Annotated in this window: 88 protein-coding genes, 1 tRNA gene and 1 pseudogene (2 of these 90 cut by a window edge); 52 read left to right on the plus strand and 38 right to left on the minus strand. The window is 71.3% G+C overall.

Features of this window, described 5'->3' with window-relative positions; translation table 11 throughout:
• Both CU044_RS11170 and CU044_RS11175 read right to left on the minus strand, forming a co-directional pair.
• A protein-coding gene (locus CU044_RS11170; protein ID WP_240045512.1) for an FUSC family protein crosses the window boundary here: on the minus strand, positions 1-693 show its beginning. 1,497 nt of this gene lie to the left of the window's left edge; only the first 693 of its 2,190 coding nucleotides appear in the window; its start codon is at positions 691-693; its stop codon lies beyond the left edge, outside the window.
• 277 nt (positions 694-970) lie between these two features.
• Positions 971-2,305 (minus strand): annotated as a pseudogene (locus tag CU044_RS11175) (geranylgeranyl reductase family protein).
• Between the two features lie 374 nt (positions 2,306-2,679).
• Between CU044_RS11175 and CU044_RS11180 the strand changes: the two are divergent.
• Positions 2,680-2,976 (plus strand): hypothetical protein, encoded by a 297-nt coding sequence (locus CU044_RS11180; RefSeq protein ID WP_129768356.1) that lies wholly within the window; start codon positions 2,680-2,682, stop codon positions 2,974-2,976.
• A gap of 122 nt (positions 2,977-3,098) precedes the next feature.
• Here the strand turns inward: CU044_RS11180 and CU044_RS11185 are convergent, their stop codons facing one another.
• The 3 genes from CU044_RS11185 to CU044_RS11195 form a co-directional block, all read right to left on the minus strand.
• Entirely contained in the window at positions 3,099-3,971 is an 873-nt protein-coding gene (locus CU044_RS11185) for a TauD/TfdA family dioxygenase (RefSeq protein ID WP_129768357.1), read from the minus strand.
• Between the two features lie 108 nt (positions 3,972-4,079).
• Entirely contained in the window at positions 4,080-13,865 is a 9,786-nt protein-coding gene (locus CU044_RS11190; protein ID WP_129768358.1) for a non-ribosomal peptide synthetase, read from the minus strand.
• Positions 13,865-17,812 (minus strand): amino acid adenylation domain-containing protein, encoded by a 3,948-nt coding sequence (locus CU044_RS11195; protein WP_240045513.1) that lies wholly within the window; start codon positions 17,810-17,812, stop codon positions 13,865-13,867. Before CU044_RS11195 ends, CU044_RS11190 begins: the two co-directional genes overlap by 1 nt.
• 720 nt (positions 17,813-18,532) lie before the next feature.
• Here CU044_RS11195 and CU044_RS11200 point away from each other — a divergent pair.
• From CU044_RS11200 to CU044_RS11220, 5 genes are all read left to right on the plus strand, one after another.
• A complete protein-coding gene (locus tag CU044_RS11200; protein WP_129768360.1) occupies positions 18,533-18,991 on the plus strand; it encodes a VOC family protein in 459 nt (152 codons plus the stop codon).
• A 225-nt stretch (positions 18,992-19,216) separates the two neighbouring features.
• Complete coding sequence (locus tag CU044_RS11205; RefSeq protein WP_129768361.1) at positions 19,217-19,798, plus strand: superoxide dismutase family protein; 582 nt, start codon at positions 19,217-19,219, stop codon at positions 19,796-19,798.
• A gap of 169 nt (positions 19,799-19,967) precedes the next feature.
• A complete protein-coding gene (locus CU044_RS11210; protein ID WP_240045491.1) occupies positions 19,968-20,471 on the plus strand; it encodes a hypothetical protein in 504 nt (167 codons plus the stop codon).
• Positions 20,472-20,576: 105 nt separating this feature from the next.
• Positions 20,577-21,506 (plus strand): LLM class F420-dependent oxidoreductase, encoded by a 930-nt coding sequence (locus CU044_RS11215; RefSeq protein ID WP_129768362.1) that lies wholly within the window; start codon positions 20,577-20,579, stop codon positions 21,504-21,506.
• A gap of 197 nt (positions 21,507-21,703) precedes the next feature.
• Positions 21,704-22,879, plus strand: coding sequence for a DUF418 domain-containing protein (locus CU044_RS11220; protein WP_129768363.1), 1,176 nt, complete (start codon positions 21,704-21,706; stop codon positions 22,877-22,879).
• A gap of 87 nt (positions 22,880-22,966) precedes the next feature.
• On the opposite strand, the gene CU044_RS11225 is transcribed toward CU044_RS11220, so the two are convergent.
• Positions 22,967-24,400 carry a M20/M25/M40 family metallo-hydrolase gene (locus CU044_RS11225; RefSeq protein WP_129768364.1) on the minus strand — a complete coding sequence of 478 codons (1,434 nt, stop codon included), beginning with the start codon at positions 24,398-24,400 and terminating at the stop codon, positions 22,967-22,969.
• Positions 24,401-24,688: 288 nt separating this feature from the next.
• On the opposite strand from CU044_RS11225, the gene CU044_RS11230 reads away from it, so the two are divergent.
• The 3 genes from CU044_RS11230 to CU044_RS11240 all read left to right on the plus strand — a co-directional run bounded on the left by CU044_RS11230 (position 24,689) and on the right by CU044_RS11240 (position 27,231).
• Positions 24,689-25,441, plus strand: a complete 753-nt coding sequence (locus CU044_RS11230) for an SDR family oxidoreductase (RefSeq protein WP_129768365.1) — start codon at positions 24,689-24,691, stop codon at positions 25,439-25,441.
• Between the two features lie 153 nt (positions 25,442-25,594).
• Positions 25,595-26,797 carry a cytochrome P450 gene (locus CU044_RS11235; protein ID WP_129768366.1) on the plus strand — a complete coding sequence of 401 codons (1,203 nt, stop codon included), beginning with the start codon at positions 25,595-25,597 and terminating at the stop codon, positions 26,795-26,797.
• A 167-nt stretch (positions 26,798-26,964) separates the two neighbouring features.
• Complete coding sequence (locus CU044_RS11240; RefSeq protein ID WP_129768367.1) at positions 26,965-27,231, plus strand: hypothetical protein; 267 nt, start codon at positions 26,965-26,967, stop codon at positions 27,229-27,231.
• A 123-nt stretch (positions 27,232-27,354) separates the two neighbouring features.
• On the opposite strand, the gene CU044_RS11245 is transcribed toward CU044_RS11240, so the two are convergent.
• The gene (locus tag CU044_RS11245) at positions 27,355-28,758 is read right to left on the minus strand and encodes a cytochrome P450 (protein WP_193563939.1); all 1,404 of its coding nucleotides are present in this window, start codon (positions 28,756-28,758) and stop codon (positions 27,355-27,357) included.
• 459 nt (positions 28,759-29,217) lie between these two features.
• Here CU044_RS11245 and CU044_RS11250 point away from each other — a divergent pair, with 459 nt between their 5' ends.
• The 4 genes from CU044_RS11250 (at position 29,218) to CU044_RS11265 (ending at position 36,053) form a co-directional block, all read left to right on the plus strand.
• Complete coding sequence (locus tag CU044_RS11250) at positions 29,218-33,312, plus strand: CHAT domain-containing protein (protein WP_129768368.1); 4,095 nt, start codon at positions 29,218-29,220, stop codon at positions 33,310-33,312.
• Between the two features lie 63 nt (positions 33,313-33,375).
• A complete protein-coding gene (locus CU044_RS11255) occupies positions 33,376-34,083 on the plus strand; it encodes a hypothetical protein (RefSeq protein WP_129768369.1) in 708 nt (235 codons plus the stop codon).
• Between the two features lies 1 nt (position 34,084).
• Positions 34,085-34,783, plus strand: coding sequence for an RES family NAD+ phosphorylase (locus tag CU044_RS11260; RefSeq protein WP_129768370.1), 699 nt, complete (start codon positions 34,085-34,087; stop codon positions 34,781-34,783).
• Positions 34,784-35,099: 316 nt separating this feature from the next.
• Entirely contained in the window at positions 35,100-36,053 is a 954-nt protein-coding gene (locus tag CU044_RS11265) for a winged helix-turn-helix domain-containing protein (RefSeq protein ID WP_129768371.1), read from the plus strand.
• On the opposite strand, the gene CU044_RS11270 is transcribed toward CU044_RS11265, so the two are convergent.
• The 8 genes from CU044_RS11270 to CU044_RS11300 form a co-directional block, all read right to left on the minus strand.
• The gene (locus CU044_RS11270; RefSeq protein ID WP_129768372.1) at positions 36,004-37,935 is read right to left on the minus strand and encodes an ABC transporter ATP-binding protein; all 1,932 of its coding nucleotides are present in this window, start codon (positions 37,933-37,935) and stop codon (positions 36,004-36,006) included. The genes CU044_RS11265 and CU044_RS11270 overlap by 50 nt on opposite strands.
• A gap of 3 nt (positions 37,936-37,938) precedes the next feature.
• Positions 37,939-40,410, minus strand: a complete 2,472-nt coding sequence (locus tag CU044_RS11275; protein WP_129768373.1) for a prolyl oligopeptidase family serine peptidase — start codon at positions 40,408-40,410, stop codon at positions 37,939-37,941.
• A complete protein-coding gene (locus CU044_RS11280) occupies positions 40,400-41,218 on the minus strand; it encodes a hypothetical protein (RefSeq protein ID WP_129768374.1) in 819 nt (272 codons plus the stop codon). Before CU044_RS11280 ends, CU044_RS11275 begins: the two co-directional genes overlap by 11 nt.
• A 35-nt stretch (positions 41,219-41,253) precedes the next feature.
• Positions 41,254-41,529, minus strand: coding sequence for an actinodefensin-associated protein B (gene adfB / locus CU044_RS11285; protein ID WP_129768375.1), 276 nt, complete (start codon positions 41,527-41,529; stop codon positions 41,254-41,256).
• A gap of 41 nt (positions 41,530-41,570) precedes the next feature.
• A complete protein-coding gene (locus tag CU044_RS11290) occupies positions 41,571-43,061 on the minus strand; it encodes a hypothetical protein (protein ID WP_129768376.1) in 1,491 nt (496 codons plus the stop codon).
• Positions 43,055-43,315: a hypothetical protein gene (locus tag CU044_RS11295; RefSeq protein WP_240045492.1), complete on the minus strand. Its 261-nt coding sequence runs from the start codon at positions 43,313-43,315 to the stop codon at positions 43,055-43,057. The genes CU044_RS11290 and CU044_RS11295 overlap by 7 nt, the downstream gene beginning before the upstream one ends.
• 304 nt (positions 43,316-43,619) lie before the next feature.
• Positions 43,620-43,754 (minus strand): Dickkopf N-terminal cysteine-rich domain-containing protein, encoded by a 135-nt coding sequence (locus CU044_RS40020; RefSeq protein WP_275670186.1) that lies wholly within the window; start codon positions 43,752-43,754, stop codon positions 43,620-43,622.
• A 204-nt stretch (positions 43,755-43,958) separates the two neighbouring features.
• Positions 43,959-45,194, minus strand: a complete 1,236-nt coding sequence (locus CU044_RS11300) for a CaiB/BaiF CoA-transferase family protein (protein ID WP_129768377.1) — start codon at positions 45,192-45,194, stop codon at positions 43,959-43,961.
• Positions 45,195-45,439: 245 nt separating this feature from the next.
• Here CU044_RS11300 and nhaA point away from each other — a divergent pair, with 245 nt between their 5' ends.
• Entirely contained in the window at positions 45,440-47,275 is a 1,836-nt protein-coding gene (nhaA, locus tag CU044_RS11305) for a Na+/H+ antiporter NhaA (RefSeq protein ID WP_193563941.1), read from the plus strand.
• A 9-nt stretch (positions 47,276-47,284) separates the two neighbouring features.
• On the opposite strand, the gene CU044_RS11310 is transcribed toward nhaA, so the two are convergent.
• A complete protein-coding gene (locus CU044_RS11310) occupies positions 47,285-47,590 on the minus strand; it encodes an STAS domain-containing protein (RefSeq protein ID WP_129768379.1) in 306 nt (101 codons plus the stop codon).
• 270 nt (positions 47,591-47,860) lie between these two features.
• Between CU044_RS11310 and CU044_RS11315 the strand changes: the two genes are divergently transcribed.
• The 4 genes from CU044_RS11315 to CU044_RS11330 all read left to right on the plus strand — a co-directional run bounded on the left by CU044_RS11315 (position 47,861) and on the right by CU044_RS11330 (position 51,924).
• Complete coding sequence (locus CU044_RS11315; protein WP_129768380.1) at positions 47,861-49,177, plus strand: SpoIIE family protein phosphatase; 1,317 nt, start codon at positions 47,861-47,863, stop codon at positions 49,175-49,177.
• Positions 49,171-50,907 (plus strand): CHASE3 domain-containing protein, encoded by a 1,737-nt coding sequence (locus CU044_RS11320; protein ID WP_129768381.1) that lies wholly within the window; start codon positions 49,171-49,173, stop codon positions 50,905-50,907. Before CU044_RS11315 ends, CU044_RS11320 begins: the two co-directional genes overlap by 7 nt.
• On the plus strand, positions 50,904-51,365 hold the full coding sequence (locus CU044_RS11325) for a response regulator (protein ID WP_129768382.1): 462 nt from the start codon (positions 50,904-50,906) through the stop codon (positions 51,363-51,365). The genes CU044_RS11320 and CU044_RS11325 overlap by 4 nt, the downstream gene beginning before the upstream one ends.
• Before the next feature lie 100 nt (positions 51,366-51,465).
• Complete coding sequence (locus CU044_RS11330) at positions 51,466-51,924, plus strand: ATP-binding protein (RefSeq protein ID WP_129768383.1); 459 nt, start codon at positions 51,466-51,468, stop codon at positions 51,922-51,924.
• A 17-nt stretch (positions 51,925-51,941) separates the two neighbouring features.
• Here CU044_RS11330 and CU044_RS11335 read toward each other — a convergent pair whose 3' ends face one another.
• Positions 51,942-53,087, minus strand: a complete 1,146-nt coding sequence (locus CU044_RS11335) for a PP2C family protein-serine/threonine phosphatase (RefSeq protein ID WP_129768384.1) — start codon at positions 53,085-53,087, stop codon at positions 51,942-51,944.
• 135 nt (positions 53,088-53,222) lie between these two features.
• Here CU044_RS11335 and CU044_RS11340 point away from each other — a divergent pair, with 135 nt between their 5' ends.
• From CU044_RS11340 to CU044_RS11365, 6 genes are all read left to right on the plus strand, one after another.
• On the plus strand, positions 53,223-53,738 hold the full coding sequence (locus CU044_RS11340) for a MarR family transcriptional regulator (protein WP_129768385.1): 516 nt from the start codon (positions 53,223-53,225) through the stop codon (positions 53,736-53,738).
• A gap of 207 nt (positions 53,739-53,945) precedes the next feature.
• Entirely contained in the window at positions 53,946-54,281 is a 336-nt protein-coding gene (locus CU044_RS11345; protein WP_129768386.1) for an STAS domain-containing protein, read from the plus strand.
• A gap of 131 nt (positions 54,282-54,412) precedes the next feature.
• Complete coding sequence (locus CU044_RS11350) at positions 54,413-54,832, plus strand: ATP-binding protein (RefSeq protein ID WP_129768387.1); 420 nt, start codon at positions 54,413-54,415, stop codon at positions 54,830-54,832.
• A gap of 212 nt (positions 54,833-55,044) precedes the next feature.
• Positions 55,045-56,238, plus strand: coding sequence for a Gfo/Idh/MocA family oxidoreductase (locus CU044_RS11355; RefSeq protein ID WP_129768388.1), 1,194 nt, complete (start codon positions 55,045-55,047; stop codon positions 56,236-56,238).
• Positions 56,235-57,215 (plus strand): PmoA family protein, encoded by a 981-nt coding sequence (locus tag CU044_RS11360; protein WP_129768389.1) that lies wholly within the window; start codon positions 56,235-56,237, stop codon positions 57,213-57,215. The genes CU044_RS11355 and CU044_RS11360 overlap by 4 nt, the downstream gene beginning before the upstream one ends.
• Positions 57,212-58,015, plus strand: coding sequence for a cupin domain-containing protein (locus tag CU044_RS11365; protein WP_129768540.1), 804 nt, complete (start codon positions 57,212-57,214; stop codon positions 58,013-58,015). The genes CU044_RS11360 and CU044_RS11365 overlap by 4 nt, the downstream gene beginning before the upstream one ends.
• A gap of 100 nt (positions 58,016-58,115) precedes the next feature.
• Here CU044_RS11365 and CU044_RS11370 read toward each other — a convergent pair whose 3' ends face one another.
• Positions 58,116-60,485, minus strand: a complete 2,370-nt coding sequence (locus CU044_RS11370; protein WP_129768390.1) for a discoidin domain-containing protein — start codon at positions 60,483-60,485, stop codon at positions 58,116-58,118.
• A 305-nt stretch (positions 60,486-60,790) separates the two neighbouring features.
• On the opposite strand from CU044_RS11370, the gene CU044_RS11375 reads away from it, so the two are divergent.
• Positions 60,791-64,135, plus strand: a complete 3,345-nt coding sequence (locus tag CU044_RS11375) for a family 78 glycoside hydrolase catalytic domain (RefSeq protein ID WP_240045493.1) — start codon at positions 60,791-60,793, stop codon at positions 64,133-64,135.
• 87 nt (positions 64,136-64,222) lie between these two features.
• Here CU044_RS11375 and cobF read toward each other — a convergent pair whose 3' ends face one another.
• Positions 64,223-65,080: a precorrin-6A synthase (deacetylating) gene (gene cobF, locus CU044_RS11380; RefSeq protein ID WP_129768392.1), complete on the minus strand. Its 858-nt coding sequence runs from the start codon at positions 65,078-65,080 to the stop codon at positions 64,223-64,225.
• A 169-nt stretch (positions 65,081-65,249) separates the two neighbouring features.
• Here cobF and CU044_RS11385 point away from each other — a divergent pair, with 169 nt between their 5' ends.
• Genes CU044_RS11385 through CU044_RS11395 form a run of 3 tightly spaced genes read left to right on the plus strand, consistent with a single transcriptional unit; the run spans position 65,250 to position 68,112 of the window.
• Positions 65,250-65,969: a (Fe-S)-binding protein gene (locus CU044_RS11385; protein ID WP_129768393.1), complete on the plus strand. Its 720-nt coding sequence runs from the start codon at positions 65,250-65,252 to the stop codon at positions 65,967-65,969.
• Positions 65,966-67,405, plus strand: a complete 1,440-nt coding sequence (locus CU044_RS11390) for a LutB/LldF family L-lactate oxidation iron-sulfur protein (protein ID WP_129768394.1) — start codon at positions 65,966-65,968, stop codon at positions 67,403-67,405. Before CU044_RS11385 ends, CU044_RS11390 begins: the two co-directional genes overlap by 4 nt.
• A complete protein-coding gene (locus CU044_RS11395; protein WP_129768395.1) occupies positions 67,402-68,112 on the plus strand; it encodes an LUD domain-containing protein in 711 nt (236 codons plus the stop codon). Before CU044_RS11390 ends, CU044_RS11395 begins: the two co-directional genes overlap by 4 nt.
• An 18-nt stretch (positions 68,113-68,130) precedes the next feature.
• Here the strand turns inward: CU044_RS11395 and CU044_RS11400 are convergent, their stop codons facing one another.
• The gene (locus CU044_RS11400; RefSeq protein ID WP_165371855.1) at positions 68,131-68,514 is read right to left on the minus strand and encodes a DUF309 domain-containing protein; all 384 of its coding nucleotides are present in this window, start codon (positions 68,512-68,514) and stop codon (positions 68,131-68,133) included.
• A 205-nt stretch (positions 68,515-68,719) separates the two neighbouring features.
• Here CU044_RS11400 and CU044_RS11405 point away from each other — a divergent pair.
• From CU044_RS11405 to CU044_RS11415, 3 genes are all read left to right on the plus strand, one after another.
• Positions 68,720-68,796, plus strand: a tRNA-Pro gene (locus CU044_RS11405).
• Between the two features lie 154 nt (positions 68,797-68,950).
• Positions 68,951-69,583: an AAA family ATPase gene (locus CU044_RS11410; RefSeq protein WP_165371856.1), complete on the plus strand. Its 633-nt coding sequence runs from the start codon at positions 68,951-68,953 to the stop codon at positions 69,581-69,583.
• 17 nt (positions 69,584-69,600) lie between these two features.
• On the plus strand, positions 69,601-70,005 hold the full coding sequence (locus CU044_RS11415; protein WP_129768541.1) for a hypothetical protein: 405 nt from the start codon (positions 69,601-69,603) through the stop codon (positions 70,003-70,005).
• 72 nt (positions 70,006-70,077) lie between these two features.
• Here the strand turns inward: CU044_RS11415 and CU044_RS11420 are convergent, their stop codons facing one another.
• Positions 70,078-70,290: a hypothetical protein gene (locus tag CU044_RS11420; protein WP_129768398.1), complete on the minus strand. Its 213-nt coding sequence runs from the start codon at positions 70,288-70,290 to the stop codon at positions 70,078-70,080.
• A gap of 59 nt (positions 70,291-70,349) precedes the next feature.
• Here CU044_RS11420 and CU044_RS11425 point away from each other — a divergent pair, with 59 nt between their 5' ends.
• Complete coding sequence (locus CU044_RS11425; RefSeq protein ID WP_129768399.1) at positions 70,350-71,285, plus strand: alpha/beta hydrolase; 936 nt, start codon at positions 70,350-70,352, stop codon at positions 71,283-71,285.
• Positions 71,286-71,562: 277 nt separating this feature from the next.
• On the opposite strand, the gene CU044_RS11430 is transcribed toward CU044_RS11425, so the two are convergent.
• The 3 genes from CU044_RS11430 to CU044_RS11440 form a co-directional block, all read right to left on the minus strand.
• Complete coding sequence (locus CU044_RS11430) at positions 71,563-72,201, minus strand: hypothetical protein (RefSeq protein ID WP_129768400.1); 639 nt, start codon at positions 72,199-72,201, stop codon at positions 71,563-71,565.
• A 140-nt stretch (positions 72,202-72,341) separates the two neighbouring features.
• Positions 72,342-72,878: an HPP family protein gene (locus tag CU044_RS11435; RefSeq protein ID WP_129768401.1), complete on the minus strand. Its 537-nt coding sequence runs from the start codon at positions 72,876-72,878 to the stop codon at positions 72,342-72,344.
• Positions 72,879-72,897: 19 nt separating this feature from the next.
• Positions 72,898-74,349 carry an NAD(P)/FAD-dependent oxidoreductase gene (locus CU044_RS11440; protein ID WP_240045494.1) on the minus strand — a complete coding sequence of 484 codons (1,452 nt, stop codon included), beginning with the start codon at positions 74,347-74,349 and terminating at the stop codon, positions 72,898-72,900.
• A 382-nt stretch (positions 74,350-74,731) separates the two neighbouring features.
• Between CU044_RS11440 and CU044_RS11445 the strand changes: the two genes are divergently transcribed.
• Positions 74,732-77,593 (plus strand): exo-alpha-sialidase, encoded by a 2,862-nt coding sequence (locus CU044_RS11445; RefSeq protein WP_165371857.1) that lies wholly within the window; start codon positions 74,732-74,734, stop codon positions 77,591-77,593.
• A 140-nt stretch (positions 77,594-77,733) separates the two neighbouring features.
• Here the strand turns inward: CU044_RS11445 and gap are convergent, their stop codons facing one another.
• Both gap and CU044_RS11455 read right to left on the minus strand, forming a co-directional pair.
• Positions 77,734-78,732, minus strand: a complete 999-nt coding sequence (gene gap, locus CU044_RS11450; protein WP_129768404.1) for a type I glyceraldehyde-3-phosphate dehydrogenase — start codon at positions 78,730-78,732, stop codon at positions 77,734-77,736.
• 107 nt (positions 78,733-78,839) lie between these two features.
• A complete protein-coding gene (locus CU044_RS11455; protein WP_129768405.1) occupies positions 78,840-79,796 on the minus strand; it encodes a helix-turn-helix domain-containing protein in 957 nt (318 codons plus the stop codon).
• Between the two features lie 332 nt (positions 79,797-80,128).
• On the opposite strand from CU044_RS11455, the gene CU044_RS11460 reads away from it, so the two are divergent.
• The 4 genes from CU044_RS11460 (at position 80,129) to CU044_RS11475 (ending at position 83,709) form a co-directional block, all read left to right on the plus strand.
• Positions 80,129-80,548: a hypothetical protein gene (locus tag CU044_RS11460; protein ID WP_129768406.1), complete on the plus strand. Its 420-nt coding sequence runs from the start codon at positions 80,129-80,131 to the stop codon at positions 80,546-80,548.
• 140 nt (positions 80,549-80,688) lie between these two features.
• On the plus strand, positions 80,689-81,171 hold the full coding sequence (locus CU044_RS11465; RefSeq protein WP_129768407.1) for a hypothetical protein: 483 nt from the start codon (positions 80,689-80,691) through the stop codon (positions 81,169-81,171).
• Positions 81,172-81,453: 282 nt separating this feature from the next.
• Positions 81,454-82,020, plus strand: a complete 567-nt coding sequence (locus tag CU044_RS11470; protein ID WP_129768408.1) for a hypothetical protein — start codon at positions 81,454-81,456, stop codon at positions 82,018-82,020.
• Positions 82,021-82,326: 306 nt separating this feature from the next.
• Complete coding sequence (locus tag CU044_RS11475) at positions 82,327-83,709, plus strand: tannase/feruloyl esterase family alpha/beta hydrolase (RefSeq protein ID WP_129768409.1); 1,383 nt, start codon at positions 82,327-82,329, stop codon at positions 83,707-83,709.
• Positions 83,710-83,779: 70 nt separating this feature from the next.
• Here the strand turns inward: CU044_RS11475 and CU044_RS11480 are convergent, their stop codons facing one another.
• The 3 genes from CU044_RS11480 to CU044_RS11490 form a co-directional block, all read right to left on the minus strand.
• The gene (locus tag CU044_RS11480; RefSeq protein WP_129768410.1) at positions 83,780-85,402 is read right to left on the minus strand and encodes an NAD(P)/FAD-dependent oxidoreductase; all 1,623 of its coding nucleotides are present in this window, start codon (positions 85,400-85,402) and stop codon (positions 83,780-83,782) included.
• 3 nt (positions 85,403-85,405) lie between these two features.
• Entirely contained in the window at positions 85,406-85,870 is a 465-nt protein-coding gene (locus tag CU044_RS11485) for a cupin domain-containing protein (RefSeq protein ID WP_240045495.1), read from the minus strand.
• Between the two features lie 163 nt (positions 85,871-86,033).
• The gene (locus CU044_RS11490; RefSeq protein WP_205124063.1) at positions 86,034-86,840 is read right to left on the minus strand and encodes an IclR family transcriptional regulator; all 807 of its coding nucleotides are present in this window, start codon (positions 86,838-86,840) and stop codon (positions 86,034-86,036) included.
• Positions 86,841-86,943: 103 nt separating this feature from the next.
• Here CU044_RS11490 and CU044_RS11495 point away from each other — a divergent pair, with 103 nt between their 5' ends.
• The 14 genes from CU044_RS11495 to CU044_RS11560 all read left to right on the plus strand — a co-directional run bounded on the left by CU044_RS11495 (position 86,944) and on the right by CU044_RS11560 (position 104,744).
• Positions 86,944-87,720 carry an SDR family oxidoreductase gene (locus CU044_RS11495; RefSeq protein WP_129768411.1) on the plus strand — a complete coding sequence of 259 codons (777 nt, stop codon included), beginning with the start codon at positions 86,944-86,946 and terminating at the stop codon, positions 87,718-87,720.
• On the plus strand, positions 87,720-88,223 hold the full coding sequence (locus CU044_RS11500; protein WP_129768412.1) for a cupin domain-containing protein: 504 nt from the start codon (positions 87,720-87,722) through the stop codon (positions 88,221-88,223). The genes CU044_RS11495 and CU044_RS11500 overlap by 1 nt, the downstream gene beginning before the upstream one ends.
• Positions 88,220-89,098, plus strand: coding sequence for an alpha/beta fold hydrolase (locus CU044_RS11505; RefSeq protein ID WP_129768413.1), 879 nt, complete (start codon positions 88,220-88,222; stop codon positions 89,096-89,098). The genes CU044_RS11500 and CU044_RS11505 overlap by 4 nt, the downstream gene beginning before the upstream one ends.
• Positions 89,095-90,042, plus strand: coding sequence for a 2,3-dihydroxyphenylpropionate 1,2-dioxygenase (locus CU044_RS11510; RefSeq protein ID WP_129768414.1), 948 nt, complete (start codon positions 89,095-89,097; stop codon positions 90,040-90,042). The genes CU044_RS11505 and CU044_RS11510 overlap by 4 nt, the downstream gene beginning before the upstream one ends.
• A 1-nt stretch (position 90,043) precedes the next feature.
• On the plus strand, positions 90,044-90,862 hold the full coding sequence (locus CU044_RS11515; protein WP_240045496.1) for a fumarylacetoacetate hydrolase family protein: 819 nt from the start codon (positions 90,044-90,046) through the stop codon (positions 90,860-90,862).
• Complete coding sequence (locus tag CU044_RS11520) at positions 90,859-91,794, plus strand: acetaldehyde dehydrogenase (acetylating) (protein ID WP_129768415.1); 936 nt, start codon at positions 90,859-90,861, stop codon at positions 91,792-91,794. Before CU044_RS11515 ends, CU044_RS11520 begins: the two co-directional genes overlap by 4 nt.
• Entirely contained in the window at positions 91,791-92,804 is a 1,014-nt protein-coding gene (dmpG, locus tag CU044_RS11525) for a 4-hydroxy-2-oxovalerate aldolase (protein WP_129768416.1), read from the plus strand. Before CU044_RS11520 ends, dmpG begins: the two co-directional genes overlap by 4 nt.
• Positions 92,805-93,109: 305 nt before the next feature.
• Entirely contained in the window at positions 93,110-94,114 is a 1,005-nt protein-coding gene (locus CU044_RS11530) for a LacI family DNA-binding transcriptional regulator (protein ID WP_193563933.1), read from the plus strand.
• A gap of 214 nt (positions 94,115-94,328) precedes the next feature.
• Entirely contained in the window at positions 94,329-95,663 is a 1,335-nt protein-coding gene (locus tag CU044_RS11535) for an extracellular solute-binding protein (RefSeq protein ID WP_129768417.1), read from the plus strand.
• Between the two features lie 7 nt (positions 95,664-95,670).
• On the plus strand, positions 95,671-96,636 hold the full coding sequence (locus CU044_RS11540; RefSeq protein ID WP_129768418.1) for a sugar ABC transporter permease: 966 nt from the start codon (positions 95,671-95,673) through the stop codon (positions 96,634-96,636).
• Between the two features lie 47 nt (positions 96,637-96,683).
• Complete coding sequence (locus CU044_RS11545; RefSeq protein ID WP_240045515.1) at positions 96,684-97,490, plus strand: carbohydrate ABC transporter permease; 807 nt, start codon at positions 96,684-96,686, stop codon at positions 97,488-97,490.
• Between the two features lie 75 nt (positions 97,491-97,565).
• A complete protein-coding gene (locus CU044_RS11550) occupies positions 97,566-100,313 on the plus strand; it encodes a glycoside hydrolase family 38 C-terminal domain-containing protein (RefSeq protein WP_129768420.1) in 2,748 nt (915 codons plus the stop codon).
• 60 nt (positions 100,314-100,373) lie between these two features.
• On the plus strand, positions 100,374-103,349 hold the full coding sequence (locus tag CU044_RS11555) for a glycoside hydrolase family 2 TIM barrel-domain containing protein (protein ID WP_129768421.1): 2,976 nt from the start codon (positions 100,374-100,376) through the stop codon (positions 103,347-103,349).
• A 177-nt stretch (positions 103,350-103,526) separates the two neighbouring features.
• Positions 103,527-104,744 carry an FAD-dependent monooxygenase gene (locus CU044_RS11560; RefSeq protein WP_129768422.1) on the plus strand — a complete coding sequence of 406 codons (1,218 nt, stop codon included), beginning with the start codon at positions 103,527-103,529 and terminating at the stop codon, positions 104,742-104,744.
• Between the two features lie 86 nt (positions 104,745-104,830).
• On the opposite strand, the gene CU044_RS11565 is transcribed toward CU044_RS11560, so the two are convergent.
• The 8 genes from CU044_RS11565 to CU044_RS11600 all read right to left on the minus strand — a co-directional run bounded on the left by CU044_RS11565 (position 104,831) and on the right by CU044_RS11600 (position 114,280).
• Positions 104,831-105,559 (minus strand): ABC transporter ATP-binding protein, encoded by a 729-nt coding sequence (locus CU044_RS11565; RefSeq protein ID WP_129768423.1) that lies wholly within the window; start codon positions 105,557-105,559, stop codon positions 104,831-104,833.
• A gap of 10 nt (positions 105,560-105,569) precedes the next feature.
• Complete coding sequence (locus CU044_RS11570; protein ID WP_129768424.1) at positions 105,570-106,466, minus strand: ABC transporter ATP-binding protein; 897 nt, start codon at positions 106,464-106,466, stop codon at positions 105,570-105,572.
• Positions 106,463-108,514 carry an ABC transporter permease gene (locus CU044_RS11575; RefSeq protein WP_129768425.1) on the minus strand — a complete coding sequence of 684 codons (2,052 nt, stop codon included), beginning with the start codon at positions 108,512-108,514 and terminating at the stop codon, positions 106,463-106,465. Before CU044_RS11575 ends, CU044_RS11570 begins: the two co-directional genes overlap by 4 nt.
• A gap of 1 nt (position 108,515) precedes the next feature.
• Entirely contained in the window at positions 108,516-109,718 is a 1,203-nt protein-coding gene (locus tag CU044_RS11580; RefSeq protein WP_129768426.1) for an ABC transporter substrate-binding protein, read from the minus strand.
• Between the two features lie 64 nt (positions 109,719-109,782).
• The gene (locus tag CU044_RS11585) at positions 109,783-110,187 is read right to left on the minus strand and encodes a roadblock/LC7 domain-containing protein (protein ID WP_129768427.1); all 405 of its coding nucleotides are present in this window, start codon (positions 110,185-110,187) and stop codon (positions 109,783-109,785) included.
• Positions 110,184-112,613 (minus strand): sensor histidine kinase, encoded by a 2,430-nt coding sequence (locus CU044_RS11590; protein WP_129768428.1) that lies wholly within the window; start codon positions 112,611-112,613, stop codon positions 110,184-110,186. The genes CU044_RS11585 and CU044_RS11590 overlap by 4 nt, the downstream gene beginning before the upstream one ends.
• A gap of 543 nt (positions 112,614-113,156) precedes the next feature.
• On the minus strand, positions 113,157-113,792 hold the full coding sequence (locus CU044_RS11595; RefSeq protein ID WP_129768429.1) for an SRPBCC family protein: 636 nt from the start codon (positions 113,790-113,792) through the stop codon (positions 113,157-113,159).
• Between the two features lie 125 nt (positions 113,793-113,917).
• Positions 113,918-114,280, minus strand: a complete 363-nt coding sequence (locus tag CU044_RS11600; RefSeq protein WP_129768430.1) for a hypothetical protein — start codon at positions 114,278-114,280, stop codon at positions 113,918-113,920.
• A gap of 186 nt (positions 114,281-114,466) precedes the next feature.
• Here CU044_RS11600 and CU044_RS11605 point away from each other — a divergent pair, with 186 nt between their 5' ends.
• Complete coding sequence (locus CU044_RS11605; protein WP_129768431.1) at positions 114,467-115,120, plus strand: TetR/AcrR family transcriptional regulator; 654 nt, start codon at positions 114,467-114,469, stop codon at positions 115,118-115,120.
• 96 nt (positions 115,121-115,216) lie between these two features.
• Here CU044_RS11605 and CU044_RS11610 read toward each other — a convergent pair whose 3' ends face one another.
• Positions 115,217-115,343 carry the 3' portion of a discoidin domain-containing protein gene (locus CU044_RS11610; RefSeq protein WP_129768432.1) on the minus strand. It continues 2,729 nt past the right edge of the window, so the window shows 127 of its 2,856 coding nt (coding positions 2,730-2,856); the start codon falls outside the window, past its right edge — the gene reads right to left on this strand; its stop codon occupies positions 115,217-115,219.

The raw sequence follows: 115,343 nt of genomic DNA on the forward strand, positions 1-115,343 counted from the left end.
CTCCGTGGTGATCTCGGCGTCCGCGACGCGGCGTTGCAGCAGCGCCGCCGTGGCCGCGTCGCGCGTGCCCTCCTCCAGACGGCTCTGGATCATCAGAGCCGCCTCGTGCAGCCGCGCGGTACGCCGCCGCAGATCGTCGAGGACCTTGTCCAACTGCTCGGGCGCGGCGTCCAGCAGCTCGATCTGACTGGTCACGACCTGGGCGAGCCGCGCCCGGAAGGCGTCGCGCAGCCGCAGCAGTTCGCGCTGTGGCGTTTCCGGTACGACGGCGAACCGTACGATCGCGCTGCACACGAAGCCGATCGCCAGGGTCGCCCACAGTACGGGCAGACCGGCGGGGCGGGCTCCCACGAAGAGCGCGACGAAGTAGACCTGGAAGCCGATCAGGCCCAGAGCGGTACCGCGTTCGCCGAATCTGCGGCTGTAGACGGCGGCGAAGATCAGGGCGATGAAGAGCACGTCACCCGCGATGATCCGGGTGCTCAGCAGCGCTCCCAGGGAGATCGCGGCGAGCGCGACCGGCAGGCCGAGCGCGAGCGTGATCGCCTGGTCGCGTACCTGCCTCTCCTTGATCGCGAAGGTGGAGACCATCGCCGTCATGGCGCCCGCGACCAGGTACGTGACACCGGTGCCGAGCAGGGCGAGGACGAGGAGGGTGAGCGCGATCGCCGCGACCGTCCGCAGCCCCGCCATCAGCCGCAGCAGACCCGGGTCCGATGCCGCGAAGCGATCCCAGGTGCCGGTGCCGGCCCGTCGTGTCCCTGCTCTCACGCTGCCGGACTCTCCTGTTCTCCCGCTGTGTCCCGCGCGGTCGTCCTCGCCGCCGTGCGCGCGGCCGTCCGCGCTCATGTCTCCACTGCTGTCCGCGTTGATGTCCGTACTGCTGTCCGCACTTCAGCATGGCATGGGCGGTAACGCCGGACGCGGTCGGCCGGAACCCGTCACTCCGGTGTCGTGGACGGCCGCCTCCTCAGCGGCGGCGTACGGGCGGCGCCGGGACCAGCCGGACGACGGTGTTGAGCAGATGGTCGGTCATGTCCCGCGAGGGCGTGTCGGTGAGGTTGGAGAGCAGCCGGGCCAGGGTCTTGAGCAGAAACGGCGAGCCCATGACGTAGCGGTTGAGGACCGGTTGGAAGCCCGACCGGCTGAAGACGACGTCGGCGGCGGCATTGCCGAGACGGTAGTAGCGCCCCCAGCGGCGGTTCATCTCCACGGGGTAGTCGCGCAGCACACGCTCGCGCCTCGGCCCCGCCGGAAGGGTCAGGGCGAGCGCCGCCCGCTCGGCCGCGACCTCGCCCGCCTCCAGGGCCTGGCCGATGCCCTCGCCGTTCCACGGGCTGATCATGCCTCCGGAGTCGCCGACCAGCAGGACCCCGCGCGTATACAGCGGATGGCGGTTGAAGCCCAGCGGCAGAGCGGCGCTCCTGACGGGACCTTCGGTGTTCTCGTCACGCAGCCCCCACGCGTGCGGGGTACGGGCGAGCCAGTGGTCCAGCGCGGACCGCAGATCCGCGTTTCCGTACCGGCGGTGCGGCAGGGCGCCGAGACCGACATTGACCCGGCCGTCGCCCATCGGGAAGATTCAGCCGTATCCGGGCAGGTAGTGATCGGTTCCCGCATAGCGCAGATCGGCCCACAGCTCCAGGTAGTCGTCCTGGGAGCGCTCGGGGCTGCGGTAGTAGCGGCGGGCGGCTGTCGCGATCTGCCTGTCCGGGTCCCGGCGCAGGCCCAGGGCGAGGGCGAGACGGGCGGAGGCGCCGTCGGCCGCGATGACGATCGGTGCGCGGTAGACCGCGGGCTCCCCGGCCCCGGCCGCCGTTCCGGCCCCTGTCGCAGGTGCGGCCGCTCCGTCCGCCGCTCCCGCCGCCGTCGTTCCGGCCGCGGCGGTGACACCGATGACACGCCCGGCGCGATCGGTCACCGGGCCCGTCACCTTCACGCCCTCGCGCAGCCGCGCTCCGGCGGCGACCGCGCGCCGGGCCAGGATGTCGTCGAAATCGTGCCGGCTGCGCGAGAGCCCGAAGTCCGGATAGCTCCCGAGGCCCGGCCAGTCGATATGGACCCGGTGCTCTCCGGCCACCCAGCGCATCCCGCGTGACCGCATCCACCCCGGAGCCTTGATGTCGACGCCCATCCGGATGAGTTGATGCACCGCCCGTGGCGTCAGGCCGTCGCCGCACACCTTTTCCCGGGGAAAGCGGGTCTTCTCCAGCAGCAGGACGTCGACGCCCGCCGTGGCCAGATGGTAGGCGGCGGACGAGCCGGCCGGCCCGGCCCCCACCACGATCACCTCGGCTTCGTCCATGAGGAACCCCTTCCTGGGACAGCCGGTGCCGCACCGAAGGGGGCGGCCCTGCACGTCATCATCGGCCAGGACGAGCGGATGCGGAACCTGGCCCTGTGACGCGGAGGCCCTGAGCGTCCCGGGCCGGGCGGGCCCGGCTGATCCCGTCCACCTGGTGCCGCGGTCGTCGGGACGAGAGGTCTTCTTGTGCGGGGCCGAGGCTCGCCGATATCCTGGAAGGCTTTCCCCTCGCATGGAGAGTGCTGTGAACCGCCGTCCGCTCCAGGACCGGCCGGTGCGGCGGACAGAGAAAGGGGGTGTGTCGCAGTGAGGCGGCGAACCCGGCCGCCCGCCCGGAAAGCCCGGGACGGGGCGGCGGTTCCGGAAGGAACGAGATGTCCCGTACGGACAGGACCAAGCCCCTGCGGGTGCGCTTCACGGAGCACAACCCCCGGCCGGTCCACGATCACCGCCACGGCCCGTGCGATCTGCCGGCCGATCCGACAGGGGAGGACACGGACACCCGCTGCCGGTGGGGACACTCCGACTTCGGCCGGACGTGCTGTTCGGGACCGAACGGACGCGCCGCCAAGAAGGAGTGGGGGGAGATGAACAGGGCCCGCAACCGCAAGGATCGCTACGCGGCCCGGCGCGAGGCGCGCCGTTTCGCCACCGGAGAGTACGGCGACTGACTCCGTCCGCTCGTCGGCATCGTCGGCCTCGTCGGCGGGGTCGGCATGGCCGCCCGCTGTCCGCTGTTCGCTGTCCGGCGGACCTTCGCTCGTCCGCGAAGGTCCGCCGGACACGACCGCCCCTAACCCTTGAGCGGGCCGCCGTTGATGGCGACCCGCTGGCCGTAGCGCGTGAACGGGTAGTAGTCGTACGTCGCGTGGTGCTGCACACAGCGGTTGTCCCAGAACACCAGGGTGTGGGGGCTCCACCGGACGCGGCAGCTCAGCAGCGGCCGGTTCGGCACCACGTCGAACAGCATGCCGAGCACGGCCCGGCTCTCGTCGGACGACAGCTGCGGTATCCGTCCGGTGTAGGCCCTGTTGACGTAGAGGATCGGCCGGTCGGTCTCGGGGTGACGCACGACCAGCGGGTGTTCGCTCTTGGGGATCACGTACCCCGGCGGCGGGGTGTGGCCCTGAAAGGCGATGAGACCGTCGTGGATGGCGGTCATGCCGTCCAGAAGCCCGCGCATGGCCGGCGACAGCATCTCGTAGGCCAGGTGCATATTGGCGAACAGGGTGTCGCCTCCGCTGCCCGTCTCCGGTACGCGGGTGAGGTAGAGCATCGAGCCCAGCGACGGTTCCGCGTCGGCGGTGCCGTCCGCGTGCCAGCCGTTGCCCGCCACGTTCGACGCCTCGGCGGTGGTGCTGATCTCCAGGATGTAGGGATCGCCGTCCTCCGGCGGCGGGTTCACCGGGCGGAGCCCGCCGAAGTGGCCCGCGAAGCGCTTGTGGTCCTCCTGCGTGAGGAACTGGTCCCGGAAGACCAGGACATGGTGGTCGAGGAACGCCGCCTTCACCTCGCCCAGTTGCTCCTCCGACAGTTCCTGGGAGAGGTCGACGCCCGAGACCTCGGCGCCGATGACGGGCGTGAGGGAGTCGACCTCGATGGTCCGGTACTCCCTCGGGGGCCGTGAGGTGACGCGTTCCAGGGCGTCCAGTTCGTACTGCTCCACAACTTCCTCCTGTGAGGTGGGAAAACGGGTTTGGATCACCAACACGCGCAAAGCCCGCGGGCCATCAGGCCGGACAGGATGAGACGGCCGCACACCACACCGGCGCGGTCAGCGGTGCTCGGGCGCGTCGTACGCGCCCGCGTTGATCGACTCGGCCACCGCGTCCACGTACGGCGGCCGGACGATGCCGTAGTGGGTGGTGTCGAGCCGGTGCCAGGCGGTGGACTCCGGAAGGTACGGCCGCCACAGCGCCCGCTGTTCTTCCGGGGAGCCGAGCGAGGGCATGCCCGCCACCGGCCGCTCGGCCAGCCACAGACCGCTGGGGGTGACGGCGAGCCGTCGCACCCGGTGGCCGGCCATGCTGCGCAGATTGGCCCGGCAGCAGTGGGCCAGCCGCTCCGCATAGGCCCGCGCGTGGTCACCGGCCGACGCGCCCGACTCGTCCCCGCTGTGGCGGAGTTCGGCCGCGAACACCGCTTCGAGCTGTGTCCCGTCGTACTCCTGGAACAGTGTTCCGGCACCTGGCGGCGGCGGGTCGAGCAGATGGAGCGCCTCCACGGGCCGGCCGGCCGCCTCCGCTTCCACGGCCATCTCCGCGGCCACCCACGCACCGAAGGACCACCCGGCCAGCCGCAGGCGCCACGCCGCCTCCGGGAAGCGGGCGAGCAGCGCGGCGCGGTACCGCCGGGCGCGTTCCGCCAGGGTCCAGTCCGGCGGTACGGGCCGCCGCAGCGCCGGGTCGGCGATGAGGCAGACCGTCAGCCGGGGGTCGAGGGCGGACACCAGCGACCGGTACGCCTGGATGTCACCGCCGACGGGGTGCACCAGACAGAGCACCTCGCGTCCGGTGCCCTCGTGCCAGACCTCCAGCGCCACTTCCTCGTCGGCGGCTCCGGATACGGTCCCTTCGGGAGTCGCCGAGCCGAGTCGCGTCAGGATCTCGTTGAGCGAGACCCGGTGGCTGAGCCACGACAGTTCGAGTTCGACCCCGAAGTGCCGTTTGACCTCGCTGATCAGATCCAGCATCGTCAGCGAATCCGCGCCCAGGTCGTAGAGCGGTACGTCCGGGTCGAGCCGGTCGACACCCACCCACTCGGACAACCACGCGGTGAGGAGACCGGCCGCCGTGACCGTGGCACCGCCCCTGCCCTCGCGCCCGTCCTCGCCGCCGCCGGAATCCGTGACAGGTGCCGGAACGGGATCGGTTGTCGATGACGAGGCCGCTGATGTCACTGATGGCACGGATGGGGTTGACGGCGCTGACGCGGCGTAGAAGACGCGGGACTCGTCCAGACCGGTCGTGGAGACGAGGAGCTGCGGCAGCCGCAGTCCGACGGCTCGCGCGAACAGCCGCTTCCCCTCGTCCACCGTCAGGCCGACCGACAGATGCGCCTGGTGGCGGGCGTCGGACAGGGGCGCCCGCAGCGCCATTCCGGTCTCGCGCCACACATCCCAGTTGACGGTGATCCGCGCGGTGGTCTCGGCGTCGCCCGTCCGGTGGTGGGCGAAGCCGTCGAGGAGCGCGTTGGCGGCGGCGTAGTCGAACTGGCCGACGCCGCCGAGCAGCGCCGACATCGACGAACAGTAGACGGCGACCTCCGGCAGGTAACGCTCGATCAACCGCTCCATCAGCAGCGCGCCTTGCACCTTGGCCGCCGTCGCCTGCCGCATCGCGGTGGCATCCCGCCGTACGAGCAGTCCGCCGGCCGCCACGCCGGCCGCGTGGATCACACTGTCGAGGCGCGCCGTCCGTCGCCCGATCCGCGACAGGATCTCCTCGGGTGCCGAGGGTGCCGAGGGTGCCGAGGGTGCCGAGTGGGTCGACGCGGCGAGGTCCGCCTCGATCAGCTCGACCCGGTCGGACCAGGGCGTCAGCTCCGCCGGAAGCCGGGATGTTCTGGCCAGCAACAGGACCCGGCCCTCGGTCCGTTCGAGGAGCCAGGCGGCGAGGGCGGTGCCGAGGCCGCCCGTGCCGCCCAGAACCAGATGGACGCTCTCCTTGCTTCCCTCGCTCTCGTCGGTCTCCCCTTCGAGCAGCGCCATGGGGGCGATTGCGGCCGGGGACACCGGAAGCGTGATCCGCTCCCACCAGAAGCCCTGGCGCAGTGCGAGCTGTCGCGGCAGCCGGACCCCGGGACCGGCCTCGGCGTCCGTCCCGGCCAGCAACGCGGCCAGTTGTGGAGCCCAGCCGGCCAGATCCGCGCTGGGGAGATCCAGCCAGTGGCCGTCGACCTGTCCCTCCTGCGGTGCCACCTCGACGGCACCGGCCAGGAGATTGAGTTCCGGGCGTGATACGGAGCCGTCGACCGGTCTGGCGCGGTACGACAGCCACCACGGCCGCACCCTCGGTGCCCCGGGCGCGTCGGCCACCGCCCGTACCAGCGCGGCCGGCGTGTCGAGACACGCCCGGTGGGCCCGCGCCAGCGTGTCGGAACCGACCGGACCCTCGACGGCCAGGGGCAGCGCGTGCAGCCAGTCGATGCCGTCCCGGCCCGCCTCCGCCAGCGCGTCGAGCAACCGGCCCAGCGATATGTGGTCGGACGGGTCGACCTCGAAGACATCCTCGCCCCGCCGGGCGAAGGCGCCGGCCGAGCTGACCCGTACCACTCGGGCGTGGACCGCCGCGAAGGCGCGGACCGTTTCGGGCGGCGCCGGACGGTCCGTCAGCACCACCAGCAGACGGGAGGTACGCGACGCGGCGGTCCTGGGTACGGCCCCGCGCAGCCGTACCCAGTGGGGCTGGTGCAGCCAGTCGGCCTCAGGAAGCCGCGACGGTCGCTCGCCGCCCGCAGTATCGACCGGGCGCGCCGGTCGCGCCGGTCGCGCGGTGCGGGCGAAGTCGTACTCCGACAGTTCGAACGCGGGCGGCGGGAAGTCCCACGGCGCCTGCGCGGGACCGGCCGGCCAGTCGATCCGGCGGCCGGACCGCCAGGCGTCGGCCAGCTCCTCCGCCGACCGGCCCGCCGCCGCGAGCGGTTCCCCTGCCGGTTCTTCTTCGGCGACGGTGGCGGTGACCGCGACCGCCGTACGAAGCCACTCCACCGCGGTCGACGCGTCCGGGCAGACCGCCGCGATCCGCAGCCGACGCGCCGGCCGGCCCGCCTGCACATGGCGCAGTACCCGCCGGTACGCCTCGGGACGGGCCGTCAGATAGTCGGCGATACGGGCGGCGTCCCTACGGAGACCGGCCTCGCTGCTGCTCGACAGCACCAGGCACGGTTCCGTCGCGTCCGGCGCGAGCGCGTCGCCCCGCTCGTCCGCTTCGAGGAGCACATGGGCGTTGGTGCCGCCGATCCCGAAGCTGCTGACCGCCGCCACCCGGTCCCGCCCGGCGGGCCAGGGCCGCGCCTCGGTCGGGATGTGGAACGGCGTCGGATCGGGACCGATCTGCGGACTGAGGGCATGGAAATCGACGTGCGGCGGGATGAGGCCGTGATGCACGGCGAGGGTGGCACGCACCAGCCCGACCACACCCGCCGCGGCGCCCAGATGACCTATCTGGCTCTTGACCGAGGTCAGGGCGCAGCGACCGGACTCCGCCAGGTCGAACGCCTGCCGCAGAGCGCCGACCTCGACCGGGTCGCCCAGCCGGGTGCCGGTGCCATGCGCCTCGACATAGCCCAGGTCGGCCCCGCCGCGGCCGGCACGACGCAGGGCCGCGCGGATCACCTCGCGCTGACCGGAGAGCGAGGGAGCGCTGTAACTCAGCTTGTCGGAACCGTCGTTGTTGAGGGCAGAGCCGGTGATCACCGAGTACACGGTGTCCCCGTCGCGCCGGGCCTGCCGCAGAGGCTTGAGCACCACCACACCGACACCGCTGGCGCCGATGGTGCCGCTCGCGTCGTCGCTGAATGCCCGGCAGTGTCCGTCCACGGAGAAGATGTGCTGCGGCCGGTAGCGGTATCCGTCGGTCAGCTCCGTGTCGACCAGCACCCCGCCGGCCAGCATCACGTCGGCGTCGCCCTGGCGCAGCAGCCCGGCGGCGAGGTGGACGGCGACCAGAGAACTGGCGCACGCCGCCTGGGCGGTGAAGGCGGGTCCCGTCAGGCCCAGGTGGTAAGCGGCCTTCGTCGCGAGGAAGTCCTTCTCGTGGTGCAGGGCCAGCTGGAAGCCGTCGGGCAGCTGTGCGGGGTCGGCCTCGCGCAGCATGGCCTGGAAGTAGGTGTTCTCACCGGCACCGGCGATCAGTCCGACGCGCCGGGCGGAGGGGGCGGCGATTCCGGCGTGTGCCAGTGCGTCGGCACAGCTCATCAGCAGTTGCCGCTGCTGGGGGTCCATCAGCCGGGCTTCCTGCCGGCTGATGCCGAAGTGGTCCGGGTCGAAGGCCAGCAGACCGTCCATCTGGCTGCGCGCCCCGACGATGCCGTCGGGTGCGTCGAAGTGCTCGATCCCGCTGCCGCCCGCCCTCACCATGTCCCAGAAGGCGGACAGGTCCGGCGCGCCGGGCAGCCGTACCGCCATGCCGATGACGGCGATCGGTTCGTCGGCCGCGACGGCGGCCACAGGAGCGGCCTCGGTGGTGACGGCCGCGACGGCGCCCACAGGGGCGGCCTCGGTGGTGACGGCCGCCGTGACGGCCACAGCGGCGCGGCTCGGATCCCGCTCCGCCGTGGACGCCCGTCCGTCGAGGAAGCGCGCCAGCGCGCGGAGCGTGACGTGCTCGAACAGGTCGGCGACGGTGAAGCGAAGGCCCAGTTCGGTGGTGCAGCGCAAGTGGAAGCGCATCAGTCCCAGGCTCGACGCTCCGGCGTCGAAGAAGGTCTGGTCGGGGCCGATGGCCGAGCCGGTCACCGCCTCGAACGCCTCGGCGAGCCCGGCCTCTCGCGGCGAGAGCGGGTTCGCCGGAACGTCCGCGAGGCCGGCCGCCGTCTCGGGACCACGGCGCAGCTCCTCGCCCGGGGCGCGCAGGGCACCGCCGCGGTCCAGCTTGCCGCTGGGGGTACGCGGCAGGGCGCCCAGCAGCCGGAAGCGGCTGACCCGTACATGGGGCGGCAGTAGCGGTGCCAGATGGGCCGTGAGAGTCCGGGCGGTGAGCGCCGGTCCCGGTGTGCCGCCCGGTGCCTGTCCCGGCGCCCGGACCGGTTCCTGTCCCGCGTCCCGGTCCGCTTCCAGGCCCGGCGTACGGTCGCGGCGCTGGACGCAGGCCACCAGCTCGTCGCCGTCACGTACCACCACGGCCTGGACGATCTCCGGGTGCCGCAGCAGCGCCGCCTCGACCTCTCCCAGCTCCAGCCGGTGTCCGCTCAGCTTGATCTGATCGTCGTCCCGGCCCCGGTAGTGCAGCAGGCCCTCCCGGTCGAAGCTCGCCCGGTCACCGCTGCGGTAGAAGAGGCCGAGGCCGGGCAGCTCCACGAATCGCGCCTCGTTGAGCTCCGTGTCGCCGAGATAGCAGCGGGCCGCCATCGTTCCGCCGATGAGCAGGTCACCGGTGCGGCCCGGCGGCGCGGGCTCGCCCGCCTCGTCCACCACCCGCAGTACCGCGCCCGCCACCGGCCGGCCGATGGCCGGGCGGTCCGGCCAGCGCACCGGGTCGCCGTCGAGACAGAGGGCGCTCACCACATGCGTCTCGGTCGGGCCGTAGTGATTGAACAGCCGCGCGCCCGGCATGCCCGCGAACCAGCGGCGGATCGCGTCGGTGCACACCAACTGCTCGCCCGCCGTCACCACCTCCCGCAGCCGCGAGGGATACCGGCCCAGGTGTACGGCGTGCTCGGCGAGGAGCTGAAGCGCCACGTAGGGCATGAAGACGCGCTCCACACCGGCCGATTCCAGCTGATCGAGGAGGGCGGGGGCGTCCTGCCGCCAGCCGGGCCGCACCAGATGCAGACATCCGCCGGTCCACAGCGTGCCGAAGATCTCCTGGAAGGACACGTCGAAGGAGAGCATGGAGAACTGCTGGGTGGCGGCGGGCGCCGCCAGACCGCCCGACTCCGCCTGCCACTGCAACAGGTTGCTCAGCGTGCGGTCCGGCACCCGCACGCCCTTCGGGGTGCCCGTGGAGCCCGAGGTGAACAGTGTGTAGAGCGGACGGGCACCGTCGTGCGCGGGGCGGGCCGCCGGTTCGGCCGGTCCGCCGGCGGTCGACAGAATGACCGGGTGCCGTACGGCGCCGCCCGGATCGACGGCGTCGAACGCCGCGTCACCGCCGGGCGGGAGCAGCACGCACAGCGGCTCCACCTGCTCCAGGATCCGCCGCAGCAGCGCCGGCGGATAGGACGGATCGAGCGGCACGATGGTCAGGTTGAGCCGGGCCAGCGCCAGGAGCGCCACTACGTGCTCGACCGACGGTTCGAGGAACAGCGCGACGTGGCAGGGCCGGTCACTCTCCTCCGGCAGCGGGTGGTCCGCCCGCAACTCGGCGGCGAGCGAGGCCGCGTAGGCGTCGAGTTCGGCGTAGCTGACCACGACGACGTCGCTTTCGGTGCGGCTGACGGTGCCGTCGCCGCTCATCAGGGCCGGCGCGTCGGGTGTACGCGCGACCTGCCGCGCGAACCCCTCCGCCACCGTCGTGCAGATCAGGGACACGGGCTCGGCGCGGCCGGGCTCGGGCAGCGCGCGGCGGTACGGAGCCGCCAGCTCGGCCGGGGTCGCGGTCGCCCCGTCGGCGAGCAGATCCAGAGCGCGCCCGAACAGGCCTGCCATCGCCTCCACTTCGGCGGCCTCGAAGCGGTCGTCGGCGTACTCCCACAGGCAGTCGAGACCGTCCGCGTGCTCGACGACGGAGAGCGTCATCGGGCACTTGGCCTCGGCCGGTGCCCACCACAGGGGCCGGGAGGAGCAGTCCGGCAGCGCCAGCGCGCCGAAGTCGGTGTTCTCCAGAACGAAGAGGAAGTCGAAGGGCGGCGCCCCACCGGCGCCCGTCTCGCGATCGGCCAGTACGTCGGCCAGCGCCACGTCCTGCCGGTCGAGCACCTCCCGAGCGGCGGCACCCAGGCGCCGCAGCTGACCGCGCAGTTCCTCGCGTGGCGCGACGGCCAGCGGCAGCAGGACGGTGTTGGCGAACATGCCGACACTGGTCTCGAACTCCCGCACGGGCCGGTTGGCCACGGGACCGGCGACGCGCGGACGGGTGCCGCCGGTCACCCCGTACAGACTCGACGCGAAGACCCCGAGCAGCAACTGAAAACGTGTCAGGCCCAGTTCGCCGCAGAGCCGGTCCACGGAGGCGCGGCGTACGGCGTCGAGCGAGGTGTGCAGCAGCCGCGCGCGCGAGGACCGCCGGGAGCCGGCCGGCGCCTGCGGCGCGCCCGGTCGGCTCGTCCTGTCCGGCTCGCCCGGATCGTCCGGCTCACTCGTCTCGTCCAGCCCGGCGTAGTGGGCGCGCAGTTCCGCCCGCTGGGCCAGGTAGGCGGGGCTGGAGAACCACTCGGCCTGCCAGACGGCATAGTCGAGCGGGGTGGGCGCCCCGGAGCCGGAGGAGGGTACGGGGTCCACCGCGCCCGGTGCGTCCTCGCCCCGGAGAGCGTCGGCGTACCCCGCCGACAGATCCGCCAGCAGCACATTGAGCGACCAGCCGTCGACCGCGATGTGGTGCAGGTGCAGCAACAGCAGGCCGCCACCCTCCCGGGGCAGCCAACTCGCGCGCAGCATCCGGGGCTCGGCCAGATCGAAGGGACGGCCGAAGAGCCGGTCGGCGAAGGCCCGTCCGTCCGCGTCCGCGTCCGCGTCCTCGCCGTCCGTCCCGTCCGTCGTGCTCGTCCCGTCCGTCCCTCCCTCACGGAGCGCTTCCGGATCGGGTTCGGTCCACGGCTCGTCATCGGGGCCGGCCCACGACTCGTCATCGGGGTCGACCCACGGGTCGTACGGTTCGCCCACGACCTGGCGCAGCCCCTCCGGCGCCGCCTCGAAAGCCGTACGCAGCGCGGGGTGACGCTCCACCAGTCTCCGCAGCGTCCGCCGCAGCGCGACCGCGTCGACCGTCCCCGCCAGCCGGAAGACCTGACCCACGTTGTACGCCCGGGACCCCGGCGTCCGCTGTTGCAGAAGCCACAGGCGCTGCTGTTCGCTGGTGGCCGGAGCCGAGCGCGCTCCCGTGGGAGCGGCCGGCACCGGGTAGGGCGAGTCACCCGCGTTCCTGGCCCGGTCGATCGCCTCGGCGATCCCGGCGAGGTTCCCGTCGAGGACGGCCGCCTGGGACAGCTCGCAGCCCCAGCGCCGCCGTACCTCGAAACGCAGCCGCAGGGCCTTGAGCGAGTCGCCGCCGACGGCGATCCAGCGGTCGTCGAGGCGCGGTCGCGGCACCCTCAGGATCTCGGCGGCCACGCCCAGCACCTCGCGCTGCCAGGCGGTGGCGGCAGGCTCCTCGCCGTGCGGACTCCGCCAGGGGCGATGGCCGGCGCGCTCCAACGCGGCCTGGTCGACCTTGCCGTTGGCGTTACGGGGGAGCGCGGCCACGACATGGATATGGTGCGGGCGCATATATGCCGGCAGCCCGGCCGCGAGATGCCGGTCGAACTCCTCGAAGGACAACTCCTCGGACGACTCGTCGCCCAGCACCAGATAGGCCAGCAGTTCGTTGGGCCCGTCCTCTCCGTCGCGACGGGTGCAGACGTACGCCTGGCGTACGGCGGGATGCGCGACGATCCGCCGTTCCAGCTCGCCGGGTTCGACACGGAAGCCACGGACCTTCACCTGACGGTCGGCGCGGCCGAGATACTCGACGAGGCCGTCCGCGTCGGCGCGTACGAGGTCGCCGGTGCGGTAGTGGAGTGTGGTGCGGCCGTCGCCGTGCCGGGGGAGCGGGACGAAACGCCGCTCCGTCTCCTCGGGCAGGTTGCGGTAGCCGGCCGCGAGCCCCTCGCCGGCCAGCAGGAGTTCGGCCGTCTCACCGGGCGCGGCCGTACGCGTGGTGCCGGGGACCACCAGCCGCGTGTCCGTTCCCGGCAGGGCCCGCCCGATCGGCACCCGGTCCCCGTCGAAGTCGCGCGGGACGGGATGGCACAGCGCGAACGTGGTCGACTCCGTCGGCCCGTAGACGTTGTAGAGCTGGGTGGCGCTCTCCGCGTTGTGGCGGTACCAGCGGCGTATCAGACGGGCGTTGAGCTGCTCGCCGCCCACCAGGACCTGCCCGGCCCCGGCGAAGCAGTCGGGCACGGTGTCGACCACCGCGTTGAACAGCGCCGTCGTCACGAACGCCGTGTCGACGCGTTCGCGCAGCAGCGCCGCCGCCAGCTCGTGCGGTGTCCGGACGGCCGCGTCGCCGAGGATCACACAGCAGCCGCCGGTCAGCAGCGGCACCCAGACCTCGAAAGTCAGCGCGTCGAACGCCGGATTGGACATACAGGCGAAGCGCGCGCCCTCCGCCTGCCGGATGTATCCGGACCGGGCGAGGCGCAGGACACCGGCGTCCCGTACCTCGACTCCCTTGGGACGGCCCGTCGTTCCCGAGGTGTAGAAGAGGAAGGAGACCGGCGCGCCGGTGAACGGCGGTTCCGGCTCGGTCTGTTCGCGGTGGCCCGCCACGAGGAGTCCGGCCACCGGCAGCGGCTGTACCGAGTCGGGCAGGGCGTCCGGGGCGGCCGTCCCGTCGTGGATCACCGCCACACTGGCCGAGTCCGTCAGGATATGGCGGCGGCGTTCCGGCGGGCTCTGCGCGTCGAGCGGTACGACCCGGGCGCCGAGCCGCAGGATGCCGAGCATGGCGCAGACCAGCTGCCAGGAGCGCGGCAGCGCGACGGCAACCGCCTGCCCGGGACGGACACCGGCGCGGCGCAGCGCCCCGGTCACCGCCGCGCCGGTGGCGTCGAGTTCGGTGTAGTCGAGCCGCCGGTCGCCGTCAACCAGTGCGACAGCCCCCGGGGTGCGCAGAGCCTGCTCGTACACCCCCCGCGCCACACCACCGGCGCCCGGGGAGGCGGGAGAACCCGTTCCGGAGAGGTCCGTTCCGGATCGCATCAGGCCTCCAGCGCTACGGACGGACCGGCCTGCCGCCCCACACGGGGGTGCCCGCCGCCCGGTGGGGCGGGTGCGGCGGACATCCGGGCCAGCTCGGCCTCGATCAGCTCGGCCACCCGCGGCAGCTCGTCGCTCTCCAGCATGTCCCAGTGACCGCACTCCACCGGCTCGGCCGACAGGCCCCCGTCGGCCCGCCGTTGCCAGAACGCGCGCACCTCCGCCCCGTCCTCGCCGTCCGCCGTGGCCTGTACGAGAACGAGCCGGGCCACCGACGCCGGTGCCAGGTAGTCACGGGCGGTCATCCGGTTGTGGTTGTAGATACGGAAGTACCGGTCGATCTGGTCGTCCTCGATACCCGGGTACATCCCGTTGAACCTGACCAGTTTCTCCCGGAACTCGGACGCGTCCACCGGCTCGATCGCCGCGCGTTCCGCCGCGTCCTCCGTGCCGTGCGTGTCGAGCAGGACCACGCTCAGCCGGGTGTGTCCGGCCGACGCCAGCCGTCGTCCCATCTCATGGGCGATCAGCCCGCCGTAGGAGAGTCCGCACAGGACCAGCGACTCGTCGGGCCGCGGGTCGACCAGCTTCAGATACTCCTCCGCCATGGCCTCGACCGTGGGCAGCGGTATCTCACCGGCGTTGAGGCCGGGGGACTGGATGCCCCGCACGCCGACCGACCCGGGCAGCGCGGCGGCCAGCGGCAGATAGCAGAAGGCGGTCCCGCCCGCCGGATGGACACACACCACCCGCCGCTCCCCGTCGCCCGCCCGGAACTCGATCAGGTTGTCGCCCGGCCGCGCCGGCGCCGCCCCCTTCCGCAGCCGCTCGGCCAGCGCCTCGATGGTCGGGTGCAGCATGAGATCGCGGATCGGCAGGGTCTCGCCGAACTCCTCCTGGACGGCGTGGGCCACCTTGATGGCGGAGATCGACGTGCCGCCCAGTTCGAAGAAGTTGTCGGTGACGCCGATGGCGGGATGGAGCAGCAGCCGCGTCCAGATCCGGTGGAGCGCCAGCTCGACGTGATCGCGCGGCGCGGCCGTGTTGACCTGGGCGGGCAGCGCGGACCGTGAACTCTCCAGCAGCGCCGTACGGTCCAGCTTGCCGCTCCGGTTCAGCGGCAGGCGCGGGAGTTCGACGAAGACCGACGGGATCATGTAGTCCGGCAGCCGCTCGGAGAGCGCCGCGCGCCACTCGTACGGGGGCCGGGCCGCCGCGTCCCCCCGGCCGACGCCCGCCACCAGACGCGGCCCGCCGGGTGCGTCACGGTCGGCGAGCACGGCCGCCTCCCGTACCCCGGGCAGTTCCCGCAGCGCCGCCTCCACCTCGCCCGGTTCGATACGGAAGCCCCGCAGCTTGATCTGGTCGTCGAGGCGGCCCACGTACATGGCGTTGCCGTCCGGCAGCCAGCGGGCCAGATCGCCCGTACGGTACATGCGCTCTCCGGGCACGAAGGGGTCGGGGACGAACCGTTCGGCCGTCAGATCCGGACGGCCCACATAGCCACCGGCCAGGCTCGCGCCGGCGACACAGACCTCGCCCACCACCCCGGGCGGCACCGGCCTCAGCCGCTCGTCCAGCAGATAGAGACGGGTGCGGGGGAGCGGCCGGCCGATCGGGCAGGGCCGGTCCAGCGGACGCGGACCGGTGTAGGCCGTGGTGTAGAGCGTGGCCTCGGTCGGCCCGTACCCGTAGCAGATCCGCAGGCCGGGCAGCACCTGCTCCATGCGGTACAGCGCCCTCTCGGGAAGAGACTCCACCCCGGTCAGCAGCTGGCGCAGCGCCAGTCCCTTCAGCCGCGCCTCCGGGGCCTCGTCGATCCACTTGACGTAGGACGGCGGCAGGAACGCGCTCGCGACGTGGTGGTCCCGCATCCAGCCCATCAGCGCCTCCGGGTCGCCGCGCAGCTCGTCCGGGACCAGATGCAGGGCGGCGCCGGTGGTGAGCGGCAGGAGGATCTCGTGCACCGACGCGTCGAAGCCGATGCTCGACCAGGCCGACGCCGCCTCGCCGGGCACGCCGCCGAACCGGGCCAGCCACTGGTCGAACAGATGGGTGACGGAGGCGTGCGTCACCACCACACCCTTGGGACGGCCGGTGGAGCCGGAGGTGTAGATGACATACGCGGGATCCGACGGGCGGACCACGATCCCGGGAGCGTCGTCGCGCCGCCCCTCGGCCTCGACGGCGGTCAGGGAGCGCCAGTCCGCGCGCGGTGCGTCGGGGACGCCGCTCAGTACGACGTCGCTCAGAACGACGTCGCTCAGTACGAGGACGGGCGCGGCGTCCTCGACCATGGCGGCGAGACGCTCGGCGGGCTGGCCCGGATCGAGCGGCAGATAGGCGGCGCCCGCCGCCAGGATGCCGAGGACACCCACCACCAGCTCCGTCGACCGGCCCGCGTGCAGGCCCACCACCCGGCCCGGTCCCGCGCCACGGCTGATCAGGGCGTGGGCCAGCCGGTTGACGCGCCGCTCCAGCGTGGCGTAGTCGAGTCGTTCGCCCGCGTGGACGAGGGCGGCCCCGGTGGGGCGGGTGCGCACCTGGGTCCCGAAGCGCTCGATCAGACCGCCGGGCCACGGGGCCGGGGGCGCCCCGGTCTCCTCGGCGGTGCTCCAGTCCGCCAGCAGCTCCCGGCACTCCCGCGCGTCCATGAGGGCGACGTCCGCGACCTCCCGGCCGGCCTCCTCGGCCAGCTGCGCCAGCACCCGCCGCAGATAGCGTGCGTACCGCTCGACCGTCTCGTGGTCGAACAGGGCACTGGCGTAGTCCAGATCGCCGACGATCCGGCCGTCCTCCTCGGCCAGCGCGAGCACCAGATCGAACTTGGCCGGCGCGTAAGGGATGCCGAGAGGCTCGGCCTCGATGTCCACCAGATCGAGCAGACCCCTCAGCGAGGGAACCCAGGCGAACATGGTCTGGAACAGCGGGGTGTGGGCGGCGCTGCGCGGCGGATTGACGAGTTCCACCACGCGCTCGAAGGGCAGGTCGGCATGGTCCAGGGCGCCCCGGAGGGTGCCGCGCACCCGCCCCAGCATGTCGGCACCCGTCGGAGATCCCGACAGATCGACCCGCAGCGCGAGCGTGTTGACGAAGAAGCCCATCAGCCCGGCGACATCACCGCGCCTGCGGTTCGCCGTGGGGGCGCCGACAACGATGTCGGACTGTCCGGTCAGACGCGACAGCAGTACGGACCAGCCGGTCAGCAGGGTCGAGTACAGCGTGGTGCCGTGCCGCTGGGCGAGCGCCTTGAGAGCCGTGGTGAGATCTTCGTCGAGCGAGATCCGCACCCGGGCGCCACGGTAGTCCTGCTCGGCGGGGCGCGGCCGGTCGGTGGGCAGTTCGAGCAGCGGCGGGGCGTCGGCCAGGGTCCGCGCCCAGTACGCGGTCTGCTCGGCGGGCTCGTCACCGGCCAGCCACTGCCGCTGCTGGTCGGCGTAGTCGGAGTACTGCCAGGTCAGCGGCGGCAGCGCGGGATCCTCGCCGCGCAGGAACGCGGTATGGAACACGCCCAGTTCACGCAGCATGATGTTTCTGGACCAGCCGTCGAACACGATGTGATGCACCGTGATGAGCAGCACATGGTGGTGCGCGTCCAGCACCAGCAGCCGGCCGCGGGCCGGCGGGCCCGCGCTCAGATCGAACGGAGTGGTGCATTCCTCCAGTTGCCGGGCGGCGAGCCGCGCGTCGGCGTCCGGCTGTCCGGTCAGGTCCTCCACCACGAGCGGGAAGCCGGTGTCCGGCGGATCGATCCGCCGGTACGCCTCGCCCGCCACGGGGACGAACCGGGTCCGCAGCGCCTCGTGCCGGGCCACCAGCGCGTCCAGCGCGCGGACCAGCACCGCGCGGTCCAGCGGACCCCGCAGCGCGAAGGCCACCGGCTCGTTGTACGCCGCGTTCGCGCCGTCCAGCTGGGCGAGCGCCCACAACCGCTCCTGCGCCGGCGACAGCGCCGGATGCGTCCCCTTCTCCGGGTGCGGCGCGTCGGCGTCGGCGCTCCGCGCCGGTACCGCGCACTGCCGTGTCGTGGTGGTGGTCGTGGCCGTGGTGGAGGAGGTACGTATCGCCGACAAGACCGGCCCTTTCCCGTAGGGGAGGCTCATTGCGGAGGGGGTATCGCGGGGAGGCGCCATCGCGCTGGGCTCGATCGCGGTGGGGTGCCATCGCGGTGGGGCGCCATCGCCCGGGGAGGTGGCGGACGAGCGCAGGCGAACGCTCTCCGTACGTATCGACGCGGCGTGTGTCGACCTGTACATGCCAGCCCGTACATCCGTACGTATCAACCGGCGTGTATCAACCGGGACGAGACGGCCGACCGGGTGCGGAACCGGGGCGTCTCATCCGTCCGCCCGCGGCGCCCTGCTGTTCACCAGTTTGATCAGCATGTGCCTTCAATCACTCGCATCGCTCATGTCACTGGCATCACTGGCGTAACTGTCTGGATGATGATTGGACAAGTGCTCGATCATGTCAATGGCGGCCCGAGGTACGGGTGTTCAGCCCGACGGTCAGCCCGAGTCGGCGCCGTCGACGGTTCATACGACACGGGCGCCGGGGAGGCTCGGACCCGCCCCGACGCCCGGACGCCGAGTTGCCCGGGTACCCCGGTGCCAGCAGGGTGGAGACGGCTGCCCCGACTCGCCGCGGGCCGATGGAAGAGGGCGACATCGATGGCGAAGCGAGAGGATCTGCCGGCCCCCGCGCAGGGGCTGGTGCTGACACACTTCCTGACCGTGCGGGACGTTCATGTCTCCAGCCGCTTCTACGCGGACATCCTCGGCGGCGAGGTGGTCCTCGCGGAGAATCCGGGCATCGTGAAGATCGCCAACGGCTGGATCATCATGAACCCCGGTGGCGGGCCGACCCCGGACAAGCCCGAGGTCGTCCTCACCGCGCCCGAGCCCGGCGACCCCGTGTCGTCCTTCCTCAACGTGCGGGTGGCCGATCTGGCCGCGTTCTACGAGCAGGCCACCGCCAAGGGCGCGCACTTCCTGACAGAACCGCTCGACCGCAAGGCCGAACTCCGCTGCTATCTGCGCGATCCCGACGGCTATCTGGTGGAGGTGGGGCAGGCGACCGGCATGCTGCACGGCGTCTTCGCCGATCGCACACCCGCCGACGGCGGCTGAGCGGTCACACCGCCGATCGGCGGATGTCCCGCCGCCGTGTCGGCGCGGGCGACGACGGGCAGTGACGGTGTGCGGCGGCGGTGGGCGGTGACGCGGGAGCGTACGTGTCGCGCACCGCGTCAGTCGGCGGTCGGCGGTCGGCCGAAATCCGTTCGGGTTCCCGCACATCCTCGGCCCGCCCTTCTCCGTTGACATGGTGATCAGACCCGTCGAAGGAGGCCGCTCGTGAAGTTCCGTTCCAAGGCTTCGGTTTCAGCCGTTCTCGCTGCCACCGCGCTGCTCGCGACGCCGCTCAGCGTGGCATCGGCGCGGGACGGCTCCCCCGGGGTGCGGGCAGAGGGCCGATTCCTGCCGCCGTCCCCGTACTTCCCGCCGGACGCGGTGACGTATGACGTGACGAAGGTGCCCGTGGGGGCGCACATCACCGTGGTCGAGCGCACCGGTGCCAGGGGCACCGGGATCGAACTCGCCGTGTCCGGCCTGCTCCCGAACCGCGTGTACGGGGCGCATGTGCACACCAAGCCCTGCGGACGCGTCCCCGAGGAGGCGGGGCCGCACTACCAGCACGTCAAGGATCCGCACCAGCCCTCCACCGACCCCGCCTACGCGAACGCGGCCAACGAGATCTGGCTGGACTTCATCAGCGACGCCCGAGGTCGGGGCGTCGCCGAGTCCGCGCACGACTGGCGCTTCCGGCGGGGCGAGGCGCGCTCCGTGGTGATCCACGACCACGGCACCATGACGGACCCGGGCGAGGCGGGGACGGCGGGGGCTCGCCTCGCCTGCCTCGCTGTGCCGTTCGTGTGAGGCGCAGGCGCGAGCGGCACGTCATGGGCGGGCAGGATGGCGTGTGACGGGCGACGGGGTGACGTATGACGTATGACGTCCCGGTTGTGCGGGCGGCCTCGCGGATATGCTGAAGCCAGTGACGGTCCGGGGCGGTCACCACCGTGTTTCTCCCGCTTCGTGGCCGTCGTTGGCCGGCTCGACGGAGGGGAATGTCGCCATCTCTGAGTCGCACGAGGACGCGCGAGAGGTCGCACGGCTGCGCTACGCGCTCTATGTGGAGACCCTCAGGGTCCGGATGAACGAGGACCGGTTCGACCTGCTCATGGAGATCATCCGCAGGTGGTCCGAGGGCGGTGGCGGGACGGTTCGGTTGCAGCTCGACGGCCCGGAGAGAGAGCTCTTCACACAGGAGATCCAGCAGGAACTGCTGAACCTGCTGGGCCTGATCGGCGCGATGCAACCGGGACGTGAGGACCGCGCCGACCATGTGGTCGCCCAGCTCGGCGACGGCGAGTTCGCCAAGGGCGTCATGTCCCTGGTGCCGCCCGACGTCGCCGGTGACCCGGACAAGCTGCGCGCGATGCGGGACAGGCTCGACGCCGAACAGCGGCGCCGCACCAGCGATCAGCGTGTGGTCGACGACATCGCGCGGGCGAGCGGGCTGCCCCTGGACGACCCCTCGCCGGAGTGAGGGCCCTTGGCCGGGTCGGGAACCCGCGGCCGCGTTCACACAGTTGAAAAGAAGCCGTCACGCGCCAACCGGAATGCGTGTCGATTGCCGCTGGTTCGCACGGACATGACTGTGGGAGTAGCACTCAACGCGACCGGTCCCGACAATCAGATCGACGCCACCGTGCGGCTGGCTCAGGAGGCCGCGACGGCGGGGCTGCGGTCCGCGTGGTTCGGTCAGACCTTGGGCGCCGATTCGCCTCAGCTCGCGGCGATCGTCGGGCGTGAGGTCCCCGGGCTTCAGGTGGGCACATCCGCGATACCCGTCTTCGGACGCCACCCACTGATCGTCGCCGGCCAGGCCCTGACCGCGCAGGCGGCCACGCACGGCCGCTATCACCTCGGACTGGCGCTCGGCAGCAAACTCGTGGCCGAGGGGGCTTTCGGTATCCCGTTCGAGCGGCCCGTCGCGCGGCTGCGTGAATTCCTCACCGCCCTGCGGCAGTTGACCGAGACCGGCACCGCCGACTTCCGCGGCGAACTGCTCACCGCGAACACGCCGTTGCCCGCACGGGTGCCGGGCGCCGAGGCCGGTGTGCCGCTGCTCGTGGCGGCGATGGGGCCGCAGGCGCTGCGTGCCAGTGGTGAACTGGCGGACGGGATCCTGCCCTATCTCGCGGGGCCCCGCGCGCTGGCGGAGCACATCGTCCCGGCCGTCACCACGGCCGCGGAGGCCGCCGGCCGGCCCGCTCCCCGGATCGTGGCCCTCGTGTACGGCGTGGTCACCGACGACGTCGACGCCGTACGCGCGAAGGCCACGGAACAACTCGCCTTCTACGAGCAGATCCCGTCCTACGCGCGGGTCATCGAGCTCTCCGGCGGCAGACGGGCCGCCGATGTGGCCGTGATCGGAGACGAGGCGACGGTCGCCGCCGAGGTACGGCGCTACCGGGACGCCGGCGCGACGGAGGTGGTGTTCGCGGGGACGGACATCGCCGGGGAGGCCGACCGACGCCGCACCTGGGCCCTCCTGGGGGACCTGGCGGAGAAGGCCTAGACGTGCCCGTCCGAAGTGGCGTCGTCCGCCGGAAGGCGTTCCCGGGCAGACGGCACTTCGGACGTACTCGTCCGGGCGCGCACCGGCCCGCGCGACGGATGACGGCACCGCGCGCGGGCCTCGTACATCCTTCGATGTAGCGGCTGTTCGTCTGCGGTCATGACGTGACCGGCCGGACGCGCCGGGACGATGAACCCATGACCGAGACCCTGACCTCCGCGGCCACGACGCCCGGCCGGCCTGCCCGTCTCCCGCTGCTCGACGTGATGCGGGGGGTCGCGATCCTCGGCACGCTGATGACCAACGTCTGGATCTTCACGAGCCCCGGCGCGGAATGGGCCGTCCTCAGCGGCGGGCAGGGCGAGATGTCCTTCGACTCCTTCCCGGCGGCGGCCGAGAGCACGATGCGGCTGCCGGCCAACGGCAAGTTCCTGTCGCTGCTGACGATCCTGTTCGGCGTGGGCCTGGCCATCCAGCACGGCGCGGCCGAGCGGCGCGGTGAGCCCTGGCCGGGCCGGTACCGATGGCGGGCCCTGTTCCTGTTCGCCGAGGGGACGGTGCACTTCATCTTCGTCTTCGCCTGGGACGTCCTGATGGGGTACGCGGTCACCGCGCTGCTCGTGGCCTGGCTGCTGACCCGTACGCCGAAGGCGCGGCACCGGGTGATGTGGTGGGCGGCGGGGCTGCATCTGGCCCTCATCGGGCTGCTGACGGCGGGGCTCCTGGCGGACGGCTCGCAGGGCGGCGAGTCCGTGTCGCCCGAGGTGGTGGACCTGTACGCGCACGGCGGCTACCTCGAACAGGTCAGGTTCCGGCTGGACAACGCGCTGGACTTCCGTATGGAGCCGCTGCTGACGTTCTGCCTGCTCGTCTTCCTGTTCCTGCTGGGCGTACGGCTCTTCCGCGCGGGCGCGTTCGGCTCCGACGCCACGGGGCGCCGCCTCCGCGCACGCCTCCTCGTATGGGGCCTGGGCCTCGGGCTCCCGCTCAGCGTCGCACTCTCGCAAGCCGGCCCGGACCTCTTCTTCCTGGACCGGTATGTCGCGGGTCCGCTGATGGCGCTCGGCTATCTCGGACTGATCGGTGCGCTGGTGGAACGGGTACGGCGTCAGGGCCCCCTGCTGAACGGCCTCACCGGCGTCGGCAGGACCGCCCTCTCCGGCTACGTCCTGCAGAACGTGCTGTGCGTGTCCGTCTCGTACGGCATCGGCCTCGGTCTCGCGCACCGACTCGGCGAGTCGTGGCGGCCGTGGTGGGTGATGGGACTGTGGGCGGTGGTGTGCGCCGTGCTGATGGCCGGCTCCACCCTGTGGCTGCGGCGCTTCCGGACGGGCCCGCTGGAGTCGGTCCAGAAATGGGCCCTGCGCCACTGACCCCGCGCGCGATCCGGAGCCCCGGAGCCCGGATGCCTCGAAGCCCCGGGGCGAGCCGCCCCGGGGCAACGTGACGGACCGGGCCGGTCAGTTCTGAGGTGCGGGGAAGGTGACCGGGCTGCGGTGACCCGCGCGGTTCACCGCGCGGACGCCGAAGAAGACATTGTCCTTGGACAGGTCCACGGTGTGACGCGTCGCGTCACCCGCCCTGATCACATGGGTCCACTCCGGCTCGGTCGTCTCGCGCCACACCACCTCGTAACCGGCCAGATCGGGTTCGGTCCCCCGCTCCCACACCAGCTCGGTGGCGTTGGTCAGCGAGCTGGTGACGATCTTCACCCCGCGCGGAGTCCCCGGGGCCTGGGCCAGGGTCCACAGCACCGCGCCGTTGACGCGCGCCACGCGGGCGATGTAGCCGAAGTCGCAGAACTCCGGCAGATCGCCGTACTGCCGGCCGTCCTCCACCCGGACGTCCTGGTGCTGGTGTGCGAAGTCCTCGGCCGGCTCGGTGAACCGGGCCGCGCTGTAGCCGCGTTCGAGGAAGGGGATGTGGTCACCACCGCGCAGATAGCGGTCACGGCGGTAGACCACCCGGACGTCCATGCCCGTGGCGTCGTTGCTCGCGACGTCCCGGACGAAGCGCGCGAGCTGGCGGGTCGCCGAGTCGTTCTCGCCGCCGATCGAGCGGCGGGTCGCGGCCTGCTGCGGGGTCTCGGAGGTGGGCACGCCCTCGGCGAAGAGCCGCACGGTGTACGGGTCGCGGGTGCCGTCGTCCGCCCGGGAACTGCCGACGATGTCATTGGTGAACATGGCCCGGACGTCGGCTCCCGCCGCCTTGAACCGCTCCGCCATGTGCGCGGCCCCGTACAGCCCCTGCTCCTCACCGGCCACGGCGGCGAAGACGATGGTCGCGGCGGGCCGGCGGCTGGCCATCACACGGGCCAGTTCCATCGCCACCGCGACACCGGAGGCGTCGTCATCGGCGCCCGGCGCGTCGCTCACCGCGTCCATGACGTCCGTGGCGCGCGAGTCGTAGTGGCCGGAGACGACATGGACACGGCCGGGGTCGACCGAACCGCGCAGTGTCGCGACGACGTTGGTGATACGGGTCGCCACCGGGATCCGTGAGGCGGGCTCCTGTATGTACGACTGGAGCTCGACGGTCATCCGGCCGCCGGATGCCTCGGCGTACCGCCTCAGCTCGGCATGGATCCAGTCCCGGGCGGCGCCGATTCCGCGCTCGGGGTCGTCCTGGGTGGACAGGGTGTGCCGCGTCCCGAACGCGGCGAGCCGGCGTACGGTCGCCTCGATCCGGTCGCGGTCGATCTCCTTGAGCAGTTCCCGCAACTCGCGGTCGGGGGCCTGGGCGGTGACGGGCCGGTCTCCGGCCTCCCGCCCGGTGGACGCGGCCGAGGGGCTCGCCGACGCCGTGGACGCCAGCGCCGGAACCCCCACCACGGCGGTCGCGACGGTGGCGGACAGGGCGGTCCTTCGAGGTATCCCGGGGGAGTGCTGCGACATGGCGGGTTCCTTCCACGGCTGCGTCGGTGATCCGGCGCTCCATGGTCATGGACAGGCCAACCGCGCACAAGGTCGGCAAGCCGCAATCAGGCTCACCACGGCACAACCGGCCGTGGTGAGCGTGTCGTTCAGGTGGTGTGCGCCGGGGAGCGGGCCGGCCCGGCTCGGAGGCGAGGGGTGTCGCGTGAGGGTGTGGCCGTCGCCTCGTGATGAATGGACTCGACAGTCCATTTTTTTGTTGCCAAGGTGGCCCCCGCAGTCCATTAATCGCTTCAAGGAGGCACTGACATGCGACTCAAGGACAGGACCGCTCTGGTGACCGGGTCCACCAGCGGGATCGGCGAGGCCGTCGCCGAAGCTCTGGCCCGGGAGGGGGCCCATGTGGTGGTGTCCGGGCGCGACCGCGACCGGGGCGAGCGCGTGGTCGCGGCGATCCGCGCCGCCGGGGGACGCGCCGACTTCATCGCCGCCGATCTCCACGACGCCGCCAGCGCACTCGCGCTCGGGGAAGAGGCGACGGACGTGCTCGGCGGCCGGATCGACATCCTCGTCAACAACGCCGGGACCACACGGACCCCCTCCGCCACAGGAGCCGTGAGCGAGAGCGACTTCGACCGTCTGTACGCCCTCAACGTCAAAGCCCCGTTCTTCCTCACCGGGGTCATCGGTGAGGCCATGGCCCGACGCGGCACCGGCGCCGTCATCAACATCGGCAGTACGGTCGCCAAGTTCGGCTTCGCGGGCAGCGCCCTCTACGGGTCCACCAAGGCGGCGCTGGAGAAGCTCACGCAGGACTGGGCCGCCGAGTACGGGCCGCGGGGCGTCCGCGTCAATTCCGTCAGTCCCGGCCCGACGCACACGCCTCTCACCGCCCGGATCGGCGACCGGGACACACTCAAGGCCATGACCGACGGAACGCCCGCGAACCGGCCGGCGGAACCCTCCGAGGTAGCGGACGCCGTCGTCTTCCTGGCCAGTGACGAGGCCCGCTACATCCACGGCGCCCGGCTGCCGCTCGACGGCGGTCGCAGCGCCGTCTGAGCGGACCGGCTGTCCTGCCCTCCCTCCTGCTCTCTCTCCTGCCCTCGTGCCCACCGGCTGTCCGGCTGTCCGGCTGTGCGTTGTGAGGTGGGACCGGCCGTCGCGGCCGGGAGCGTACTGGTCTTCGTCCCCGCCGCCGGATACCTTCCTGGAATGTCTGACTTCGCCCCTCGGTCGACCGCGTTCCTCGCCGACCCCTACCCCGCCTACGCAGAGCTGCGAGCCCGTGGCCGGGTGCACTACTACGAGCCGAGCGACCAATGGCTCGTCCCGCACCACGCGGACGTGTCGGCGCTGCTCAGGGACCGGCGGCTCGGCCGCTCCTACGGGCACCGGTTCAGCCACGAGGAGTTCGGGAAGACCGCTCCGCCGCCCGGCCGTGAACCGTTCCACGAGCTGAACGACCACGGCATGCTGGAGCTGGAGCCACCGGACCACACCCGGATCCGGCGCCTGGTGGCGAAGGCTTTCACCCCGCGTACGGTGGAACAGCTCAAGCCGTATGTGCGCCGGCTCGCCGCCGAGTTGGTGGAGCGGCTCGTGGAGCGGGGCGGGGGCGACCTGCTGGAGGCCGTCGCGGAGCCGCTGCCGGTCGCCGTCATCGCCGAGATGCTCGGGGTCCCCGAGGCGGACCGGCCGCTGCTGCGGCCGTGGTCGGCGGCGATCGTCGGCATGTACGAGCTGAACCCGTCCGAGGAGACCGCCCGCCGCGCGGTCGTCGCCTCCCAGGAGTTCTCGGCGTATCTGCGTGAACTCGTCGCCGCACGGCGCGAGAAGCCGGGCGAGGATCTGATCTCGGGGCTCATCGCCGCCCACGACCACGGCGAGAAGCTGACCGAGGCCGAGATGGTCGCCACCTGCGCGCTGCTGCTGAACGCCGGGCACGAGGCGACCGTCAACGCCACCGTCAACGGGTGGTACGCGCTGTTCCGGCACCCCGGGCAGCTCGCCGCCCTGCGCGCGGACAGGGCCCTGCTGCCCACCGCCGTCGAGGAGCTGATGCGCTACGACACGCCGCTCCAGCTCTTCGAGCGCTGGGTGCTCGACCCGGTCGAGATCGGCGGTACCACCGTGCCGCGCGGAGCCGAGGTCGCCCTGCTCTTCGGGTCCGCCAACCGGGACCCGGAGGTCTTCGCCGACCCGGACGGTCTCGATCTGTCCCGCCAGGACAACCCGCACATATCGTTCAGTGCCGGCATCCACTACTGCATCGGCGCGCCCTTGGCCCGTATCGAACTGGCCGCTTCCATGGCCGCCGTGCTGGAGCTGGCCCCCGGGCTGCGGCTGGCCGCCGAGCCCGTACGCAAGCCGAACTTCGTGATCCGCGGGCTGGAATCGCTGCCGGTCGAGGTCTGAGGCCCGCGCGGTACGGCGTACGCCGGAGGACGGCGTGCGGGCCTCAGGACCGGCCGGCCAGGACCGGCCGGCCAGGACCGGCCGGCCAGGACCGGCCGGCCAGGACCGGCCGGTCTCTCGACCGGCTCGTCCACCGAGTGTCAGTGGTGGGTGGGACGCTGGCTGTCATGGACGAACTGATACGGCGGCGGGTGTACGGCGCCGACCACGACGACCCCGACCCGGGGCCCCGGCCCGGCCATGTCTACCGGGAGTTGGTCGCCGGCCCGCTGGACGGCCTGCTCCTCGATGTCACCGGCTGGACGGCGGGACAGCTGCGGGAAGGCGCCGCGCTGGCCACCGAGATCGGCGCGTACGGACCTGGCGGGCGCGCGCTGTACGGTCCCGGTCCGGCCGACCCGCGGAGGTGGGAGTGGCAGGGCGACACCCGCTGACCCGCCCTGCCCGCCGCCCCCGCCCGCCGCGTCCGGAGCACGCGTCCAGAGCCCGTGCCCAGTGCCCCTGACCCGCGCTCCTGACCTGAGCTCCTGCCCCCCGCCGCTGTCAGCGCCGCCGGTCTAGAAGGAGTACGGGTCTATCGTCCCGGTGACCGTGCCCGCGAGGAGCCGGCGCAGCGTGGAGGCCGGGGCCGCCCGCTCCTCGCTCGCCGCCCGCTCGTCGTCCGCCGCCCGGTCGGGGGAGGGGATCTCGTAGTCCGCCCTCAGCTCGTATCTGATGGGCAGGGAGCGCAGGCCGCGTACGAACGGCGACGAGCGCCAGGGGAGCTGGTCCGCCGGTACGGCCAGTTCCAGCGTCGCGAAGTGTTCGAACAGGCACTCAAGGGCCAGAGTGGTGATGGTGTTCGCGAGTTCACGGGCCGGGGCGGGACACTGGCGCGGTCCCGCTCCCCAGGAGAGATGCGCGCGCGTGCTGGTCGCCCGGTCCGCCGACGTACCGGCCGCCGAGCGCAGGTCCGCGTGCGTGGCGGCGGTGGCGATCCATACCGGCTCGCCCGCCCGGATGAGGTAGGCGCCCAGCCGCTGGTCCCTGAGCGGGAACCGGGGCATGAAGTTGGCCAACGGAGGCTTCCGGAGGACGACATGGTTGACGGTCTCGCGGATCATGCCCGCCGACAGGCTGGCGCGTGCGCGGCCGTCGCCGGTGATGATCTCGACGACGGCGTTCGCGATGAGGATGCCCGCGTGGTCGGAGATCATCCCCATGAGCATGGTGAGTTCGTGGGCCAGCGCCGAGGATGTCAGCCGGGGCTGAGCGGCCAGCATGTAGGACGGGAAGTCCTCGCCGGGCCGACGCCGCTTCTCCTCGGCGAGCGCGACCATGGCTGTGTGTACGCGCGCGGAGGCCACGGCCGAGTCCGGTCCCGCGTCCAGGATCCGCCAGATGTCCATGAGGGTCCGCTCGCTCTGGGGCCCGGAGACGCCCAGCAGTTCGCCGGCCACCATCAGGGGCAGCGGCCGGGAGAACCGCGCGGCCAGATCCGCCACACCGGACCTGCCCTCCTGAGCGAGAAGCATGACGAGTTCGTTCGCGGTCCGGCGGATGTTGTCCTTGAGCCGGCGGGTCCGCGGATGACCCGGGTCCTGGAAGGGTTTCAGGGCCGCGTCCCACGCGGCCCTGTACCGGGCGTGATCGGCCCCGCCGCGGGCCATCGTGTTGTCGGCCTCCAGCGCGGGAGCGACCGGCCAGTCGGCCGGGACACGGCCTTCGTTGCGGGCACGCCAGTACTGCATGCCCTTGGGCCACATCGCGTCGTTCTGGAGTATGTGCAGTGCCTCCGCGTAGTTCAGCACCAGCCAGACGGGCACCCCCAGCAGGTCCACGGGAGCCACCGCGCCGTGCCGGCGCCGTAAGCGCTCGTGCACGTCCTCCGGGCGGTCCTGATACTCACGCCCGAGCAGGGGCTCCGGTGCCAGTGACTCCAGAGTGATCTCCGGGGGACAACCCCCGCTTACTCGTTCCACGCCGGTCTCTTCCACTCTTCCCTCGGTGCGGCTCACCGCACCGAGGGTCGACTGGCGGCGCGGCGAACTGCGCAGCCCTCAACATGCAAGTACGCGAACCCGGTTCGGTGTGATCGTTCCCCGGCCGCCCAGTCGCGTTACACGGTGCTCCGGCCGGGCTCCGCTTGCCAAGCCCGGCAACGTCAAAGGCTTGGACAACAAATCGTCCCGGACGGACCGGGGCCGGGGTCCGGGGCTGGGGTCCGGGGCTGGGCGGAGGGCCGTGGGCCCGGGACCGGGCCGGGATCGGGCCTTTCTGGTTGGTCGCCGGTCGCGTTCCGGTTGTCTTCCGGGTGCTCGCCTCCGTGCGGCCGCCCCGTACCGCAGAGTGGCGGCAAGGCCGCCCGGGGGCGCGGGCAACGGCGTTACGGTGAAGAGTCATTGACGGTAAGTCAGCGACGACCGGCAGGGAGGATCGCGATGGCGGAGATCCACAGGTTGGACCCGGTCGAGCGGGCACGGCGACTCGCCGACTGGGGGATCGCGTTGGCCGACCGCTTCCTGCGGCTGGGAGACCGTACGCCGGGCGCCGATCTCCTCGCGCCCGACCGGACAAGGGAGAAAAGGGTCAGTCAACTGGCCGTGGAGGAAGCGCGGGACGTTCTGCTGGAGGCCGACCGGGAGCTGCCCCTCGACGACCCCCGGCGCCTCCGCCTGGACGTCCGGCTCGGCAGCGTGCTGATGATCCGGCACGTCCGGTTCGGTGGTGAGGACGAGGAACGGCAGATCGCGCTGACGGTGTTCCGGCGTGTCCTCAACACCGCCCGGCCGGGCACCTGGGACCACGACTACGCCCAACTCTGGCTCGGCTGGATACTCTTCTTCCCCGCACTGCCCCGGCAGTTGAGACTCGGCGGGCCCAGCGACTTCGAGACGGTACGGCGATGGACGCAGGCTCCGCCGAACGATCCCGCCGTGCGGGCGCGGCTCGCCGCCAATGCCGACGAGGCGGTCGGCTATCTCCAGTACAGCAGCACCTGCCCGCGATGGCCGGACTCCGTCCGTGGCTCGCTGAAGCTCATGCTCGGTCTGGTACCGGTGCTGCGCATGGTGCTCGGACAGCGCTTCGACCCGCTGTCGCTGATGCGGTCGCTGCCCCTGTTCCAGCAGGGAGTGGGGCTGATGCCCAAGGGCGCCGAGAACCGGACCGAGCTCCAGTCCTTCGCGCAACTGGCCGCCCTGGAAGTGTCCCGCCACACCGACGGCGCGCCCGGTGAGACCGGCCCGGCGCTGGAGGCGGCGATCGACACCCTTCCCCCGGGACACATCCTGCGGGACGCGCTGCTCGGCGAACTGGCGCAGGAGTACCTGGAGCGGGCGTCGGACTCGGGCACCGACGAGGATCTGGAGGCCGCGTCCGCCGTCCTGGCCAGGGCGAGGGCGGAGATCACCGCCGACAGCCCGTGGTACGACTCTGTACTGGGCATGCTCGGCTCACGGCAGTTCCTGGAGGCGCTGCGGCACCGCTCCCCGGAGCTGGTGGACGAGTCGATCGTGGCCGGGGTGCGCGCGCTGCTGCGCTGGCGCCCCGAGGGCGCGCCCGCTCCCCGGACCGCGTCGCCGAACACTCTGTCCGAGGCGCTGGACGCCGCGGACGAGATGCTGGAGCGTACGTCCGGGCTCGGCCCTGACGACTCCCACCCCGGCATCGCCCATCTCGAGGTGGGCGGTTCGCTGATGCTCCGGGGCGCGATCTCCGGCGAGACGGAGGACAGCCGGCGCGCCCTGGCGCATCTGCGGCGGGCCACCGAACTGATCCCGGCGGAGCACGCCGTCGCACCGGCCGCTCTGGCGATGCTGGGAGGCACGCTCGACTTCCACTATCTGAGGTACGGCACCCGTCAGGACGCCGAGGCGGGACAGATCTTCCTGGACCATGCCATCGGCGCGGCGACCGCGCACCGGCCCCGTAAGCGGCCCGCTGCCTATCAGAAGTTCGGTGAGACCTTCCGGGCCCTCGCCCTGGGGCTGCGCGCCAATGAGGAGGGCGACGACGCGGCGGAGGCGCTGGCCGATCTCCGGACCATCATCGGGAACGGCGGCGCACCTCTGTGGCCCGTGAACATCGCCACGGCCTTCGGCGTCCTCAGACAAGCGGTGATGAACCAGAACTGGGACGAACTGCCCGCCGCGCTGGACCTGCTGGACGAGACGGCGCTCGGTGACGACTTCTCCGTCTACTGGCTCCGGCCGATGGCGGCCACGTTCAGCGGGCTGGCCGCCGTGGTGCGAGGGGCGGTGCACGGGGACACCGCCGAGCTGCGGCGCGGGACGTCCCTGCTGGAAGAGGTCATGGCGGACGAGTCGCAGCTCCCCGCGGACATCCGCCTCCTGGGACACGCGGGTGTCGGCTCGGCCCGGCTGATGCTGAACCTGCTCAACGACGATCCTGAGGTACTGGCGACGGCACTGCTCGGTCTGGAACGCGCCCGGGAGCGGATGGGCCCCGATACACCGCCCATCGCGGCCGTGGCCGTACTGGACGGACTCGCCGACGGCTACCGGCGGCGCGGTGATCCCGCGGCGGGCGATTCCTCCGCCGCGGTCGACGCGGGTCTCGCCGTGATCCGGACCGTGGCCGCGGAGGTGATGCTCCAGCGCGGCGCCCACCACGGACTGCTCCCGGCCAGGGGCGCGGCGCGCAGGGCCGTGCGCGTCGCGCACTGGAGCCTGGCGGACGGGCATCCGCGCACGGCCGTGGAAGCGCTCGAACTCGGGCGGGCGCTCGTACTGCGGGCCTCGACCACCGCGACCGACGTACCGGACCGGCTGGTGGCGGCCGGGCGGGCGGACCTCGCCGACCGCTGGCGCGAGCGGGTACTCGACAGCCCGGCGCCGGTGCCGGCCCCGGCGCCTCCCGTCGCTTCTCCTGCCTCTCCTGCTTCTCCCGCCTCTCCCGCCTCTCCCGCCTCTCCCGCTTCTTCGGATGTTCCGGATTCCGCGCTTCCGGATTCCGTGCCCCCGGCCTCCGCGCTCCCGGCCTTCGCGCCCGAGTCCGAGTCCGGTTCCGGGGGCGGGCCGGATCGGGACGCCGTCGTCACCGAGAGCCTGCGCAGTACGGTGCGGCTGCTCCTCGAACAGGGCATGCCCGGCGGGGAGATCCCCAGCGAGCTGCGGCGGGAGGCACTGGGCGTGCTCGCGGAACACGACGGCCGGCACAGCCTGCACGAAGCGCTCACCCCCGAGGCACTCGGGAAGTCCCTCTCCGAGGTGGACGCCGACGCGCTGGTCTATCTCCTGGACGGGCCCGAGGACGGCGACGGCCCCGGCGCCGCGCTGCTGGTGGACACGGAAGGCCGCGTCGTGCACGTACCCCTGCCAGGACTGGCGCGGCGGGCCTGCGGTCCGCTGCGCTCGTACATCTCCGCCCGCGCGGCCTTCTCCCGGGCACGCGGCGCCGCGCGCGACAGCGCCGGCACCGACTGGCGGGCGGCGCTGGAACACCTCTGCGACTGGGCGTATCCGGCGGCCATGGGACCGGTACTGGACGAGATCGCGACCTGGGACCGGAAGGGCCGGAAGGGGGAGAGCGACCGCGAGCACGACCCGACGCCACATCTGGTGCTCGTGCCCTGCTCCACCCTCGGCGTGGTCACCTGGCACGCCGCCCGTACCCCCACCGGTGCAGCCGGTACGGACTCGGACTCGGACAGGGGCACGGACTCGGACATGGCCATGGGCACGGGCACAGGCACGGGCACGGGCACCGGCGACGCGACCGGGTACCGGTACGTGATCCAGGACGCCGTGGTGTCCTACGCGGCCAGCGGCAGGCAGTTCGCGGAGGCGGCCGGACGGGACCAACTCCCGCCCGCCGACGACCCCGTCATCGTCCTCGACCCCAGCGGCGACCTCCTGTGGCCGGTCCTGGAGGCGGAAGGCATCCGCGACGCGCACTACCCGCGGGCCCGCGTCCTCGGCGCCGAGACGGAGACCGCGGAGGAGCACGCCCGGCTGCCCGAGCGCGTACTCGCCTGTCTGCCCAGCCGGGGAGAGCCGGGGGCCTCCCTTCTCCATCTCGGCTGCCACGCCGACACACGAGAGGTCCCGCTCGATTCGGCCCTGCTCTTCGGTGAGACCAGGGAGAGCGAGCGTGCCGCGCGGACCGAGCTGACGCTCCCGATCTCCCGGGTGCTCGAACGGGCGGCGGGCCGCCGCCCCGGCAGCCCCGGCGGTCTGGTCGTCCTCAACGCCTGTCTCAGCGATCTGAGCGAACGCGACCACGACGAGGCGCTCACACTGGCCACGGCCTTCCTCACGGCCGGAGCGACCGGTGTCGTCGGTTCGCGCTGGAACGTTCCGGACCGGCCGAGCGGCCTGCTCATGACCGTGCTCCATCACCATCTCTCCCAGGGCGTCACCCCGGCGCGCGCCCTGCGCGCCGCGCAGCTCTGGATGCTCGACCCGGAACGCGCGCCCGTCCCGGGAATGAGCCGGCTGATGGCCGCGCAGGTGCCCGACCCCGAACACCTCCACACGTACGCCTGGGCCGCGTACACCCACCAGGGCCGCTGACCTCCACCGACCACCTGCCGACCCCCTACCGCCCCTCTGCCGTCCAAGCCGGAGCTGACGCCGATGAGCATGGAAGACCTGAACAGGATCGTGGCGGACCACCTGGCCGAGCTGGTGGCGCGGCTCGACGCCGACGGCCGGGCCGAAGTCGCCTCGATCCAGGCGCGGATGCGAGCCGCCAGTGACCCGAAGCCGTACGCGCGGCGGCTGCTGCTCGCCCTCGCCGAAGCGCTTCCGCCCGACCATCCGGTGGCGCAGGCCATCCTGCGGCAGGCCAACTGGCGCGCTCCCGACGTACTGGACCGGGCGGCCATCGACGCCGAGGCGGCCGCCATCCTGTCCCTCGCGGGTCTCTCCTTCGAGCCCCAGGACGTCACGGACACCGGAATGACGGACGCCGCTGCCGCCGCCCCCGGACCCGCCGCGCTCATGGACCTCGTCCGGCGGCGCGTACTCGCGGCCACACCCGTGCTCAGCGACGACGAGGCACGCGCTCTGGGGCGGCACGGGGCGGCGCGCGATCTCATCCGGCTGGACCGGCCCGGAGAGGCGACCGCCCTTCCCCGTTTCCAGTTCGAGCCCTCGGGCCGGCCCCGGGAGGTGGTGGTACGGGTCAACCAGTTGCTCGGTGCCGAGCGCGACCCGTGGGGCGTGACCGCCTGGTGGCTGGCCACGAACGTCTGGCTGGGGGACCCGCCCGCGGATCTGCTGGGCGCGGACCGCGACGACGACCTGGTGGCCTGCGCCGGCGCGACGCTGGGGGAGGACTGACATGACCGCGCAGGCCCTGCCGGACGTACCCGTCTTCCCCCACGCGCACACCGTCCCCGCCGGAACCGTGCTGTGGCGGGTGCATAAGACCACCCGCGCGGTGACGGAGTTCAACCCCCGTCCCGCGGACCCCTACTTCGGCGGCTCACGCTTCGACGGCGTCACCGAGAGCCCGTACCCGTTCCTGTACGCCGCACCCGACCCGGCGACGGCACTCGCCGAAGTGCTGCTGCGCGACCGGGACTTCGACCTGAGGCTCGGGGTACGGGTGATCCTCGGCCATGAGGTCGCCGAGCGGACCCTGTCCGCGCTGGAGGTCACCGAGGATCTGCGGGTGGTGTCGCTGTGCTCGGCCGTGGAGCTGGCCGCCGTGTGCCAGGACGGCTGGCTCGTCGAGGCCGACGGCCCGCAGTACGCCTTCACCCGACGCTGGGCCCGGTACTTGCGCGACAGCGCCCCCTGGGCCCAGGGCCTGCGCTGGCAGGCGCGCCGCAACCGTCCCCTGGAGTCCCTGATGTTCTTCGGCGACCGCCGCGCCCCCGACGCGCTGAAACCCTCGGCGACACCGCCGCTCCCGCTGGGAACGCCCGGGGGGATCGCGCGCGTCAATGAACTGCTGGCGCCCCTGCGGGCGGTGATCTTCCCGCCGGTCACGCTTCCCGTCGGCGGTTCGCGGGACGGTGCCCACACCGTCGGGTAGCCGGGAGCCGGGAGAAGGGAGGTTCGTAGCCGGGCACGGGGGCGGCGGGCCGTTGTTCTCCGCCGGCTGAGTCCGCTTCGTGTTGTCCGCTTCGTGTTGTTCACTTCCTTTTGTTCGGCTCCCGCGCGCGGATTCCGAACAATCTTCGTCTGGTACGGATGGACCTTCCGGACCTTTTGTCGAGTCGCCGGCCCGCGCTGTGCCGTGGGCCGGCGCCCCGTCCGCCACGGGGGCGCGGACGGGTGCGACGGGGGCCGGGCGAACACGAAGACGGTGAGCGCGCGTGGGGTGTCAATCGGTGCTGCGGTTGGGACGAGTGGACGATCTGAAGGTCGCGGTGGGCTACCAGCCGTTGCCCACCCTGATGTCACTGGTGACCGATGCCCTGGGGGTGGCCGGCCAGGGGGTACCGGCCGTGGTGCGGTCGGCCGTACGCACCGCGTGCCCGGCCGGCGCCGCGCAGACGCTGCAACCGGCGTGCGGGGGAGGCAGCCTGTGGCTTCCGGACTGCCTGTCGCCGCTGCCGCTCGACCGGTCGGGGGTACGGGCGCAGCTGGACCGGATGGAGACGCTCGCGCCGGAGCGGCTGGCCGGTGATCTGGCGGCGGGCTTTCCCGAGGGGGTTCCGGTCGGATGGCGGCGGGTGGCGGACCGCCCGCAGCCGTTCATCCGCGCGTACGTCCAGGTGATGCTGAGCGTCTGGGCCGTGTTCGCGCCCGTCTGGCGGCGTTCGCGGGAACTGCTCGACCTGGAGGCGGAGCGGATCGGGATCGCGTCCGTCACGGGCACGCTGGCCGGCGTCTTCGGCGACCTCAGCCCCCGCGTCGGCTACGCGCCGGGCCTGCTGCGGCTGCCGGACCGTTCGCCGGGGGAGTGCGAGCTGCGCGAGCGGCGTCTGTTGCTGGTGCCGCTGGTGTCCGGCAGCTCCGCCTCCGTGGTCGGACTCGGCCAGGAGGAATGTGCCTGGATCGGCTACCCCCTCCCCGGCCTGCGGGAGTTGTGCGCCGGGCGAGCGTCCGCGCGGCGGGTACGTACGGATCCGCTGGAGGCCGTTCTGGGGTGTATGCGGGCCCGGTTGCTGCGGCAGGCCCATCGCGGGCCCACGATGGGAGAGGTCAGCGCCCTGCTCGGATGCGCGCCCGGAGCGGTGACGCATCACTGCAAGCAACTGGAGGCGGCGGGCCTCATCCGGCGCAAGCGCCAGGGCCAGCAGGTACGGGTCAGGCTGACACGCCGGGGACAGCGGCTGCTCGGTGCGCTGGCCGGCTGATGTCCCCGGTGTTCCGCTCCCCGTCCTGGTACGCCTCCGCCTGGAGATGGAACAGCCGGGCGTAGGTGCCGCCCGCCGCCTCCAGTTCGTCGTGGCCGCCCTCCTCGATGATCCGTCCCCCGTCCATGACGTAGATCCGGTCGGCGCCGCGGACATTGGAGAAACGGTGCGAGATCACCAGCACCGTACGGTCCGCGAAGAGCGTGCGGATCCGTGCGAACAGATCGGCCTCGGCCTGCGGATCGAGCGAGGCGGTCGGTTCGTCGAGGATCACGAAGGGGGAGTCCCGGTAGAAGGCACGGGCCAGTGCCAGCCGCTGCCACTGGCCCAGCGAGAGATCGGCGCCCGCCGTGAACTCCTTGCTCAGTACGGTGTCGTAGCCGAGCGGCAGTTCGCCGATCACGTCCGCCGCGCCCGAGCTGTCCGCGGCGCGGGCCACCGCCGACCGGTCCGGAGCGTCATGGGGGCGGCCGAAGGCGATGTTGTCGGAGGCCGAGAGCTTGTAGCGGACGAAGTCCTGGAAGACCATCGCGGTCGCGGCGCGCAGCCGCGCCGGGTCGGGTACCGGCAGACCGTCACGGAGGAGCGTGCCGTCGTCTGGCTGGTAGAGGCCGGCCAGGATCTTGGCGAGGGTGGTCTTTCCCGATCCGTTGGCACCCACCAGGGCGACGATCTCGCCCGCCCGCAACTCGACCGAGACGTCGTGGAGGGCGGGGCGCGGTGAGCCGGGGTAGGTGAAGGCGAGGTGCTCGGTGCGCAGGGACGCGAAGGGGGCGGGGGCGGCTCTGTCGGTCTCCGTCGTGTTCGTCTTCGTCTTCGTCGTATCCGTTTCCGTCGCCCTGACGGTACTCACGTCGCCATCGCCATCGCCATCGGCGTCGGTGAAGACACGGATGTCCTTCACATACAGCGCCGCCGCACCGATGTTGTTGAAGAGATAGCCGAGCATCTGCATGCGTGTGGACAGCAGCAGCAGGGCCCCCAGCGCGGCCAGCGCGGTCGGCAGCGCGACTCCGCCGCCGCGCACCATCCCCCACATGGCGCAGATGACCGCGAGGAAGACGAGATCCCCGAGCACCCGGGCCACGACCTTGCGTCGGGTGTGCCGGCGCTGCATCGTCGCCGTACTGGAGATCTCCTCCGCGTAGTGGCCGTCCCAGCGGTCCCGGAGCATCCCGCCCAGATCCAGGGAGCGGATCTCCTTGGCCTCGTCGCGCCCGACGAGAAGACGCTCCAGATACTCGCGGACGCGCCGCCCCTCGGCCAGTTGACCGTGCAACCGGTAGTCGGCGTCGCGTTCGTCGCGGGCCGCCTTGAGCACGGGCAGGACGGACAGCGCGGTGAACGGCAGCAGCCACCAGGTCATGACGGCGAAGGCCGTGCCGACGGCCACCATGCTCAGCAGTGCCTGTACCGCTCCGATCAGCGCGGTCACCACCATCACCGGCTGGGAGCGGGACGCGAACACCGCGCGCTGCAACCGGTCGTGGAAGGCCGGATCCTCGAACCGGGCCAGCTCCGCGCGCGCCGAGCCCGCCAGCACCTTCGCCATGATGTGCCGGTCGATCTTCACCGTCAGCAGCCGCTGCCAGCCACTGCTGACCGTACGCAGGATGCCGCCCACCGAGGCGAGCAGGACCAGCGCGGACAGCGCGGGGATCAGCCGGTCGTTCGCCCGGGACCCCTCGCCGTTCAGGGAGAACGCCTGCCCCAGCGTGCCCCGCAGCACCAGGATCAGGGCGGCGAGTCCGGTGGCGGTGAGGAGCTGGACCATGAAGACGCCCGTCAGCCGCAGCCGGTCCGCCTGCCACGCGATGCGCACGATGTACGCGCAGGACCGCATCAGATCGGCCGTGCGGATCCGGTCCGGCTGCTCTGCCATCGGTCAGGTCCTTTCCGAAGTGTCCGGCGTACTGTCACGGCCGGGGCCGGGGCTATGGCTACGGGTATGGCTACGGCCAGGGCTACGGCTGTGGGTACGCGATGAGGGGCCGGAGCGCGCGAGCAGCCAGGCACCGTGTTCGCGGGCGACGGCGTCGAGGCTCTCCCGGTGGCGGAACGTGTGCCCTTCGTACGGCAGCAACAGGAGCCGCGCGTGGCCGCCCGTGGCGACGACGGCCCGGTAGAGGGCCACCGCCTGGTCGGGCGGGGTGGCCGGATTCGTGTCCTCGCAGCCGTGCACGAGCAGCACCGGCCGGTCCAGGCGCCCGGCGAAGTCGAGGGCGCTGAAGGCCCGGTAGACATCCGGCGCCTGCCAGTAGGTGCGCCGTTCGTACTGGAAACCGTCCGGGGTGAGCGTCCGGTTGTAACTGCCGCTGTGGGCGATGGCGCCGGCCAGCCCGGGGCGGTGCGCGAGCGCGTAGAGGGCGAGGGTGGCGGCGAAGCTGTGGCCGCCCACGACAACGGGCCCCGTACGTCCCAGCTTCTCGCGCAGCGCGTGTGTGGCGGCGTCGACGGCGCCGGTGATCTGCCGGTGAAGGTCCGCCGGGCGGGCGTCGGCGGGCCAGCGCAGCGGGAGGTCGAGTACGGCCGTGGGCGCGTCGGTGCCGCTCAGCGACGGATGCGAGTACGCCGACGTCGGTGAACTCCCGTATCCGCGGGCATGGATCCACAGCAGCTGCGGCCCGTCGACGCCGGGCGTGACGGGCAGCAGACGGGGGCCGTCGGGCTCGGACACCGGGAAGAGGGTGGTACCGGGCGTGGACACGGGCCGGACGCGGCGTGCGTGCCTCGCGGGGAGAGGCCACGGGCCGCCGACAGGTTCGAGCCGGTCCCCGCGCAGCGCGTACCGGCGGAGACCGAGGCGGCTCCCGTGCTGGACGGTGAGCTGCGGCTGACCGTCCCGCACGGTGGCCCAGCAGCCTACGGGCGAGCCGTCGTCCTCCTCGCGTACGGGGGGAACGGGCACCACGCGCGCCGTTCGCCGCTCGCGGTCGACGATGAGCAGGCCCGCACGCCCCTCGGCCGCGTACTCCAGGACGATTCCGTCGGTGCCGTCGCCGCCGTCGGTGCGGTCGGCGTGGTCGTACACGGCGGCCCAGGGGCCCAGGCGCGTCCGGCCGCCGGGGCGGAGGATCTCCGGTGGGAGGGGTACGAGGTGTGTGGTGTGCCGCGTGGTCAGCCGAAGGCCGTGACGGTGGCGGCTGATCACCAGGGGCTCATCGTCCGAGGCGAGACACCGCCACCACTGCGGAGCGTCCCCGGGCTCGTGAGAGACCGTCAGCCGCGCGGGCGGACGGTCGGGCGGCAGCGGCCTCGGCCGGGGTGAGCGCACATCGATGACCGTCCCGTCCTGCACCGTCCCGTCCTGCACCGTCCCCTCCTGGACCGTCCCGTCCTGGGGCGACGCGCCGATGCCGACGCCGCCGGGGAGGGCGAGGGCGACGGCGATCGTGTCGTCCCCGCCCCCGTTCCCGGTCCAGCGCGCTGTCCGCGGCACCTCCGACCACCCGTCGGAGACCGCGAGGTCCGTCCGTACGACGGCTCGTGACCAGCGCAGCGTGTCGTCCGTCTGCCGGACGGAATCGTCCGTGCCGACAACGTGGTCGACGAGCAGACGCCGACCGGTCGGTGACGGCTCCAGCCCGCCGATGAGCAGCGGCGCGGGAGCGGCCAGGACACGGAGCCCGCCGGTGGCGGGGTTCAGTACGGAGACGGTGGCGGCGGCGAGGCCCGCCAGCTCGGCGAGGCCGGGCAGGAAGACGACATGCCCCGGCCCCGACGCCTCGCACACCACGGGCCCCCGGACCTCCGCCGGACCGGGTGACGGTCCCTGCGGGGGCTGTGCCGGGGGCGCCGGTGAGGGCGGCGGTGGGGGAGGCGTCAGCAGCGCCAACTCGCCGTCACCGCACCACGCGAGGCAACGGCGACCGCCCCCGTGCGGAGTCAGTGACAGCGCGGCGCGCACCCGCTCGTGGACGATGACACGCCGGGCCGCGTAGTCGGCGGTCCACGGGTGCACCTCACGGCCCCGCTGAACGAGGCCCGCGATCAGCGGGAGCCTCGGATGCCAGGCCAGCCCCGCGGCCGGCAGTGTCCGCAGGGGCAGCGCCCACAGGCGCGGATCGCCGTCCCGCCCCAGCGCGATCCGTGCGTGCCGGGAACGGCTCGGCGCGAGACCGGTGAGGTCGGGGTCCACCGACAGATTCCGCCAGTGGACCGTCGCGGGGTTGTAGTCGGACACAGAGGGCAGGGCGGCGGCGCTGAGTACCGCGTACGCCGTCAGATCGGGCCGTATCTCCACGGTGTCCACTTCGCCGTCGCCCGTGGCGCCGGGGACGGCCGCTGTACGCGGCCCGGGACGTACGTCCACGGCCCGAGGCCGCACGTCCACGACGGAGAGCGGCTCAGGCGGCATGTGCCGGTTCCGAACCGGTGATCGTGATGGTGTCGATCAGCGCCTTCACCGCACCGATGCCGGACACCGGGGCCCGTACCGGCCGCCCCGCCGCGTCGACCGCCGTGGCGCAGGGCACGGACATGTCGGCCATCTCCGGGGGAAGTTCGCTGCCGCTGCTCACCACCGTGGTCTCGACCCGGGCCCGGCGCACCGGCTCCATCGTGCCCAGCAGCTGCTTCAGCGCCCGGCAGGCGGGACAGTTGTCCGAGACGTACAGCTGTACGCCGCCGACCGGCTCGGTGGAGTGTTCCACCGCCCGCTCCGCGCCCGCCTCGGCCGCGGCCCGGCGCCGGTCGGTGACGAGTACGGCGGTGGCGGTCACGGCCGCCGCGGCCACGGCGGCGACAGCGCGCAGCCGGGGCCGCGCGGGGAGGTCCGCGGTCATCAGGACCGCCGCGGCCGTGGCGGCGAGCGCGTTGGCGCCGACGTGCGACCGGCCGACCGCGGCCAGCCGGGCCGCGCCGAAACAGGCGCAGCGCTGCCCGCGCAGCGACTGGGCCACGGCGGTCAGCGCGCCGTACGTCACCAGCGCGGTGGCGGGCGCCGCCCGGCCCGGCAGCAGCACCAGGGCGGCTGCCGCGCCCAGTTCGGCGCCACCGGCCAGACGCGGTCCGTGCGGGGCGCGCAGCGCGGCGGAGCGGTAGGGCCAGGCCAGCCGGTCGGCGGGCGTGAGGACCTTCGCGGCGCCGCCGGCCAGCAGCGGCCCGGCCAGCGCGGCGAGAGCGGCCTGCGCGGCGAGAGCGGCCTGCGGAAGTCGGGAGGGCATGGAACCTCACTTCACATCGTCGTTCGGTCGCACGGTCATGCGGCCGTGTCGTCGGTGACGACCAGCCACTGGCTCTCCAGGAGACGGCGCGCCAGGCGCGGCGTGTCCGTGTCGCCCGCGTCGAACCGGCCCTTCGCCAGCAGGCGTTGGAGGAGCCCGGCGTCGTGTTCTGCGCATTCGGCGAGTGCGAGGGTGCGCTCGTCGATGAGCACGGCGCCGCCGAACGGCAGCCAGGTCAGCCGGACGCCCGGCGCGAGGGCGATGGAGAGGGACGGGGGAACGGAGGGCGCGGGAGGGGGTGTCGTGGCCATGGTCGTCAGCCCTTCAGTCGTGGCTCTTCGGGCATGGCCCTTCAGCCATGGGTCGAATTCAGCAGCCATCGGTCGATCCACAGCAGCCTCAGCAGAGGCAGCGCGTGATCGGCCCGGCCGGGCCCCTCGCGGAGCAGCCCGGTCACGACCGCCACATCGATCAGCCCGAGGTCCGCCAGCGCGCACTCGCGCTCCAGCTCGGCGATGATCTTGTCGCTCTCGCGGTGCAGATAGGCAGCGGCGGCGAGGCGAAGATCGAAGGAGGAGGAGGCGCGGCGCAGTCCGCGCACCCGGTGCCCGGCCACGGCCCGGACGAGCGGCTGGTGGTTGCGGAAGACGCCGCCGGCGATACGGCCGAGGCGGTCCGCCGGCAGTGTCTCCACCGCCCCGAGGACGCCCGGGTCGAGTGCGGGGAGTACGAGCCCCTCGTGGTCGCCGGGTACGCGCTCGGTCATCCCCGCGTCGGCACGTCCCAACAGCGTGCCCAGGAAGTCGAGATGGTCCTTCCACACCGACAACGACGCCTGCTGGGCGGTCTGGAGCGCCACCCGCCCCTTGGGCGTCATACCGGGCAGATCCCGTCGGCCCAGTGGGGGCGGAGGCGGCGGCCCGTCGACGGGCTGGGCGTCCTGGGTGCCGAGCCCCGCCCCCGCGCCCGCCCCCGCACCGGTCCCCGCTTCGCCCCCTGCCCCGCCGCCCGCGCCGTCGGCCGCGCTGTGGACGACGCCCTGCTCCAGCAGGGCGGCCGCCTCGGTCAACGACGGCAGCGTGCCGACGAGATGGAAGGGTTCGCAGGTCAGCAGGCGCCAGTCGCGGGGTCCCCTGCCGGCCTCCGGCAGCTTGGCCGAGACCAGGTCCTCCAGGAGCGTGCCCGCGACGAGAGGGCCGCCGGCGGCGGCGCCGGCCAGCCGGGCGGTGAGCCGGCGCGGGAACTCCAGGTCCGGCAGCGGAGGCATCAGCCCCCCGGTGGGGACGCTGTGGTGATCCAGCAGCTCGAACACATCGACAGGAATATGACGTACCGTCAAGTCGCCTACGGGCGGCGGAACATGGTGTCGCCCCGGCAGACCGAGGTCCGCGTGCAGCAGCCGCGGGCGGTGCCCCGCCGAGAGAGCGGCCACCGCGAGAAAGGCCGACGACAGTCCGCCGCTGTAGGCGATCCCGTACCCCTCGGGCAGCCCGCGCAGCACCTCGGCGACCGCCCAGGTGAGATCCGTGGTCCCCGCGGGCAGTACGGGCCGTCGCCGGCTGACGGTGACGCCCCCGGCCTCGACACGTACCCGCGTACCCAGCGCCAGCCGGCGTACCCCCGGCAGCGGGGTGGCGTCCGGCGGCGGGGCCAGGCCGTGCACCAGCGCCAGCAGGGTGCCCGGCTCGGGTACGGGCCGGTCCCGGCCGGTCAGGAAGTCCGCCGGGTCATGGCCCCACTCCAGACCGCCGTGGCCGACGCGGTAGTAGACAGCGGGCCCGCCGGGCTCGTCCCGGCTCAGCAGGAACCCGTCGCCGTCGGTCACCGCCGCTGTGTTCAACATGCCGTCTCCCCCTCGGCGGTGCGGAGCACCTCGGTGTACTCCTCCCGTACCGGCAGCGAGGTCGTCAGGACCGCGCCGCCGCACTGCGCCCACGCGTAGAACCCGCCGGGGGCCACCAACGGCGCCGTCTCCCTGCCCAGATGGAACGAGGCCCGGTAACCGAGCCCGCGCAGACCCGCCGTGATGAACAGCGCGTCCTCCACCGGGTCGAGGAATCCGACGGAAAGCCGCTCGGCCACCCGAAGCCGGGCCACGGCGCGCGCCGCTCCTCGCGATGAATTCCTCGCCCGGCCCCGCACAGGAGGCCAGTCGAGCGTGTAGGTGCCGCCCTCGCGCCGGGACGACTCCAGGAATTCCCGTGCCGTCCGAGCGGATTTCCAGAGTTTCCACATGATTTCAGTCGCCCCCGGTTCGCCGGTCGAAGGAATGGAGGGAACGCGCCCTGCCGCCCCCGCCGGGGCCGTAGGCGACACCTCTCGGCGCGCGCCGGCCCGGCGGAGGCACCGCTCACCCGCGGCCGGGCATCAGCCGCGGCCGGGCATCACCCCTGGCCGGGCATCAGCCCTGCAGGTAGCAGTGGAACCATTCGCAGATCAGGCCGTGGCAGCACTGCGAGTCCCAGGTACAGGTCTCGTAGCGCGGAACACAGGCCTCTTCGACGGCGGTCGTCTCGGTGTGCAAGTGCTGCTGCAAGCCGTTTCCGGAAAGCCGTTCGGAAAGTGACGTCACAGACATGACCTCTCCCAACTTCGGTTTCTTGGATGACTGGTCGGCCAGTCGTAAAAGACGGAACCATAGTCGTCCAGCGGGTTCAAGACGCTTTTTGAATCCCGCATCCACCGCACAGGGAAAAGTATTTCGCAAACATTTCAAGGGAGTTGAAAGGGATCTGTCGTGTCAGGCACCCTGGGTGACGCCCTCGGAGACGCTCCGAGCGACACCGTGGCGCGTCGCCGTCGAGTCGAGTTCGGCCAGGATGCGCCTGCGGTCCTCGTCCAGGGCCGGTACGCGACCCATCCTGGGCTCCCGGCCCGCGACGGTGACGGGCGGCAGGAGTGCGTCGAGCGGGCCCACGGGCGAGTCCACGACGCGCCAGCGGTTACGGGCGCCGAGCTGCGGGTGCTCCGCGAACTCCGCCACGTCGCGCAGCCGGGCATGGGCGATGCGGGCCGATTCGAGACGCCGCTCGGCCTCGTCGGCGCTCAGAGCGGCGAAGCGCTCCTCGATCCGGGTGCGCAGCGCGTCGCGGTTCTCCACCCGCAGGGAGTTGCTCGCGAACCGGGGGTCGCCGGCGAGGCGGGGCGCGTCCAGGACCCGCGCGCAGAAGTCCTCCCACTCGCGCTCGTTCTGGACGCCGAGGAAGACGCGTACCCCCTCGCGCGTCGCGTACGGACCGTAGGGTGCGATGGCGGCGTGCTCGGCGCCCGAACGCGGCGGCTGCGCGCCGCCGTAGCGGGTGAAGTAGCCGGGGTACCCCATCCACTCGCCGAGCGCCTCCAGCATCGACACCTCGAGGGCGCTTCCCCGGCCGGTGCGTTCGCGTTCGTAGAGCGCCGTGAGGATGCCGCTGTACGCGTACATCGCGGCGGCGATGTCGGCGACCGGGATACCGATCTTCGCCGGCACCTCCGCCGTGCCCGTCAGTGACATCGCCCCGGACTCGCACTGCACCAGCAGGTCGTACGCCTTCCGGTCCGTGTAGGGGCCGCCGGTTCCGTAGCCGGAGATGGCGCACACGACGAGCCGGGGGTGGGCGCCGGCGAGTGTCGTGGCGTCCAGGCCCAGACGGCCCGCCGCGCCCGGGGCGAGGTTCTGTACGAACACGTCGGCCCGGCCGATGAGCCGCCGGAGCACCGAGGCGTCCTCGGGCCGCTTCAGATCGAGGGCGATCGATTCCTTGCCGCGGTTGAGCCACACGAAGTGGCTGGACATGCCCCGGACCGTCTCGTCGTAGCCACGGGCGAAGTCGCCGGTTCCCGGCCGCTCCACCTTGATGACCCGGGCGCCCAGGTCGGCGAGCTGACGGGTGGCGAACGGGCCGGCGACCGCCTGCTCGACAGAGATCACGGTGATGCCGTCCAGTGGGAGCACGGGAGGTCCTTTCGAACGAGGCCGGGCGGTTGCCGCCCGCATGGATCCGCCACGGGGGCGGGGGAGACCCTACGATCGTCCCCCTCCGTCCCGTTTTCTCCCGTAATTCCCTCTCCTACGGAGACGCGGCACGTGTCGGCGACGGGCGCGCGCGGGAAGAGGCGTGCCGCAACCCCGGGCCCCGGTTTCCCCGGCGGGCCGTCGCGCCGGGGCCGCAGGAGAATGGCGAGGTGACTGTGGACCCTGCGCTCCCGAATCTCTCCGGCCGGACCGAGCGCGGCGACGAGATGCGCACCCCGTTGCGTGACTTCCTGCGTACGGAGACGGGCAGCGCGGCCGTCCTGCTCGCCGCGGCCCTCGCGGCGCTCGTCTGGGCCAACGCGGGCCCGGGTACGTACGAGGAGTTCTGGCGGACGGTGCTCTCGGTCCATATCGGCTCCGCCGGGATCTCGCTGGGGCTGCGCGAGTGGGTGAACAGCGGACTCATGACGCTGTTCTTCTTCGTCGTCGGCCTGGAGGCCCGCCGTGAGTTCGACATGGGGGAACTGCGCGAACGGAAACGGGTCACGCTCCCGGTGCTCGCCGGCGTCAGCGGCATGCTCGTACCGGTCGCCGTCTTTCTCGCCTTCAACGCCGGACACGCCTCGGTGCACGGCTGGGGCGCCGCCATGTCCACGGACACGGCGTTCGCGCTGGGCATGCTCGCCGTCTTCGGCAGGCGGCTGCCGCGCGGGCTGCGGGTCTTCATCCTGACCGTCGCCGTCGTGGACGACTTCGTGGCGCTCGCCGTGATCGCCGTCGCCTACAGCGGGCGCGTCCATGTGGTCGCGCTGATCGTGGCCGTGCTGATCTTCGGTCTCGTCCTGCTGCTGCGGACCTGGGGAGTGCGCCGGGGCATGGTGTACGGCGTGCTGGCGGTGGCCATCTGGGTGGCGATGCTGGAGTCCGGGGTCGACCCGGTCGTCACCGGTCTCGCGATGGGCCTGGTGACCTTCGCTTACCCCGCCTCGCGCAGCGATCTGGAGCGGGCGAGCGGACTGTTCCGGCTCTTCCGAGAACAGCCGACACCGGAGCTGGAACGCACGGCGCGGCTCGGGATCGCCTCGGCGATCTCACCGAACGAGCGGCTCCAGCGGATGTACCACCCCTGGACGAGCTATGTGATCGTGCCCGTGTTCGCGCTCGCCAACGCCGGTATCACCATCAGCGGAACCCAGCTGGCGCGGGCCTTCGAGTCGCCGATCACCCTCGGCATCCTGTGCGGCTACGTACTGGGCAAGCCCCTCGGCATCCTCGGCTCCTCGCTGCTGACGACCCGGCTGAGCCACGGGCGGCTGCGCCCCCCGGTCGGCTGGGGCGCCATCGCGGCCGGCGGCACCCTCGCCGGTGTCGGCTTCACGGTCTCGCTGCTGATCGCCACCCTCGCCTTCGACAGCGAACAGCTGGAGCAGGCCAAGATCGGCATTCTCGCCGCGGTGATCTGCTCGTTCGCCACCACCTGGCTCGTCACACGCGTCATCGGAGCGCTGCCCCGGCAGCGGCGGATCCAGGCCCTGCTGGGCAGCGCCGAGGAGATCGTCGATCTCTCCGAACCGGTGGACCCGGACCGCGACCATGTGCGCGGACCACGCGAGGCACCCGTGACCGTGGTCGAGTACGGCGACTTCGAATGCCCGTACTGCGGGCAGGCCGAGCCGGTGATCCGCGAGCTGCTCGCCGATTTCGGGGACGTCCGGTACGTCTGGCGTCATCTCCCGCTCAACGACGTCCACCCGAACGCCCAGCTCGCCGCGGAGGCCGCCGCGGCCGCGGCGGAACAGGGCGCCTTCTGGGAGATGCACGATCTGCTGCTCGGCCGCCAGGACGCCCTGCGCCCCGCCGATCTGCTCGGCTACGCGGAGGAGATCGGGCTGGACAGGGACCGGTTCCACCGCGATCTGCGGTCGCACAAGGGGTCCGCGCGGGTCGCCGAGGATGTCGAGAGCGCCGACACGAGCGGTGTGTCGGGCACTCCCACGTTCTTCGTCAACGGACGACGCCATCAGGGCGCGTACGACATCGACGCCCTCACCGCCGCCGTACGCGCCGCGAAGGCCCGGTCCGTCCTGGCCGGGCCTCCCTGATCCGGCCGGTCAGCCGGGCCCGCCCTCGCCGGTCAGGGGATGACGTCCGGTCAGGATGAGGCGGACGTCATCGGCCTCCGCGAGACGTCTGATGATCAGCAGCGCGGCCAGACCCGTGGAGTCGCCCGTCATGGCGGGACCGCAGTGCAGCTCCAGCCGGCTCACGCCCCGGTGGACGCGCAGCAACTGCCGTACGGTGTCCACCACTTCGTACGAGGTCTCGTCGTCCATCTCGCCGTCGAGCCTGACCTCGACCGTGTCGGAGCGGGGGGTGGTGACGATGATGGTCAGCGGATCGGGAGAAGAAGGGGTCATAGGGGCATACCGGGCGTCCTGGCGAGGTGATTCTCGGCACTGCGGCCCAGCACCGTGGTCCTACGCAACGGTCCTCCCCCGCGGCGCGAGGCGCAATCCCCTCCAGGCGGGATCGATCCATCCGCGAGCGAACCTGTCCTGACCTGGCATTTGTCCACGGAGCAGCGCACCGCCGCGGAGGTGCCGCGCGGATCGGCGCTCAGGTTGTCGCATATGCTTCCCGCCGGAACGGCGCTGGTCGAACGGCGCCGCCGGGTGAGGGGGTGGAGTATGGCCGAGTTGCCCGTGGGCCTCTCGTCGCGGACCGCGCGTCCCGCGCGGGGCCGTCGTACCGGCGGGATCGTCACCACGCCCGCGCCGCCCCCCGACGTGTCGCAGAGCGCCGCGGTCGCACGCGACTCCCTCTGGTCCGTCGACGCGGAGATCCTGCTCGTGGAGGACGACGCGGGCGACGCGCTGCTCGTCGAGGAGATGCTCACCGACAGCGATCTCGACTCCTCTTTCACCTGGTGCCAGTCGCTGGCCGAGGGGCAGCGCTTCCTCGCCGGCCGCACCACCCCCGTCTGCGTCCTGCTCGATCTCCATCTGCCCGACGTGCACGGCGTCGATGCCGTCACCCGTATCCTCCGCGCGGCCCCGGACGCCGCCATCGTGGTCCTCACCGGCATGGCGGAGGGCGAAGCCGGGCTCGCGGCCGTGGCGACCGGCGCGCAGGACTATCTCGTCAAGGGGCGGATCGACCCGGAGGCGCTGGGCAGGGCTGTCCGCTACGCCCTCCAGCGCAAGCAGGTCGAACAGGCGACCGCCGCGCTGCGCGCGAACGAGCTGATGGCCAAGGAGAACGCCCGGCTCGAACGCGGACTGCTGCCCGTTCCGCTGCTGCGCGGAGACGATTTCGAGGTGATCGCCCGGTACGAGCCCGGACGCGCCCACGGTCTGCTGAGCGGTGACTTCTACGATGTCGTCCAGACCGCGGACGGCACGGTGCACGCGGTGATAGGGGACGTATCGGGGCACGGCGCCGCGGAAGCGGCCCTCGGGGTCTGTCTGCGGGTCGCCTGGCGTACGGCCGTACTGTGCGGGACCGAGCCGCAGGACCTGGTCCCGCTCCTGGAGGAGATCCTCGTCGCCGAACGGTCCGACCACCATCTCTTCACCACCGTCAGCTCGCTGGTGTTCCCGCCCGGCGGCCGGGAGGTACGGGTCGTACGCGCGGGCCACCCGGGTCTGCTCGTCCGGGATCGCGGCGAGGTCCGCTGGGAGGAGCCGCCCGTCGGTATGGCCCTCGGACTGCTGCCGGGCACGGGAAGCTGGACCGAGACCGTGCTTCCGCTGCCGCCCGGCGGCCAGGTGGTGGTCTTCACCGACGGCCTGTTCGAAGGACGTACGGGGCCTTCGACCCGGCTCGGGGAAGACGGTCTGTTCGAGCTGGCCGGACGGCACAGCGCGCTGCCGGCGAACGCCTTCGTCGACACACTGATCGAGGAGGCCGCCGAGGGCGCTGCCCCGTACGGCGGACTCGCGGACGATGTCGCCGTCCTCCACCTGGGCTGGGGCGAAACAGGGAGAGCGAGGACGACATGGTGAGCACGGCCCCCCGCCGGCCCCCGGAACCGCGCGATGTGAGCGCCCGGCTGTCGGTGCAGGGCTGGATGCGGCTGATTCTGGCGGCCCTGGTGCTGGTGGTGTGCGGCTGCACCGTCGTCGGCGGTCTGCTGCTGTCGAGGACGAACGACCGCACCAACGAGATCGTCGACCATATCCAGCCCGCCCGTACCAGCGCGTTCCAGCTCCAGAAATCCCTGCTGGACCAGGAGACCGGCGTGCGCGGCTTCGCGCTGACCGCCGATCCTTCCTTCCTCACGCCGTACGAGCAGGGCCGCCGGGACGAGCGGACGTTCACCGGGCGGATCGACTCCATCCTGGCGTCCGACCCCCGGCTGAACGCGGACCTCGCCCGCATCACCCACGCCGCGGAACGGTGGCGGCGCGAGGAGGCGGAACCGCTCATCGCGTCCGTACGGACACGGGGCGCCGAGGCGGCCTCCGCGGACCGGGTGACGCGGAGCAAGGCGCGGTTCGACGAACTGCGTGCTCTCTTCGCCCTGCAGCAGAGCCATCTCGACACGGCCAGGGACCAGGCGCGGGCGGAGCTCAACGCCGCCCGCTCGCTGCGCGACGCCGTGTTCGTCGTGATCCTGGCCTTCTTCGTCCTGGCGGTGGTGGGCCTCGCCCTCGTACTGCACCACATGGTGGGCCGGCCGCTGAACGCCCTGCGGACCGCGTCCGACGGCGTACGCGCCGGGGCGTTCGACCGGCGCATCCAGGTCGGAGGCCCTTCCGATCTCCGAGCCGTGGGCGCCGCCGTCGAGGACATGCGAGCGCGCCTCGCCGACGAGATCGCCGCGACGCGCTCGCGTGAGGCCCTGCTCGCCGAACAGGCCGAGGAACTGCGCCGCTCGAACTCCGAGCTGGAGCAGTTCGCGTATGTCGCCTCGCACGACCTCCAGGAACCGCTGCGGAAGGTCGCCTCGTTCTGTCAGCTGCTGGAGAAGCGTTACGGCGATCAGCTGGACGGCCGCGGCAAGCAGTACATCGACTTCGCGGTCGACGGTGCCAAGCGCATGCAGGTGCTGATCAACGATCTGCTCACCTTCTCCCGGGTCGGACGGGTCCACGACACGTGGCGGACCGTCGAGCTCGACGCGTCCCTGGACCGCGCGCTGGCCAATCTGGCCCTGGTGATCGAGGAGCAGGACGTCACGGTCGTACGGGACGACCCGCTGCCCGAGGTGACCGGCGATCCGACCACCCTCACCATGCTCTGGCAGAACCTGGTGGGCAACGCGATCAAGTTCCGCAGGCCCGACGTACCCTGCCGGATCACCATCGGATGCACGCGCGACGGCGACATGTGGCAGCTGACCGTCTCGGACAACGGCATCGGGGTCGCGCCCGAGTTCGCCGAGAAGGTCTTCGTCATCTTCCAGCGGCTCCACGCCAGGAACGAGTACGAGGGAACCGGCATCGGTCTCGCGCTCTCGCGCAAGATCGTCGAGTTCCACGGCGGCCGGATCCGGCTGGAGCCGGGACCGGAGGGGGGCACGTGTATCCCCTTCACACTGCCCGTCATCGAAGAGGCCGGCGAATCCGGGGAACCGGTGACAACGGCGACGGTGACAACGGCGACAGGGAAGCCGGAGGAGCAGAGGCAGGAAGAAGAACAGACAGGGACACAGAACCCCGAGCTGTCCGCGGGCGAGCGGGCCGGTGACGGCAACGTACCAGCGACCACCCCACCGGGAGTCACCTCATGAACACCACGACCGGACCGAACCCCTCCGTACAGCCGATCGAGGTCCTCCTCGTGGAGGACGACGAGGGCGACGAGCTGATGACCCGTGAGGCGTTCGAGGACAACAAGATCCGCAACACCCTCCATGTGGCGCGCGACGGGGAGGAGGCCCTCGACTTCCTGTACCGGCGCGGCGCTCACGAGAACGCGCCACGGCCGGATCTCGTCCTGCTCGACCTCAATCTGCCGAAGTACGACGGACGCCAGGTGCTGGAGCGGATCAAGACGGATCCCGACCTCGCGCACATCCCCGTCGTCGTACTGACCACCTCGTCCGCCGAGGAGGACATCCTCCGCAGCTACAAACTGCACGCCAACGCGTATGTGACCAAGCCGGTCGACCTGGATCAGTTCATCGCGGCGGTCCGGCAGATCGACGAGTTCTTCGTGAGCGTGGTGCGCCTCCCGGGACGTACGTGACCCCCTTCACGAAACCGGTGAGCATACCGACGGCGTCTGGGGGCATAAGGGCATCCAGAAGGGGGCCCCGATCGCCCTCACAGGTGTGCGGGGAAGAGCTATGAACGAACGGTCCATCGACGGTGCCGCATTCACGGACGCCGTGCGGCCACTGCGCAAGGCGGCCGAATTCAGCGGAGAGCCCGGCTGTATCGCCGCGGCCAGGATGCTCGCCGTCCGCTTTCTGCAGCAGCTGGAGGCGGAGTGGTTCGCCGCGCTCGGTGAGCGCACGACAGGGGATCTGCTGCTCGTCGTCAGCGAACTGGTCACCAACGCCGAGCGGCACAGCCATGGACCGTATCTGCTGGAGCTGGAGGGCACGGACCAGCAGGTGCTCGTCACGGTGTACGACAGCAGCACGACCCTCCCGCACCGCTACGAGCGGGACCCCGGCCGGCTGGGCGGACACGGTCTGGAGATCGTCCACGCACTGGCCGACCGTCTCAGCGCCGAACGGGTCCCGGTCGGCAAGCGCGTCCAGGCCGCCTTCGACCTGGAGCGCCGCCGGGTGTCGACCTGACCCGTGAGACCCGTCCCCTACCCCTCCGCCCCGCACTCCTCCGCCCTGCCGAACCAGTCCAGGCAGAGCACCAGCGCGTCGTCCGTCGACTCGGCCTCGCGGTAGGCGGCCAGCTCGCGGAGCACCGCGCGCGGCACCATCGCCGCGGGCAGCAGACTCGTCGCGCTCATCGCCCGCGCCAGTGCCCGTTCCCCGTAGACCTCTCCCCGAGGCGAGACCGCCGCGTACACCCCGTCACTGACGAACAGCAGCCGGTCACCCGGCATCACCTGGAACGCCTGCGCCACATAGTCCGACTCCTCGAACATGCCGAGCGGCAGCTGCGCGTCGAGCGGGATGCGCTCCACGGTCTTGTCCCGCTGCCGCCACAGCTGCGGCGAACCGGCGTCCACCGCCTCGACCCGTCCCGTGGCGAGCTCGAACCGGAGCAGCAGCGTGGAGACGTACGACGCGCCCCGGTGCTGCTCGTACAGCGCCTGGTCCGCCAGCGACGCCTGGTCCGCGATTCCGATCCCGGCCCGGCGGGCATTGCGCAGGGCGTTGACGGCGAGATTGGTGAGCAGGGACGCCTGGATCCCCTCGCCCATTCCATTGGTCACCGCGAGCGTCAGCTCGTCGGCGTCCGCCGCCCAGTCGAAGTTGTCGCCGTGGATGGCGTAGGCGGGCTCCAACTGCGCGCCGATGGCGTACTCCCGCGCGGTACAGGCCCGCGCCGGGAGCAGCTCCCACTGCATCTCGGCCGCCAGCGTCAGCCGGGCCGTCCGGCGCGCCCGCTGGTAGAGATCGGTGTCCCGCTCGGCCACCAGGAGCTCGTGGCCGAGCAGCTCGGCCAGCTGCGTCAGATCCTCCACGGTGTCCGGGGTGGAGCGTTCGCCCGGCAGCCGGACCGTGAGAATGCCGAGCCGCTCGCCACGGACGGTGACCGGAAGATGGTGGTCCACCGCGTCCCCGTGCCGCACCTGCTGCTCGCGCGGCTCCTGGCTGCCGAAGGCCCGGCCCTCCGGCGAGTTGTGCAGTGACAGCGTCGGTGCCGCCGGCCGCTGCTCGGCGCGGCCGGTGACCGCGTCGACCCGCTGGAGCACCGTGAGTCCGTAGTCCGCGAGATAGAGCTGTACGGATGCCGCGCCGTACGCCGTGGCGAGCGCGCCACGGAGCGCGTCCACCAGGGCATGCGGCGCCGCTGAGCGGACCGCTCTTTCCACATCCGCGAGTAGAGTCACTGTCGTTCAGGCCTTCTTCTTCCAGGGGCGGATCCGTCCGGGCTGACAAAGGCCCATCGCGGATGAAAGGGTGGATCGATGTCCCGTTTCACCGGTCAGCCGTACCCGAGCGAACAGGTTGCCGAGGCCGCCTGCGCCGCCTCGGAGCTGCTTGAGGTGCTGTGGGGGCGTGGTCAGGAGGCCGCGCCTTCCGGACCGGTCTCGCCTTCCCAGCTACGGGCCCTTCTCGTCATCGAAAAGCGCGAGGGCGCGAATCTGCGCACGCTGGGAGAGGTCCTCGGCTCGCGTCCTTCCTCGTTGAGCAGGCTCTGTGACCGGATGGAGGCCATGGGTCTTGTGGTCCGTTCGCCCAGCCCGACGAGCCGGCGTGAGGTCGAGCTGAGGCTGAGCCGTCGGGGTCACCAGGTGCTGGACGAGTACCGCGCCTTCCGTACCCGTGAGGTCGGACTCGTACTGGAGCAGATGGATCCCTCGGACATCATGACGCTCACGGCGGGCCTGGCGGCGTTCCGCGCGGCGGCGAACGAGCGTCTGGGAGCCGTGGACGGCGCACCCGCCGATTCCGGACGGAGCCACGTGGCGGACAGCGCGTAGCTTCATTCAGGCCCACTTCCTGGCTGGGACACACTGAGCGTCGTGCACGGGTGTTGTGCGGAAACAGTGAACAGATTGTTGCGCAGGAGGGAATGTTGTCAAATGGCAACTATCGCTTCTATCGTGTCTCTCGTGAGGCGCTCTCCCGCCCCTCCGTCAGGCACCCGAAGGATCCCCGTGCAACCTCCGCACAGTGCAGGTCAGACCATGCGAATGACCGCGAGACAGGTCGGCGACGCCATCGTTCTCGCCCTCCGTGGTGATCTCGACCTGGAGAGCATCGCCCCACTCGCCCCCGCGGTGGGGGAGGCGGGCCGGACGGTGACGGGGCCCGTCGTCGTGGACTTGTCCGGCGTCGACTTCGCCGACTCCACCACGGTGAACGTGCTGCTCCGGGCCCGTGGTGAGCTGGGCGCGCGGCTGCGGCTGGCCCAGCCCTCCGCTTTCGTGCGGCGGTTGTTCGACGTCATCGGGCTGGAGCAGGCACTGCCCGTGTACGAAACGGTCGAGGACGCCCTCGCGGTGACCGGCCCGGCGGGGTGACGGCCCTCGGGCCGAGGGCCTGACGGCCCCCGTACGAAGAAAGGCGCTCTCGGGCTCTTCGCTGTCGATTGCTGGGGTAAACGACGTGAGGAGATGGCCGCGAGACAAGCCCAACCGACGGGGTGAGCCCGATGTACCACCCGCTGACGCACGACGACCAGCCCCTCGACCATATCGAGTGGTCCTGTCAGCCAGAAGTGGCGGCTGAGGCGAGGGACGTGACATATGGGTTCATCGCCGGTCTGAGCCCGGCGCCGTCCCCGCACACCTCCCAGAATCTGGTGCTGGTGGTCTCCGAACTGGTCACCAACGCTCTGCGTCACGCGGGGGAGGTGACCTCTTTGCAACTGCGCGCGGACCGCGGCAGCCTCCAGATCGTGGTGAACGATCCGAACCCCGCCCCGCCACTGGACCGCACGCCCGACCTCACCGGCCGGAGCGGCGGGTTCGGCTGGCCGATGGTCCAGCGACTGGCGGAGCGAGTGACCGTACGGCCGCGCGCGGGCGGCGGCAAGGCGATCCGGGCGGTGCTCGCCAGGCGGTCGGCCTAGGCGGGTACGTCCGAAGAGGCCCGCCCCGCTGGAATGCCCGCCCCGTCGGCCCGCCCCGTCGGCCCGCCCCGCCGGGGCGGGCCGCACCCGTTGACATCGTTGTACGGCCATCCTACGTTTCTCGTGGAAAGCGCTTGCTGTCCGAGCGTCCGAGTGTGCGAAGAGCGCGCGAAGGATCCGGTGACGCACAGGATCCGGCGTGCGAATAGGGGGTGTTCGCGACGTCTCCGCGCGACCTGGTACACGAGCCGGCACGCGACCTGACGGACCGGCGGATTCGCGCCGCCGTCATCGGCACGGGAGGGATAGCCCGAGGCGCGCATCTCCCGGCCCTTCGCGCTCTCCGCGACGAGATCGAGGTCGTCGCCGCCTTCGACATCGACGAGGAGGCCGTACGGGCGTTCTGCGCCGAAGACGGCGGCCCCGGCGTCCCGCGTCCGTACACCGATCTCGACCGCATGCTCGACGAGCAGCGCCCCGACCTGGTCACGATCTGCACGCCCCCCGTCTTCCACCGCGAGCAGACCGTGGCCGCGCTGCGCTCCGGCGCCTGGGTGTGGTGCGAGAAGCCGCCGTGCCCCTCGCTCGCCGAGTTCGACGCCATCGAGGCGGCCGAGGACGGCTCGGGCGGCGGCGGACCGTACGCCTCGATCGTCTTCCAGCACCGGTTCGGCTCCGGCGCCCGCCATGTGCGCTCCCTGATCGCCGACCGCGCGATGGGCCGTCCGCTGGTCGCCCACTGCCAGACCACCTGGTACCGCGACACCGCCTACTACGCCGTGCCGTGGCGCGGCAACTGGGCCGGCGAGGGCGGCGGCCCCGCGATGGGCCATGGCATCCATCAGATGGATCTGCTGCTCGAACTGCTCGGGCCCTGGACCGAGGTACGCGCCATGGCGGGCCGCCTGGTGCACGACGTCGAGACCGAGGACGTCTCCACGGCGCTCGTACGCTTCGGGAACGGGGCGCTGGCCACCGTCGTCAACAGCGTGCTCAGCCCCGACGAGGTCAGCCGTATCCGCATCGACTGCGAGCGCGCCACCGTCGAACTGACGCATCTGTACGGGTACGCCAACGACGACTGGCGGATCACCCCGGCCCCCGAGGTGGACGCCGCGGAACTGGCACGCTGGCGCGATCCGGGCGAGGACGTGCCCAGCTCGCATCTGGCGCAGCTCCGTTCACTCGTCGCCGATCTGCGGGCCGGACGCCGGCCGCGCGCCAGCGGGGCCGACGGCCGTACCAGCCTCGAACTGATCACCGCGCTCTACAAGTCGGCGTTCACCGACACGACCGTCAGGGCCGGCGAGATCGTCCCCGGCGACCCCTTCCACACGGCCCTGCACGGCGGCGTCCCCGGCTGGGCACCGCCGCGCCCTCTCCCCGCGACGGAGATCCCCGTATGACCACTTCACCCACGACGGACACGTGGGACGCCCCGGACACGGCGGCGGCCCGCACCGGCCCAGGACTGCGGCTGTCCCACACCCACGATGACCGGATCGAGCTGCGGTCCGGCGGCGTCGCCCTGCTCAGCTATGTCTACCGGCCCGAGGCGGCGTGGGAGGCCGCCAAGCCGTATCTGCATCCGCTGCGCACGCTGTCGGGCGGTGTGGTCACGGACTACCGCCCCAACGACCACCGCTGGCACAAGGGACTTCAGCTCACCGCCTCCCATCTGTCGGGACAGAACCTGTGGGGCGGCAACTCGTACGTACACGGCGAGGGTTACCTCGCGCTGCCGGAGCGCGTCGGCTCGATGAGCCACGAGGGCTTCGACGAGGTGTCCGCCGACGCGGAGCGCGCCGTCATCGCCGAGCGGCTGGTGTGGCGCAACCACGACGGCGACGCGTGGGCCGACGAGTCACGCCGTATCGAGATCCATGACGTCGACACCGAGGCCGGCGCGTGGACGCTGACCTGGTCCGGCGCCATCACCAACCGGCGCGACGAGCCGCTGCGCCTCGGCAGCCCCACCACCGAGGGGCGCGAACTGGCCGGCTACACCGGTCTCTTCTGGCGCGGACCGCGGGCCTTCCGGGGCGGGCGGCTGCTCGGCCCCGGGCTGGAGGGGGAGGAGCTGATGGGGACCCAGGCCCCATGGGTTGCGTACAGCGGTGAGTTCGACGGCATCGACGGACAGGCCACTCTCGTCTTCGCGCACGCGCCGGAGAACGACCACACCGGGGCCGGCGGACAGCATCCCTCGCACTGGTTCGTACGCAGCGATCCGTTCGCGGCGGTCGCCGCCTCCTGGGCCTTCTACGAGGAACTGGTCCTCCAGCCGGGCGACACACTGACCCGGCGCTGGCGGGTGATCGTGGCCGACGGCCGCTGGGAGCGCGACGACATCGTCACATACCTTGAGCGGCAGTCGTGGTGAGCCGGACGACCGGGTTCTCCGGGCTCCCCGGGGCGGTCGCGGTCTCCCATCTGAGCGTGTACGACTGGGAGTCAGCCGACGGAGTGTGCGGTGGCACCCCGCATCTGCATCTCACCTGCTCCGAGGCGTATGTGGTGACCGAGGGCCGGGGCGCCGTACAGACGCTCAGCCCCGCGGGCCTCGACACCACACCGCTGGCGCCGGGGGCGCTGGTGTGGTTCACACCCGGCACCATCCACCGGCTCGTCAACGAGGACGGTCTGCGGATCGTCGTCCTGATGCAGAACAATGGTCTGCCCGAGGCCGGGGACGCCGTACTGACACTGCCGCCCCAGTACCTCACCGACCCGGACACCTACGCGCGGGCCGTGCGCATCCCGGACGCGGCGGAGCCCGAGCAGGCCGCCGCCGCTCGCCGCCGGCGCGATCTCGCGATCGAGGGATTCACGGCGCTGCGCACGGCGTGGGGGGCGGGTGACCGGCGGCCCCTGCTCGACTTCCAGCGGTCGGCCGCCGCGCTCGTGCGCCCCCGGGTGGCGGAGTGGCGGGCGCGCTGGGAGGCGGGCGCGGCCGAGGCGGCCCGGCAGACCGGGGCCCAGCTCGACCGGCTGGCCGCCGGTGACGCCACGCATCTGACCGAGGCGGGTCTGCACGCCCGGCTCCCGGCGGCCCAGGGCAGGTTCGGCATGTGCGGGCGGCTGAACACGTACGACATCCACGCCGCGGACGGCGGTGGTCCGGGCGGCGGGACCCCGGACGGCGGCGGCCCGGACGGCGCCGGTCTCGGCGGTGGCTCCTGACGCGAGCCGTACGTGAGCAGTGCGCGAGCCCTACGTGAGCCCTACGTGAGAACGCCCGGCCGGGAGATCCCGGCCGGGCGTTCCGTGCGTGGTGCGCGGCTCAGCTGGTGTATGCCTCCAGTTCGGAGAGCTGCGCGGCCGGCCAGCCGGTGTTGCCCGTGACCGTCAGCCGCAGATAGCGGGTCGGGGTCCCGTCCAGAGTGACCGTCGCGGTGTTACCGCTCGACGGGTTGAAGGTGTAGCCCGCCGACGGCTTCAGCGTGCTGTACGCCGAGTTGTTGGTGCTCCCCGACACACTGAGCGTCTGGGTGCGGGTCGACCACGCCGACGCGGGAGGCAGCTTCAGCACCACCCGCTTGACCGCCTTCGACGCGCCGAGGTCGACGGTGATCGTCTGGGGGAAGGCGTTGTTGGTGCTCTCCCAGTACGAGTTGGGGTTGCCGTCGACCGCGTTGGCCGCGCCGTACACCTCGGCGTGCCCGGACTCGGTGACCGGACGGCCTTGCGCGAGATTGCCCGGGTCCGTCGGCGGGTCGGTGGGCGGGTCGGTCGGCGGGTCGGTGGGCGGGTTGGTGGGACCGCCGGGCACACCGCCGTTGGTCCACACCGGGTCGGGCCACGTACCGGTGCACGCGGGCGGGTTGGCGTACCAGCCCGAGTTCCCGGCGCCCTGCGTGATCTGGAAACCGCTGCCCACACAGTTGTGGATCGGGTTGGACTGCGCGATGTGGGTGGCGGTCACATTGGTGAAGGAGGCGGTGCCCGGCGCCTGGATCTGGAGCGCGTACGTACCGGCGCCGTCGATCCGGATGTTGTTGAAGTGCAGCCCGTTCGTCGCGCCCTCGATCAGATGGATGGCGGCGTAGGAGCTGTCCAGGACCTCGCTGTCGGTGATGTTGATGGTGGCGTTGATCGGTTCGTTGAGACCGCTGAACCAGATCGCGCCGACGCCGAAGCGCCAGTTGTAGTCGTTGTTCCCGGCCCGGATCAGGGTGTTGCGCGCGGCGGTGGTGGTGCCGGAGACCGCCGTGCCCTGACCGGAGTTGACGCCGGGGTAGCGGTTGGCGATATGCAGCCCGCCGCCGTTGGTGATGGTGTCCGACATGACGTTGTCGGAGATGGTGATGTCCCTGCCGCCGTACGTGACGATGTTGTTCGCCAGGATCGGCAGGATCACGGTGTTGAACGTGAACTTGTTCTTCACGTTCGGGACGTTCTCGGCCCACATGGCCAGCCCGTCGTCACCGGTGTTGCGCACAAAGGTGTTGGTGACCGTCGAGTTGGTCACGCCCATGTGGAAGTTGACGCCGTCCGCGGTCTGGTCGAGGATGCGGCTGTTCTTGATGGTGAAGTTGTCCATCGGGCCGTCCATCCAGGCGCCGCACTTGGTGTGCTGCATCCAGACGTTGTCGACGACCGAGTTGGACATGGCGCCACCGATGGCGTTGACCTGGTCGTTGTCCACGCGCTCACGGATGTCGCCCATGATGGCGAAGTCCTTGAGGGTGACATTGCTGCTGCCGCCCGCGTTGGCGTACTTGCCGTAGACACCGACGGCCTTGCTGCGGTCGGACGGGTCACGTCCGGTCAGCACGCTGTACCAGGGGCCCGCGCCGCGCAGGGTGACCTTGTCGACGATGATGTGGTCGCGCACCTGGAAGGTGCCCTGCGGTATGTAGACCTCTCTGCCCTGCGTACGGCCCGCGTCGACCGCCGCCTGGATCTTGGCCGTCGAGTCGGCGGCGCCGCTCGGGTCCGCGCCGAAGTCGCTCACCACGTCGATGGCGCCCGAGGGTTTGCCGATCGGCGCGGCCACCTGCTCGAAGTCGGCGAGGTCGATGGTGAACGTGGGCGACGCGGCGGTCGAGGAGACCTGGAGCCGGACCTTCGCACCGGCCGGCAGCGTCGACCCGAACATGGTGCGGGTCTCGTCGTAGAAGTGGTGCGGGTTCGTGTCGCCCGGGTTGTTGTTGAACGGATAACCGCCGTAGTACCAGCCGTACTTGGAGGTCACCGGCACGCTCTTGAGGGACGTTCCGTTGACCCGCAGATCGATGGTCGCGTCCCGGCCGGTGCCCGCCGCGTTGTCCGGCAGCGAGTAGCGGAACGACATCGCGTTCGCCGGGGCGGTGAGGGTGAACTCCACATACTCGCCGACCGCGTCGAGCGTCACGGCCTGCCGGCCCGAGGCTTCCGAGGGCAGCGTGCCGTACAGGCGGTTGGGGCCGATCAGGGAGCCGTTGGTGGCGGCGTACTCGGCTTCCTGCTCCTTGAACGGCACCGTGGCGCCGCGGCCGGGGACATTGATGGGGGAGGGGGCGGGGACCGCCGCCGCCTGGGCGGCGGGCGCGGTGGAGAGCACCACCGCCGCGGCCGTCCCGGCCACGGCGAGTGCGAGAGAGAGGGAGGCGGAGATGCCGCGCCGGAGCAGGCGGCCTCGTGGGGGTCCGGTGGGGAGTGTCACAGACATACGTCCTTGCGGCTCGTGGGGACTCTGCGGACGCGAAAAGGTTAGAAGTTGGCTTACAAGAAGTCTATGAATCCGCGCAAATTTTGGAGACCAACGCAAAAATCCTCGACCCGCCAGGGAGTCCGGGGTCGGGAGAGGGGGCTGGGGGCTGGATGGTGCCGGAGTGGTGCGCGGTGATGAAGGGCTGTTTCGTGGCCCGTCCGCACCAGGGGCCCCGCGCACACCTCTTGTAGCGCGGACACGGTCGGCCCTACGATGCCCGGCAGGACATGAAACGTTTCAATCCAAGGGGAGCCGCGATGGGCATGGGCTGGACACGCCGAGGTCTTCTGCACACCTCCGTGGCGAGCGCCGGGGTGGGGATCGCGGGGCTCGCCGCCGCCTCCCCCGCCGCGGGCGCGCCGTCCGGCGGCTTGCAGGGAACGGGCGGGCGGCGGAGCGGGCTCCGTGTCGCCACCGCCACGGTCGAGTACACCGAGCGGCTCCTCGGTACCGATGTCGCGGCCCCGCTGCTGTCCTGGGAGCTGAGCGGCGCGCCGGACACCCGGGGCGCCCGCCAGAGCGCCTATCAGATCCGGGCCGCGACCGATCCGCGCGCTCTCGCGGCCGGTCGCCAACTCCTCTGGGAAACCGGCCGCGTGGCGTCCGACCGCAGCGTCGCCGTGCCCTACGCGGGCCCCGGGCTGCCGCCCCGTACCCGCTGCCACTGGCAGGTCCGCGTCTGGGACGGCGACGGACGCGTCTCACCCTGGAGCACGGCCGGCTGGTGGGAGACCGCGCTCGGCGACGAGCCGTGGCAGGCGCACTGGATAGGCGCCGACCAGGCGCCGGAACCACCCGGCTTCGACGGCGCGTCCTGGATCTGGACCGAGGGAGCGACCACCGGCGGCGCTCCCGTGGGCGCCCGGTGGTTCCGCGGCGGACTCGAACTGCCGCCCGGCGCGCGGGGCGTGGACCTCGCGCGGGCGACCGTCCTCGCCACGGCCGACGACGATTTCACCCTCCATCTCAACGGCCGGCAGGTGCTCCACGCGCCCGAGCAGGTGGACGGCTGGCGCACCGGACACATGGCCGACGTCACCGAGGCCGTACGGTCCGCCACCGACGGCCGGATCGTCCTCGCCGCCCTCGCCGCCAACCGCGGCGCGGCCTCCGTCAACCCGGCCGGGCTGCTCGTACGGCTGCTCGTCGAAACCGCCGGGGGCACCCGCCACGAGCTGGTCACCGGCACCGGCTGGCGCGCCGCCGGAACCGGCCAACAGGGCTGGGAACAGCCCGACTTCGACGACAGCGGCTGGACCGCGGCGGCCGTACTCGCCCCCTACGGACAGGGCCCGTGGGGAACCGGGGTCTCGATCGCCACGCCCGAGGCGCCCGCGCCCCTGTTGCGCCGCGAGTTCACCGTATCCGGACCGGTCAGCCGCGCCCGGCTCTACATCAGCGGACTCGCCTACTACACAGCCGAGTTGAACGGGAAGCGGATCGGCAGCCAGGTGCTCGACCCGGCCTTCACCGACTACGACGAGACCGTGATGTACGCCGTCCATGACGTGACCTCACTGCTGCGGCGCGGTGACAACGCGATCGGGGTGAGCCTCGGCCGCGGCTTCTACGGCATGACCACCCCCAACGTGTGGAACTGGCACCAGCCGCCGTGGCACGGCGAACCCCGGCTGCTGTGCCGGCTGGAGGCCGAGCACCCCGACGGCTCCCGCACCACCGTCGTCTCCGACACCGACTGGCGGATCACCGAAGGCCCCACACTCACCAACTCGCTCTACGCGGGCGAGACATACGACGCCCGGCTGGCCCCCAAGGGCTGGACCATGCCCGGTTTCGACGACAGCTCCTGGCGCGCCCCGAACCCCCAGACCGCGCCCAAGGGCACACTGCGCGCGCAGCCGCACGACCCCATCGAGATCATCGAGACCCTCACCCCCACCGCGATCACCGAGCTGCGGCCCGGGGTGTATGTCGTCGACATGGGCCGTACGACGGCGGGCTGGACCCGGCTGACCGTACGGGCCCCGGCCGGGACCGTCGTCCAACTCGTCCACGGCGAGAAACTCACGGCGGACGGCAGCGTCCATGCCGAGACCGGGCATGTGCCGGGACGGTTCCAGCGCGACGAGTACATCTGCGCGGGCGGCGCGCGGACCGTCGGCGGTGCGACCGGCGGCAGCGGGACCGGCGGGGGAGAGGCCGAGGGCGCCGAGGTCTGGGAGCCGTCGTTCTCGTACAAGGGCTTCCGCTATGTCCAGGTCAGCGGATTGCCGAGCCGCCCGCGCCCCGCCGATGTGCTGGGCCGGGTCGTCCATACGAAAGTGGCCGAGGTCAGCTCGTTCGACTGCTCGGAGCCCTTCTACGGACAGCTCGACCGCGCGATGCGCCGCACCCTCCTCAACAACCTGCACGGCATACCGACCGACACCCCCATGTACGAGAAGAACGGCTGGACGGGCGACGCGCAGCTCGGCGCGCCCATCATGGCGTACGCCTTCGGAGTCCACCGCTTCCTGACGAAGTGGCTCGGAGACCTGGCGGACAGTCAGAACCCGGACGGCCAGCTGCCGGTGATCGTGCCCAGCGGCGGCTGGGGCTACGGCGACCTCGGGCCCTCCCCGGAGTGGACGACCGTATATCCGTTCCTGATACGGGAGATGTACCGGATCTACGGCGACGACCGGGTGGCGCGCGAGCACTGGTCCACCCTCATCACCTATCTGGACTGGGAGTTGGACCGGCTGGAGGACGGCCTCGCCATCACGGCACTCGGCGACTATCTGCCGCCGGGGTACGGCGGCAATCCGCCCGAGGACACCCGCCTCACGGCGACGGCGTATCTGCACCGCGCGCTGACCCAGACGGCCGAACTGGGCGAACTGCTGGGCCACGGCGAGGTCGCGGACCGCTACCGTACGGCCGCGGCCGGACTGAAGGACGCCTTCAACGCCACCTTCCTGGACCCCGCGTCGGGCCACTACCGGACCGCGAAGGACCCCGGCTACCGGCAGACCTCCAACGCCCTGCCGCTCGCCTTCGGCCTGGTCCCGAGCGGCGCCCGCGCGTCGGTGCTCGACAGCCTCGTCGCCGACATCGCCGCCCGTGGCGACCACCTCAACACCGGTGCGCTGGGCACGAGCGTGCTGCTGCGCGTCCTGTGCGCGCACGGCCGCCCCGAGGTGGCGCACGCCATCGCCACCCAGCGTACGTACCCGAGCTGGGGCTACTGGTTCGACAACGGCGCCGACACCATGTGGGAGATGTGGCCCGTCGACTCGCGCTCGCGCGACCACTACTTCCAGGGCACGGTCGTCCAGTGGCTGTACGAGAACGTGGCGGGACTGCGCCCCGGGGACGCGGGGTACCGGACCTTCACGGTACGGCCCGACGGCCGGACCGGAGTCACCTGGGCGCGCACCTCGATCCGTACGGTACGCGGCACGGCCTCGGTGGACTGGTCCGCGATAGGCCGTGATCTGCGGCTCTCGGTGCGCGTGCCGGTCGGCGCGACGGCGGAGATCCATGTGCCCGCCGAGCGCCCCGAGCTGGTGCGGGCGCCGCGCGGAGCGGAGTACCTCCGCACGGAGCCGGGCTTCGTGGTGTACCGGGCCGGGCAGGGAGCCTGGGACTTCGTGGGGCGGAGCTGACGGGAGAGTGCGACGGGCGGCCTGTGAAGGGGTGCGGCTTTGAACGTTTCACCACGGCCGGGCGTCACGGTCCGGCCGTGGTGGTCCTCAGGGCCTGTCCGGCGGAGATCCGTCGGACAGGCCCGGATCCCGGCGCAGCAGATACGTGTCCATGATCCAGCCCTTGCGTGCGCGCGCCCCGGACCGCAACTCCCCGATCCGGTCCGCCACTTCGGAGAGCCGTCCGGAGACCAGGATCTCGTCGTCCGTCCCCACATAGGCGCCCCAGTGGATGACCGGATCGGCCGCCAGATGGTGCCGGAAGGACTCGTGCGCGTCCAGCATCACCACGACATCGTCCACGCCGTCCGGCCAGCCCTCGGCGAGCCGGCGACCGGTGGTGATCTGTACGGGGCCGCCCACTCGGTTCAGTCCGACGCGGTGCCTGGCGGCCAGCGCGGAGACGCTGCTGATGCCGGGGATCACCTCGTACTCGAACCGGACCGAACCGCGCGCCAGGATCTCTTCCAGGATGGCGAGCGTCGAGTCGTATAGGGAAGGATCGCCCCAGACGAGGAACGCCCCGGTGCTGCCGCGGCCGGGCCCTTCGTCCCCGCCGGGACCATCGCCGTCGCTCAGCTCGTCGATGATCGCGCGCTCGTAGAGGGCGGCGCGCCGGCTCCGCCAGTCGTCCACGGTCCCGGGATAGCCGGCGCCGTCGGCCGCGCGCTCCCGCTCCGGGTCGCGGACCTCGACGAGCCGGTAGCCCCGGCCCTGGCCGGACTCGCCCGCGGGCTCCCCCGCATGGCGGCGGAGGATCTCGTGCCGGAGCCCGATCAGATCGGACTTCTGGGCGCCCTTGTCGAGCAGGAAGAAGACATCCACGCGCCGGAGCGCCTTGACCGCCTGGACGGTCAGCTGGTCGGGGTCGCCCGCGCCGATACCGATGACATAGATCTTTCTCACCCCGCCGAGTCTGCCCCATGCCCCGCGATCGCAGTGCCGGGTCCCGTGGTCACCGCGTCGCCCCCTCGCCGCACGGAGGGAGGAAGGTCGGATCCATCGGATGTCTGATGATCCTTCACCCTCTCCGAGGGGCTTCCGCGCACCCTCGCGCCCGACATATGCTCCGCCCATGCGCGCCGCCCTTTTCGTCACCTGCGTCAACGACGCCGTCTATCCGGCCACCGGTATCGCGACCGTACGGCTCCTCGAACGTCTTGGCGTCGAAGTCGACTTTCCCGAGGCGCAGACCTGCTGCGGCCAGCCCCAGTTCAACACGGGCTACCGGCGTGAGACCGAGCCGCTGGTACGACGGATGACCCGGGCCTTCGAGGGTTACGACTATGTCGTGACCCCATCCGGATCCTGCGCGGCCATGGTCCGCCACCACTACCCCAAGATCGGTGACGAGGCCGCGGGCGCGCTTGCCGCGCGGACGTACGAGCTGACCGAGTTCCTGGTCGACGTGATGGGCGTGACGGACGTGGGGGCTCACTTCCCGCACACCGTCACCTACCACCCCTCCTGTCACGGCCTACGGCTGCTGGGCCTGGGGGAGCGTCCGCGAAAGCTGCTGGAGTCGGTGCGGGGGCTGGAGCTGCGGGATCTGCCGGGCGCGGACGAGTGCTGTGGCTTCGGCGGTACCTTCGCAGTGAAGAACTCCGATGTTTCGGCCGCGATGGGCCAGGACAAGGTGAGCAACGCGGTCTCCACCGGGGCCGAGGTGCTCTGCGGAGCGGACAATTCCTGTCTGATGCACCTCGGTGGGATCGTGAGCCGCGAGGGTGCCCCGCTGCGCCCCGTACATCTCGCGGAGATTCTGGCGTCGACGGAAGAGGAGCCCTGGTCATGAGCGGTACGTATCTGGGGATGCCGGCGTTTCCGGTGGCGGCGAAGGAGGCCGTCGGCAACGAGACGCTGCGCGGCAACCTCCGGCACGCCACCCACACCATCCGCGACAAGCGCGCCAGGGCCGTCGCGGAGCTGGACGACTGGGCGCTGCTCCGGGAGGCGGGCAAGCGGATCAAGGACCACACACTGCGCCATCTCGACCGCTATCTCCTGCGGCTGGAGGAGTCGGTCACGGCGGCGGGCGGAGTGGTGCACTGGGCGTCCGACGCCGACGAGGCGAACCGGATCGTGGCCGAGCTGGTGAAGGCCACCGGCGAGACCGAGGTCGTCAAGGTCAAGTCGATGGCCACCCAGGAGATCGGGCTCAACGAGGCGCTGGAGGCCGAGGGCATCTCCGCGTACGAGACCGACCTCGCCGAGCTGATCGTCCAGCTCGGCGACGACCGGCCCTCCCACATCCTCGTCCCGGCGATCCACCGCAACCGGGGCGAGATCCGGGACATCTTCCGCGACCGGATGGGCGCCTGGGGCCGGCCGGCGCCCGACGGCCTCTCCGACACCCCCGGCGAACTCGCCGAGGCCGCACGGCTGCATCTGAGGGAGAAGTTCCTGCGCGCCAAGGTCGGCATCTCGGGGGCGAACTTCATGGTCGCCGAGACCGGCACGCTCGTGGTCTTCGAGTCGGAGGGCAACGGACGGATGTGTCTGACGCTCCCCGAGACGCTGATCTCCGTGGTGGGCATCGAGAAGGTGGTGCCGAGCTGGCGGGATCTGGAGGTCTTCCTCCAGACGCTGCCGCGCTCCTCGACCGCGGAACGGATGAATCCGTACACCAGCATGTGGACGGGCACGCACGACGCGGACGGCCCGAGCACCTTCCATCTGGTGCTGCTGGACAACGGCCGTACGGACACGCTGGCCGACGAGGTCGGCCGGCAGGCGCTGCGCTGCATCCGCTGCTCGGCCTGTCTGAACGTCTGCCCGGTGTACGAGCGGGCGGGCGGACACGCGTACGGCTCGGTCTACCCGGGCCCGATCGGGGCGATCCTCAGCCCCCAACTGCGGGGCACCGGAAGCGAGATCGACGCGTCGCTGCCGTATGCCTCCTCCCTCTGCGGGGCCTGCTACGACGTGTGTCCCGTCGCCATCGACATCCCCGAGGTACTGGTCCATCTCCGCGAGCGGGTCGCGGACCAGAGCGGCAAGGGGCACCGGCTGGAGAAGGCCGCGATGAAGGCGGCGGGCTGGGTCTTCGACCATCCGCGCGTGATGGCGGCGGGGGAGCGGGCCGCGTCGAAGACACGCCGGCTGCATCCCTCGAAACTCCCGGGGGCGGGGGCGTGGACCGACGCACGCGATCTGCCGGAGCTGCCACCGGAGTCGTTCCGCGACTGGTGGAAGAAGCACCACAACAACCGTAAGGACACAGGGACATGAGCACCGGCACGGACGCGGCTTCAGGCACCGGCACCGGCAGGGGCGCGGCTTCGGGCACCGGCAGGGGCGGAGGATCCCGGGAGCGGATCCTCGCCAGGATCCGTGCCGCCGTCGCGGACGCTCCCGACGCCCCGGAAGCCGCGCGCGACTACCTGAACACCCACACCCCCGACGAACGCGTCATCGAACTGCTCGCCGAGAACCTCGCCGACTACCGCGCGCTCGTCCACCGGACGGACAGCGAGGAGCTGCCCGCACTCATCGCGCGCCTCCTGGCCGAACGTGGCGCCCGTACCGTGCTCGTACCCCCGCTGCTCCCCGCCCTGTGGCTCTCCGCGCTCTCCTCGGTGGGCACCGATCTGATCAGGATGGAGGACGATCCCACCTCCACGGCCCAGGAACTGGACGTCGTGGACAGTGTGATCACAGGCTGCGCCCTGGCCATCGCGGAGACCGGCACCCTGGTCCTGGACGCGGCCCCCGACCAGGGAAGGCGCCGCATCACACTCGTCCCCGACCATCACATCTGTGTCGTACGCACCGCCGACCAGGTGGTCGGTTCCGTACCGCAGGCCATGCCCCGGCTCGACCCCACCCGTCCGCTGACCTGGATCTCCGGACCGTCCGCGACCAGCGACATCGAACTCGACCGGGTGGAGGGCGTACACGGTCCGCGCACGCTCGAAGTCATCCTGCTCAGCGAGTGACGCTCGACGTCATCCCGCTCAGCGAGTGAGCGGCGTCAGCCGGGGAGCCTCACGGGCCGCGTCCACCTCTTCCCCGCCCGCCACCCGCTCCGCCAACTCCCGCGCCCAGGAGTTGAGTCCGGGCACATCGATACCGTGCGGGTCACGGAACGAGGCGATCGCCTCCGCGCCCCGCAACAGCAGCCGTGCCCCACCGGTCGCGTTCCCCCGGGCGGAGTGCGTCAGCCCGACCGCCAGCTGAGCCATCCCCTTCCACAGCGCCCGCTCCGCCTCGGGCCCCGACTTCCACGCGTCCTCGAACACCTCGTGCGCATGGAACGGCTTCCCCGCGTCGAGCAGCCGCTGCGCCTCCGCAAGCGTCTCCCCGGGCGTACGGACCACCCCCTCGGGCTGCCGCTCCACCCCAGGAGCCCCATACGCCAACGGCCGCCCCAGCCCATCCCGAGGCCGCGCACTCCGCGCCCGCCCCTCGTCGTCACGATCCCGCCGGTTCTCCTTCATAGGTCGATTGTCGCGCGGACGGGGCGCGTCTTCGCGCCGCTCGGAGTGAGGTAATGTTCTCGTGTGTGGTCGACCGGGGGATTTCCTCCCCATTGAGGCCCCACATCGGGACGTGGCGCAGCTTGGTAGCGCACTTGACTGGGGGTCAAGGGGTCGCAGGTTCAAATCCTGTCGTCCCGACCAGCGTTTTCGCAGGTCGCAGGCGGTATCGGAGAAATCCGGTACCGCCTTTTCCGTTGTTCTGGGGACGACTTGGGGACCGCACGGTCCAGCGGCGGCGTCCGACGCCACCCCGCGGATTCTCGGAGGCCCCGGACTCCTGCTCGCGCCGCTCCCGGTGCTGTGGCTGTGCGGCCCGCCGGGAGTCGGTAAGACGACGGTTGCCTGGGAGATTTACTCGCAGCTCACGCGGGCCGGGATCGAGGCCGGCCATGTCGACATCGACCAGTTGGGCATCTGCTACCCCGAGCCTGCGGCGGATCCGGGGCGGCACAGGTTGAAGGCGGCGAACCTCGGGGAGGTGGTGGCCGGTTTCCGTGCGGCGGGTGCCAGGTGCGTCATCGTGTCCGGTGTCGTCGACGCCGCCCAGGGCGTGCACGCCGAGGAGATCCCGTCGGACGAGCTGACGGTGTGCCGCTTGCGCGCCGACCGCGACGAACTCGTACGGCGGTTCACCGGACGCGGGGCCGAGGTGGGCCCGGTGGAGGCTGTGCTGTGTGAAGCGGAGGCCATGGACGCGAGTGACGTCGCCGACGTGTGCGTCGACACCAGTGGCCTGTCGGTGGCAGATGCGGCGCGGCTGGTGATCGAGCGCGCCGGTGGATGGCCTGTCCTCACGGGTCGGAGCCGAACCACCGCGGCAGCGGTGCCGGACGACGGACCTACGGGGTGGCCCGTGCCTCCCGAACAGCCCACTACGGCGCAGGCACGGGCTCGTAGCAGCGTTGGTCGCGGAGGAGTGCCCGGATGACGGTACATTCGTCTGCCATGCGATCACCACGTGACTACGACCTCGACTTCCGCGACAGGGCCGGGCGCATACGCGCCTGGGGAATCGGCCTGTTGACTGTGGCGACGCTCCAGTGGACATGGTGTGCCCTGCTGCTGCTCACGCCGTACACGGTCGATGAGGAGCCAGACGATCGATACCCGGCGGAGTGCGAGTCACGGTTGCTGACTGAACGTGGTACGGCCAACGACGGCCTGCGAGCGGGCGATTGGTGTCAGAACGAGCGCGACTGGCCTGAAGCCCTGGCTGTGCTCGGGCTGTCCGTGCCGGTGTCGGTCGTTGGTGTGGCGCTCTTCACGAGCGGCAGTGTGAGTGTCCGGATGAGCGCCCACGCCGAGGCGATGCGCGAACGGGAAAAGCTCGCGGACGCACGGAACGCGTAGCCCTCACGAATCAGCCGGCCGCCGGTCAAGCTGAGCGTCGGTGCGGAGGCGACCCGGTCGTCGTCACCGGCTTCAAGGGCCATCCGCGCCCGCACGCTCACCGCCGGCCAGAAGGACGGAAACCGGATCCTCGCCGCTGGACGTGCCCCCGTCGAAGACGGCTTCGCGCACTTCGAGAACTGGCGCATCCAGCATCCTGTCGCTTACGGGGGTTAACCCCATCGGGCTCACTGGCCTCAGCGACACCACCGACAGACGTGCCAGCGGCATTCTGCGATCGACCATGTCACCGAATGATGGGACTGGCAGGCACAACAGCACCCTCAGTCGCCGAAGGATCATTCATGTCCCGCACTCCCCGTAAGCGCCGGTCCACGCATCGTGTTCTGTCGGCCCTCGCCCTGCTGACCTTGACCGTCGGCGCCGTCGCGGCCTGCGGCGGCAAGGACTCCGCCCCCGAGGACGCTGCCCCGTCCTCGGGCACGTCGTCCGCCTCGCCGGGGGCCGGCCGGTCAGGCGTATCGAAGCTGCACATGATCACCAATGACGGTCACCGCTTGGCCTTCCATGTCACGCGAGGCAACGGCCACACGATCGTCCTGGACTCGGGCGGCGGCGAGAACTCCTCACAATGGAAGGACCTCGTCCCCAAGCTCCACGCGGACACCGGCGCCACCGTCATCACCTACGACCGGGCCGGTCTCGGCAAGAGCGACGTGGTGCCCGGCCCATGGAAGGTCGAGAGCGCTGTCAGCGACCTCAAGTCGGGGCTTGAGCAGCTGGGCGTCACTGACAACGTGACCCTGGTGTCCCACTCGCAGGCAGGCGAGATCGCGAATTACTTCGCCAAGGACAACCCGACGATGCTCTCCGGCGCGGTCCTGGTCGACGCCAACCTCCCCCCGTTCTTCACGGACGAGGAGATTCCCCGTCTCGTAGCCGCGAGCAAGCCGCAGGTCCACGCGGCGAAGAAGGCCCCCGGCAAGCCGGAGAACCGCCAGCTCATCTCCACCGCGGAGGGCTTCGCCCCGGCGCACCGGGCATTCCACAAGGTCGCCTGGCCGGACTCGGTGCCGGCGACGGTCATCGTCTCGGAGAAGACCCCGTTCGACGGGTCCCCCGTGGACGCCCAGCGCTGGCGCGACGCCGCCGCTTCGTTCGCCCAGGACGGGCCCGGCCGAACGCTCGTCACGGCCAAGGGCAGTTCCCACGAGGTGCCGAAGGACCGTCCCGACCTCGTACTCAAGGAGATCGCGGACATGCTCGCCACACAGCGCTGACCCCCGGCCTGCTGTTTCGCCGGGCGGCCGACTCATCGGCCGCGGCCGGCGGGGTCGGCATCGCCGAGCCGCTGGGCGACGCGCCCGAGCTGGTCGGGCTCGTCCTGGAACGTTCCCACAAAGCCTGCGACGCACAGACTGGGGCCGAGAGGGTCCTGGAGTACCAGGACGTGTCCGGTCGATGCGGGGATGGCGTGCGGCAGATCGATTCGCCACAGGGCTGGTTGTTCATGGTGGCCGTCCAGAGGCTGGAGAATGCCCTTGTGCCCACCCCCGCTCAGGCCCGGCGGCAGGCGTGGTTCTCCAGCCGGGTCGCGGCGGCCTGATACTGCTTCCGGACAAAGCCCTTGCGGTAGTGGCTGCCCCACGGGAACTCCTCCCGGTGGCCGCAGAGCGCGCAGACCAGTTCCGGGAGTTCCTCCGGGCGGGGCTCGACGAGTTCCACCGCATGCTTGGTCGCTCCCGGCCATGCCGCGCCATGCCCGGTGACACCCATGTCGTCCGCGGCGGCCAGCCCGCTGACCCAGCCGAGGACGGCGCCCACCAGGATGCCCGTGGCCGTGAGGGCGATCCGGATGGCACCGGAGTCCTCCAAGGTGATCAGGCTGACCAGACTCACCAGCAGGACCACGAGCCCGGCGTACGCGCCGGCCCGTCGGCGGGCCTGCCGTCGGCGGGTCGCCTCCACACTGTGAATGGCGTAGTGCAGCGCCTTGTTGCACACCTCGCACCGGACCGTGCGGTGAAGAGCGGGACTCCCGTCGTCGGGCCTCTTCACCACCCACTTCTGGCTCTCGTAGTCCCAGGAAACCGTGCTGCCGCCCGACGGCCGGCCCCAGAAGTTGACCCGGTGTGAGACTGTCGCCTCTTGTCTCTGCGCGATCGCCTGCGGCATACCGAACTCCCCCAGCTCCATTGGCAGTTGGTTCAGTCAAGAACTGTGGACGGGTGCATGGGAGGCGGTCAAGGAGAGTACCCGCGACAACTCCGGGACCACCACGTTCGACCGAGTGCGACGTGACGGACCGCGGCCCCCGGACCAGCCCCCGGCCCTGCTCATCTCCACCCGCGCCGCGTCGCTCCCCGTCCTCTCGCGGGAAGCGGCACATGGGACAGCAGGGCGGCCGCGGTGATCAGCAGGGCGAGGCCCGTGAGCATGCCGTACAGCGGTGGTCCCGGCCGGGCGATCCCCGAGGTGATGAGAAGGGCCGTGGCCGCGGCCGGCGGATGATGGGCGTTCAGCAGGACGAGCAGAAAGAGCGTCAGCCCCACCGCCAGGGCCTGGGCGCCGATCTGCCGCCAGGTGTCCGTCCGCTGCTCGGCGATGGACGGATACCGCCACAGGCCGAAGACGGCCAGGCAGAGCAGCCCGGAGGCGGTGGCACAGGTGTGTCCGAGGACGGAGCTGCGGACCTGGGCGGCCTCCGTGTGCGGGTGCGCGAGCAGGATGTACGCCGTGGGGCCGAGGGTCGTGGTGAGGAGCACCCACTCCAGCGTCCGGCCGACGGCCCCCACCACCACAAGCGCGGCGGCGGACAGGACGAAGAGCCGGACTCCTGTGCGCAGCCGCGCGGGCGCGTGGGTTCTCTCCATGCTTCCGTGGACGCGCCGCTCAGCCCCGGTACGCCTTCATCAGGTGCAGCCATACCTCGCTGATCGAGGGGAAGCAGGGGACGGCGTGCCAGAGCCGTTCGACGGGGATCCGGCCGGAGACGGCGACGGTGGCCGAGTGGAGGAGTTCGCCGACGCCCGGACCGACGAAGGTCGCACCGAGCAGATGACCGTGGTCCAGATCGATGACCATACGGGCCCTGCCCTGGTAGCCGTCCGCGTACAGATACGCCCCGGGGACAGCGCCGAGGTCGACGTCGACGACCCGCACCCGGTGCCCGGCCCGCTCGGCCTGCGCGGCCGAGAGACCGACGGCCGCCGCCTCCGGGTCGGAGAAGAAGATCTGCGGCACCGCGTGGATGTCGGCGGTGGTGGCATGGGCGCCCCAGGGCGCGGTGTCCAGCGACTGCCCGGTGGCGCGGGCGCTGATGGCATCGCCCGCGATACGGGCCTGGTACTTGCCCTGATGGGTGAGAAGGGCATGGTGGTTGACATCGCCCATCGCGTACAGCCAGCCGGCCTCGACGGCCCCGACCCGGCAGGTCTCGTCCGTCTCCAGCCAGTCCCCGGGGGTGAGACCCACCGTCTCCAGGCCGATGTCGTCGGTGCGCGGGGACCTGCCGGTGGCGAACAGCACCTCGTCGGACTCCAGTTGGCCGCCGTCGCTCAGTGTCAGGGTGACCGGTCCGCTGCCGCCGGGACGTCTCAGCCCGGCGACGGAGACATTGACGCGCACATCCACTCCGGCCTCCGTGAGCCCCTTGGCGACCACGTCGCCGACGAAGGGCTCCATTCGGGGGAGCAGGCCGGAGCCGCGGACCAGCAGGGTGACCGCGGACCCCAGGCCCTGCCAGGCGCTGGCCATCTCCACCCCGACACCTCCGGCGCCGACGATGGCGAGCCGCTCGGGCACGGTGCCGGAGTCGGTGGCCTCACGATTGGTCCAGGGCCGGGCCTCGGCGATACCGGGCAGGTCGGGCAGTACGGCGTCGCTGCCGGTGGCCACTGCCACGGCGTGCCGGGCCGTGAGAGTGACGGGCGGGCCCTCGGAGGGGGTGACGGTGACCTGGCGCGGCCCGTTCAGCCGCGCGTGTCCGCGTACCAGTTCGGCGCCCATGCCCGCCAACAGGTCCGCCTGCCCGCCGTCGTCCCAGCTCGACACGGCGCGGTCGCGGCGGCCGAACACCCCGCGCGGGTCGAGCGAACCACTGACCGCCTCCCGCGCACCGTCGACCCGACGGGCATCCGCGACGGCGACAACCGGCCGCAGCAGTGCCTTGCTGGGAATGCACGCCCAGTACGAACACTCGCCGCCGACCAGTTCCTTCTCCACCACTGCCACACTCAGCCCACCGGCGCGCACCCGCTCAGCGGCGGTCTGCCCGACAGGCCCCGCACCGATGACGATGACGTCATAGGTGTTCTCGGCGGAGGCTCCCACTGCGTCGCTCACGAACCGCTCCCGTCTTCCGCATCTTCCGGCGCGGGGAGGGCATGAGCCCAGACCAGAAAAATGCCCGTTATGCATAATTTTGCGGCACTTTATCAAGTGGGTGTCATGTCCCCAGGTTCGCCCCGGCCGCAAGGCGCGCCCACTCGTCAGGACCGATCGCGGAGCAATGACGTCGTGCACCGCGACGCCTGCGTCATCCCGCCCGGGTACTCCCGTCGGCGGGCCCTCGGACGCTCGACATAATCAGAGGCGGCTCGGCACCTTCCGGTCGGGTGGGGACGCTCATGGCGGCGGGCGCGAGCGCGTCGGCGATGGGCGTTATTTCGCGAGGGGGCAAGGAATGAAGCGCCGGTTCCGAAGAACGATGCTTCGAATAATGGGGATGAGTCTGTTCGCATCGGTGGCCCTGGCGGCCCCGGTGGCGACGGCGGCGGAGAGCGGAGCGACAGGGTCCGGGTCTGCGGGGCGGGGCGTGTCCGGGGTCGCGGCCTCTGCCGACGCGGTCGCCGATACGGGCTCGTTCGCCGAGTCCGAGCTGTGGGATTCGACGGACGACGACGCGTACGCCAGCTTCCATGTGCAGGGGCTGGCGGTCGTTCCCGCGGGAATCGTGCCGCCCGCCGGGAACGGGCAGGCATTGCCCGACGACGTGGTGCTCACTTTCACCGAGGGCCGGTTCGCCGTGGGCGACGGCGGGGAGAAGGACCTTCTGGTTCGCCGCAGTGTGGACGGAGGTCGCAACTGGTCGGCCGGCGTGCCCGTGGTTCCGAGGCAGACAGGCCAGAGCTGGGGCAACCCCACGCCGGTGGTCGATGAGCAGACGGGCCGGGTCTGCCTGTTCTACAAGGGATCCGGCGGAGCCGTCTTCGTCAAGCGCAGCGACGACGCCGGGGCCAGTTGGTCGGCCGCCGAGGACTTGACCCCGTTGTTCGCGTCGAACCCGCACGGCTGGACGCTCAACAGCCCGGTCCCCGGCCACGGCATACAGCTCCGGGACGGCCGGCTGCTGATGCCTGTCCAGCACCGCGCCCCCGACCCGGACCGTAATTACGGCATCGAGATGCTGTACAGCGACGCCCACGGCGATCCCGGTTCCTGGCGGCGAAGTGCCGCGGTGCCGCTGTCCGTCGCGTACCCGGTCAATGAGAGCCGTGTCTACGAACGCGCCGACGGGGCGGTGGTCCTCAACGGCCGGTGGGGCTCGGGCGGCACCCGCTACCGCATCACCGCGACCAGTACGGACCGGGGTACGAGCTGGTCGGCGCCCGCGATCGACGGCTCGACAGGACAGTTCGTCTCGGTGGACGCGAGCGCGCTCCAGTACAGTCGCGGCCAGGTCGACCGGCTGCTGTTCAGCGGGCCGGACGCGTCGGCCCGGGAGAACATGACCGTCTCGGTCTCGTACGACGGAGGGGCGAGCTACCGGTACAGCCGGGTGATCAATCCGGGCATGTCCTACTACTCCGACCTCGCCCGGTTGTCGGACGGCACGATCCTGTTGGTCTACGGCCGGGACGGCGCCGACGCGGGCTTTCCCGAGCGGATCTCGGTCGCCCGGTTCGACCTGGAGTGGCTGACCCAGGGGCGGGACAGCCTCACCACCGGTCCCGGGCTCTCCCAGCAGGCGTACGAACTGGCCACCGCGGAAGCCCGCACCGACACGGGCGCGGCGGCGCCGGTCGTGTCCGACCCCAACGCGCGGGGCGGCAGGACACTGCGCTATCCGGCTCCGGCGGTGGGCCGTTACGTCGATGTCCCGTTCGACGTCGCGGCGGCGGGCACCTACGAGGTGGCGGTCCGGCTGCACCGCGGAGCCGACCGGGGACAGATACGCGCGAGCGTCGACGGCACAGCACTCGGTCAGGGGCTTGTCGACCCGACCATGACGGTGGGTGAGGGCTATCAGCTCTACCGGCTGGGCACGGCCGAGCTGACAGCCGGACGGCACTCGATCCGGTTCACCCTGGCCGGCCAGGGGCGCGGCGGCGGCAGTGTCATCACCGCCGACCAGTTGTTCCTGACCTCGGGCGGGAGTCCCGCGGACACCCCGAAGGCGGTCGCGGACAATGACTCCGTCGCCGGCTTCGAAACGGTGTCGGGCAACTGGACCAGGGTGGAGAAGGCCCCCGGGGAGTACGGGCAGAGCCACCGGACGCACGCCGCGGGCACCGGCGGCGCCAGAGTACGGTTCCGGCCGGACGTTCCGATGAGCGGTGTGTACGAGGTCTCCGCCTGGTACCGGCCCGGCACGGGCCAGGCGTCCAACGCCTCCTATGTGATCCGCCACGCCGAAGGCCAGGAGACGGTCGAGGTGGACCAGCGGTCCGGCGGCGGACGATGGGTACGACTCGGTGATTTCGCCTTCACCGCCGGCGGCGGGGGCACGGTCGAACTCTCGGACGCCGCCGACGGGCTCGTCGCCGCCGACGCCATCCGCCTCGCCTACCGGGGCGCCGCCGCCGACAACGACTCGACCGCGTACGAAACGGTCTCCGGCGAGTGGAACAACGCGACCGGCACCGCCGGGTACCACGGCCCGAACTACCGGACCCATCCCGCGGGTACCGGGAGCTCGGTCGTACGCTGGCGCCTGGACGTACCGGCCGACGGGACGTACGACGTGTCCGTCTGGTACGCGGCACACGCCAACCGCGCCTCCAACGCGCCCTACGTCGTCCACCACGCCCAAGGCTCCACCACCGTGCGCGTCGACCAACGTGAACGCGGCGGCCAGTGGGTCTCACTGGGCAGCTACCCGTTCACCGCCGGCCGGCCGGCCACCGTCGAACTCTCCGACGCGGCCGACGGATACGTCGTCGCCGACGCCGTACGCACCACGTACCACGGGCTCGTCGCCGACAACGACGACGCCTCGCACTACGAGGTGGTGTCGGGCACGTGGAACAACGCGACGGGCTCCGCCGGGTACTACGGTCCGAACTACCGCACCCATGCCGCGGGTACGGGGAGTTCCGTCGTGCGCTGGCGGCTGGACGTACCGGTGAGCGGGAGGTACGACGTGTCCGTCTGGTACGCGGCACACGCCAACCGTGCCTCCGACGCGCCCTACGTCGTCGATCACGCCGACGGCTCCACCACCGTGCGTGTCGACCAACGTGAACGCGGCGGGCGGTGGGTGTCGTTGGGCACCTACTCGTTCACGGCCGGCAGGCCGGCCACCGTGGGACTCTCCGACGCCGCTGACGGATACGTCGTCGCCGACGCCGTACGGCTCGTCAGGTAACGGACAGGGGGAAACGGCCGCCCCACCGGAGGAATCCGGTGGGGCGGCCGTCTTTCCCGCGGTCCGTCCGTCCCCGAAGCGCCGGCATCGGCGATCGCGGAGGCCGTCACGAGGCGAGGCCGGGCCGCCCCGGTGTCCGGTCAGCCGGTGGCGAGGAGTTCGAGCGTATCGATCACGCGGTTCGAGAAGCCCCACTCGTTGTCGTACCAGGCGACCACCTTGATGTGGCGGCCGTCGACACGGGTGAGAGCCGAGTCGAAGATCGACGAGGCCGGATTGCCCGTGATGTCGGACGACACGAGCGGGTCGTCCGAGTACTCGAGTACGCCCGCGAGCGGTCCCTCAGCGGCGGTGCGGTACGCCGCCAGCACATCCTCGCGCGTCACGTCCCGAGCGACGGTCGTGTTGAGTTCGACGATCGATCCCACCGGAACCGGCACGCGGATCGAGTCGCCCGACAGCTTGCCGTCGAGGTTCGGCAGCACGAGGCCGATCGCCTTGGCGGCGCCTGTCGTGGTCGGCACGATGTTGACGGCGGCCGCGCGGGCACGGCGGGCGTCGCGGTGCGGACCGTCCTGGAGGTTCTGCTCCTGCGTGTAGGCGTGCACCGTCGTCATGAAGCCGTGCTCGATGCCGGCGAGGCCGTCGAGCACCGCGGCCAGCGGCGCGAGCGCGTTGGTCGTGCACGAGGCGTTCGAGACGATCGTGTGCACGGCCGGGTCGTACGCGTCGGTGTTGACCCCGAACGCGAGTGTGACATCGGCGCCGTCCGCCGGCGCGCTGATGAGTACCCTCTTCGCGCCCGCGTCGAGGTGGGCGCGGGCGGCCTTGGCCGAGGTGAAACGGCCGGTCGCCTCAAGCACGATGTCGACGCCGAGCGCGGCCCACGGCAGCTGCGCCGGTTCGCGCTCGGCGAGCACGGTGATGCGACGGCCGTCGACGACGAGAGCGTCCCCGTCGACCGTCACCGGGCGGCCGAGCCGGCCCGCCGTCGTGTCGAAGGCGAGCAGCCGCGCGAGGGTGGCGGGCTCCGTGAGGTCGTTGACGGCGACCACCTCCAGGTCGCTGTCGCGTTCGAGCAGTGCGCGCAGCACATTGCGTCCGATGCGGCCGAATCCGTTGATGGCGATGCGAGTCATGAATGGTGTCCCTTCGGGTTCGCCCTCAGGTTCTCGCGCGGCACCCGCCGGTGACAGCGGCGTGGTCGCCACGGTCCAAAAGGATCACGCCACACGGTGCTGACGGGCTACTGCCCCTGGGTGAAGGTGCGGCGGTACTCACTCGGCGTGGTGTCGAGAATGCGCTGGAAGTGCAGCCGCAGATTCGCACCGGTGCCGAGACCGACATCGGCGGCGATCTGCTCGATGCCCCGCTGCGAACGCTCCAGCAGTTCACGGGCCACGTCGATGCGGGCGCGCATGACCCACTGCATCGGGGTGTACCCCGTGTCTTCGACGAAGCGCCGCGAGAACGTGCGCGGTGACACCGCCGCATGCCGGGCGAGCACTTCAAGGGTGAGGTGCTCGCCGAGCCGGTGCAGTGCCCACTCCCGGGTGGCGGCGAACCGCTCGCCGAGCGACTCGGGCACACTGCGCGGCACGTACTGTGCCTGACCGCCGCTGCGGTAGGGGGCCGCCACCAGGCGCCGCGCCGCGTGGTTCGACGCGGACACCCCCAGATCGCCGCGCAGGATGTGCAGGCACAGGTCGATGCCCGAGGCGGCGCCCGCCGACGTCAGCACGCTGCCTTCGTCGACGAACAGAACGTTCGCGTCGACCCGGACGAGCGGACGCTTCGCCGCGAGTGCCCGTGTGTAGTGCCAGTGCGTCGTGGCGCGCTTGCCGTCGAGCAGGCCCGTGGCAGCGAGCGCGAAGGCGCCCGTCGAGATGGCGGCGAGCCGTGCGCCCCGGTTGTGGGCGGCGATCAGCGCGTCGATGACGGCCTGCGGCGGGTCCTCGCGGTCCGGATGCCGGTAGCCGGGAACGAAGATGATGTCGGCCCACGCGAGGGCGTCGATGCCGTGGGCGACGTAGTACGACAGACCGTCGCCGCCGGCCACGAGACCGGGCGCCGCGCCGCACACCCGCACCTCGTACGGCATGCTCGCGCGGGTCGTGAACACCTGCGCGGGAATGCCGACATCGAGCGGCTTCGCACCTTCGAGCACGAGAACGGCGACGCGATGCAGGGGTGAGGCTGGCACGAGGAAGAGGATACGTGGAGGCATCGGCCCAGTTCCCGAAGCCGCGCAGGTCCGCCGATCCGCCGACCGAGGCGCTCACCGTCGCATCGGACGCACGGGAGCGGACACGGACCTCCGTCACGCCGCTTGTGGCGGATCCGCCGGGCGGCGAGGTGGCGGCGCGGAGCCGAGGCTTCGACGGACGCGCTGGACGACGAGCCCATTACCTCGCGCGTAATCGACGCCCGCCCGCCTCGCTCGGCACTCTTGCGGTACCGGAACCCGGGCGGCGCGCTCCCTCCGAGTACCGGTTTCCGACCGGCCCGTACGACCTCGATGGAGGCTGATTCGTCATGCCCGCAACTCTGCTCGCCGGCATCGCCCGCACCACTGAGCCGCAGACGATGCTGCGCCGGTTCCTCGCCCTCGACGCTGTCGTCACCGGCGTCAACGGACTGGCGTACGTCGTGGCATCCGGACCGCTCGGTCGGCTGCTCGGAGTCGATGACACCGTCCTGGTCGGGCTGGGCGCCTTTCTCGCTCTGTTCGGGGCCGGAGTCGGTTTTCTCGCGACCCGTCGCCGGCCGCCGCGGCTACCCGTCAAGATCGTCGTTGACTCGAATCTGCTGTGGGCCGTCGTCAGCATCGCCGCGCTGTCGCTCTGGCTCGAGCCGACCACGGCAGGCGCCGTCTGGATCCCGGTGCAGGCGCTGACCGTTGCCGGCTTCGCCGTTCTGCAGTGGTCCGCACTGCGCGGTGCCGGTGGCGCGTAGTCGTGCCATGAGCCTCGCCTTCCGGCTCCGAAGGCGATAGATCTGACAGGTCTGACAGATCTTCAAAGATGACGGGACGGAAGCGGAAGGCACCCATTTCGCCGATAGAACTCAATGCCCGTCAGTGATCCAATTTCCCCATGATTCGTACTCGTGCCATGCGCACCGCCATGACCGCGGCCGTCGTCCTGCTGGCGTTTGGTGGTCCGGCCACCGTCCCCGCCCAGGCCACCACCGGGTTTGCCGCCGCACCCGCGACCTCCCGGGCGGAGGCGCCGGCGGCCACCCCTGCCACCACCCAGGTGGACACCTTCCTGAAGGCGTACCGCCGCGCCGTGCTCGGGCAGAGCGGTGAGGACCCGCGGGCCGTCCGCGAGCGGTTGCTCTCCTCGTACCTGAACCTCCGACTGGACGCGTGGGCCGAGCAGAATGACGCCGACCCGGTGTTCCGCGCGCAGAACGTCCCGGCGAAGTGGTCGGCCCATCAGATCAAGCAGGAAGCCGGCTTCGCCTCCGTCCGGTTGACCGAGACCTGGACAGGCGGGGGCGTCCAGGAGGTCTGGTACACCGTCCGCGTCGCCGATCTGCGGATCGTCGACCTGGGCGATCGGCCCGCGTTCTGACCTGACCGCCGGCAGTGCCCCGCTCGGAGCCCGATCCGCGGCGGGGCACTGCCGATCCGGCGGCGCGTGTGCTCACGCGGTCGCACGAACACCCTGGATTTTGGCGGGAGTTGTGACGTAGAGCCGGTTATGACGGTCGTTTGGAACGTTCGAATGGACGATTGGAACGTTCAAACTCTTGACCCGCTTGCCCGTCGGAAGCCACCATTTCTCTGGCCGTCGACAGAGGGCGGCCGAACCACCGGAACCACGCCCGCGATTCCGCGTCAACGAAGGGTCGGTATGTCCGTGTTCCCCCACACGATCCACCGCACAATAGGCACCGCCATGGCCGCGCTGGGTGTCGCCGCGTCCTCTCTCGTGGCCGGCTCCGGCCCGGCTCAGGCTGCCGGGCCGGCCGAGCGCGTGTCCTCCTCGGCGGCGGCCCCCTCGGCGGCGGCCGCCGAGGGCAACGCGATCGTCACCTTCACCAACAACGTGAGTGGCGGGTCGTACATCTGCGAGGTCACCACGCCCAACGGCATCGGACACCCGCCCACCCAGCCGCATCAGCTCTCCTGGCGGTCCGTTGTCGTGTGCGGCGTTGTCGTGCGGATGTACGGCGTCAGCCACTCGTACGTGTGGGGCAGCGACATCTCCTACTACCCGGGCAGCACCTACGACATCACCGGTACGATCGCCGAGACCGTCGGCAGGGTCAATGTGCCCCCGGGCGCGTGGGGTCTGAACAGCAACGTCATCATCTTCACCCCGGCCGGCTACACGGCCACCCCGGGCAACGGCTGCGCGGCCGTGGCCGCCGACCAGACGAAGTGCATCGCCACCGCCGGGCCGATCATGGTCAGCTGAGTTCGGTCACCGATCGGCGGGTCGGGGTGGTCGAACCGGAACCGGGCGGAGCCGCTGCCGCCGCTCCGCGCATCCGGACCTTCTTCCGCCACCACGCCCTGAACACCCCACGCACGGCATGTCCCTCAGGCGCGTCTCCTCAGCCGGCGCGGTAGTCCGTCGGCAACGACCCGGGGTGGGTGCTCGCTCTACTTCCCGGCTCCCGGAACTATGGGCCGTCCACATGGCCCGGCCGACCGGGGGCGCTGACGATGTGCGCCATGGCAATGACGCACCCGACCGGGGCGAGCCCATCGGAGGAGATCCATGCGTGTGAGAACAGGTGTCGCCGTGCTGGCCGCCATGCTGCTGGCTGTCACGGCGACCGGCGCCGCACCCGCCCCCGTACCGGCTTCGGAGGCCCCGACGGCGCTGTCCCACTGCGGCGCCCGTGAACGGGTCTCCGTGCCCGGCGCGGAATTCCAGACCACGGCCTGTCTGCCGGACATGACCACCGCCGCGCTCGCCGGCACCCGGTACACCGACTCCACCGACTGGTCCCCGCTCTTCGCCAAGGGCACCACGAACCCCTCGGGCGTGCCCGGTGTCCAGATCGACGGCTACTTCCCCGACTCCTCGCGGCTGAACGCCACCCACGGCTGGAAGCACGACGCCCAGTTCGTGATGCGGCTGCCCGACCGCTGGAACGGCGGCCTCGTGGTGACCGGCGCGCCCGGCAATCGCAAGCAGTACTCGCTGGACCCGCTGATCTCCGACTGGGTGCTGGCCCAGGGCTATGCCTTCGCCTCCACCGACAAGGGGAACAGCGGCCCCGACTTCTACACGGACGGCACCCGGCCCGGCGACGCGGTCGCCGAATGGAACCGCCGCACCACCGAGTTGACCCGCGCCGCGCGCACGGTCCTCCGGCGCGCGTACGGACACGCCCCGCGCCGCACGTACATGACCGGCACCTCGAACGGCGGCTATCTGACCCGTTGGCAGCTGGAGAACCATCCCGAGCTGTACGACGGCGGGGTGGACTGGGAGGGCACGCTCTGGACCGAGGGCGGCCCCAATCCGCTCACGTATCTGCCGACCACTGTCGCGTACCGGGCGGGCGACGCGGGAGCCGACGACATGTACGCGGCCGGGTTCGCCCCGGGCAGCGAGTTCCTCTGGCCCTACCACCAGACCGCCTACTGGGGGCTGACACAGAAGGTCTACCGAGCCGTGTTCGACCCCACGTACGACCCCGACTGCCCCGGTACTTCGGCCGGTTCGACGACCGAGGAGATCCTCTCGCCCTGTGCCTCGGACGCTTCGTACGACTACGCGGCCCGGCCGCGCTCCGTCCACCGGGCCGTCGAGCGCGTGTCGCTGACCGGCAGAATCGGCAAACCCATGATCACACTCCAGGGCTCACTGGACACGCTGCTGCCGATCGCCACCGACTCGGACGTCTACGCGCGCATGATCGACGACCGGCACCGGGCCCGGCTGCACCGGTACTACACGATCGAGGGCGGTACTCATGTCGACGGGCTGTACGACACGTATCCGGACCGGCTGCGCCCGATCCTGCCCTGCTACCGGAGCGCGTTCGAGGCGCTGACACAGTGGGTCGAGCGCGGCGAGGCCCCGCCGGCCAGCCGTACCGTCCCGAAGCCCGTCTCCGGCGACGTCGTGAACTCCTGCGCACTGCGCTGAACCCGCCGGACCGCTCCGACCTGTTGACGGACCGGTGAGGGGCCCGGCCCGCGGCGAGGCCGGACGCCCGTTACGAAGCTGTCTCCGCCGTCCGGTCCTCCGGCACAGGCTGGGCCGACACCCGCGCGGCGCGGTCCGTGGATGTCGGGGTGCCCGGCGCGCGGGGCGCCCCGAGACGCGCCATGAGCCTGGGGGTCACCCGCCGGTAGGCCGCCGGGTTGACGGGGTTCAGCCAGTGGACCGCGCGGACCAGCGGATTGATGTTGAGGTCGAGATCATTCAGTACCTCGTCGGCGTTGTGAACCGAGAACGGGATGATCTTCGTACCCCGGCAGTGGTGCCGGTCCGTGGCCTCGTCCATGAACGCGAGCTGGTCGACCACCGCCTGCCGCCGGGCCGCCGGTGCGGGCAGCGGCAGCAGGCCCCCGAGGTCGGCGGCGATCCACAGCGCGGCCATCTCGGCGTTGAGCGGGCTGAAGAGCGAGGAGTTGTAACCGTTGAAGTACAGCCCGGGTACGTCGAGCGGCAGGATCTGCCGGTAGAGCATGAAGTTCCCCCGCTCGTCGAGGAGTTGACGCCGCACGTCCTCGGCGAGGAAGGGAACGCCCTGCGTGAAGCCGGTGGCGCAGACCACAAGGTCGGCGGGCAGGGTCGTACCGTCGCTGAGTTCCGCGAAGGGGCGGCCCCCCTGCGCGAACAGCCGGGTGATCGTACGATCGCGGCGCACCGTGATCGCACCGGCGGCGACGGCCTCGAAGAAGCCCTCGGTGCCGAGTCCGATCGCCCCCTGGATGATGTGCTCCATGTGCCCCTTCGGCACCAGGTCCAGCGCCTCCAGCCCGTACTGCCGCACGGAGACCGAACCGATCGAGTTGAGCATCCGCCGGCGCAGGCCGTTGCCGGGACCGTGCAGGAACCGTTCGACTCCCCGCAGCCGCCGATAGCGGAACAGGGCCTCGCCCATGCGGGTCAGCAGCAGCATCTTGAAGTTGAGGAAGCCGCCGATCCTGCGCGGTACCTTCCAGAGCAGCTGGCGTGCGACGACGTCGGCGCTCGCGGCGGTCGCGCTGATCGGTACGGCCACGTCGCACGCCGACTTGCCGTACCCCACCACGAGCACGTGCCTGTCGCGCGCCTCCTCCGCGTCGTGGAACGCGTTGCCTGCACACAACCGGCCCCCGGCCGCGGTGAATTCGTCCAGTCCCGGATACGTGGGAAGGGCAGGCTCGCAGAACACGCCGTTGGCGACGACGAGCCGGTCGAACCGCTCCGTGGACGGTGTGCCCCTTCCGCCGGCCTCGCGTACGCCGTCGCTCTGTACGCCGTCGTGCCGTGCGTCGGCCTCCCGCACGTCGACGATCCAGCCGCCGCCGCCGGCCGCCCGCACGCGGGTCACCTCGGTCCGCAGCCGCAGATGGGCGTCCAGTCCGAAATGCCGGGCGTAGGCGGCGAGGTAGCCCTGCACCTGGGCACCGCCCGGCCACTCCGGCAACTCCTTGGGCATGGGAAAGTCCGACAGGGCATACTGCGTTTTCGGGCTCTGTGTCGACAGGCCCGGGTAGCGGCGGGTCTCGCTCCACACACCGCCGACGTCCGGGGTCCGGTCGAAGACGACGACGTCATGGCCCGCCTGCTTGAGCACCTTGGCTGTCGTCAGTCCGGCGACACCGGCGCCTACGATCCCGATCCTCATGGCTCAGTGACCCCCGGGCGGCAGGTGGAGCACGATGCCGAAATCGTCCATGATCGACTTGATCCTGGAGATGTCCTTCGGTCCCGGCGGCATGGCGGCCAGGGCCTGGTAATAGCCTTCGAGACCCGCCGGTGACACTACGGAGATCACCCGCGACTCCTCTCCGTACGGATTTCGGAAGGCGTGTGGCACATCGCGCGGCAGGTACATGTAGTCGCCGAATTCCAGCACGTAGTCCTGGTCGCCGAGCGTGACGTCGAGCCGGCCGGCGAGGCAGATGAACGACTCGTCCTCGCGTGTGTGCGTGTGCAGCGGCGGTCCGTCCGTCTCCGGAGGGATCGCGTACTCGAACAGCGAGTACGCGTCGCGCGTCGACGCGCCATCGGTCTTCATCGTGATACCCAGCCCGATCGCGGCAATCCGTGTGCCGTCGCGGGAGGGGAGCAGGTAGCCACCGCCCAGGGTCATTCGTGGCCTCCTTCGGAGTTGTCGCACCGTCACTTCGCCGGTGTGTGCCGGGCTCACAGCGTGACGGGAGGCCACCGATCCACCAAGCTTGAGTCCCGCTCACCGGGACTCCTTCCGTTTCGGGGTTCCCGCTTCCGCCCGGCGTCCGATGCGTCCGCCGGGCTCACCGCCGGGCGGAGTAGGCGCGCGAGGCCGCCGCGGCGGCCATCCGCACAGCCGGCCCGACACGATCGGCGCGGACCAGTTCCGTCGGCCCGGTGACGGAGAGGGCGGCGACGACGCCGCCGAGCGGCCCGAAGACGGGAGCGGCCACACAGCTCACCCCGGTATTGCCCTCCTCCCGGTCCACCGCCCAGCCACGGTCGGGGACGGCGGCCAGCTCACGCCGCAGGCCCACCGGACTGGTGATCGTCCACGGTGTGCGCGGGGTGAGCCCGGCATCGATCACCGCGTCGACGGTCGCCGCGTCCGACCACGCGAGGATGGCCCGTCCGATGCCCGAGCAGTGCGCCGGAATGGTGCCGCCGACCTGCGAGAGCATCGGCATCGGCCGATGCCCGGTGATCTTCTCGACGACCAGTACCCGCGGGCTGTCGAGCACGCCGAGCTGCACCGTCGTACGGGTGGCCTGGTAGAGGTCCTGGAGATACGGCAGCACGGCCTCACGCAGTTCGTGCCGGACCGGGGCAAGACCGGAGATCTCGAAGAGGCGGTTACCGATCCGGTAGCGGTCGCGCGGCTTGTCCAGCCAGCCCAGCCTGATCATGGTGTCGGCCGTGCGGTGCGTGGTGGAGCGCGGCAGACCGCTGCGCTGGACGAGCGCGGCAAGGGTCAGTTCGCGGTGGGCCGGTGTGAAGGCGCCGAGGATCGCCGCGGCGCGGTCGAGCGCGCCCATCCCCGCCACACCCCTGTCCTGTGCCGCCCCGGCATCCCCGGCCGCCGCACCGGTGTCCCGGTCAGTGGGACTCATCGTTGGTACCTCGATGTCATGCGGGTCAGGCTAGTGCCTGTCACCCGCTCGTGGCCGAGCACGTCACGGCGGCCACGCCCCCACACACCCCAGGGAGATCGCCATCGCCGTTCGGACCGCACTCGTAGGCGGTGGAGCCACCGGGATCGGGCACGCCACCGCCGGACAACTGGCCCTGAGCGGGCACCGGGTGGTCATCACCGGCCGCCGTGCCGATGCCCTGGAATCGGCGGCGGCCGGTCTTCGGGCGAGCACCGGGGGAGACGTGCACTGGCTCGCCGGCGATATGACCGACCCCCTCTCCGCGGAGGTGCTGGCCGACGAGGCCGAGAGGCGTCACGGCTCCGTCGACATCCTCGTCCTCAACGCGGGCGGCCCCCCACCGGGCCGGATTCTGGAGATCGACGACCAGCAGTGGCAGTCCGCCTTCGGGCTTCTGCTCCTCGGCCCTCTCCGACTGGCCCGCCTGGCGCTTCCCCGGATGGCGGCCCGCGGCTTCGGCCGCGTGGTGTTCGTGACCTCCACAGCGGTCCGGCAGCCGCAGCCGGACCTCGCGCTCTCGGTGGTGCTGCGCTCCGCGGTGACGGCGGCGGCCAAACTGCTGGCCCGGGAGTTCGCTGCCGACGGTGTGACGGTCAACTGCGTCGCACCCGGCCCGACCGCCACCGGGCGGCGCGAGCAGATCCTGACCGCCCGCGCCAGGGCCACCGGGCGCGCCTACGCCGACCTCGACGCCGAGGACGTCGCGAGCGTCCCGGCCGGCCGTGCCGGGGACCCGGCGGAGATCGGAGCGGCGGTGGCCTTCCTGGCCTCCGCGGCGACACGTTACGTCAACGGAACGGTACTGACCGTCGACGGCGGACGAACGGAGACAATCTGATGGCAGAGTCCGGAGCGGACTTCACCCTGGCGGACTTTCTCGGAGGCATCTCCGACACCGTCCGCCCCAGCACGGCGCGGCCGGTCGTGGTGCGCGCGGCGGAACTTGAACGGCTGCCCGCCGACCAGGTGCACAATCCGACCACGCTCTCCATCGCCGGGCGGCTGCCGACCACGACGTTCGAGATCTTCCGGCAGACGATCGCGCCGGGCGAGAGCTCCGACATGCAACGCCACCACCACGAGACGGTGCACTACGTCATCTCCGGCGAGGGCCACAGCGAGGTCGAGGACGACACGGAGTCGTGGTCGGCCGGGGACTTCGTCTACACCCCGCCGTGGACCTGGCACCGCCACTACAACGACTCCGCCGAGCACCCGGTCGAATTCCTGACGATCGAGAACTCCCGGCTGCTCGGCCTGCTCGGTGTCGCGCGCAGGCAGAGCGCCGGTCTGGCCACCATGGCGGAGGCCCGCGCCCGGTTCACGGAGGACCACTCATGAGCGGACTGCCCGAGCACATCAGCATCTGGGCCGAACTGGCCGATGTCGACCACGAGTTGACCCATGTCGATGTCGGAGGTGTCCGCACCCGGGTGCTGCGGGCCGGTTCCGGGCCCGACCTGATTCTCCTGCACGGCACCGGCGGGCATCTCGAAGCGTACGCCCGTGACATCGCCGGGCTGGCGGCCGACTTCCGGGTCACGCTGTACGACATGGTCGGTCACGGCTGGTCGGACCTGCCGGACACGCCCTACACCATCGATGTGCTCTCCGGGCACCTCCTCGGTCTCATGGACGCCCTGGGCATCGACAGCGCGCATCTGTCGGGTGAATCACTCGGCGGCTGGGTGGTGGCGTGGACGGCCGCGCACCACCCCGAACGGGTGGACCGGCTGGTGCTCAACACCCCCGGCAACATCGCCAACAAGCCCGAGGTCATGGCCCTGATGCGGGACAGCACGCTGGCCGCCGTGCGCGACCCCGACGACGCGACCGTACGGCGCCGGGTGGAATTCCTCTTCCATCGCAAGGAGATGGTGACCGACGAACTGGTCAACCTGCGGCGGGCCGTCTACAGCAGGCCCGGCTTCGTCACAGCGATCACCAACACACTGGTGCTCCAGGACCCCGTGGTGCGCAAGGACTTCGCGTGGGACCCGGAGTGGGTCGGCAGGATCGGAGCGCGCACGTTGCTGCTGTGGACCGACCACGATCCGACCGGCGGACTCGACGAGGCCGCGACGCTCCTGGGGTGGCTGCCCGACGCCCGCCTTCATGTCATCGAGGGTGCCGGCCACTGGCCGCAGTGGGAGAAGGCCGACGACTATCTGCGCGCACATCGCGACTTCCTGCTTCTCGACAAGGACCCGGCATGAGCGAGATCATCGGCTTCGTAGGGATGTCCCACTCCCCCTTCGTCACCATGCTGCCGCCCTCGTCACCCTCCGGGCCGGGCGGGGCATTCCTCGGCGACGCCGCCAGGGTTGCGGCCGCGGTGGCGGACCTGTCGCCGGACGCGATCGTCGTCATCGGCCCCGATCACTTCCACGCCAACTTCTACGACGTGATGCCGCCGTTCGTCCTCGGCGTCGAGGCGGCCGAGGGTTTCGGCGACTTCGGCAGCGCGTCGGGGCCCCTGCCGGTGGCCTCGTCGCTGGCCTGGTCGATCCACGAGGGCCTGGCCGCCGCCGACTTCGACATCTCCCTGTCGTACGCGCTCACCGTCGACCACGGCATCGTGCAGAGCTACAAGATGGTGTCGCACGAGGACGGGAACGAGGGCGGAATCCCGCTGGTCCCGCTGATCGTGAACACCGCGGCGCCGCCACTGCCGAGCATGGAGCGCTGTGTGGCGCTGGGCAGGGCACTGGGGGAGGCGATCCGCGGCTCCGACTTCGACGGGCGGGTCCTCGTCGTCGCCAGCGGCGGGCTGTCGCACTGGCTGCCCCCCAACGACCCCCGCGACGTGGCGGTCGCCGGTGAGAAGCGCGAGGCGCTGATCCACGGCCGCCGCGACCCCCGTGCTTTCGCCGCGGCCCGTGAACCCAGGGTGCGCGCGATGGGCGGCGACCCCACCGCACGTGTCAACGCCGACTGGGACAGCTGGTTCCTCGGACAACTCGCCGTCGGCGACCTCGACTCCGTCACAGCCCTGGGCCACGAGCGCCTGGAGGAGCACGCGGGCAGCGGTGGCCACGAGATCCGCTGCTGGCTGGCGGGACACGCCGCCGTCGGCGAGCCGCTGGTCTGGAGCTCGTACGAGCCGGTACCCGAGTGGATCACCGGCATGGCCATCGGCACCACCTTCGAGGTCGTCTGAGATGGCGTCCGAGATGACCGCGTCCTCGCTCGCCCGCGCCACCGCGGAGGCGTCCCGCCGACTGGCGGACGTCCGCGTGTCGCACCGCCCCTGTCCGCCGGTGCGTGACCTCCTGCCTCCGGGCGACGTCCATGCCGCCTACAGCGTGCAGTCGCGGTGGGTGATCGGACGCGAGGCGGCCGGCGCCCGGGTGATCGGCCGCAAGATCGGCCTCACCAGCCCCACGGTCCAGGCCCAACTCGGCGTTGACCAGCCCGACTTCGGATTCCTCCTGAACGACATGGCCTGCCCCGACGGCGCCCCCGTCGACATGGACCGGCTGATCCAGCCGAAGATCGAGGCGGAGGTCGCCTTCGTGCTCGCCACCGATCTCGACACCGCGTACGCCGGTGCGGCCGAGGTCGTCGCGGCGACCGGCCAGGTGGTCGCCGCTCTGGAGATCGTGGACAGCCGGATCGCGGACTGGGACATCTCCCTCGTGGACACGGTGGCCGACAACGCCTCCTCCGGTCTCTTCGTCCTCGGCTCCCAGCCGCGCCCGCTCGACGGACTCGACCTGGCCGGCTGCGAGATGGTCCTCCGTCGCGGTGAGGAAGTGGTGTCCACCGGTACGGGCACCGACTGTCTGGGCGGTCCCGCCCTGGCAGTCGCCTGGCTGGCCCGTACCGCCCACGCCCATGGCCGCCCGCTGCGCGCGGGCGACATCGTGCTCTCCGGGGCCCTCGGACCGATGGTGCCGGTGACGGCGGGAGACGTTTTCGAGGCGGAGATCACCGGTCTCGGCACCGTCCGTACGAGTTTCACGGGAGGCAACTCATGACCAAGGTCGCCGTGATCGGCTCCGGCAACATCGGCACCGACCTCATGATCAAGGTGCTGCGGCTCTCGGAGCGCCTGGAGATGGCCGCGATGGCAGGCATCGACCCGGCCTCCGACGGGCTGGCGCGGGCCGCCCGGTTCGGTGTGCCCACGACGGCCGGCGGTGTCGAGGGGCTGCTCGCGCTCCCCGGGGCCGACGAGATCGAGATCGTCTTCGACGCCACGTCCGCCCGTGCGCACGAGGCCAACGCACGTGCGCTCGCGCCGCACGGCACACGCCTGATCGACCTCACACCGGCCGCGCTGGGCCCGTTCGTGGTCCCCGCGGTGAATCTCGACGAGCATCTGGAGGCGCCCGACCTCAACATGGTGACCTGCGGGGGCCAGGCGACCATCCCGGTCGTCGCCGCCGTCTCACGGGTGACTCCTGTCCCGTACGCCGAGATCGTCGCGTCCATCGCTTCGAAGTCGGCCGGCCCGGGTACCCGCGCCAACATCGACGAGTTCACCGAGACCACGGCCACCGCGATCCGGACCGTCGGCGGGGCGGGCCGTGGCAAGGCGGTGATCATCCTCAATCCGGCCGAGCCCCCGATGATCATGCGCGACACGGTGTTCTGCCTGATCGCCGACCCGGATCCCGCGACACACGAGCGGGTGGTCGCCTCCGTCGAGCGGATGGTCGCCGACGTGGCGGCGTACGTGCCCGGCTACCGGCTCAAGCAGCGTGTGCGGATCACCCCGCTCACCGACGATGTGCGCACCCTGGCCGGAGACTCCGGTGCCACGCACCGGGTCGGTGTGTTTCTCCAAGTGGAGGGGGCGGGCCACTATCTGCCCCCGTACGCGGGGAATCTCGACATCATGACCTCGGCGGCCCTGGCGGTCGCCGAGCGCCTCGCCGACCACACGATGCGGGAGTGCGTCCGATGACCCGTCGGCTCTTCGTCCAGGACGTCACGCTCCGGGACGGCATGCACGCGATGCGGCACCGCATCACTCCGGAGCGGGTCGCCCGGATCGCCGGCGCCCTGGACGCCGCCGGGGTCGACGCTGTCGAGGTCGCACACGGCGACGGGCTGGCCGGCGGCAGTCTCACGTACGGACCGGGGAGCCACACGGACTGGGAGTGGATCGAGGCGGCGGCCGGGGCGATCACCCGCGCCCGCCTCACCACACTGCTGCTGCCCGGGATCGGAACGGTCAAGGAACTGAGACAGGCGTTCACGCTGGGCGTGCGGTCCGTACGGGTGGCCACGCACTGCACCGAGGCCGACGTGTCCGCGCAGCACATCGCGACCGCCCGCGAGCTGGGCATGGACGTATCGGGCTTCCTGATGATGAGTCACCTGGCGACCCCGGCCGAACTGGCCGTCCAGGCACGGCTGATGGAGTCGTACGGCGCGCACTGCGTCTATGTCACCGACTCCGGCGGACGGCTCACCGTGAACGATGTCCGCGAACGGGTCCGGGCCTACCGCGACACGCTCGCCCCGGACACCGGTATCGGCATTCACGCACACGAGAACCTGTCGCTTTCGGTGGCCAACTCACTGGCCGCGGCCGAGGAGGGGGCGACCCGCGTCGACGCCTCGCTGGCGGGCCACGGCGCGGGAGCCGGCAACTGTCCCCTGGAACCGTTCGTCGCGGTCGCCACCCTGGAGGGCTGGGAACACGGCTGCGACCTCTTCGCTCTCCAGGACGCCGCCGAGGACCTCGTCCGCCCGCTCCAGGACCGGCCCGCACGTGTCGACCGCGAGACACTGACGCTCGGGTACGCGGGGGTCTACTCCAGCTTCCTGCGCCACGCCGAGACGGCGTCCCGCCAATGCGGCGTCGACGTACGGGACTTGCTGGTGGAAGCCGGAAACCGGGGCCTGGTCGGTGGGCAGGAGGACATGCTGCTCGACATCGCGCTGGACCTGTCGGGCGGAGGCCGCTGAGTTCCGGCGGCACGGATCCCCGTCGGTATCGCCGCCCGGGGGCGTGACGTTCGGAAGGCGGTGGCGGGGATCATCACGGAGACGGGAGAGAGCCGACGTGACCCGAGCCGTGTGCGCACCGGTGCCGACCGCCTGCCGTCCGGACAGCGGGGCTGCTCATGTGCGGCTCCGGCGCCCGCGTGATCAAGGCCGGTCACGTCCGGTCACGTCCGTGAGGGAAGCCGATATCGCGCCGCCGCGCCGCGCACGGGCATACTCGGGCCCTGCGGGACGCATCGGCACCCGCGAGCAGCGGGAGGTACGCGATGGTGATGTCGTCGGGGACGGAACCCCGGAAGGTCACGATCAATGACGTCGCCAGGTCCGTCGGGGTGTCCCGGCAGACCGTGTCGCGGGCGCTCAACGACAAGGATGAGATCGACGTCTCCACCAAGCAGCGCGTGCTCGACGCCGCCCGCGAGCTCGGCTACCGGCCGAGCCGGTTCGCGCGCGGTCTGGTACGGCAGGACACCACCACCATCGGGCTGGTGATCCCGGACCTGCTCAACCCGTTCTTCACCGAGGTCGCCGCCGCCGCGCTGGAGGCGGCCAGGGCCCGCGGCTGGCACGTGGTCGTATACGACACCGCGGACAGGGCCGAAGAGGAACTCGGCACGCTTGAGGTGATCGCCTCGCAGGTGGACGCGGTCGTCGGCTACTTCAGCTGCTCCGAGGACGAGCTCGAACTGTTCACCCGTGGCGTCCCGGTGGTGCTCATCGGCCGCGAGCACCACAGCGCGCGGTTCAGCTCGATCCGGATCGACGGCGAGGAGGGCGTCCACGCCGCGATCGCGCACCTGGTCGCCGCGGGCCACACACGCATCGGCATGCTCGACCACGACGGCCGCGCCGAGCCGAGCATCCGGCGCGAGTGGTTCACGAAGGCCGCGGCGGCGTGCGGGATCGACGCGGGCAGGGTGGTCGGCGCGGACCAGTCGGCCGACGGCGGCGGAGCGGCGCTCACCACCCTGCTCGCCGCCCATCCCGATGTCACCGCGGTGCTCACCTTCAACGACATCATCGCGATCGGCGTGCTGCGCGAGGCGCGCAGGCTCGGGAGGAGCGTCCCGCGAGATCTCGCCGTGATCGGCTTCGACGGTCTGCAGCTCGGCGCCCTCGTCGAGCCCCCGCTCTCCAGCGTCGCCCTCGACACCCGGAAGCTCGGCGCGCTCGCCATCGACCAGGCCGCACGGCTGTTGACCGGGGTGGACCCGCTCGGGGACGACGAGCTGGTCATCCGGGCCGAGCTGCGGCTGGGCGGCTCCGCTTAACCTGCCGGACTCGTGCATGACCGAAAGTCTTGACATGAGATCGCACCGGAGCGCACACTTCCGAACAATTCAGAGCTCCCGTGAACGTTCACGGGAGCGCTCACGGAAACGGGCTCGCCAAGCCCCGACCGTTCCGACCAGTAAGGCATCTCGCCCGAGGTGTCAACGTCGACCCGTCCAGCGCCGTCGCTAGTCGTTCTCTGGTAAGGAAAGTATGAGCAACACCGTCACGCGCATCCGCCTCGCCGTCATCGCGGCGGCAGCCGGCATCGCCGTACTCGCCGGGTGTTCGTCACCCGCCCCGTCGGGGGACGCGTCCGCGGCCTCCTGCGAGCCCGCCAAGGGCAAAGTCACCCTCCAGTACTGGAACACCGTGCCGGGGATGGAGCAGGTCGTCGCCCTGTGGAACAAGAAGAACCCGGACATCCAGGTTCAGACGAAGAACATCTCCAACGACCAGTACGGCACCCTCGGCAACGCCCTCAAGGCGGGCAAGGCGCCGGATCTCGCTCAGGTCGGTTACGACCAGCTGCCCAGCCTGCGCACCCAGAACGCCTTCGAGGACGCCTCGGCCTGCTCGGCGGCCCCCGCCGCCAAGTCGAAGTTCGTGCCGTGGACCTGGTCGCAGACCAGCTTCGGGGACACCGGTGTGTTCGCCTTCCCGCAGGACACCGGCCCGATGGCCCTCTACGTACGAAGCGACATCTTCAAACAGCACGGCATCGGGATACCGAAGACCTGGGACGAGTACGCGGCGGCTTCGGAGAAGCTGCACAAGGCGGACCCCAACCTCAGCATGACGTTCTTCGACCCGAAGAACGCCGAGTGGTTCAACGGTCTCCTCTGGCAGAACAACGCCAACATGTACACGTACTCCGGCGACAAGTGGCACGTCACCGTCGCGTCCGAACAGAGCAAGCAGGTCGCCGAGTACTGGCAGAAACTGGTCGCCGCCAAGCTCGTGCGCACCGACCTCGCCAACGGCTCGACCCAGATGTACGCCGCCTACCAGAAGAACCAGATCGCCAGCTACGTCGGCGCCTCCTGGGGCTACAGCATGTTCCGCGACAACCTCCCCGACCAGGCCGGCAAGTGGTCCATCGTCCCGATGCCGACCTGGGGTTCGAGCACCGCGTCCGGCAACTGGGGTGGATCCACCGTCGCGTTCATGAAGGGCGGTAAGCACCTGTACGAGTCGGTCAAGTTCAACTCCTGGCTGAACACCGACCCGGAAGCCCTCGCGCTGGAGAACAAGCTGGGCGGCCTCTACCCGGCGGCCACCGCGGGTCTGCGGCTTCCCGCTCTCTCGCAGGGCGTCCCGTACTACAACAACGAGAAGGTCTTCGACGTCTTCGCCGACTCGTCCAAGAAGATCGACACCAGCTTCTCCTGGGGCCCCACCCAGAAGACGGTGAACCTGGCGCTCCAGGACGCGATGGCCAAGGCGACAGCCGGCAGCGGCACACTCACCGACGCACTCTCGGCCGCCCAGGCGGCCGCGCTGAAGTCGATGAAGGATCAGGCGATCCCGGCTACAGCGGGCAAGTGACCGGAGCATGACTGATATCGCGACTCGCGCGAGCCGCGCGGTGGCGGCCACGGGGGGCCGCCGCCGCCACGGCGTCGGCCCCCGGCGTCACAGCGTCGGCCCCCGGGCGGGCACCATCGCCGCGTTCCTGACCCCGTTCTTCCTCCCGTTCGTGCTGTTCTACCTGGTACCGGTCGGCTACGCGATCTGGCAGAGCTTCCTCGTCGTACGCCGTACCGGCGGCCAGTTCGGCACGTCGTACACGACCTTCGGCGGGTTCGAGCAGTATGTGCAGGTGTTCCAGAACGCCGAGTTCAGGGCCAGTGTCGGGCGCATCGCACTGTTCGGCATCGTGCAGGTGCCGGTCATGCTGTTCGTCGCGCTGGTCATGGCGCTGCTGCTGGACACCCCCCTGCTGAAGCTCAAGTCGTTCTTCCGCATCGCGGCGTTCATGCCGTACGCCGTGCCCGGTGTCATCGCCGCCATCATGTGGTCGTACCTCTACTCGCCACAGCTCAGCCCCATCGTCGACCTGCTCAAAGGCATCGGCCTCCAGCCCGACTTCCTCGGCCCGGGTGCTGTGCTGTGGTCGGCGGCGAACGTCTCCACCTGGCTCTGGACCGGCTACAACATGCTGATCATGTTCTCGGCACTCCAGTCGATCCCGCAGGAGCTCTACGAAGCCGCCAAGCTCGACGGTGCGAGCAACTGGACGATCGCGTGGCAGATCAAGGTCCCGATCATCGCCCCGTCGATCATCCTCACCACGGTGTTCTCGATCATCGGCACACTCCAGCTCTACGCCGAGCCGGCCGTGCTGCGCCAGATCTCCTCGAACATATCGAGCACGTACACACCGAACATGCTCGCGTATGCCGTGGCCTCCGGGAACAACTACCAGCAGGCAGCGGCGATTTCCGTGGTCATCGCCGTCATCACCTTCGTCTTGAGCTTCGGATTCATGCGACTGACCTCGAAGAAGGCCGGATTGTGAGCAACCAGACCCTGATCCGGGAAAGCCGTGTGAGCCGCACGGCCGCGATGTCTCTGATGTTCCTCCTGGTGATCTACTTCCTGCTGCCGATCTACTTTCTGATCGTCGCGGCGACGAAACCACAAGGAGACCTCGCCTCCACCAACGGGCTGGCGTTCTCCGACTTCAATCTCTTCAGCAATCTGGGCACCCTGTTCGGCCGCAGCGACGGCATCTTCGGGCGATGGGCTCTGAACAGCGTCATCTACGCGGTGCTCGGCGCGGCCGTCGGCACCCTGATCTCCGCGCTGTGCGGATACGCGCTCGCCAAGTTCCGGTTCCGGGGGCGTGAGTTCCTGTTCTCCGTCGTTCTCGGCGGTGTGCTGGTGCCCACCACCGCGCTCGCGCTCCCGCTGTTCCTCCTGTTCTCGGCGACCGGGATCGTCAACACCTATCTCGCGGTGTTCCTGCCCAGCATCGTCAGCCCGTTCGGCGTCTACCTCGCCCGTATCTTCGCCGCCGCCGCCGTCCCCGAGGAGATCCTCGAATCGGCGCGCATCGACGGCGCCGGCGAGTTCCGTACGTTCTTCTCGGTGGCCTTCAGACTGATGGCGCCGTCGCTGGTGACCATCTTCCTGTTCCAGTTCGTCGCGATCTGGAACAACTTCTTCCTGCCGATGGTGATGCTCCAGAAGGAGTCGCTCTTCCCGATCACACTCGGTCTCTACGAGTGGAACGGCCAGACCGCCCGTGCGCCGCTCCTTCAGGAATCCGTGATCACCGGCTCGTTGGTGTCGATCGTGCCCGTGATCATCGTATTCATCCTGCTCCAGCGGTTCTGGCGCACCGGGCTCGCCTCGGGCTCCCTCAAGTAATCCCGCGGCCCCGTAGCCCCGAAGCGACGCTCTCCCGCTCACCCATGCCCCCGCCAACAGAAAGCCCCTCCCGCTATGCGAAACTCCGCCGTCTTCGTGCCCCATTTCCACTGGGACCGGGAATGGTATGAGCCTTTCCAGGTGTTCCGGCACCGGCTTGTCGCCGCGCTGGACACGGTGCTGGAGACGGCCGAGGCGAACCCGGACTTCCGGTTCACCGTCGACGGGCAGATGGCCGCGATCGAGGACTACCTGGAGATGCGACCGGAGAACCGCGACCGGCTCGTGGCCCTGGTCACCGGCGGTCAGCTCGCCATCGGGCCCTGGCTCATCCTGCTCGACGAGTTCCTCTGCTCGGGCGAGACCATCGTCCGCAATCTGCAGATGGGATGGGCGGCGGCGGCGGAACTCGGCGGCTCGATGCCCATCGGCTATCTGCCCGACATGTTCGGCCATGTCGCCCAGATGCCGCAGATCCTGGCGCGCGCCGGAATCGAGCACGCGGCGCTGTGGCGCGGAGTTCCCGGCTCCGTCGACGGTCACGCCTTCCGCTGGCGTGCCCCCGACGGCTCCGAAGTGCGTACCGAGTTCCTCTTCGACGGCTACGACAACGGCCTCGACGTCCTGCTGGTGCCCGACCAGATCGGGCGCGCGCTCGGCGAGTACGCGGAGATGACGGCCGACCGGTGGGGTGACGATCCGGTGCTCGCGATGGCCGGCACCGACCACAACGCGCCCGACCCGCGACTCGCGACCTGGCTGCGGCGCGCGTCCGGCGACGAACGCGCCATCACCATCGCGACGCTCGACGAGTACATCCGCGAGCATGTACGCGACGAGGTCTCCGCCGTCGTCACCGGTGAGCTGCGCAGCCATGTGCGCGGCAACATCCTCCCGGGCGTACTCTCCGTGCGGCTCGGGCTCAAGCAGCGGATGGCCGTCGCCGAGCGCACCATCGACCACGCCGAGCGGCTGAACGCGCTGTGGTCCCGGCGTGACGACTCACCGTTCCTCTCGCTGGCGTGGCACAAGATCATCGAGTCGACCGCGCACGACTCGGTCGTCGGCTCCGGTACCGACGAGACCTCCGATCAGGTCGAAGCACGCCTCGCCGAAGCCACGCACGCCGCACGGGCCGTCCGGGACGCGGCCCTCGCCGTGCCCGCCGCCCTGGTGCCGAGTGACGCCTATCTGGTCGCCAACCCCCTGCCGTTCCCGCGCACGGCGCTGGTCGAGGTGGACGTCGCGGCGCCGCCCGCGGGAACCGTTCTCGTCGCGACCGCGGCCGACGGCTCGACGCGTCCCGTACAGCTGATCTCCGAGGCCCCGACCGTGCTCAGCGACGAGCGCATGGACGCCTCGCAGCTCGAACGTGTGCTCCGCCGCATCCACCGCCGTGAGCTCTTCGGCCGTCTGATCGACCACTACGAACTCACCCCGGGATCGCTCGTCTTCCATCTCGCCGAGGTACCGGCCAGCGGACCGTTCGACCTGCTGATCCTGCGCCGGGAGGTCGCTGCCGCCGCCGCGCATCCGGGGGAGTGGAGGGTGCTGACGCTGGAGGAAGCCCGCGCGACCGCGCTGGTGCCCGTGCGCGTACCCGCCTCGGGGCTCGCGGGTTTCCGTGTCGAACCGAGCGACCGGACGCCCGTACGGCCGACGACGTCCGCACCCGCGACCGCCGCCGCGCCCGCGACCGCGACGGACCGCACGCTCTCCAACGGACTGGTCGAGGTCACGATCGCCGCCGACGGCACCCTCGACATGACCGGGACCGACGGCACCGTGCTGCGCGGCGTCGGCCGGCTCGTCGACGGCGGCGACCGCGGCGACAGTTACAACTACGCACCGCCGGCCCAGGACGTGCTCGTGTCCGAGCCCACCGAGGTCACCGTCGAACTCCTCGAGGACGGCCCGCTGCGTGCGAGGACACGTGTCACGCGCGTGTACGAGTGGCCCGTCGCGCTCTCCTCCGACGAGCGCGACCTGCGCGACAGCCGGACCGTACCGACCCCGGTGGAGACACTCGTGGAGGTGCGGGTGGGCGAGCCGTTCGTCCGGGTCTCCACGTCGTTCCTGAACCAGTCGGCCGACCACCGGCTGCGCTTCCACGTGCCACTGCCCGAGGCGGTGACCGTGTCCGCGTCCGCCGGGCAGTTCGCCGTCACCGAGCGAGGGCTCACCGCCGAGGGCGGCTGGGGCGAATACCCGATCCCGACCTTCCCCGCGAGTTCGTTCGTGTCGGCCGGCGCCGCCCACGTACTCGTCGACCACGCCACCGAGTACGAACTCGTCGGCGACGGCTCCGGCATCGCTCTGACACTGCTGCGCGCCATCGGCTCCATCAGCGTCAACATCCATCCACTGCGCGACGAGCCCGCGGCGAGCGAGATCCCCGCACCCGGCGCGCAGGATCTCGGCATGCGCATCGAGAACCGCTTCGCCATCGTCCCCTCGTCGACCGGCTGGCAGGGCGCGAACGCGGTCGTTCTCGCCGAGGACTTCCGCAACGACGTGCTGGTCGCCCGCGGGACCGCGCCCGCCGGAGACCGGCTGCCGCCCGACACGGCCGGGCTGCGCGTGGACGGTGCGGACATCCTCGTATCGAGCATCCGACGCGTCGAGGGCGACGAGCGCGGTCCCGGCATCGAGGTGCGGTTGGCCGCGATGAGCGACACGGGCTCGACCGCCCGGGTGACCGGCGCGTTCACCGAAGCCACCACGGTCGACCTGCTCGGCAGACCGCTCTCCGCGACGCCGGTCACGGACGGACTGGAACTCGCCCTCGGCCCCTGGGAGATCCGGACGGTCGTGGTGCGGTAGACCACCGCTCGCGGCCAGGCGTTCGGATCCTTTTCGTCATCAAGAGAGAGTTGTGACCTCGTGCACTCCCAGCTTTCCGCGTATGTCTCGGACACCACACCAGGGCGTGGCGCGCTCCGCGCGGCGCGCTCGTGGCTGCACTCCGACGCCCCTTCTCGTTCGCTGAACGGGCACTGGCGTTTCCGTCTGTCGCGAACGGCGGCGGTGGCGGAGGATTTCGCGTCCGAGGGCTTCGACGACAGCCGCTGGGGCGACATCCCGGTTCCCTCCCACTGGGTGCTCCAGGGCGACGGGGCCCACGGCCGGCCGATCTACACGAACGTGCAGTTCCCCTTCCCGATCGACCCACCCCATGTCCCCGACGAGAACCCCACCGGCGACTATCGCCGCCACTTCGAGGTGCCCGCCGACTGGCCGGAGGCCGAGCGCGTCGTGCTGCGGTTCGACGGTGTCGAGTCCCTTTTCAAGGTCTGGGTGAACGGCGACGAGATCGGCGGCGCCGCCGGCAGCCGGCTCGCCCACGAATTCGATGTGACCTCGTCGGTGCGTCCGGGCGACAACGTCGTCGCCGTACGCGTGCACCAGTGGTCGGCGGGCAGCTATCTCGAAGACCAGGACCAGTGGTGGCTGCCGGGAATCTTCCGCGAGGTCACCCTGATCGCACGGCCTGCCGGAGGCATCGAGGACGTCTGGCTGCGCACCGGGTTCGAGACGGGGCGCGGACGGATCGAGACGGAGGTCACCGCCGACGCGGCGGCGTACCCGGTCACCCTTCGCCTCCCCGAACTCGGCATCGAACAGGTCTGGTCGACGGCGGCCGACGTGGCCCCGCTCGCCATCGAGGGCGTGGAGCCCTGGTCGGCCGAGCGGCCACGCCTGTACGACGCCACCGTGTCGACGGCCGCGGAGAGCATCGCCCTGCGGGTGGGTTTCCGCACCGTCGAGATCGACGGCGACCAGTTCCTGGTCAACGGCCGCCGTGTCGTGTTCCACGGCATGAACCGCCATGAGACCCACCCCGAGCGCGGACGCGTCTTCGACGAGGAGCACGCCCGCGAGGACCTGGCCCGGATGAAGCGGTTCAACGTGAACGCGATCCGCACCAGCCATTACCCGCCGCATCCACGGCTGCTCGACCTCGCCGACGAACTCGGATTCTGGGTCGTCCTCGAATGCGATCTGGAGACACACGGCTTCGACGGTCTCGACTGGGCCGGAAACCCGAGCGATGACCCGGCGTGGCGTGACGCCTGTCTCGACCGCATTGAGCGCACCGTCGAACGGGACAAGAACCATCCCAGCGTGGTGATCTGGTCGCTCGGCAACGAAGCGGGGACCGGCAGCAACCTCGCCGCGATGTCGGCGTGGGTCCATGCCAGGGACGCCGGACGGCCCGTGCACTACGAAGGTGACCACGCCGGCGAGTACACCGACATCTACTCCCGTATGTACGCGTCGGTGTCCGAGACCGAGCAGATCGGCACCGACGGCTCACGCGCGCCGCTGCTGAACTGCACGCCCGCGCAGGGCGCCCGGCAGCGCACCAAGCCGTTCCTGCTCTGCGAGTACGCCCACGCGATGGGCAACGGGCCGGGAGCGCTCGACCAGTACGAGGCGCTCGTGCACGAACACCCGCGGCTGCACGGCGGCTTCGTCTGGGAATGGCGCGACCACGGCATCCTGACGACGACCCCGGACGGCACGCCCTACTACGCGTACGGCGGTGACTTCGGAGAGGCCGTACACGACGGCAACTTCGTGATGGACGGCATGCTGCTGAGCGACGACGTGCCGACCCCCAGCCTCCACGAGTACAAGGCGGTCGTGCAGCCGGTCCGCTTCGCCTTCGACGGCGACGAGCTCGCGCTGACCAGTCTGCGGCACTCCGCCGACACGTCCGACCTGCGCTTCCGCTGGCGCGTCGAGCACGACGGAACGCCCGTGGACGAGGGGGACATGGAGGTCCCCGTCATCGCGGCGGGCGGGTCGGCGCGTGTGCCGCTGCCACGGATCCCGGTGTCGGGGGACGCGGAGACGTGGCTCACCATCGACGCCGTCCTGGCGGAGGGGACCGCCTGGGCGCCCGCCGGGCATGTGATCGCGACCGCGCAGCTGGACCGTTCGACGCGCCGTCCCGCGCCGGCTGTCCGGCCGGAGACCGACTGGCGGCGGAGCGACGGCACGCTGACGCTCGGCATCGCCGAGTTCGCCGAGGGGTCCCTCGTACGTCTCGCCGGCCGCGCCGTGACCGGCCCGCGGCTGGAGCTGTTCCGGGCCCCGACCGACAACGACGAAGGCGCGTCCGAGGACGTCGGGGAGAGCGACGGCAGCGTCGCCGGGGTGTCCAACGCCGAACTGTGGCGTCGCGACGGTCTCGACCGGCTGGTCACGCGGGGCGTGTCCGTGGAGCGCACCGCGACGGCACTGCGCACGGTCACCAGGGTCTCCGCGGCGAACTCCGCCTCGTCCGTGACCGTGGAGACGGTGTGGTCGCTCGTGGGCGGTGAACTCGAACTGCGCGTGGAGATCGAGCCGTCGAGCGGCTGGCCGACGGTGTGGCCGCGGATCGGGATACGGTTCGAACTGCCCGATGGCACGGCCCCCGTGGACGGCGCCGAGTGGTTCGGCCTCGGCCCGTTCGAGTCCTATCCCGACAGTCTCCGCGCGGCGCGCACCGGTCGGTTCTCCTCGACCGTCCGCGACCTCTCCGTGGACTACGCGCGCCCCCAGGAGACGGGGCACCGCTCGCGGCTGCGAGAGCTGTCGCTGACGAGCGCCGGCGCCGAAGTGCTGCGCGTCACGACACTTCCGGACACGCGCGGGCGGCGCCCCGGCTTCACGCTCAGCCGCCACACCCCCCAGCAGATCGCACGAGCCGCGCACCCCTATGAACTTCCGGAGTCGACGACGAGTCACCTGATCATCGACGCGGCCCAGCACGGCCTCGGCTCACGGGCCTGTGGACATGACGTATGGCCTGAATTCGCGCTTCGCCCCGAATCCCGCACCGTCAGGTTCCGCATCACAGCGGGGTGATTCCGGGACGGGCACCGGCCACATGCTCGATAGGATTCCGTCCGGGTCCCGACCACGCGGGTTACGGGACAACGAGCGCCAGTGCAAGCGGATTTCCGGCCGGTCACGCCGACGCGACAGCGGCCGGAACAGTGGCCGGAACGGTGACCGGAACACCAAGTGAGTGGAGAGCCAGTCATGCGTGGAGGCAGCGTCGCCGTGGTCGGCGGCAGCATAGCGGGGTGTGCCACGGCGTTGGCCGCGTCGCGCGGCGGAGCGGAGAAGATCACCGTCTTCGAGCGAGCCGACGCACAACTCCGGGACAGGGGAGTGGGGATCGCCCTCCACGACGACCGGTACGACGAGTTGAGGCACGCCGGTTATGTGGCCCCCGAGATGCCGTGGGCGCCACTGACCCGGCGCGTGTGGAGCGTGCGCGACGGCGAGGCCGACCACGGCCGGGCCGTCGGCGAGCAGCCGTTCCCCTTCCGCGCCTACAACTGGGGTTCCCTGTGGAGCGAGTTGCGCCGCCGGGTGCCCGACGAGGTCACCTACCGGTCCGGCGCGATGGTCACCGGCGTGGAGCCGGACACCGACGGTGTGACGCTGCGGCTCGCGGACGGATACCAGGAGCGCTTCGACGTCGTGATCGGCGCCGACGGGTACCGTTCGGTCGTCCGCGAGGCCATGTTCCCCGGCGCCGGTGCGACGTACGCCGGTTACATCGGCTGGCGCGGTACGTCGTCGGACGTCGCCGACCTCCCCTCGGACGGCCATGACGCGCACAACGTCGTCTTCCCCGGCGGTCACTGCATGATCTATCGCATCCCGGACGGCGTCGGGGGGCACCGGCTCAACTGGGTGCTCTACACGAGGCCCCCGCAGACCGACGGCCTCCACCCCGATCTGCTGACCCCGACCTCGCTGCCGCCGGGCCGTCTGCACTCGGAGCTCATCGCGCACCTGCGTGCCCTGGTGGCCGACAACTTCCCGCCGTACTGGGCCCTCAGGGTGCTCCGTACGCCCCCCGAGACCACCTTCATCCAGCCCATCTACGACCTGGAGGTGCCGCGCTACACCTCGGGACGGATGGTGCTCGTCGGCGACGCCGCCAGCGTCGCCCGGCCGCACATCGGCGGCGGCAGTGTGAAGGCGCTCCAGGACGCCACCGCCCTGGAGGCCGCCTGGACGGCCGGGAGCAGCTGGCAGGAGGTCCTGGAGAAGTACGACGCCGGTCGCCGCGCCGTCGGGGCGGCCATGGTCGCCCTCGCCCGCAGGATGGGCAGTGCGCAGGTCGAGAACACACCGGACTGGTCCGCCATGGGCCAGCCGGAGTTCGACGTGTGGTGGCAGGACCAGAACAAGGGCTCCGACCGGCGCAGCGGCTTCGGCGGCCACAGCATCAAGGCCGAATAGGCCCGGAGGACCCGGACGACCCGGGGCGCGACGAGGGCGGTGACCGTGTGCCGGTCACCGCCCTCATGGCGGGTGGTGCCCGCGTCTCAGACGGCCGTCGGCGCGAGTTCGAGTGCGGCGTACAGCGCGGTGGCATCGGCACGAGCGTCCGCGCCGTCCAGCCGCAGCGTCGTCCGTCCCGAGGTGAGGACCGTGAGCGTACGGGCGCACTCGGCCGCCTGGGCCGGGCTGGGGGAGACCAGCACGACGGCGATGCCCTCGTCCGCCAGTGTGGTCACCAACTCGTAGACCTGCTGGACGAGTACGGGCGCGAGGCCCTCGGTCGGCTCGTCGAGCAGCAGCACCTTCGGGGAGCCGAGCAGCGCGCGGGCCAGTGCCAGCATCTGCTGTTCGCCGCCGGACAGATCCGTCCCCCGGTTGCCCCGGCGCTCGCCCAGCCGGGGCAGCAGTTCCAGGACGCGTGCGGGGGTCCACACGCTGGGGCGCGTGGTGTCGCCGCGGCGCGGCGGACGGTACGACAGCCGCAGGTGTTCGGCGACGGTGAGCCCGGCGAACACACGGCGGCCCTGCGGTACGAGACCGATCCCGGCGCGGGCGATCCGGTGTGCGGGCTGCCCCGTCACGTCCCGGCCGTCGAGCCGTACGAGACCGGCGCCGGGGCGCATCAGCCCGGCGACGGTGTGGACGAGCGTGGTCTTGCCGGCGCCGTTGTGGCCGACGATGGCGTGGACCGTGCCGGCGGGCACCGACAGGTCGAGTCCGTGCAGGACGGTGCCGCCGTGGTAGCCCGCGGTCAGGCCGGTGAGTTCGAGCATCGGGGGGCGGTCACCCTCTCGCGCCGGCGGACGGGCCGGTGTCGGACGGATCGGTGGCGGACGCGCCGGTGGACGCGGCGGCTGTGGACGCCGCGGTGATGGGCCGTGCGACACCGGCCGTGGTCCCGTCCGCCGTCGTGCCGGTGGTGTGGTACGCGTCGCGGACCTCGGGGTGCGCGAGCGCCTCCTGGGTCGGGCCGGTGACGAGCACCCGCCCGGCGGCCAGGACCGTTACCGTCGTGGCGAGTTGGGCGACGACCTCGACATGGTGCTCGACCAGGATGATCGCGACGCTCTCCGGCAGGCCCCCGAGGACGCCGAGCAGCCGGCCGATGTCGCCGTCGGTCAGCCCGGCCGCCGGCTCGTCCAGGAGCAGCAGGCGCGGCTCGCCCGCCAGCGCGGCGGCGAGGTCGAGCATGCGGCGCTGTCCGTGGGAGAGCGTGGAGGCCGGCCGATGGGCGATGTCCGCGAGGCCGACGGCCTCCAGATGACGGCCCGCGGACTCGGTGTGCAGCCGGTAGCGGGACGGGCTGCGCCAGGCGCCGCGGCGCTTCGGGTGGTGCGGCCAGCCGGCCAGTACGACATTGTCCAGCACCGTCAACTCGGATATCACCGACGGTTGTTGGAAGCTGCGGGCGATGCCGAGCCGGCTCCGTTTGGCGGTGGCCGTACGGGTGATGTCCACGCCGCCCAGGACGATGGTGCCCTGGTCCGGCCGGTCGGTACCCGCGATCACGTTGAGCAGGGTGGTCTTGCCGGCGCCGTTGGGCCCGATGACGGCGTGCCGGGCGCCCGCGGGGAGCCGCAGGCTGACGTCGTCGACGGCGGTGAGACTGCCGTATCGGCGGGTGAGACGTGTGAGGTCCAGCACCGGGGATGCCGACGCGGCGGTCGGTGGGGGCGTCATGGGGAGACCTTCCCGGCGGGGGTCGGGGTGTGCGCGGACGTGGACGAGGCCGGCGGCCGGTCGTCGGGCCGGGGCACGTCGGGAGCCGGCCCGCTCCGGCCGGATCCGCCGCGCAGCCCTGCCAGGCCGCGGGGCAGCAGGTACACGGCCGCGACGAACAGCACGCCGAGCAGCAGCGGCCCGTGGCCGGGCCACGAACTGGCGACCCAGTCCCGTGTGATGACGATGAGCCCGGCGCCCATCAGAGCGCCGATCACGGACGTCGTACCGCCGATGACGGCCGCGAGCAGCGCGAACGCGGCGATCTCGAAGCCGACGTCGGCGGGGGAGAGGTACTGCTGGACGGTGACCATCAGCGAGCCGCCGACACCGGCCAGCGCGCCGGCGCAGATGTGCGCCACCAGCAGGTAGCGCCCCACCGGGTGCCCCGAGGCGCGCATCCGCGCCTCGGCGCCCCGGGTGCCGGTCAGCAGCTTTCCGGCGGGGGAGCGCAGTACGAGCAGGGTGACGGTGACGGCGATGACGGCGACGACGAGCGCGTAGGTGTAGACGTCGCTCTCCCCGGACATCCCCTCCCCGCCCCACAGGGCCTGTGTGGACGGGAAGCCGACGAGACCGTCGGCGCCGCCGGTGACGGACTTGAACTGGTTGATGACCGCGCCGGTCAGCTCGCCGACGGCGAGCGTGATCATCAGCACGGTGGTGCCACGGGCCCGGATCACGGCGGGCCCCGTCACCGCGGAGAAGACCGCGGCGGCGAGCGCCGAGAGGACGATCTGCACCGGGCCCATGGTCCACCCGGCCTGGGCGAGGTTCGCGGTGGCGTACGCGCCGACGGCGAACGGCGCGGTCTGCCCGAGGGTGGGCAGTCCCGCGTAGCCGGTGAGGATGGTGACACTGACCGCGAGCAGTCCCAGGGCCAGGGCCGAACCGGCCAGCGAGATGCTGTACGAGTCGAGCAGCCACGGCAACGCGATCAGTACCGCGAGAGCCACGAGCAGCGGGGCGGCCCGCCGCCACGCGGCCCCGCGCGGGAGCCACCCGATCCCCGGGAACGCGCCCCCGCCCCCGCCGGACGGCGCCGCCGCCACCGCCGTGCCGCGGGGCCGCGGGCGCGACCGCGCGGCGAGTTGACGCCGGAGCCGGGCCACCGGATCCGAGGACGGACCCTCCGGGCCGTGTGCGGCCGCCGGTTCCGCGAAGCGGGAGCGGATCACCAGCACCGCCGCCATCGCGGCGAAGAGGAGGTACGGTGCCAGGTCCGGCGCCACCGAGACGCCCAGCGTCTGGACCTCGCCCACGGCGATCGCCGCGAAGAACGTCGCCCACAGCGAGCGCAGCCCGCCGAGCACGACCACCACCAGGGACAGCATCAGTACGTTCTCGGACGTGCCGGGCCCGGGACCGATGATCGGCGCCCCGAGCACGCCCGCCGCGCCGGCCAGCGCACCCGCCGCCGCGAGGACGCCGGTGTGCACCGCCCGGGGGTTGTGGCCGGTGGCCGCGAGCATCTGCGGATCGTCGGCGGCGGCCCGTACCGCCGCACCCACGCGGGTCCTGGTCAGCATCCACGTGCCGAACGCGGCGAGCAGTACGGCCATCACGATGAAGCAGAGCCGGTACGCGGGGTACCGGTGGCCCAGCAGCGTGACCGAGGAGTCGAGCGCCTCGGGCACGCGTACCGGAAGCTCGTCCGCCCCGAAGAACTGGATGAGCAGGTCACCGCCGATCAGGGCGAGCCCGAACGTCAGCAGTGCCTGCGCGAGATGCCCACGCCGGGCGAGCGGAACCGTCGCGGCGGACAGTCCCGCTCCCGCGACGCACGCCGCCGCGGTTCCGGCGGCCAGCCCGAGGACGAGACCGCCCCAGGTCCCGTCGCTCAACTCCGCGCCCGTGTAGGCGCCGATGGCGTACAGAGTGCCGTGCGACAGGTTCAGCACGCCCGCGGTGCCGAAGGCGAGACTCAGGCCGGCGGCGACGACGAACAGCAGCAGCCCGTAGGCCACACCGTCCACCGCCGGCATGAGGTGGGCATCGAGGAGTTCCACGTCAGCCGCCGAGCGTCGCCAGGTCCTGGACCATGACGTTGGCCAGTTGGTTACCGTCCGGCCGCACCTGACGCAGGTACCAGTTCTGCACCGGCGAGTGCGCCTTGTCGCCGAACTCCCAGGCGCCGCGCGGGCTGTCGATCTGCCCCAGGTCCGCGATGGCCTTGTTGATGGTCTGCGGCGTCACGTCGCCCTTCTTCGCGGCGTCGGCGATCGCCTGGTCCAGCACGGCGGCCGCGTCGTACGACGCCATCGCGTACGTGGTGGGCTGCGTGTCGTGCTTGGCGGTCCAGTCGGCGGCGAACTTGCGGTTGGCCGCGTTGTCGAGGTCGGGCGCGTAGTTCAGGACCGAGTAGATGTCCTTCGCCGCGTCGCCCTGCGCCTGGAGCACACTGCCCTCGGTGACGAAGGCCGTGTACAGCGGCAGGTCGGCTATGTCGGACTGCGCGTACTGCTTGGCGAAGTCGATCGCGGCCTTGCCGGCGTAGAAGCAGTAGACCGCCTTGGCGTCCGTCTTGGCGATCTCGGCGAAGTACGGCATGAAGTTGGTGGTCTTCGGGAACGGCGTCCAGGCGGTCTTGCCGTCGGGGTTGGCGAGCTTGCCCCCCTGGCGCTTGAACTCCTCGGTGAACCCGCGCAGTTCGTCGTAGCCGCCCTGGTAGTCGGGTCCGATCGCGTAGACCGGTCCGTCGACCTTCTCCTTGACGTACGGGGCGATGGCCTTGCCCGGCTCGTCGGACAGGAAGCTCGTCGTCCACACGTATTCGAGGTTCTTGACGGGCGGCCGGCCGTTCGAGCCCAGGAAGGGGATCTTGGCCTGGTCGACCAGCGGCAGGACCGCGTTGACCGAGCCTCCGCCGACGAAGCCGGTCAGCGCGTCGACCTTGTCCTTCTTGACCAGCTTGGTGGCCGCGGGAACGGCGGTCGGCGGACCGTCGCCCTCGTCCGCGACGATGAGCTCGACCTCGCGTCCACCCAGCTTGTTGCCGTGGGTTTCCAGGTACAGCTCGAAGCCGGCCCGCAGGTCGGTGCCGACCGGCTTGTAGGTGCCGGACAGGGAAGCCACCAGGCCGACCTTCACGGTGTCGCCGCCGGCTCCGGTGTCGCCGCTGCACCCGGTGACGGCTGCCAGGCCGAGGGCGAGGGCGGCGGCGCCGACCGGCCGCAGTCTGCGGCGGCGCGAAAGGGACAGGTCGAAGAACATAAGGACTCTCATCGGTAGGAACGGGCGGAGCGGGTGGTCCGGTCGTACGGGAACGGCCAGGTGATCAGCGCGCGTGCTCGGTGCTCGGCTCGCGGACCTGGGGGGACAGCGAGTCGCCGACCTGGTTGATCAGTTCGGACATCATGTAGCTGACCTCACCGATGTCCGCGTCCCTGGTGGTGGTCACCAGCAGCGAGGCGCCGCTGGAGACGGCCATCGAGAACATGTAGCCGCCCTCCATCGCCGTCAGGCTGTGCTCGACGGGATCGGTGTTCGTCAACTGGGCGGCGGCGGACAGCAGGTTGACGACGCCGGAGGCGATGGCGGCCAGCCGGTCGGCGTCGTCGCGATCCACACCGGTGTACGCCAGCGCGAGTCCGTCCACAGACACGGCTATCGCCTGTGTGACTTCCGGGATACGTCCGGCGAAGTCGCTCAGGATCCAGCTCAGGTCGGCGGGTGAGGTCATTTCTCGCTCCGTTCGGTGTCGTCGTCGGTGGTGGAACGCCGGCGCTGGTTGGTGCTCCGGTTGATGCCCTGGGCGTAGGCCGCCAGGACGTCGGAGACTTGCCGGGAGTCCCGGCGGCGGGGCGAGGGCCTGGGTGTGGCGGCGCCGGAGCGCTGTTCGGAGCCGTCCCGCTTGCCCAGGGTGGCCCGCTGAGGGGGCGCGGTGCGCTGTCGCACGGGCAGTCCCGAGGAGCTCACTCCGGCGATGCGTGAAACCGGCTCGTCGCGTACGGGGTGCCGGGCGGGTGCGGGTGCGGCGCCGCGCTCGTGTTCCGGCTCGCGCGTGCCGGCGCCGGAACCGCCACCGTGGAACCCGTTGGTTCCGGTGGTGTCACCGCGCGGTGCGACCCGGTTGCCCGCGTCCTGGGTCGCGCCCCGCGCCGCGACGGGCCGGTCGGGCTGTGCGGCCGGACGAGGCGCCTTGCGGCGCGCACCGTTGTCACGGCCGCCGTGGCCACGGTCCTCGCCGAGCGTGCCCCGCGGCGGCGGTGCGGCCTTCCGAGGGGCCGGGGCCAGCACGCTCGCGGGCAGGGCGACCTCCGCGATGGTGCCGGGACCCGACGAGTCGCACAGTTCGACCGTGATGCCGTGACGCGCGGCGAGCCGCGCCACCACGTGCAGACCCATGGACCGTATGTCTCCGATGCCCGACCGCGGCTCGCGCAGCGCGGCGTTGCAGACGGCGCGGCGTTCCGCGGTGATACCGACGCCCTCGTCGACGATCTGCACGACGGCCCGGTCCCACAGCCGCCATACGGCGACCCCGACCTGCTTGTCGGGCGGCGAGAACCGGGTCGCGTTGTCGAGGAGCTCCGCCAGGATGTGCGCCACGTCGTGCACGGCGCGGGCGGCGATGCCGATCTCCGATTCGACGACGCCGAGCGACACGCGGTCGAAGCGCTCGATCTGCTGGGCCGCGGCCATGATGACGGTGGAGCAGTCGACGTCCTGCGAGCGCACCCGGGCCTGCCCGAACCCGCCGAGCACCAGCAGGCTGTTGGTGTTGCGCTCCATGCGGATGGCGAGGTGGTCGAGAGCGAAGAGGGTCTTCATGCGTGCGGGATCGGCCTCGTCGCGCTGGACCGCGTCCAGCTCGGACACCATGACGGTGGTCAACTGCGCGCCCCTGCGGGCGACTCCGACCAGAGTGTCCGCGAACTGCTCGTGGATGTGGGCCTGTTGCGCGGCCAGCCGGACGGCTTCGTGATGGACGGCGTTGAACGCCTCACCCACCTCGCCGATCTCGTCCTCGCCCGTGGTCTTGACCGGGTTGCCGGTCGCGCGGGCGACCTGCTCGGGGGTCGCGCCGCTCAGCGCGCCGGGCTGGGACAGTTCGCTCATCACGGCGGGCAGCCCGGTGTGGGCGACCTCGTGCGCGGCGTTGCGCAGATCACGGAGCCGGCGGATCATCACGCGACCCAGGCGGACGGCCACGATGACGGCGCCGACCAGGGTCAGCAGCACCAGGGCGATCTCGGCCCCGGATATCCAGAAGAGCGTGGTGCGCGCGTCGGAGACCGCCGAGAGGACGGACGCGTCGATCCGCGTCTCCACCGAACGCAGCAGCGTCAGACGGTCCTGGGAAGCCTTCTGCCACTCCTTAGGGGTGACGTCGATGTCCTTGCTCGTTCCCGTACGCCCGATCTCGTCCTCGAGCCGTCGGGCCTCCAGCGCCTTCGCGCCGGAGAGGGTGCGCTCCAGCCAGGTCCGCCACTGGTCGGGGCCGAGGTCGAACAGGACGTTGATCGACTCGGTGTACCCCAGCCGGCCGGCGTCGAACGTCCGCTGAGAGGCGGTCGTGAAGCCGCCCGCGGCCTGCGCCCTCAATACGGTGACCTGCTGCTGGGCCGTGTGCTCGGCCGCCTCGGAGAGAGCGGCGGCGGCGCGGATCCGGTCCGCGATGTCGGCGTCGACGCCGTCGGCCTGCGCGATGCCCTCGCGGTAGCCGTTGAGGTCGGCGATCACGATCCGGTAGCCGAAGGCGAGCGCGGAGATGGTGATGTCGCCCGAGCGCACCTGGGCGCGCAGCGAGGGCATCTCGTCGATGAAGCGCTCGATACGGTCCAGCGCGCCCTGTGCGCTGCCGGGCACTTCGGACAACTGTGCGCTCCGGGCGCGGAATTCGGCGACGCTTGTGTCGGTCGCCTGGGAACTCTCCCGGAACGCCTCTGTATCTCCCTGTTTGGAGACCAGCGCGGTGGCTGCCACCCGCTCGCGCTGCAACTGGTGGGTCAACTCTCCCGCGGTGGAGGCGACATCGACCATTTCGGTCAGCCGGTGGGCCTGGAGCGCCTGGTTGGTCGCGGGTGCGAGGGCCAGACCGGAGAAGGCGACGGCCACGGTGAGAGGCGCGGTGACGAGCAGGGCGAGGCGACGATTGATTTTCACTGCGCGGCTCCATCGCCGGAACCGGTACTGAGTATCGGTGACACGCTGATACCTGTTAACGGGTTGTGGCGGGGTGTCGGTGGGGGACGCTGCTAGGTCGGTGGGGCAGTGGCGCTCGTTGCGGGTGGGGCGGAGGAGGCCCCAGTTGCGCGGCCCGATCTTAAGCCGTCGCGCACGCCAACGGGCGCGCGCCTCATGGAAAATCGGGCGCGCTCGGCAGCCTGGGAACGATCCAACCGGATCGCGCGGGCCCCATGAGCGGCCCTTCACGAGGCCAATCGGAATGGCCGGATCAGCTCGGCGGATTCGCGCCTGACCAGCGTAGCGGCCCTTCCCGCCCAGGTGGCCGACGGTTGGCGGAATGTCCATGGGGCGGGTCGGGCGAGCTCTTCTGACGGCTCGTCATATGCCGGATCTTCGTTGTGGAATGGTTAGATCTGATGATCGATTAGGCCAGTGGCAGCTCGCTGAGACGCCGCGCCGCCGCCCTCCTCGCGCGGGGCTGAGGGGGACGGCGGCACGGATCAGGGCCGGGTGCGGGGTTCAGCGGGGGCGGTGACCGGCGCGGGCCTCGGCGGCAGCCTTCAGATCGTTCAGCCATGCTTCGAGGCCGTCGGCGAGGATCTTGGTCGCGGTGGGCACGTCCGCTTCCACCTGGTCCCCGGTGTGGGTCTCCTCGGTGCGCACGAGGACGCCGCCCTTGACCTTGGTGAAGTTCCATACGTGGACGCCGTCGATGCGCAGTCCCTCGCCGATCGCGGGACCGGTCCAGCGGACGCAGGAGTCGCGCTTGAGCTGCTTGACGGTCGAGGTGATCTCCAGGCTGGTGGCGGGAGTCGCGGGATTGGGAGGGATCGGGGTCGTCCAGCGGAACACCGAACCCTTCCGGAACGGGCCGTGGTCGAGGCGTTCCACGGTCTCGACGTGGGGCTGCCAGGACGGCCAGCTCTGCACGTCGGTCTGGAGCTTCCAGATGGTGCTCAGCGGCGCGTGGATCACGGTCTCGGCCTTGGAACGGACAAGGGCTGTGGGGTCGACGCCCTGTCCGCGGCAGGTGAGGGACTTGGCGGGATGAGGGGTGGCGCCGGCGGGCGCGGCGGCGGTGCCGAGGACACCGGCGACGACGAGCGGGACGGTGAACAGGGCGGCGCGGACGCCGGTGCTGCGGACTCGGGACATGGTGATCTCCTTGGTGGTTGGTGGTTGGTGGTTGCCGGGTGAGCGTGGCGTGTCGAGTGGGCGGGAGGGGGCGGCGATCCGGGCGGTGATCTCACCGTCCGGGTGGTGTCACCGTCCGAGTGATGTCACCGCGCGGGAAGGCGCCGGCGGGCTCGGTGGAGGGTCACGAGGAGGACGGCGGACGCGGCGATGATGAGCCCGGCGAACCCGGGGTGCATGTCCTTGGACAGACTCGGCGCCCCGTCGGGCCGCGTCAGCCATACGGTGAGCGGGATCGCGAACGTGACGGCGACAAACGTGGCCGCCCGGCGCACCGCCCGGTCGGGGACGCGGCGGAGCGCACCGACCAGCGCGATCACGACCGGGATGCCCGAGATGAGGGCGAACTGACCGACGATCATGACGGGGACCGCCCAGGCCGAGACGGTCACCGCCAGCGGAACGCGCCGGTCTGTGCGGGCGGGGTGTGACTCGACCGTGGTGGTCATGACGTTCTCCTCATCCGGTGGTGTGCACGGTCCGCGCGGCCGTACCGCGCACTCCGCACTGCGTTAGAAGCTCGTGTGTTCGTTAGAAGTTATAACGCATCGCGAACCAGTAGGTCAACAGGTTGCGTGATAGCCTCTAACGAAATCGTGAACTTATAGCCATAAGGCTGGGGAAGGTGGCGGACCATGGCGGAACCGGACACGGAGACCCCCCGCGAGCGCTATCGCGCCCAGGTGCGCGCGGAGGTCAAGGTGCGCGCCTGGGAGCAGATCGCGACGGCGGGAGCGTCCGCGCTCTCCCTCAACGCGATCGCCAAGCGGATGGGCATGAGCGGCCCCGCGCTCTACCGCTACTTCGCCGGCCGCGACGAGCTGATCACCGAACTGATCCGGGACGCGTACCGAAGCCTGGCCGACGCCCTCCGCGCGGCCTCCGCCGACGGTGCCGATCCGGCCGGACTGGCGCATGTTCTGCGTGGCTGGGCCCTGGAGGACCCTCAGCGGTACCTCCTCATCTACGGCACCCCCGTCCCCGGCTACCACGCACCCGAGGACATCACCGGAATCTCCAACGAGATCATGACAACCCTGCTCGACGCGTGCACGGCGCTCGCCCCGGACGCCCCCGCGACACCGTTCAGCACGCACCTGGAAAACCACCGGGCCTGGGCCGGCGATCACCCGGCCCCGCCCGCGGTCCTCCAGCTCGCCCTCACGTTCTGGACCCGGCTGCACGGCGTCCTGTCCCTGGAACTCGCCGGCCACTTCACCGGAATGGGCTTCGACCCCGCCCTGTTCTTCGCGGCCGAACTGGAGGCCCTGACGGCACACCGGGCATGAGCCGTACGACAGGCAGGGCGGGCTTCCCCGGCCGAGGGAAACCCGCCCTGCCTTGTGCCGATCCTCGTGCCGATGCTTGCACCGGCGTCCGGTTTCTCAGACCGGGGTGACGCGGTACGTCCGCCCGGCTGTCGTCGGGACCGTGATCACACCCCCCGGAGTGGTGTACGGCACCGCGTTGCCGGCCGCGTCCGTCACCGTGAAGGCCGTCGACCACGGGTTC

This window comes from Streptomyces sp. L-9-10, assembly GCF_004151105.1.
GTDB lineage: Bacteria > Actinomycetota > Actinomycetes > Streptomycetales > Streptomycetaceae > Streptomyces.

Excerpts from the sequence above, each read along its gene's own strand:
- CU044_RS11505 (WP_129768413.1), top strand. The coding sequence starts at position 88,220 with ATGAGCGGACTGCCCGAGCACATCAGCATCTGGGCCGAACTGGCCGAT.
- CU044_RS11465 (WP_129768407.1), top strand. The coding sequence starts at position 80,689 with ATGATTCGTACTCGTGCCATGCGCACCGCCATGACCGCGGCCGTCGTC.
- CU044_RS11240 (WP_129768367.1), top strand. The coding sequence starts at position 26,965 with ATGGACGAACTGATACGGCGGCGGGTGTACGGCGCCGACCACGACGAC.
- CU044_RS11420 (WP_129768398.1), bottom strand. The coding sequence starts at position 70,290 with ATGGTCGATCGCAGAATGCCGCTGGCACGTCTGTCGGTGGTGTCGCTG.
- CU044_RS11530 (WP_193563933.1), top strand. The coding sequence starts at position 93,110 with ATGGTGATGTCGTCGGGGACGGAACCCCGGAAGGTCACGATCAATGAC.
- CU044_RS11350 (WP_129768387.1), top strand. The coding sequence starts at position 54,413 with ATGTACCACCCGCTGACGCACGACGACCAGCCCCTCGACCATATCGAG.
- CU044_RS11425 (WP_129768399.1), top strand. The coding sequence starts at position 70,350 with ATGTCCCGCACTCCCCGTAAGCGCCGGTCCACGCATCGTGTTCTGTCG.
- CU044_RS11360 (WP_129768389.1), top strand. The coding sequence starts at position 56,235 with ATGACCACTTCACCCACGACGGACACGTGGGACGCCCCGGACACGGCG.
- CU044_RS11225 (WP_129768364.1), bottom strand. The coding sequence starts at position 24,400 with ATGTCGCAGCACTCCCCCGGGATACCTCGAAGGACCGCCCTGTCCGCC.
- CU044_RS11435 (WP_129768401.1), bottom strand. The coding sequence starts at position 72,878 with ATGGAGAGAACCCACGCGCCCGCGCGGCTGCGCACAGGAGTCCGGCTC.
- CU044_RS11570 (WP_129768424.1), bottom strand. The coding sequence starts at position 106,466 with ATGACGCCCCCACCGACCGCCGCGTCGGCATCCCCGGTGCTGGACCTC.
- CU044_RS11515 (WP_240045496.1), top strand. The coding sequence starts at position 90,044 with ATGGCGTCCGAGATGACCGCGTCCTCGCTCGCCCGCGCCACCGCGGAG.
- CU044_RS11470 (WP_129768408.1), top strand. The coding sequence starts at position 81,454 with ATGTCCGTGTTCCCCCACACGATCCACCGCACAATAGGCACCGCCATG.
- CU044_RS11520 (WP_129768415.1), top strand. The coding sequence starts at position 90,859 with ATGACCAAGGTCGCCGTGATCGGCTCCGGCAACATCGGCACCGACCTC.
- CU044_RS11415 (WP_129768541.1), top strand. The coding sequence starts at position 69,601 with ATGCGATCACCACGTGACTACGACCTCGACTTCCGCGACAGGGCCGGG.
- CU044_RS11600 (WP_129768430.1), bottom strand. The coding sequence starts at position 114,280 with ATGACCACCACGGTCGAGTCACACCCCGCCCGCACAGACCGGCGCGTT.
- dmpG (WP_129768416.1), top strand. The coding sequence starts at position 91,791 with ATGACCCGTCGGCTCTTCGTCCAGGACGTCACGCTCCGGGACGGCATG.
- CU044_RS11390 (WP_129768394.1), top strand. The coding sequence starts at position 65,966 with ATGAGCGGTACGTATCTGGGGATGCCGGCGTTTCCGGTGGCGGCGAAG.
- CU044_RS11385 (WP_129768393.1), top strand. The coding sequence starts at position 65,250 with ATGCGCGCCGCCCTTTTCGTCACCTGCGTCAACGACGCCGTCTATCCG.
- CU044_RS11565 (WP_129768423.1), bottom strand. The coding sequence starts at position 105,559 with ATGCTCGAACTCACCGGCCTGACCGCGGGCTACCACGGCGGCACCGTC.
- CU044_RS11445 (WP_165371857.1), top strand. The coding sequence starts at position 74,732 with ATGAGTCTGTTCGCATCGGTGGCCCTGGCGGCCCCGGTGGCGACGGCG.
- CU044_RS11430 (WP_129768400.1), bottom strand. The coding sequence starts at position 72,201 with ATGGAGCTGGGGGAGTTCGGTATGCCGCAGGCGATCGCGCAGAGACAA.
- CU044_RS11395 (WP_129768395.1), top strand. The coding sequence starts at position 67,402 with ATGAGCACCGGCACGGACGCGGCTTCAGGCACCGGCACCGGCAGGGGC.
- CU044_RS11215 (WP_129768362.1), top strand. The coding sequence starts at position 20,577 with ATGACTGTGGGAGTAGCACTCAACGCGACCGGTCCCGACAATCAGATC.
- CU044_RS11510 (WP_129768414.1), top strand. The coding sequence starts at position 89,095 with ATGAGCGAGATCATCGGCTTCGTAGGGATGTCCCACTCCCCCTTCGTC.
- CU044_RS11595 (WP_129768429.1), bottom strand. The coding sequence starts at position 113,792 with ATGTCCCGAGTCCGCAGCACCGGCGTCCGCGCCGCCCTGTTCACCGTC.
- CU044_RS11460 (WP_129768406.1), top strand. The coding sequence starts at position 80,129 with ATGCCCGCAACTCTGCTCGCCGGCATCGCCCGCACCACTGAGCCGCAG.
- nhaA (WP_193563941.1), top strand. The coding sequence starts at position 45,440 with ATGCGCACCCCGTTGCGTGACTTCCTGCGTACGGAGACGGGCAGCGCG.
- CU044_RS11475 (WP_129768409.1), top strand. The coding sequence starts at position 82,327 with ATGCGTGTGAGAACAGGTGTCGCCGTGCTGGCCGCCATGCTGCTGGCT.
- CU044_RS11300 (WP_129768377.1), bottom strand. The coding sequence starts at position 45,194 with ATGCGGGCGGCAACCGCCCGGCCTCGTTCGAAAGGACCTCCCGTGCTC.
- CU044_RS11255 (WP_129768369.1), top strand. The coding sequence starts at position 33,376 with ATGAGCATGGAAGACCTGAACAGGATCGTGGCGGACCACCTGGCCGAG.
- CU044_RS11270 (WP_129768372.1), bottom strand. The coding sequence starts at position 37,935 with ATGGCAGAGCAGCCGGACCGGATCCGCACGGCCGATCTGATGCGGTCC.
- CU044_RS11560 (WP_129768422.1), top strand. The coding sequence starts at position 103,527 with ATGCGTGGAGGCAGCGTCGCCGTGGTCGGCGGCAGCATAGCGGGGTGT.
- CU044_RS11190 (WP_129768358.1), bottom strand. The coding sequence starts at position 13,865 with ATGCGATCCGGAACGGACCTCTCCGGAACGGGTTCTCCCGCCTCCCCG.
- CU044_RS11540 (WP_129768418.1), top strand. The coding sequence starts at position 95,671 with ATGACTGATATCGCGACTCGCGCGAGCCGCGCGGTGGCGGCCACGGGG.
- CU044_RS11375 (WP_240045493.1), top strand. The coding sequence starts at position 60,791 with ATGGGCTGGACACGCCGAGGTCTTCTGCACACCTCCGTGGCGAGCGCC.
- CU044_RS11235 (WP_129768366.1), top strand. The coding sequence starts at position 25,595 with ATGTCTGACTTCGCCCCTCGGTCGACCGCGTTCCTCGCCGACCCCTAC.
- CU044_RS11230 (WP_129768365.1), top strand. The coding sequence starts at position 24,689 with ATGCGACTCAAGGACAGGACCGCTCTGGTGACCGGGTCCACCAGCGGG.
- CU044_RS11605 (WP_129768431.1), top strand. The coding sequence starts at position 114,467 with ATGGCGGAACCGGACACGGAGACCCCCCGCGAGCGCTATCGCGCCCAG.
- CU044_RS11180 (WP_129768356.1), top strand. The coding sequence starts at position 2,680 with ATGTCCCGTACGGACAGGACCAAGCCCCTGCGGGTGCGCTTCACGGAG.
- CU044_RS11275 (WP_129768373.1), bottom strand. The coding sequence starts at position 40,410 with ATGCCGCCTGAGCCGCTCTCCGTCGTGGACGTGCGGCCTCGGGCCGTG.
- CU044_RS11480 (WP_129768410.1), bottom strand. The coding sequence starts at position 85,402 with ATGAGGATCGGGATCGTAGGCGCCGGTGTCGCCGGACTGACGACAGCC.
- CU044_RS11485 (WP_240045495.1), bottom strand. The coding sequence starts at position 85,870 with ATGACCCTGGGCGGTGGCTACCTGCTCCCCTCCCGCGACGGCACACGG.
- CU044_RS11250 (WP_129768368.1), top strand. The coding sequence starts at position 29,218 with ATGGCGGAGATCCACAGGTTGGACCCGGTCGAGCGGGCACGGCGACTC.
- CU044_RS11490 (WP_205124063.1), bottom strand. The coding sequence starts at position 86,840 with ATGAGTCCCACTGACCGGGACACCGGTGCGGCGGCCGGGGATGCCGGG.
- CU044_RS11535 (WP_129768417.1), top strand. The coding sequence starts at position 94,329 with ATGAGCAACACCGTCACGCGCATCCGCCTCGCCGTCATCGCGGCGGCA.
- CU044_RS11325 (WP_129768382.1), top strand. The coding sequence starts at position 50,904 with ATGAACACCACGACCGGACCGAACCCCTCCGTACAGCCGATCGAGGTC.
- CU044_RS11280 (WP_129768374.1), bottom strand. The coding sequence starts at position 41,218 with ATGCCCTCCCGACTTCCGCAGGCCGCTCTCGCCGCGCAGGCCGCTCTC.
- gap (WP_129768404.1), bottom strand. The coding sequence starts at position 78,732 with ATGACTCGCATCGCCATCAACGGATTCGGCCGCATCGGACGCAATGTG.
- CU044_RS11320 (WP_129768381.1), top strand. The coding sequence starts at position 49,171 with ATGGTGAGCACGGCCCCCCGCCGGCCCCCGGAACCGCGCGATGTGAGC.
- CU044_RS11220 (WP_129768363.1), top strand. The coding sequence starts at position 21,704 with ATGACCGAGACCCTGACCTCCGCGGCCACGACGCCCGGCCGGCCTGCC.
- CU044_RS11340 (WP_129768385.1), top strand. The coding sequence starts at position 53,223 with ATGTCCCGTTTCACCGGTCAGCCGTACCCGAGCGAACAGGTTGCCGAG.
- CU044_RS11550 (WP_129768420.1), top strand. The coding sequence starts at position 97,566 with ATGCGAAACTCCGCCGTCTTCGTGCCCCATTTCCACTGGGACCGGGAA.
- CU044_RS11545 (WP_240045515.1), top strand. The coding sequence starts at position 96,684 with ATGTCTCTGATGTTCCTCCTGGTGATCTACTTCCTGCTGCCGATCTAC.
- CU044_RS11345 (WP_129768386.1), top strand. The coding sequence starts at position 53,946 with ATGCGAATGACCGCGAGACAGGTCGGCGACGCCATCGTTCTCGCCCTC.
- CU044_RS11330 (WP_129768383.1), top strand. The coding sequence starts at position 51,466 with ATGAACGAACGGTCCATCGACGGTGCCGCATTCACGGACGCCGTGCGG.
- CU044_RS11500 (WP_129768412.1), top strand. The coding sequence starts at position 87,720 with ATGGCAGAGTCCGGAGCGGACTTCACCCTGGCGGACTTTCTCGGAGGC.
- CU044_RS11315 (WP_129768380.1), top strand. The coding sequence starts at position 47,861 with ATGGCCGAGTTGCCCGTGGGCCTCTCGTCGCGGACCGCGCGTCCCGCG.
- CU044_RS11370 (WP_129768390.1), bottom strand. The coding sequence starts at position 60,485 with ATGTCTGTGACACTCCCCACCGGACCCCCACGAGGCCGCCTGCTCCGG.
- CU044_RS11260 (WP_129768370.1), top strand. The coding sequence starts at position 34,085 with ATGACCGCGCAGGCCCTGCCGGACGTACCCGTCTTCCCCCACGCGCAC.
- CU044_RS11585 (WP_129768427.1), bottom strand. The coding sequence starts at position 110,187 with ATGACCTCACCCGCCGACCTGAGCTGGATCCTGAGCGACTTCGCCGGA.
- adfB (WP_129768375.1), bottom strand. The coding sequence starts at position 41,529 with ATGGCCACGACACCCCCTCCCGCGCCCTCCGTTCCCCCGTCCCTCTCC.
- CU044_RS11310 (WP_129768379.1), bottom strand. The coding sequence starts at position 47,590 with ATGACCCCTTCTTCTCCCGATCCGCTGACCATCATCGTCACCACCCCC.
- CU044_RS11580 (WP_129768426.1), bottom strand. The coding sequence starts at position 109,718 with ATGTTCTTCGACCTGTCCCTTTCGCGCCGCCGCAGACTGCGGCCGGTC.
- CU044_RS11290 (WP_129768376.1), bottom strand. The coding sequence starts at position 43,061 with ATGTTGAACACAGCGGCGGTGACCGACGGCGACGGGTTCCTGCTGAGC.
- CU044_RS11200 (WP_129768360.1), top strand. The coding sequence starts at position 18,533 with ATGGCGAAGCGAGAGGATCTGCCGGCCCCCGCGCAGGGGCTGGTGCTG.